Origin of the sequence: Pseudomonas sp. P7758, assembly GCF_013386485.1 — a bacterium.
Classification (GTDB): domain Bacteria; phylum Pseudomonadota; class Gammaproteobacteria; order Pseudomonadales; family Pseudomonadaceae; genus Aquipseudomonas.
This window is the reverse complement of record NZ_JACARS010000014.1, coordinates 1-85,360: the sequence shown is the minus strand read 5'-3', so window position 1 is coordinate 85,360 and position 85,360 is coordinate 1. Positions and strand designations below refer to the sequence as shown.

The following is an 85,360-nucleotide window of genomic DNA, read 5'->3' as shown; positions in this document are numbered from 1 at the left end:
AGCAAGCTCCCTCACCACAAAAGAACCCTTGCAGCAGGTTAGGCCGGTGGCTGGGTCTGGAGCATCGACGGCCGCTGACTCACCTCGGCATACCACGCCGCCAGCTTCGGATGGCTCGACCGCCACTGCATGTCCGGGTGGCGGAAGTCCAGATAAGCCAGTGCACACGCCACGCTGATCGCGGCCACGTCAAACGGCCCGGCCAGTTCGGCGATGGCGTCCTGTTCGAGCATGTCGAGGGCGCGGCGGATCTTGTCGCGCTGGCCTTCCAGCCACAGGTCCCAATGTTTTTCCTCGGGGCGCATGGCGGTTTCATAACGCACCAGTACGGCGGCATCCATGATGCCGTCGGCGGTCGAGGCCAGGGTCAGGCGCCGCCAGCGGGCCGGGCCGTTCCGGGGGATCAGTGGAGTCCCGGTGTGTTGGTAGTCGAGGTAATCGAGGATCACCCGGCTGTCGTGCAGCGCATTGCCGTCGGCCAGGCGCAGGGCGGGGATCTTGCCCAGCGCGTTGTCCAGGATTACATCGGCGTCGGGCTTGACCGGCGTCGGCACGCAGGCGTGCAAGGTCACGCGGTCCAGTTGACCGGTCTCGTGCAACAACACCCGTACTTTGCGCACAAACGGCGAGGCAGGGTTGTGGAACAACGTCATGCTGGGGGTGGACATGGGCATTCCTCGGAAAAGGGCAGCGCTAATCTATCTCAACGCTTGAGCAACGCCCAGCTACCTATGGCGGCCGGAATGCCCAGCCCCACCCAGCTCAGCGAATCCCACAAGCCGTCCCCCAGCAATGCCGCAAACAATCCGGCAGCACTCAACAACCCGATGGCCAGCGGAATGCCGAATACCTTCCAGAAACTCGATTGCCTCGGCTTCATGACTTGGCCGCCTTGCGCCGCACCAGCCACAGGTACACGCCACTGCCCAGGACGATGATGGTCAGCACATCCAGCACCGCCCACAGGATCTTCATCGGCATGCCGCCGTAGTCACCAAAGTGCAGCGGCTGGGACATGCCCATGGCGTCCATGTACCACGGCCGTTCGGCGATGGCGGTGACGTGCAGGTTGCTGGCGTCGATCAATACCGGCGTCAGCAGGTGTGAAGTCAGGTGGGTGCTGCCTTTCATGAACACCGCGTAGTGATGCTCGCTGGAGAAACGCGTGCCGGGGAACGCGATAAAGTCCGGCTCCATCCCGGGCGCGGCCTTGGCGGCAATCGTCAGCAGGTCGGTGGCGGGGGCGCGCAGGGTCAGCGGCGGGGCGTTTTTGTAAGGCTCGATCATTGCGCTGAGGCTGTCGGTGCGCCACGCGGCGATGATCAGGTCGGCGCAGGCGCTGATCACGCCGGTCACGCCCACTACCAGCGCCCAGGTCAGGGTGACCACGCCGATCAGGTTGTGCAGGTCGAGCCAGCGCAGGCGCGTGGATTTGTCCTGGCGCACGGTGGCGAATTTCAGCCGGCGCATGAACGGCAGGTACAACACCGTGCCGGAGATGATCGCCAGCACAAACAGAATGCCCATGAACGCCAGCAGCAACTTGCCCGGCAGCCCGGCGAACATATCGACGTGCAGGCGCAGCAGGAACATCGTCAGCCCGCCGTTGGCCGAAGGCGTTTCCACGGCCTCGCCGGTGCGGGCGTCGAGCATGAAGGTGTGGGAGGAATTGGGTTCGGTGCCGGCGGTGGCGGCCATGATCGCGATCACGCCGTTCTTGTCGTCTTCGTCCCAGGCCAGGTATTGCATGGCTTCGCCGGGGCGATGGGCCTGGGCTTTGGCAACAAGCTGTTCGAGGTTCAGCTGTGGGGTATCGGCGGGCATCTGTGCCAGCTCGGGTTCGTTGCCCAGCAGGTGGTCGATCTCGTGGTGAAAGATCAACGGCAGGCCGGTGAGAGCGAGCAGCAGCAGGAATACGGTGCAGACGAGGCTGGTCCAGGTGTGGATGAAGGACCAGCGGCGGATGGTTTTGCTTTTCATTTTCTAGCCTTCAGACACACCGAAGCCGCCCACGGGGGCGGCCCGGTTGTTAACTCAGCCGATTACCACTGGTAGGTGGCACTGGCGACGACGCTGCGTTGGTCGCCGTAGTAGCAGTAGGAAGCATCGCAGGTGGAAATGTAGTCCTTGTCGAACAGGTTGGTGGCATTCAGTTTCACCGAAGCCCCCTTGAGGCTGTTGTCCAGGCGGCCGAGGTCGTAATGCACGGAGGCATCGAACACGGTGTAGGCATTGGCCTTGCCCAGCCAGGTGTTGCCCTGGTCGCCATAGGTATTGCCGGTGTAACGGGCACCCGCGCCAATGCCGAAACCGTCGAGCACACCGGCGTGCCAGGTGTAGTCGGTCCACAGTGAGGCTTGCTGGTTTGGCATCAGTTGCAGGCGGTTGCCTTTGTATTGGCCTTTTTGCACTTCGGATTTGGCCAGGGTGTATGCAGCGATGACCTTAAGGTTCTCGGTCACGTCAGAGACGGCTTCCAATTCCAGGCCCTTGACCTTCACTTCGCCGGTCTGGTCGGTGATCGACTGGCCACCGGCGCCGAAGCTGGTAACCAGCACGTTCTTTTGGGTCAGGTCGTACACCGCTGCGCTCAGCAGGGTATTTGAGCCGGGTGGTTGGTACTTGACCCCCAATTCCCATTGCTTGCCTTCGGTGGGTTTGTACGACTCGGTTGGCGAGACGCTGGCGTTACTCGCTGGCTGGAACGATTCGGCGTAGGAGAGGTACGGAACGAAGCCCGAATCGAACACATAGCTCAGCGCGGCGTTGCCACTGAAGTTCTTGCTGCGGTCGGTATTGGTTGCATCGTTTTTGTTGAAGTAGGTGGTGCCTTGGTGCACCCAGTCTTCACGCCCGCCGAGGGTCAGGCGCCACTGGTCCAGGGCCATCTGGTCCTGGGCGTAAAGGCCAGTCTGGATGGTTTTCTGGTTGTAGTCGTAATAAGCGGTGGAGCGCGCCGGACGCACCACCGGCTTGGTGTTGACGGGGTTGTAGAGGTTGACTGTGCCGCCGTCACCGAAGATCGACAGGTACGAGGTGTCGGTGCGCTGGTGATCCAGGCCGAGCAACAGCGTGTGGGTGATATCACCGGTGGCGAAGTCAGCCTGGAAATTGTTGTCGACGGCGAACTGGCCGATGTTTTCGTCGACGTTGGTCGACCCGCGGCTGGTATTGCCCTCGGCATCAATGGTCGAGTAACCGTAGGAACCCACGGTCAGTTGCTGGAAAGCCAGCTCCGACTTGGTGTAACGCAGGTTCTGCTTGAACTGCCAGGTATCGTTGAAGCGATGCTCGAAGGCGTAGCCCAGCGCGTAGTAGGTGCGGTCGTAGTACTCGTAGTCCGGGTCGCCGAGGTTCTTGTGATGAGAGATGTCCCCCAACGGCGATTTGATCTTGGTGCCGACAATGGGCAGGAACTGACTGGTGGCGCCGGTATCGTCGCGGGTGAACTGCGACAGGAACGTCAGCTTGGTGTCGGTATCAATATTCCAGGTCAGGCTGGGGGCGATGTTGTAGCGCTTGTTGTCGATGTGATCGACCTGGGTACCGGCATCGCGCACCACGCCGCTGAGTCCGTAGAGAAACTGGCCTTCATCATCGATCTTGCCGGTGCTGGCGAAGTTGATCTGGCGGTAGTTGTCGCTGCCGTACTGCACCTGGATGGCATTGCTCGACTCGGCACTTGGACGTCGGCTGACCATATCCAGCAGGCCACCCGGTGGCGTCTGGCCGTAGACCGACGAGGCCGGCCCACGCAGCAGCGCAAGGCGGTCGAGGTTCCAGGTTTCGGCTTTCGGGTTGGCATACACGCCGCGTGGCAGCGGCAGGCCGTCGAGGAACTGGGTGGGTTCGAAGCCGCGTACACGCATCCAGTCGTAGCGGGTGTCACTGCCGTAGCTGGCGGACACGATACCGGGCATGTATTTGACGGCGTCATCCAGGTTCTGGACGTTGCGGTCCTGCATTTGCTGGCGAGTGGCGACGGAGATCGAACGCGGGGCTTCGACCAGTGCGGTATCGGTCTTGGTGCCGGCAGCGGTGCGGGTCGCCAGGTAACCATCAACCGGCCCCCATGCGCTTTCCGCGTCGGCCTGGCCGGTAATGCTGGTCTCCGGCAATGCCACGACCCCATCCGGGATCGCTACCAGGCTGAACGTGCCTGCACTGCTTTGCTCCAGTTGCAGCCCGGTCCCGCGCAACGCTTCACGCAATGCGCCTTGTGCATCGAATTGCCCTTTTACCGGCGCGGAAGTCTTGCCCGCTGCCAACCCCGGGTTCAGCGTCAGCGCCAAACCGGCCTGGCTGGCGATCTGGTTCAGGGTGGTGGCCAGCGACGCTGCCGGCAGATTGTAGGCGCGCACACTGGACGCTTGTTCGGCGGCGAGCAACTGGGTGCTGGCCAGCGGGGCGCTGAGGGCAATGGCCACGGCCAACAGGCTGGGGCGCAACAAGGTGTCTAGCGTGCGGGACATAGGGCGGCTCCTGAATGGAAATATTTCTCAATTGCCTATGTGCCGAGCGAGATGCAAAAAGTGATAGGGCTCGATGAAAATAATTTCTATTAGTGGGTGAGTGCTGTTTTTGAGGGCCTCATCGCAGGCGAGCCAGCTCCCACAGGGAAACGCATTCCACCTGTGGGAACTGGCTTGCCTGCGATGACAATGGCCTATGCACCACAGGAGCCTACGGCTTGGGCGCCACCGTCACCCACCACGGCGTGTGTTGTTGAATCTGCACCGGCAAGGTCGGCAGCAGCGCGTTCAGTGCCAGGTTGGTGTCGTGCAACGGAAAGCTGCCGGTGATCCGCAGGTCGGCCACCTGTTTATCCACACCCAGGTAACCGGTGCGGTAGCGGCTCAGTTCGGCAACCACATCGCCGAGCCGCGCGTTGTCCACCACCAGCATGCCGCGCGTCCAGGCGTCGGTGCCGGGGCTGACGGCAAGCATCGGGCCGAGGCTGTCGCGGCGCATCAGCACTTGCTGGCCTTCCTTGAAGATCTGCTCTTGATGCAGCGCTTCAGGCTGTGCGCCGACGGCAGACTGCAACACGCTGAGGCGGGTGCCATCTTCCTCGCGCTTGACGATAAACCGTGTGCCCAGGGCGCGCAGGCTGCCTTCGCGGGTTTCGACAAAAAACGGGCGGGCGTCGTTGTGGCCGGTTTCGACAAGGATCTCGCCTTCCTGCAATACGATCAGCCGACGTTTCTCGTCAAAGCGCACGTCAATGGCGCTGTGGGTGTTGAGGTTGATCACGGTGCCATCCGCCAGCTTCAGGGTGCGCTGTTCACCGGTGGCGGTGCGCTGGTCGGCCAGCCAATAGTTGAGCGGCACGTAGCGCTGGCCGACGAACAATGCCAGGCCGCACACCAGCACCACACTGGCCAGGCCGCTGCCGAGCTTGCGCACGCGGCGGCGAATGCCTTCGCGTGACTGCAGCAATGCCGCACGGGCCGGGCCCGAGGCCACACTGAAACGCTGATCGAGCATGCCCAACTGGCGCCAGGCGCGGGCGTGTTCTTCGTTGCTGGCCAGCCATTTGGCGAATTCTTCCTGCTCCACGGCACTGCCGTCGCCCGAACCGAGGGACAGTTGCCAGGCAATGGCCGCGTCGAGCACCCGCGCCGACACCGGCTTGGAACTGACCGGGCTCACAGCGGCTCGCCATACAGGGCGATGTAGCACTGGCGGATACCCTGGGCCAGGTATTGCCGCACCCGGGGCACGGAAACCCCCAGGCGCTGGGCGATTTCGGCGTGGCCCATGCCGTCGAGGCGGTTATAGAGGAAGGCCGCGCGGGCCTTGCTCGAGAGTTTGCCCAGCAGGCGGTCGATGGCCTTGAGGTCTTCGAGGATCAGTTGCTGTTCTTCCGGGGACGGGTGCTCGCTTTCCGGGATCAGCATCAGTTCGGTGAGGTAAGCCTGTTCCAGCGCGGCGCGGCGGAAATAATCGAACAGCAGGCCCTTGGCGATGGCCACCAGGAACGCCCGGGGCTCGCGGGGTTCACGCAGTTCTTCACGGCCCAGCAGGCGCATGAAGGTGTCCTGGCTGAGGTCTTCGGCGCGGCTGGGGCAGGCCACGTTGCGTCGCAGCCACGCCAACAGCCAGCTGCGATGATCGCGGTACAACGCGCCAACAAGCTCACTGTGGGGACTTTGGATTGACGACAAGGCGACACCGATCGGAAAGTTTAAACTAACGAGAATTATTCGCGATTGTGGCAGAGGTGTAAGGCGGGTGCAATTGGCGTTGGTCGGGCGGCGGCGTAATGCTATCTATCATGATGATGCCGCTTACTGTGGCGAGGGAGCTTGCTCCCGCTCGGCTGCGCAGCAGTCGTAATCCAGGCAGTGCATTTATTCAGTTGGAAATGGGTTGGCTGATTTGGGGGCGCTTCGCACCCCAGCGGGAGCAAGCTCCCTCGCCACCATTAGAATGAGGGCGCTTGCTTGCGGCGTTTCCATTGGCCCAGGCGCTGTTGTAACGCGTGCGGGCTGTCGATCTGCTGCTGCCGTGCGCGGCTGAACAAAATCAGCATCAGTTCCGCCGTTGCCAGCGCATCCGCACTGGCATGGTGACGCTCGCCCACTTGCAGCTTGAAATGCGTGATCCAGTCATCCAGCCCGGCTTCGCGGATGTTGGCGTCGGGGCACAGCAGCGGGGCGATGTCGGCCACGTCCAGGAACGGGTGGTTCAAGCGATAGCCCAGGCTGTCCTTGAGTGCCCGGCACAGCATGTGTTGATCGAAGGGCGCATGAAACGCCAGCAGCGGGCTGTCGCCGACAAACTCCATGAAGTCCATCAGCGCTTCTGCCGGGTCACTGCCCGCCGCAATGGCGCTGGGCCCCAGGCCATGGATCAGCACGCTGGGGTTGAGCTTGGTCTCGGCCCGGTGCAGGGTGCGCTCGAATAATTGCGAGAAGTCCACTGCGCCGTCCTCGATCACCACGGCGCCAATCGAAAGCACCTGGTCACGATTGAGGTTCAGGCCGCTGGTTTCCAGGTCCACCACCACCCAGCGTTGGGCCCGCAGCGATCCGTCCCCCAGCTCCCCAGGTGTGGGCAATTGCTCGACGCGCCGTTGTTGCGCCGCATCCAGGCCAGGTTTGGGTTTGCGCAACCAGCCAAACCAGCTCACAGCTGATACCGCAACGTCAGGCTGCCTTGCAGGCGTTGGGCCTGGCGCAGGGATTCGCGCAGGATGCGCCGGTCGAGGTGGTTGAGGCTGTCGGGATCGACGCGGTTGGAGTAGGGCAGGTTCTCGCGGGTTTGCAGTTGGTGTTGTTGCATGCGGGTTTGCTGGATGAAGTGATAGGCCTCTTCATAGGCGGCGCCATCAAGGCGTTCGATGACTTCCCTGGCCACCAGTTGGCGCAAGCGCTCCAGGGTGTTGATGGCGCTGATGCCGTTGGCCAATGCCAGCAGCCGGGCACCATCGACAAATGGCGTGAGGCCTTGCACCTTGAGGTCGAGAGTTGCCTTGTCGGCGCCTTTGCGCGTCAACACAAAATCCCGGAAGCGCCCTACCGGCGGGCGCTGGCGCAACGCGTTCTCGGCCAGCATGCGTTGGAACAAGCGGTTGTCTGCCACCTGGTCGAGAATGCCCTGGCGCAGTTGCTCGCACCCTTGCTCATCGCCCCACACCACCCGCAAATCAAAATAGATGCTCGAACCCAGCAGATTCTCCGGCGTCGCCTCACGGATAAACCCGGCAAAGCGCCGCGCCCATTCCGCCCGGGACAGGCACAGCTCCGGGTTACCGGCCATGATATTGCCCTTGCACAGGCTGAAGCCGCACAGCGCCAGGCTCTGGTTGATCTGTTGTGCCAGCGGCAGCAGGCGCCCGCGAATCTCGGCGGCTTCGGCGGCGTCCCGGGCTTCGAACAGGATGCCGTTGTCCTGGTCGGTATACAGCGTCTGCTCGCGGCGGCCCTCGCTGCCGAAACACAGCCAGCTGAATGGCACGCCCGGATCGCCCTTGTCGGCCAGGGTCAACTCGATGACACGGCACACCGTGTGATCGTTGAGCAAGGTGATGATGTGGGTGATCTGCGTAGACGACGCGCCGTGGGCGAGCATGCGCTCCACCAACTGGCCGATCTCGCCGCGAATCGCCACCAGGTTTTCGACCCTGGGTGCATTGCGGATGGTGCGCGCCAGGTGCACCAGGTCAACCCGCTGCAGGGAAAACAGGTCACGCTCGGACACCACGCCACACAGGCGCTGATCCTTGACCAGGCACACGTGGGCGATATGCCGCTCGGTCATCGCAATCGCCGCGTCGAAGGCGCTGTGGTCCGGCGTGAGGAAAAACGGCGCCTGGGTCATATGGCGCTCGATGCCCTGGTTGAAATCACTGGTGCCGTCGGCCACCACCTGGCGCAGGTCCCGCAGGGTGAAAATCCCCAGGGGCGCCTTGTGTTCATCGACGATCACAATGCTGCCCACTTGCTGCTCGTGCATTTGCGTGACCGCTTCACGCAGCGGCGTCAGCGGGCTGCAGGTGACCGGGTGACGCATGGCCAATTCGCCCAGGCGGGTGTTCAGCGAATATTGGGTGCCGAGGGTTTCCACGGCCTTTTGCTGGACTTGCTGGTTGACCTGGTCCAGCAAGCTGCTCACGCCGCGCAAGGCAAAGTCGCGAAACGCGCTGGAAAGGGCGAACAGCTTGATAAAGGCCGGCTTGTTCAGTTGCAGGCAGAAGGTGTCTTCGGCGGCTTTGTGCTCGGTACGGGTGGCCCGCTCCCCCAGCAGCGCCGCCAGCGGAAAACATTCACCGGTGGTGATTTCAAAGGTGGTTTCTGTCGAGTCCGGCCGCTCGCCGACTACGCGCCCCTGCTTGACGATATAGAAGTGTTCCACCGGCCCGCCCGAGGGCTTGAGGATGCTCTCGCCGGGGCCGTAGAAGCGCAATTGACACTGCTCTACCAGAAATCCCAGGTGGGCGTTTTCCATTTGGTTGAACGGCGGGAAGCGTTGCAGGAATTGCAGGGTGCCGTGGATGTTCTGCAACACAGCGGTTTTCCCCGCTTGTGTGAAAGCATCAGCTTTACTCATACCTATGACCGCAGTTTTTTGTCGTTATCGTGCCCCATGGTCGACTCCTGCGCTGCGGGTGCCCATTGGACGTAAGTCTAGGTAGCGTTATGCCTTCCACGACTAGGGAAAAACCTTACATGAATATCGTCCAAACCCCGTAGAACGCCCACTAGGCAAACTTTCCGACGAAGTGCACATTGTTCGCCCTTCCGGCGATGTCTGACTTCTGTGCTGGGAGATTGAATAGAACTGCCGAGAAACGTATGTCCGACCACGATATTTTGAGTGATGCCGAGCGCGAGGCCCTGAGTGCTGTTATGCAGGAGCCGGATTTGCCGCCACAACGGGTTTTGATCGTGGATGACGACAAGGACGCGCGCGAACTGTTGGCAGAAATTCTTGGCCTGGACGGCATTCGTTGCATGACCGCCGACAGCGGCGAGGCTGCATGGGACTTGTTGAGTTCCAGCAGCTCCATCGGCTTGCTGATCACCGACCTGCGCATGACGCCGAGCAACGGGCTGCAATTGATTCGCCAGGTGCGCGAATCCACCCGGGCGGCGCTGCCGATCATCATCATGTCGGGTGACGCCGAAGCGCCGGATGTGATTGATGCGATGCACTTGAGCGTGGTGGACTTTTTGCTCAAGCCGATTGATAGCGTGAAGCTGGCGAAAATGGTGAAGCGGGAGTTGGGGATGGCGTCCTAGACGGTGCCATTGGTCTGATTTCGCGAAGAACTGTCAATTCTGACAGTAGGAAAGTATCGAACTTCGCATGTTTACTGATTAGGAGGGGGTGGGTCGCAGGCCTGCACCTAATCAATTTGTGAACAGGAGTTCATCATGAGTACTGAAAAATTCAATATCGATGAGAAAGAACTGCACAAGGCCAAGACTTTAAGCAGTGGTGATGCTCGTATTGAAGTTTCGCGAGATGGCACCTTGAGTCATGTATTTGTGCCTACAGACGTCTTTGGCTATCTCTCCTGGAGCGCTTTGGACGGTGCAGTTGAGAGTGTTCGTATCTACTACGGAAGCGACTTGAAAGCCGGGCCGCATCATCGGCAAGCTCCACTTCTTAATGTCACCTACCGCGATGCCGACGGCCATTCATACCATCAGCCTGTGCTGGGTGACCTCACTGTGCTGGTCGATCGTCCGGAGTCCGGTACTACCTTCAAGCACATCGGGAAACTTACAAACGTAACGTTTGAATCGGACGGAGGAACGGTCACGCTTAATGGGAACTACACCGTTGAGTCCGATTGACATCCCAAACAAAAAAGCCCTGATCGATAGGTCAGGGCTTTTTCGTTTCTAGCGCTTACTCACAGACCATTCTTGGCCTTGAACTCCCGACGCCGACGGTGCAACACCGGCTCGGTATAGCCGTTCGGCTGCTTGGTCCCCTCAATCACCAACTCCACCGCTGCCTGGAACGCGATGTTGCTGTCGAAATCCGGAGCCAGCGGGCGGTACAGCGCATCCCCGGCGTTCTGACGGTCCACCACCGGCGCCATGCGCTTGAGGCTTTCCATCACCTGGGCTTCATTGACGATGCCGTGGCGCAACCAGTTGGCAATGTGCTGGCTGGAGATACGCAGGGTGGCGCGGTCTTCCATCAGGCCGACGTCGTTGATGTCCGGGACTTTCGAGCAACCCACGCCCTGGTCGATCCAGCGCACCACGTAACCGAGGATGCCCTGGGCGTTGTTGTCCAGCTCGTTGCGGATTTCTTCCTCGGACCAATCGGTATTCTGGGCCAGGGGAATGGTCAGGATATCGTCTACCGAAGCACGTTCGCGCTTGGCCAGTTCGGCCTGGCGGGCGAACACGTCAACCTTGTGGTAGTGCAGCGCATGCAGCGCAGCCGCCGTCGGCGAAGGAACCCACGCCGTGTTGGCGCCGGCCAGCGGGTGAGCAATCTTCTGCTCCAGCATGGCGGCCATCAGGTCGGGCATCGCCCACATGCCTTTACCGATTTGTGCGCGGCCTTGCAGGCCGGTGCTCAAGCCGATGTCCACGTTCCAGTTTTCGTAGGCGCCGATCCACTTCTCGGCCTTCATGGCGGCCTTGCGCACCATCGCGCCGGCTTCCATGGAGGTGTGGATCTCGTCGCCGGTACGGTCGAGGAAGCCGGTGTTGATAAACACCACACGCTCGCTGGCCGCCTTGATGCAGGCCTTGAGGTTGACCGTCGTACGACGCTCCTCGTCCATGATCCCGACTTTGAGCGTATTGCGCGGCAGCTTCAGCACGTCTTCGATGCGACCAAACAGCTCGTTGGTGAACGCGGCTTCTTCCGGGCCGTGCATTTTCGGTTTAACGATGTACACCGAACCGGTGCGGCTGTTCTTGCGGCGGGTGTTGCCGTTAAGGCTGTGGATCGCCGACAGGCTGGTGAGCAGGCCGTCGAGAATGCCTTCCGGCACTTCGTTGCCATCCTTGTCGAGGATCGCGTCGATGGTCATCAAGTGGCCAACGTTACGCACGAACAGCAGCGAACGACCGTGCAGGGTCACTTCCTTGCCGTCGGCACCGGTGTAGACGCGGTCGGCGTTCATGGTGCGGGTAAAGGTCTTGCCACCCTTGGCGACTTCTTCCGACAGGTCGCCCTTCATCAGGCCGAGCCAGTTGCGGTAGATCACCACCTTGTCATCGGCATCGACGGCGGCGACGGAGTCTTCGCAGTCCATGATGGTGGTCAGGGCGGCTTCCATCAGCACGTCTTTCACGCCGGCGGCGTCGGTCTGGCCGACCGGGGTGCTGGCGTCGACCTGGATTTCGAAGTGCAGGCCGTTGTGCTTCAGCAGGATGGCAGTCGGCTTGGCTGCGTCGCCCTGGTAGCCGATCAACTGGGCATCGCTGCGCAGGCCGCTGTTGCTGCCGCCCTTGAGGCTGACCACGAGCTTGCCGTCGACGATCTTGTAGCCAGTGGAGTCCACGTGGCTGCCGGCAGCCAATGGCGCGGCTTCGTCAAGGAAGGCGCGGGCGAAGGCGATGACTTTGTCGCCACGCACCTTGTTGTAGCCTTTGCCCTTTTCGGCGCCGTCGGCTTCGCTGATGGCGTCGGTGCCATACAGCGCGTCATACAGTGAGCCCCAGCGCGCATTCGAAGCGTTGAGGGCGAAACGGGCGTTCATCACCGGCACTACCAGCTGCGGGCCGGCCATGTGGGCAATTTCTTCATCGACGTTTTGGGTCGAGGCCTGGAAATCCGCGGCTTCTGGCAGCAGGTATCCGATATCTTGAAGGAAGGCTTTGTAGGCCACGGCGTCGTGTGCCTGGCCGGCGTGTGCCTGGTGCCAGGTGTCGATCCGCACTTGAAAATCGTCGCGTTTGGCGAGTAGGGCTTTGTTCTTCGGCGCCAGGTCGTGGATGACCTTGTCGGCACCGGCCCAGAACTGGTCGGCGGTAATGCCGGTACCAGGAATGGCTTCGTTGTTCACGAAGTCGAACAGGACTTTGGCGACCTGCAGGCCACCGACTTGAACGTGTTCAGTCATTGCTTGCCTCACTCTGCGGAGCTTATGCGCTTTTCAGCTTTTCAATTTACCAATGAAGCCTCTGGCCATGTAAACCGTGAACACGCTGCACCAGTACATGCCGTAGAAGGCGGCTGGGCGGGCTGCGTCGCGGTGCGTGGTTGCCTTGGCAGACATCGACCTAACGTTATGTAGTGCGCGATTGGGCATACTACATGATGAGTTGCGGTTGTGAAAATTAGACTAAATACGTCGTTTAGCGACCCACTTTGGTCGTACGGTCACAGTGGGGTACGGGATGTTCTCAAAAAACTATTGGATTGTTCCATATAAATATAAAAATGGTACACGATTTGTTTTCGTGGCTACCTGAGTCCACCTTGGTAGGTACGAGGGGAACGCCTGGTTCCTACCTGATTTTCATAAGAAGAGGACGACACCATGGACCATCTCGTACTGACTGTCATCGCCCCGGACAAACCCGGTGTGGTCGAACGCATCGCCCAATGCATCGCCGCCCATGGCGGCAACTGGCTGGAAAGCCGCATGGCGCACATGGCCGGGCAGTTTGCCGGGATTTTGCGGGTGAGCGTGCCGGCGGAAAATCGGCTGGACTTGATTGGCGCGCTGGAAGACTTGTCCACCCACGGCATTCGCGTGCTGCTGGGCGAAAGCAGTTCGCTCGCCCCCAGCGAGTCGCAACCCATCGCGATGGAACTGGTCGGTAACGACCGGCCGGGGATTGTTCGCGACATCACCGCGCTGCTCAGCAAGCAGGGCGTCAACCTGGAGCGCTTGATCACCGACGTGCGCCCGGCGCCCATGAGCAGCGACCTGCTGTTCCACGCCGAAGCCCTGCTGGCGGTGCCGTTGACGCTGCCGCTGGAAACCTTGCAGGCGGCGCTGGAAACCCTGGCCGACGACTTGATGGTGGAACTGGAACTACGCAGCGAGGAATAGTTGCCCACAAGGTTATGCATGGAAATCTTGCATGGGCCTGTGGATAACCTGTAGAGACCCGCGTCCGGCCCAGGCGGGCCGTGGCTCTTCGCCGGCTGGCTAAAAAACGAACAGTTTCAAGGGCTTGTGCACAAACGCCGGGGACCAGGCTGTGGATAACCTTGGGGTGAATGCCTGCAAGCCACACCGGCTGTGGCTTGCAGAGGTTTGTACGTTATTTGATCAGTTTTTCCGCACAGTCATCCAGGCGTCGATGCTGTAAACCACCAGGCCGGCCCAGATAAAGCAGAAGGCGATCAGCGTGGCGGGTGCCAGGTGTTCGTTGAACAACAGCACGGCTTCCAGCAGCACCAGGGTGGGCGCCACGTATTGCAGGAAGCCCAGGGCGGTGTAGGGCAAATGCCGTGCGGCGGCGTTGAAACACACCAGCGGGATCAGCGTCACCGGGCCTGCGGCCACCAGCCACCACGCTTCGGAGGTGCTCCAGAATTCCATCTGTGCGCTGTGGGCCGAGGGGTTGAACAGCAACCATGCGATGGCAATCGGCACCAGCATCCAGGTTTCCACCACCAGCCCGGGCAATGCCTTGACCGGCGCCTGCTTGCGGATCAACCCGTAGAAACCAAAGGTCGCCGCCAGGACCAGGGATACCCACGGCAGGCTGCCGACTTGCCATACCTGTTGCGCCACACCTACCGCTGCCAGGCCCACGGCCACCCATTGCAGGCGGCGCAGGCGCTCGCCGAGGATCACCATGCCCAGCAGCACGTTCACCAGCGGGTTGATGTAGTAACCCAGGCTGGCCTCCAGCATGCGGCCACTGTTCACCGACCACACGTAGGTCAGCCAGTTGGCTGCGATCAAGGTGCCGCTCAGGGCCAGGATCGCCAGGCGCCTGGGGTTGTCCCGCAGTTCGCGAAACCAGCCCGGGTGTTTCCAGACTATCAGCAGCAGACTGCCGAACAGCGCCGACCACAGCACGCGGTTGACGATGATTTCTGCGGCGGGAACGCTGGCGATGGCCTTGAAGTAGATCGGGAACAGGCCCCAGATGACGTAGGCGCTCAGGCCCAATATGTACCCGCGACGGGGGTTGGCGGCTTGCATGCAGAATCCTTGCTTAGGCAGCTAACAAAGCCGCGATTGTAAGGATATTTGTCAGTCAGTGGGATGTGCTTTTCTGTAGGCGCTGGCTTGCCGGCGATGGCTTCACCTCGGTTCCACTGATACACCGAGGCGCTTGCATCGCCGGCAAGCCAGCTCCTACAGGGGATTGTGGTGTGCGTTAGAACAGTTTCAAGGGTTCTTCATTGAGCGCCGACAACTGCTCGCGCAACGCCAGCACCTGGTCGCCCCAGTAACGTTCGCTGCCAAACCAGGGAAAGCTGTGGGGGAACGCCGGGTCGTCCCAGCGCCGTGCAAGCCAGGCGCTGTAGTGCATCAGGCGCAGGGCACGCAGGGGTTCGATCAGGGCCAGTTCGCGCGGGTCGAAGTCGTGGAATTCCTGGTAGCCGTCCATCAATTCCGACAGTTGCCCCAGGCATTCCTGACGATCACCGGCGAGCATCATCCACAGGTCCTGAACGGCGGGGCCCATGCGGCAGTCATCGAGGTCGACGATGTGGAACATCTCGTCGCGGCACATCATGTTGCCGGGGTGGCAATCGCCGTGCATGCGGATGTTCTTGTGGGGCGTGGCCTTGTAGACATCTTCCACCCGCTTGAGCAGGTCGCGGGCCACGGACTCGTAGGCTGGCAGCAGGCTGCGAGGAATGAAGTTGCCTTCCAGCAGGGTGTTCAGGGAATCGTGACCGAAATTCTTCACGCCCAGGGCTTCGCGGTGTTCGAAGGGGCGGGTGGAACCGACCGCATGCAGGCGGCCGAGCAATTGGCCGAGGCGATACAACTGGTCGAGGTTGCCCGGCTCCGGTGCGCGTCCGCCACGGCGCGGGAACAGGGTGAAGCGGAAACCCGCGTGCTCGAACAGGCTTTCACCGTTGTGAATCATCGGCGCCACCACCGGCACTTCGCACTCGGCCAGTTCGAAGGTGAAGCTGTGTTCTTCGAGGATCGCTTCGTTGGTCCAGCGTTGCGGCCGATAGAACTTGGCGATCAAGGGCTCGGAGTCTTCGATGCCGACCTGGTAGACACGGTTTTCGTAGCTGTTGAGCGCGAGGATGCGGGCGTCGCTGAGGAAACCGATGCTTTCGACTGCGTCGAGCACCAGGTCAGGGGTCAGTGTTTCAAACGGGTGTGCCATGCGAACTCCTGCGCGCAGCAGGGCGCCGCGTCCGGCCGGGTATGGTAACGCACCGGGGTCGAGATAGGTGGTGACTGTTCTGACGCCTTCGCGAGCAAGTCGAATCGTCGCACCGCCGCTCCCACATTAAACCGAGTCCTGGCTTTGGAATGCGGTCAAATGTGGGAGCGGGCTTGCTCGCGAAGAGGCCTTATCAGGCGCCGACGATCCCGCCATCATCCCGACGAATCGCCATCACCGAGGACCGTGGCTTGCCATTTGGCAGATGCTCCGGCCAGGTGGAGCCACCGGTTTCCCCCGGATGCTGAATCCCCACAAACAGGGTTTTCTGGTCCGGCGAGAAGCTGATCCCGGTCACTTCACAGGCCACCGGCCCCACCATGAACCGCCGAATTTCACCGGTCGACGGGTCGGCACACAGCATCTGGTTATTACCCATCCCGGCAAAGTCGCCGCCGTTGCTGTAGTCGCCATCGGTGAGGATCCACAACCGCCCGGCCTTGTCGAAGCCCAGGCCGTCCGGGCTGTTGAACATGTTCTGCGGGTTGATGTTGGACGAGCCGCCTTTTGGCGTGCCGGCATGCACGGTCGGGTTGCCGGCCACCACGAACAAATCCCAGCTGAAGTCCGGCGCGCCATGGTCGTTGGCGTTGGCCTTCCAGCGCAGGATCTGCCCGTAGACGTTTTTCTCCCGCGGGTTCGGGCCACCCACCGGCTGGCCGTCTTCGCCGCGCTTGGCGTTGTTGGTCAGGGTGCAATACACCTGGCCGTCGGTGGGGCTGACCACGATCCATTCCGGGCGGTCCATGCGGGTGGCTTTCACCACGCTGGCGGCCAGGCGCGCGTGGATCAGCACTTCGGCCTGGCTGGCAAAACCGCTGTTGGCGTCGATGCCGTTCTTGCCGTAGGTCAGCTCGACCCATTGGCCCTGGCCCTTGGGATGGTCGGCATTGCCGTCGCCCGCGTCGAAAATCGCCACATACAAGGTGCCGTGGTCCAGCAGGTCCTTGTTGGCCTTGGGATTCTTGTGATTGATCTTGTCGCGGCTGATGAACTTGTAGATGAACTCGCCGCGCTCGTCGTCGCCCATGTACACCACGGCGCGGCCGTCGCGGGTTTCCGCCAGCGCAGCATTTTCATGCTTGAAGCGGCCGAGGGCGGTGCGCTTGACCGGTGTGGATTGCGGGTCGAACGGGTCGATTTCCACTACCCAGCCATGGCGGTTGAGTTCGTTGGGATTCTTGGCCATGTCGAAGCGCGGGTCGTGGGGGTGCCAGTTGATGTCTTTGCTCGCGGCGACCACGCCATAGCGTTTCTGCCCGGCGTCGAAGGTCTGTTGCGGGTTGCTGCTGCCGAAGCAGTCGGTGAAGTTCTCTTCGCAGGTGAGATACGTGCCCCACGGGGTCTTGCCGTTGGCGCAGTTCTGGAAGGTGCCGAGGACTTTTTTGCCGGTTTTGTCGGCGCTGGTTTTCAGCCAGGCATGGCCCGCCGCAGGGCCACCGAAGCGGATTGGCGAGTTGCCGTGGATGCGCCGGTTGTAGCGCGAGTCCTGGACGAACTGCCAGGTGTCGCCTTTGCGCCGTACTTCGATCACCGACACGCCTTCGCTGGCCAACGCCTTGCGCACGTCTTCGGCCGATTGCGGCGCGCCGCCGTGGGCGTAGAGGTAGCGGTAGTTGGTGTATTCGTTGTTGATCGCCATCAGCGCGCGGTTGTCGTCACCGGGGAAGGCGAACAGGCTCATGCCGTCGTTGTTGTCGCCGAACTGCTGTTCCTGGGCCTTGGCCGTGCCGTTGCCGCTGGGGTCGAAGGCCGGCGCGTTCTTGTGCAGCGGCTGGCCCCAGCTGATCAGTACCGAAGCGCTGTAGCCGGGCGGCAGGGTGATGGTGTCGCTGGTGGCCGAGGCGATGCTGGTGAAACCCAGCAATGGGCTGTTCGACGCGGCGTTGACCGCCAGGGCGCTGCGGGTCAGCAGGTTGCCGCCGAGGAACATCGCGGCACCGCACAGGGCGCCGGCGCCGATAAAACGCCGGCGGCTGAGGCCGACCATCTGTTCCAGGTCGGTGGCTTGGTTTTCTTCTAATAGGCTCATTTCAGGCTCCCTGCGGGTTTTTGCAGCCACCTTAGGGAGCAGTCGTGACGAAATTGTTGCAGTTTGAAGCGCTACACCGGAGTGCCCAGCAGCACGTTGCTGGGGGAGAACTGCACCTTCACCTGCAGGCCTTCGGCGGCATGGATCTGCGCAAGCGCGTCGGGCCGGGCCAGGGCGCAGAGAACCTGGCCGTTGGGCAAGGTGATCCGCACCTCGCTGGGGCCGTCTTCGGCATCGAGAATGGCCTCGATTTTTCCTTCCAGGCAATTGTGTCCAGGTGTTGCTGCCTGCGTGACGGCCAGTACTTCAAGCCAGCCGGCCTTGATCAGGGCGACGACTTCGGTGCCGATCTCCAGCTCCAGGCGCAAGGTACTGTCGTGGGTGATCTGCGCATCCAGGCGCAGCCCGGCTGCCAGCTCCAGGCGAATCAGGTCATTGCGGCCGTGGCTGTCGATGGCGATCACCCGGCCGTGCAACTGGTTACGTGCGCTGGTGCGCAGCATCAGGCGGCCCAGCAGGTTGAAGTCGCTGGCGTCTTCGGCGGAATCCAGCACCTGGGCTTGCAACACCTGCAGGCGTTGGTAAAGGCGTAATACCCGCTCACCCTCGGCCGTCAACCTGGCGCCGCCACCGCCCTTGCCGCCAACGCTGCGTTCCACCAGCGGCTTTTGCGCCAGGTTGTTCAGTTCGTCGATGGCGTCCCAGGCCGCCTTGTAGCTCAGCCCCGCACTCTTTGCGGCGCGGGTGATGGAGCCTTGTTCGGCAATATGTTGCAGCAGTGCAATGCGCTGCGGGCGACGGACGATGTGTTGGCTCAAGAGGGTTGGCAGGGACATGGTTACACGCTTCGATGGAATGGGCTGACGTTGCGGGCAGGACGCCCGCGAGTCAAGTCATGTGCCGGGCTTGGGCGTCCGTGCCAGGCAATACACATCCACCTGTCGGGCGCCGGCATCCATCAACAGGCGGGCGAGACTGCTGGCGGTGGCGCCGGTGGTCAGTACGTCGTCGATCAGCGCCAAGTGCCGGCCTTTGACTTGCGCGCCGTCGGCCAGGGCGAAGGCCTGGTGCAGGTTACGCTTGCGGGTCCTGGCGTCGAGGTCTTGCTGCGCCACGGTTTCACGCGGCCGTGACAGCAGGTGCTCATCCCAGGGGATGTTCAAGTCCTCACTCAGCCAGCGGGCGAGCATTGCCGCCTGGTTGAAGCCCCGTTCCCGCAGGCGTTTGCGGGCCAGGGGCACGGGCAGCAGGCAGTCGGGGCGAGCCAGCGCGGCATCTTCATAGCGGTGTTGCAGGAATTGTCCCAACAGGTGCGCAAGCAGATGCCCCAGCGGCCAGCGGGCCTGATGCTTGAAACGGCTGATCAGGCTGTCGATGGGGAAGCTGTAGGTCCACGGCGCGACGACCTGCTTGAACGCCTGAGGTTGCTTCAAGCACTGGCCGCACACCAGGCCCGTCGCCGGCAACGGCAGTGCGCACACCTCGCAATGTTCCATCAGCCAGGGCAGCTCGGTTTCGCAGGCGCTGCAGACAGGATCGGCCGTTCCGCTGCTTTCATCGCAGATTAAACAGGTTTGGTTGCTTTTTAACCAGATGTAAACCTCGTGTTTGTTCTCAAGTTGACAGTGCATGAATCTTCCTTAAATATGCCGAGCATCCGTATCGTACCTGTGGGTATTACTCCCACAGGGCTTGCCAAAGCATAATCAAGGAATCGCCCATGAGCGCCAGCATCACTGCCAACCTGCGTCACGATTGGTCTTTAGCCGAAGTCAAAGCGCTGTTCGTACAGCCCTTCAACGACCTGTTGTTCCAGGCGCAGACCGTGCACCGCGCGCATTTCGACGCTAACCGCGTCCAGGTTTCCACGCTGCTGTCGATCAAGACCGGCGCCTGCCCGGAAGATTGCAAATATTGTCCGCAGTCGGGCCACTACAACACGGGCCTGGAAAAAGAGAAGCTGATGGAAGTGCAGAAGGTCCTCGAAGAGGCCGCTCGCGCCAAGGCCATCGGTTCGACCCGCTTCTGCATGGGCGCCGCCTGGAAGCATCCGTCAGCCAAAGACATGCCCTACGTGCTGGAGATGGTCAAAGGCGTGAAAGCTATGGGCCTGGAAACCTGCATGACCCTCGGCCGTCTCGACCAGGACCAGACCGAAGCCCTGGCCCAGGCCGGCCTCGATTACTACAACCACAACCTCGACACGTCGCCGGAGTTCTACGGTTCGATCATCACCACCCGCACCTACGGCGAGCGCCTGCAAACCCTGGCGTACGTGCGTGATTCGGGGATGAAGATCTGCTCCGGCGGCATCCTCGGCATGGGCGAGTCCCTGGACGATCGCGCCAACCTGCTGATCCAGTTGGCCAACCTGCCGGAGCATCCGGAATCGGTGCCGATCAACATGCTGGTGAAAGTTGCCGGCACGCCGCTGGAAAACGCCGACGACATCGACCCGTTCGACTTCATCCGCATGCTGGCGGTGGCGCGCATCCTGATGCCGCAGTCCCATGTGCGGCTGTCGGCCGGGCGTGAGGCGATGAACGAGCAGATGCAGGCCCTGGCATTTTTTGCTGGCGCCAACTCGATTTTCTACGGCGACAAGCTGCTGACCACTGCCAACCCGCAGGCGGACAAGGACATGCAACTGTTCTCGCGCCTGGGCATCTTGCCGGAAGCTCGTGAAGAGCACGCCGATGAAGTGCACCAGGCGGCGATCGAGCAGGCGCTGGTGGAGCAGAAGAGCAGCGAGCAGTTTTACAACGCGGCTGTTTGATAAGTCCACTTTGGAATGCCATCCAAATGTGGGAGCGGGCTTGCTCGCGAAGGCGGTGTGTCAGCCAATACATAAGCTGACTGATCCACTGCTTTCGCGAGCAAGCCCGCTCCCACATTTTTGACTGCGTTCAACCTGATCTACCGAGGTCTCATGTCTTTCGATCTCGCCGCGCGTCTTGCGGCTCGTCGTGCCGAACACCTGTATCGCCAACGTCCACTGCTGCAGAGCCCGCAAGGCCCTGAAGTGGTGGTCGATGGCCAACCGTTGCTGGCGTTCTGCAACAACGATTACCTGGGCCTGGCCAATCACCCGCAAGTGATTGAAGCCTGGCGTGCGGGCGCGGCGCGTTGGGGTGTCGGTGGCGGCGCTTCGCATCTGGTCATCGGACACAGCACGCCGCACCATGAACTGGAAGAAGCCCTGGCCGACCTGACCGGTCGCCCGCGAGCGCTGTTGTTCACCACCGGTTACATGGCCAACCTCGGCGCCGTCACGGCGCTGGTGGGGCAGGGCGATACGGTGCTTGAAGACCGTCTCAACCATGCCTCGTTGCTGGATGCCGGTTTGCTCTCCGGCGCGCGCTTCAATCGTTACCTGCACAACGATGCTGAAAGCCTGGCCAAGCGCCTGGAGAAAGCCACCGGCAATACGCTGGTGGTGACCGACGGCGTGTTCAGCATGGACGGTGACCTGGCCGACTTGCCGGCGCTGGCCCGTGAAACCCGGGCCAGGGGCGCATGGTTGATGGTGGATGACGCCCATGGCTTCGGGCCTTTGGGCGCCAACGGTGGCGGGATCGTCGAGCATTTTGGCTTGAGCCAGGAAGATGTGCCGGTGCTGGTCGGCACGCTCGGCAAGGCCTTCGGTACCGCTGGCGCCTTTGTGGCGGGCAGCGAAGAGCTGATCGAAAGCCTGATCCAGTTCGCCCGCCCGTATATCTACACCACCAGCCAACCGCCGGCATTGGCCTGCGCCACGCTGAAAAGCCTGGAACTGCTGCGCACCGAGCATTGGCGGCGGGAGCATCTCAATGGGCTGATCCGCCAGTTCCGCCAGGGCGCCGAGCAGATTGGCCTGGAACTGATGGACAGTTTCACGCCGATCCAGCCGATCATGATTGGCGACAGTGCCCGTGCAATGCGTTTGTCGCAGATGCTGCGCGAGCGCGGGCTGATGGTGACCGCGATCCGCCCACCGACCGTGCCCGCCGGCAGTGCCCGTCTGCGGGTGACTCTCACGGCGGCCCACAGTGAAGCCCAGGTGCAGCTATTGTTAAGCGCATTGGAAGAGTGTTTCCGCTTGTTAGGCCAGGAGCCCGACCATGCGTGATCGACTGATATTGCTGCCTGGCTGGGGCCTCGGCGTTTCGCCGCTGGAACCGCTGGCGGCGGCGTTGCAGGGGCTGGATGAACACTTGCAGGTGCAGATCGAACCGTTGCCGGGCGTGGAGTCGGACGACCTTCAAGAGTGGCTCGATGAGCTGGATTCGACCTTGCCCCAAGACGTCTGGCTGGGTGGTTGGTCCCTCGGTGGCATGCTTGCTGCCGAGTTGGCCGCGCGGCGCGGTGATCATTGTTGCGGTTTGCTCACCTTTGCCAGCAACGCAAGCTTCGTGGCCTGGTCCCGCTGGGACCATGGCATGCACGAAGAGGATTTTATTGCGTTTCTTAACGGTTGCCGCCTTGATCCGGTTGCGACGTTAAAACGCTTCAGTCTGCTTTGCGCCCGGGGCTCCAGCGATCCCCGATCACTTGCTCGGCTATTGCTGGCGGGTGCCCCTAAAACCTCCGCGCAGACCTTGCTCAGTGGTCTGGAGCTGTTGGGCCGATTGGACACCCGTCAGGCGTTGGTCGACTTTCAAGGGCCGCAGTTGCATCTGTTTGCCGGGCTGGACGGGCTGGTTCCGGCTGAAGTGGCCAGTGAGTTGTTCGCCTTGTTGCCTGACGTTGAAATCGGCCTGATTGAACAGGCCGGTCACGCTTTTCTACTGGAGGACCCCCACGGTGTGGCGGGGGCCATCCAGGCTTTTTTGCATGAGTGCGGTGATGACTGATTTGTCCCATGTGCTGCCCGGCGGCTTGCCAGACAAGCGCCAGGTAGCGGCCTCCTTTTCCCGCGCAGCCGCCAGTTACGACAGCGTTGCCGAGTTGCAGCGTGCGGTGGGCAGCGAGCTGCTGCGGCGTTTGCCCGAAGGTCTTTCTCCACAACGCTGGCTGGACCTGGGCTGCGGCACGGGTTATTTCAGTCGTGTGCTGGGCCAGTCATTTGCGGGTAGCCAGGGTTTCGCCCTGGATATCGCCGAGGGCATGCTCAAACATGCCCGGCCGCTGGGCGGTGCACAACATTTCATCGCTGGCGATGCCGAGCGCTTGCCGTTGCAGGACGCCAGTTGCGGGCTGATTTACTCCAGTTTGGCGGTGCAGTGGTGCTCGGATTTTGCCGCAGTGCTCAGCGAAGCGCGGCGCGTATTGCAGCCCGGCGGCGTGCTGGCGTTTGCCAGCCTCTGCGTGGGTACGCTGGATGAGTTGCGCGAAAGCTGGCGCGCAGCGGATGGCATGGTTCATGTGAACCGCTTCCGGCCGTTCAGTGCTTATGAGCAACTGTGCGCAGCCAGTGGTTTGCGGGTGCGCAGCCTGGAGCAGTGTCCCCACGTGTTGCATTACCCCGACGTGCGCAGCCTGACCCACGAACTGAAAGCGTTGGGTGCGCACAATCTGAACCCGGGGCGCCCAGGAGGGTTGACGGGCCGGGCGCGGATTGTTGCACTGGTGCAAGCCTACGAGCAGTTCCGCCAGGCCCAGGGCCTGCCGGCAACTTATCAAGTGGTGTACGCCGTCCTGGAGAAACCTCTATGAATGCCGCTTACTTCATCACGGGGACCGACACCGACGTCGGCAAGACCACCGTCGCTGCCGGCCTGCTGCATGCCGCGCGGCAAGCCGGCAAAAGTACGGCGGCGGGCAAGCCGGTAGCCTCTGGGTGCCAGCTGACGCCCAAGGGCCTGCGCAATTCGGACGCCCTGGCGTTGCTGGCCGAGTGTTCGTTGCCGTTGAGTTATGCCGAGGTCAACCCGGTGGCCTTCGAGCCGGCCATCGCGCCGCATCTGGCGGCCCGTGAAGCCGGCGTGGCGCTGACGGTGCAGTCGTTGTTGAAACCCATGCAGCACGTTCTCGCCAAGCAGGCGGACTTCACCTTGATCGAAGGTGCGGGCGGCTGGCGTGTGCCATTGGCGGACCAGGACAATTTGTCGGACCTGGCCCAGGCGCTGAAGCTGCCGGTGATCCTGGTGGTGGGTGTGCGGCTGGGGTGTATCAGTCACGCGTTGTTGACCGCAGAAGCCATCGCCCGGGACGGATTGCCGCTGGCGGGCTGGGTGGCCAATATCATCGACCCCAAGACCTCTCGTCTGGAAGAAAACCTCGCGACCCTGGCTGAACGACTCCCCGCGCCATGCCTGGGAAGGGTGCCCAAGCTCAAGCATCCCAGCGCCGAAGCGGTCGCCGCGTACTTGCAACTGGACCTGCTTGACTAGTTTTGCCTATCGCGAAGGCATTATGCCATTAGTGTTTTTGACGGGCGTTTTGCCGGTAGGTCTGCTTCAATAACAGTTCACGATTCTCTTATAGGCAGGTTCACGCCATGGAAATCTCTGGTAGCAGTGCGTTTTACTCGGGACTGAGCGCGATTCAGACCGGGCAGAACCGTGTCGACCAGGCCGCCGGCAAGATTGCCAGCGCCGCCACTTCCCAGCCTTCGGACGCGCAAAATGATCGTTTGCGTTCGGTAGACGCCAATCAGGCCAGCAACTCGGCGAGCAACATGGTCGAGATGGCCCAAGGCAAGTTCCAGGTTGAACTGGGCGCCAAAGTCGCCAAGGCTTCCGACGAAATGCTCGGCACCTTGATAGATACTTACGCATAACCCCCCCCCTTCTTATCGTGCGAGCTGGCTTCTCTGTGGGAGCTGGCTTGCCTGCGATAGCGTCACCTCGATCCTCCTGATACACCGCGGCGCCCGCATCGCAGGCAAGCCAGCGCCCACACTGATCTTCACCGCTCAATAATCTTTTTCCCCCTGAATCGTCATGCGGCATTTCGCTGCAGGCCTTGCCGTGCCTGACGTTGACCTGCGTCATGACAAACGGCGTTTGCGCGACGCTTGACAAGGATTGGTCGTAAACGTATGTTTCAAACAACTGTTTGACCGCCACAACACATCCATGCGGTTGTTCATCCCAGATACATCAGCAGAGGTTTATCGCTATGCCTGACTACAAGGCCCCCTTGCGTGATATTCGCTTCGTTCGTGACGAACTGCTTGGCTATGAAGCGCACTATCAGAGCCTGCCGGCTTGCCAGGACGCTACCCCGGACATGGTTGACGCCATTCTCGAAGAAGGCGCCAAGTTCTGTGAGCAGGTACTGGCACCGCTGAACCGCGTGGGTGATATCGAAGGTTGCACCTGGAGCGAGTCAGGCGTTAAGACCCCTACCGGTTTCAAAGAAGCCTACAAACAGTTCGTTGAAGGCGGCTGGCCAAGCCTGGCCCACGACGTGGCGCACGGTGGCCAGGGCCTGCCGGAATCCCTGGGCCTGGCGGTCAGCGAAATGGTCGGCGAGGCCAACTGGTCGTGGGGCATGTACCCGGGCCTGTCCCATGGCGCGATGAACACCATTTCCGAGCACGGCACCCCCGAGCAGCAAGAGGCTTACCTGACCAAACTGGTGTCGGGCGAGTGGACCGGCACCATGTGCCTGACCGAACCGCACTGCGGCACCGACCTGGGCATGCTGCGCACCAAGGCCGAGCCTCAGGCTGATGGTTCCTACAAGGTTTCCGGTACCAAGATCTTCATCTCGGCCGGCGAACACGACATGGCCGACAACATCGTCCACATCGTGCTGGCTCGCCTGCCGGACGCACCGGCTGGCACCAAAGGCATTTCGCTGTTCATCGTTCCCAAGTTCGTACCAAACGCCGACGGTTCGATTGGCGAACGCAACGCGGTGTCCTGTGGTTCCCTGGAACACAAGATGGGTATCCACGGCAACGCCACCTGCGTGATGAACTTCGACGCGGCCACCGGTTTCCTGATCGGCCCGGCGAACAAAGGCCTGAACTGCATGTTCACCTTTATGAACACCGCTCGCCTGGGCACCGCGCTGCAAGGCCTGTCCCACGCTGAAATCGGCTTCCAGGGCGGCCTCAAATACGCTCGCGACCGCCTGCAAATGCGCTCCCTGACTGGCCCGAAAGCGCCGGACAAGGCCGCTGACCCGATCATCGTGCATCCTGACGTGCGCCGCATGCTGCTGACCATGAAAGCCTTCGCCGAGGGCAACCGCGCGATGGTGTACTTCACCGCCAAGCAGGTTGACGTGGTCAAGTACGGCACTGACGACGAAGCCAAGAAACAGGCTGACGCACTGCTGGCGTTCATGACCCCGATTGCCAAGGCGTTCATGACCGAAGTCGGTTTTGAAGCCGCCAACCACGGCGTGCAAATCTACGGCGGCCACGGCTTCATCGCCGAGTGGGGCATGGAGCAGAACGTTCGCGACAGCCGCATTTCGATGCTGTACGAAGGCACCACCGGCATCCAGGCCCTCGACCTGCTGGGCCGTAAAGTGCTGATGACCCAGGGCGAAGCGCTGAAGGGCTTCACCAAGATCGTCCACAAGTTCTGCCAGGCCAACGAAGGCAACGAAGCGGTACAAGAATTCATTGCACCGCTGGCGGCACTGAACAAAGAGTGGGGCGAGTTGACCATGAAGGTCGGCATGGCGGCCATGAAAGACCGCGAAGAAGTCGGTGCCGCTTCGGTGGATTACCTGATGTACTCCGGTTATGCCTGCCTGGCTTACTTCTGGGCCGACATGGCCCGCCTGGCCGCCGAGAAACTGGCTGCCGGCACCAGCGAAGAAGGCTTCTACACCGCCAAGCTGCAGACTGCGCGCTTCTACTTCCAGCGCATCCTGCCGCGTACCCGCACCCACGTTGCAACCATGCTGTCGGGCGCCAACAACCTGATGGACATGAAAGAAGAGAACTTCGACCTGGGCTACTAAGCCTCGGCCAGTTCGCTTCAAAAGCCGCCACTCCTTCGGGAGCGGCGGTTTTTTTTGCGCGATAAAAAACCACAGTACCGCACTCAGGGATTGCTCCGAGCGGCCGTTACAGTGATGGCAATGTGATACGCATCACATTGAATGTGCTTAACTGTGATCAGTGAAGGCACTGTGCCATCTTTTTTTGTGGGTCGGAGCTTTACCCTTGTCGCGCGCGTCTGCTGTACGTTTCAGTCATTTTTTACCTTCACTGCTTTTACTGCTGGCGGGGCTCTCGGCTGCGTATGTGAAGGATCTCAATGTGTTCTTCACTTCACTGTTCAATGTGCTGCCGACCCTCGTGCTGCTGCTGGGCGGCTCGTACTGCGCGGTCTACCGGCGCCAGCGAGAGCTGTTCCTGATGATCACGGTGTATGTGGTCTATTTCCTGCTGGATACCCAGACCGATTACTACCGCGATAACGGTCGCGTGCGGGACGACGCGGCCGTGGTCTTCCACCTGTGTTGCCTGTTGTTACCGTTGCTGTTCGGCATCTACGCGGTCTGGCAAGAAAAAACCCACCTGTTTCGCGACTTCGTCGCACGCTGCGCGGTGCTGTTTGCGGTAGGCAGCGTGGCGCTTGCCCTTGAACAAAGTTTCCCCCATGCCTTGTTAAGCTGGTTGGCCGAAATTCGCTGGCCCGCCTTGCATGGCCGCTGGATGAGCCTGATCCAGCTGTCCTATCCGATGTTCCTGATTGGTTTTGTGACCCTGGCCGCGCAGTACTGGTATCAACCAAGACCGCTGCACGCCGCGCAGTTGGTAGGGTTGCTGGGGTTGTTCTGGATGTTGCCGCAGACGTTCATCCTGCCGTTCACCCTGAACATCATGTGCAGCCAGGTGATGCTGATGATCGCTGCCGGGGTGGCCCACGAGGCTTATCAAATGGCCTTCCGTGACGAGCTGACCGGGTTGCCGGGCCGCCGCGCGCTCAATGAGCGCATGCAACGCCTGGGGCGCAATTATGTGCTGGCCATGGGCGACGTCGATCACTTCAAGCGTTTCAACGATACCCATGGCCACGACGTGGGCGACCAGGTACTGCGCCTGGTGGCCAGCAAGCTGTCCAAGGTCAACGGCGGCGGCCGGGCCTACCGCTATGGCGGTGAGGAATTTGCCGTGGTATTCGCCGGCAAGACCCTGGATGAATGCCTGCCGCACCTGGAAGAGATCCGCGAAATCATCGCCAACTACGACATCAAGCTGCGTAACCCGGACCGTCCCCACGACGACCAGCAGGGGCGCCAGCGTCGTGTGGGCAATGGCACTTCCAGCGTGTCGGTGACCGTCAGCATCGGCGTGGCCGAACGCCAGGCCGAGCAGCGCAGCCCTGAAGAAGTGCTCAAATCCGCCGACCAGGCGCTGTACAACGCCAAGGGCGCGGGGCGTAACTGCGTGGTCGCTGCGGGGCAGACCCGCCGCGGCGCGGTCCGCATGGACAGCGCTGCCGGTTGAGTGATGGTGGTGTATTCAGCGGCCCTACAGTGATTGTCCGGTGGGCCGTGGGGCAGTAGGTTGAAGGCATCTGCTGCCGGAGACATTGCCATGCCTGACTATAAAGCTCCCCTGCGCGACATGCGCTTTCTGATCGATCACGTCTTTGACTTCCACGGCCACTACGCCGCGCTGGGTGCAAGCGATGCCAGCCCGGACATGGTCGGCGCGATCCTCGAGGAAGGTGCGAAGTTCTGCGAAAACGTCCTGGCGCCGTTGAACCGCTCCGGCGATGAAGAAGGCTGCCATTTCGACAACGGTGTGGTGACCACGCCCAAGGGCTTCAAGGAAGCCTTCGCGCAGTACGTGGATGGCGGCTGGCACGGTTTGGCGGCTGACCCGGCCTACGGCGGGCAGGGCTTGCCAATGTCCCTGGGCCTGGTACTCGCGGAGATGATCTCCTCCAGCAACACGTCCTGGGGCATGTACCCCGGCCTGACCCACGGTGCGATGTCGGCGATCCGTGCCCACGGCACTGAAGAGCAGAAAAACACCTACCTGAGCAAACTCACCGCGGGCCAGTGGACCGGCACCATGTGCCTGACTGAAGCCCATTGCGGCACCGACCTCGGCCTGATCAAGACCCGCGCCGTACCGCAGGCCGACGGCAGTTATGCAGTCACCGGCAGCAAGATTTTCATCTCGGCCGGCGAGCATGACATGAGTGACAACATCATCCACCTGGTGCTGGCCAAGCTGCCGGATGCGCCGGCCGGCACCAAGGGAATCTCGCTGTTTATCGTGCCCAAGTTCCATGCCGACTCGGGCGAGCGCAACACGATGAGTTGCGGCTCCATCGAGCACAAGATGGGCATCAAGGCGTCGGCCACCTGTGTGCTGAACTTCGATGGCGCCCGGGGTTTCCTGATCGGTGAGGCGAACAAGGGCCTCAACTGCATGTTCACCATGATGAACCATGCGCGCCTGGGCACCGGCATGCAGGGCCTTTGCCTGGGGGAAGCGAGCTTCCAGGGTGCGATCAAGTACGCCAACGACCGCTTGCAGATGCGCTCGCTGACCGGCGCCAAGGCACCCGAAAAAGCCGCTGATCCGATCATCGTCCACCCGGATGTGCGGCGCATGTTGCTGACCATGAAAGCCTTCAATGAAGGCAACCGCGCATTGACCTACTTCTCGGCACAATTGCTCGATACCGCACACCTGAGTGGCGACGAGGGGCAACGCCAGGAAGCCGAAGACCTGTTGGCCTTCCTTACGCCGATCTGCAAGGCGTTCATGACCGAAACCGGGCTGGAGGTGACCAACCACGGCATGCAGGTGTTCGGTGGCCATGGCTTCATTCGTGAATGGGGCATGGAGCAACTGGTTCGCGATTGCCGGATTGCGCCGATCTATGAAGGGACCAACGGCATCCAGGCCCTGGATTTGCTCGGGCGCAAGGTGCTCGGCAGCCAGGGCAAGCTGCTGCGCGGCTTTACCAAAATCGTCCACAAGTTTTGCGCGGCCAACGCCGAACATCCGCAACTCAAGGCCCATGTGGCTCAGCTCAACCAGTTGAATCAGCAGTGGGGTGAGCTGACGGTCAAGGTAGGCATGGCAGCCATGAAAAACCCGGATGAAGTCGGCGCTGCAGCCCTGGATTACCTGATGTACAGCGGCTACATCATCCTTGCCTACTTGTGGCTGCGCATGGCGCTGGTGGCGCAGGAGCAGTTGGACAGCGGTAGCGGTGATGCCGATTACGCCCGAGGCAAGCTGGCGACCTGCGAGTTCTACTTCAAGCGCCTGCTACCGCGCACGGCCGCGCACCGGGCGGCGGTGGAGGCGGGCAGTGAGTGCCTGATGAGTCTGCCGGCGGAGCTGTTTGCGCTTTAGTGACCGTAAAATACTTGTTGGTCACAAGCAGACCCTATGTGTCACAAAAGTTGTTCGGTTACACTCGGGGTCTGTAAAACCGACCCCACCCGAATAACGTTAAAGTTCTCACGAGGTTTGCCATGGCTGACTACAAAGCGCCGCTGCGCGATATGCGCTTCGTCCTCAACGAAGTTTTCGAGGTCGCCAAACTCTGGGCCCAACTGCCCGCGCTGGCGGAGACCGTCGACGCCGAGACCGTTGAGGCAATCCTCGAAGAAGCCGGCAAAGTCACCTCCAAGACCGTAGCCCCGCTCAGCCGCGGCGGCGACGAAGAAGGCTGCCGCTGGGAGAATGGCGCGGTCTTCACCCCGGCTGGCTTCAAGGACGCCTACAAAACCTACGCTGAAGGCGGTTGGGTAGGTGTTGGCGGCGACCCGGCGTACGGCGGCATGGGCATGCCCAAGGCGGTGTCGGCCCAGGTGGAAGAGATGATCAACTCCTCGGGCCTGGCCTTCGGCCTGTACCCGATGCTGACCTCCGGCGCCTGCGTGTCGATCAACACCCACGCCAGTGAAGAGCTCAAGGCCACTTACCTGCCGAATATGTACTCCGGCGTGTGGGCCGGTTCCATGTGCCTGACCGAACCTCATGCCGGCACTGACCTGGGGATAATTCGGACCAAGGCCGAGCCTCAGGCAGACGGTTCCTACAAGGTCAGTGGCACCAAGATCTTCATCACCGGTGGCGAGCACGACCTCACCGAGAACATCATCCACCTGGTGCTGGCCAAGCTGCCGGACGCACCGGCGGGTCCCAAGGGTATTTCGCTGTTCCTGGTGCCCAAGTTCATGGTCAATGCCGACGGCAGCCTGGGGGCGCGCAATCCGGTGACCTGCGGCTCCATCGAACACAAGATGGGCATCCAGGCGTCTGCGACCTGCGTGATGAACTTCGACGAAGCCGTGGGCTACCTGGTGGGCGAGCCGAACCGTGGCCTGGCCGCGATGTTCACCATGATGAACTACGAGCGCCTGGGTGTGGGCATCCAGGGCCTGGCCTCCGGTGAGCGCTCTTATCAGAACGCTATCGAATATGCGCGCGACCGCCTGCAAAGCCGTTCGCCAACCGGTCCGAAAGCCAAGGACAAGGTCGCTGACCCAATCATCGTCCACCCGGACGTGCGGCGCATGCTGCTGACCATGAAAGCCTCGAACGAAGGTGGCCGTGCGTTCTCCACCTATGTGGCGATGCAGCTCGACACCGCCAAGTTCAGCGAAGACGCCACCGCCCGCAAACGCGCGGACGATCTGGTTGCTCTGCTGACCCCGGTTGCCAAGGCGTTCCTGACCGACCTGGGCCTGGAAACCACCGTGCACGGCCAGCAGATTTTCGGCGGCCACGGCTACATTCGCGAATGGGGCCAGGAGCAACTGGTGCGTGATGTGCGCATCACCCAGATCTACGAAGGCACCAACGGCATTCAGGCCCTGGACCTGGTGGGACGCAAGATCGTCGGCAGCGGTGGGGCGTTCTACAAGCTGTTCGCTGATGAGATCCGCCATTTCACCACCACTGCCGGCGCCGAACTGGCCGAATTCACCAAACCGCTGGACGCGGCCGTGGATGACCTGGACGAACTGACCGCCTGGCTGCTGGACCGCGCCAAATCCAACCCGAATGAAATCGGCGCGGCATCCGTGGAATACCTGCACGCGTTCGGCTACATGGCTTATGCCTACATGTGGGCCCTGATGGCCAAGGCGGCTCTGGGTAAAGAGGCTCAGGAAGACTTCTACGCGAGCAAGCTGGGCACCGCGCGTTTCTACTTTGCGCGCTTGCTGCCGCGGATCGCGTCCCTCAGCGCCTCGGTAAAAGCCGGTAGCGAATCGCTGTTCTTGCTGGATGAAGCACTGTTCTAAGGGCTTGGAGGGCGTGTAAGCATTCTCTTACATGACGTGCTGCTATTCGTCCTCTATCGCCAAATTGGATCCACGGATAATCTACTTCACATGGACGTCGCGCAGGAAGCGCAAAGCAACAACACGGACACGTAGGATTCTGCCAGGAAGGCGGAGTGAAATGGATGTCAGGGAAACAGTCTGCAAAGCCCCGCTTCGGCGGGGTTTTCTTTTGCCTGCGAAAAAGTCAGGCGGGCGCGTTCATCACGTCTTCCAGCAGCGTGCGCAACAATTCCAGCGTCGCCTGCTGGCGCTGCACATCCCGGCACACCAACCCCACTTTCAACGGCACCCGTGGTTCGCTCAAGGGTTTCCACAGCAACGCCTTGCTGTTGTGTTCATCCTGGGAGCGTCCGGGAAGCACCGTCGCCAGCTTGGTGTGGAGCAGGCTGTCGAGAATCCCCGCCATCGTATTCAACTCGGCCTGCACTTGCGGGCGTCGGCCCAGGTTGGCCAATTGACCTTGCCATATCTGGCGCACCTGAAACTCTTCCCCCAGCAGCAACATGGGTAACTCGGCGGCTTGCTTCAGGGAGACTTTCTTGAATTCCCGCAGCGGGTGATCAGCCGGGATGACCACCTTCAGTTCATCTTCATACAGCAGCACGCCGTGCAGCCCCGGCTGGCGTGGCGGCAGGTAGCTGATGCCGATATCCAGCGAGCCGTTGAGCAGCCGGCGTTCGATTTCCATCCCGGTCAGCTCGTAGATCTGTACGACCAGGTGCGGCTGGGCCTTGCGCACCCGTTCGAGCATCTGCGGCACCAGGCTGGTGTGCACGGTTTGCAGAACGCCGATCGCCAAGGTGCGCAGTGCCTGGCCCTTGAAGTTACGCAGCGCTTCCACCGCATGCTGCATACCGTCGAGCAAGGGCAGGGCGTGGTTATACAAAGTGTGGGCGGCGAGGGTCGGCAGCAGGCGCTTGCTGCTGCGTTCGAACAGGCTCACATCAAGGTTTTGCTCGAGCTGGCGAATCTGCTGCGATAAAGCTGGCTGGGAGATCGACAGGCGCTCCGCTGCCCGCCCCACATGGCCTTCTTCGTACACCGCGACGAAATAACGCAGTTGCTTGAAATCCATAAGTAATGCTTATCGAAAATGCTGGAAAATCGAAATGGCCGAGTGCCCCCAAGGCGCCTAGTCTAGCGCCTATTCACAGGGCTTACAGGGCCGGAAAGCACGATGAGTAGTGTTTATGTTGACGGTGTTTGCATAGGCAAGGCAAAAAACCTCCGCCATGGGTTTATCGGTAGTACCGACCAAGGTGCGATTGCCAAAGGGGTTCATCCATGAACCTGTTCAACCTGCGTCGCCCCGCCCCCAGCCTGGATGATCTGATCCTCGAGGCGAAAACCCCGGCTCTGCGAGACGATCTTTCCAGCGATTGCCTGATGCCCAGTGTGGCCCGCCCGCCCCAGGTGTTTGTACGCGGCCAAGGCTCCTGGCTGTGGGACAGCGAAGACCGCGCCTATCTCGACTTCAGCCAGGGTGGCGGCGCCAACAGCCTGGGCCATAGCCCGCAGGCAGTGACCAAGGCGCTGGCCGATCAGGCCCAATCGCTGATCAATCCCGGTAACAGCCTGCACAACCGCGTTCAACTGAACCTCGCCGACCGCCTGTGCCATCGCACCGGCAGCGACCAGGCCTACCTGCTCAACAGCGGCGCCGAAGCCTGCGAAGCGGCCATCAAGCTGGCGCGCAAATGGGGCCAACTGCACCGTGGCGGCGCCTATCGCATCATCACCGCGAGCAACGGTTGCCATGGCCGCAGCTTTGCCGCGATGTCAGCCTCGGCAGCCGCCAGTGAAAACCGTTTTGAGCCCCAGTTGCCGGGATTCAGCCACGTGCCGTTCAACGACCTGCCGGCGCTGCACGCGGCGGTGGATGCGCAAACCGTGGCAATCATGCTGGAACCGATCCAGAACGATGCCGGCGTCATTCCCGCGACCGAGCATTACCTCAAGGGTGTCGAACGCCTGTGCCGTGAGCTGGGAATCCTGTTGATCCTCGATGAAGTGCAAACCGGCACCGGCCGTTGTGGCACGTTGCTCGCCGAACAGCACTATGGCGTTCGCGCCGACATCATCACCCTGGGCAAGGGCTTGGGGGGCGGTGTGCCGCTGGCGGCGTTGCTGGCACGGGGCAAGGCGTGTTGTTTTGAGCTGGGTGAGCTGGAAGGCACCCACCACGGCAACGCGCTGATGGCTTCCGCCGGTGTGGCGGTGCTTGATACGGTGCTGAACCACGGATTTCTTGCACACGTCTGCGAGGTCGGCACTTACCTGGGTGAAGGGCTTGCCCGCCTGGCGCATCGCTATGACCAGGGTGAACTGCGCGGCCAGGGCCTGATGTGGGGACTGACTCTGTCGGAGGATTCGGCAGATGCGGTGGTAAACGCCGCGCTCAGTGAAGGCCTGATCCTGAGCGCGCCGCAACCCGATTGCCTGCGCTTCACCCCGGCGCTCACATTGAGCAAAAGCAACGTCGACGAAATGCTCCTGCGCCTGGCCCGTACCTTCTCCCGGGTGCGCACTGCACAGCTGCAATGCCGCAAGGGCATTGCCGTTTAAGCCCCATATTTCCTGAACCGTCTCGCGGTATACGCGGCGCCTCCAGCCTGATTCTTTTGGCTGGGGGCGTTTTTTTGTCCGCGAATTAGACGATGGCTGAGTGCCAGATCCCACTGAACCCTTACCAACGGCCAAGGTCGATTAGCTTGTACGGCTCACACGAGCCGATTTTCTGGAGCTGAACCCATGGATATCATTCGCATCATCATCGCTATTCTGCTTCCGCCACTGGGTGTGTTCCTGCAAGTGGGTTTCGCTGCCGCGTTCTGGCTGAACATCCTGCTGACCTTGTGCGGTTACATTCCCGGCATCGTGCACGCGGTGTACATCATCGCCAAACGCTAAAAGACCTCAGCCTTTCGCGATCAGCCGTGAGTTGCGCTCATTGCGAAAGGCCAGTTGCTCGATGGTCTGGGTGGCGTGCTCCGCTTCTTCGCGGGCCTGGAGGATCATGCCGTGATGCTCCGATTTGCTGCACACCGGGTCGGCGTTGCTGGCATCCCCGGTCAGCATGAACGCCTGGCAGCGGCATCCACCGAAGTCCTTTTCCTTCTCGTCACATGAACGGCACGGCTCGGGCATCCAGTCGTAGCCGCGAAAGCGGTTGAAGCCAAACGAGTCGTACCAGATGTGTTGCATGCTGTGGTCGCGCACATTGGGAAATTGCATCGGCATCTGTCGGGCGCCGTGGCACGGTAGGGCAGTACCGTCCGGCGTTACTGTCAGAAAGATGCTGCCCCAGCCATTCATGCAGGCTTTCGGGCGTTCCTCGTAGTAATCCGGCGTGACGAATATCAGCTTGCACGGGTGGCCTTCGGCTTCGAGCTTGGCGCGGTATTCGTTGGTGATGCGTTCGGCGCGCACCAGCTGTTCCTGGGTCGGCAACAGGCCGACCCGATTGAGCTGGGCCCAGCCGTAGAACTGGCAGGTGGCAAGCTCGACAAAGTCCGCTTCCAGGGCAATGCACAGCTCAATGATGCGGTCGATCTTGTCGATATTGTGCCGATGGGTGACGAAGTTCAGCACCATCGGGTAGCCATGGGCTTTCACTGCCCGGGCCATTTCGAGTTTTTGCGCGAAGGCTTTTTTCGAGCCGGCCAGCAAGTTGTTCACTTGCTCGTCACTGGCCTGGAAACTGATCTGGATATGGTCCAGGCCGGCCTTCTTGAAGTCGCTGATCTTCTGCTCGGTGAGGCCGATGCCGGAGGTGATCAGGTTGGTATAGAAACCCAGCTTGCGCGCCTCGGCGATCAGTTCGGCGAGGTCCTGGCGCACCAGCGGCTCACCGCCGGAAAACCCCAGTTGCGCAGCGCCCATTTCCCGGGCTTCACGAAATACCTTGATCCACTGTTCCGTGCTCAGTTCCTTGCCCTGCTCGGCGAAATCCAGCGGATTGGAGCAGTACGGGCATTGCAGCGGGCAGCGGTAGGTCAGCTCGGCCAGCAACCAGAGCGGCAGGCCGATTTCCGGCTTGGGTGGCAGGTCAGGCAAGTTCGATCCAGTGCTGAGCACGGGCAACCTCCATGAATTGCTCGATGTCTTCACCGAGCTCGGGCACGCCAGGGAACTGCTTGTCCAACTCGGCGATGATTGCGCTGACATCGCGCTCGCCGTCGATCAAGCCACCGATCAAGGCGGCGCTGTCGTTGAGCTTGATCATGCCTTCCGGGTACAGCAGCACATGGCCTTTTTGCGCCGGTTCGTACTGGAAACGATAGCCCTGGCGCCAGGTCGGTTTTTTGCTGCGATCGAAGCTCATAGGGTGATCCCCTTATGCCATACACGCTGATCGGTCACGCTGTGATACGGCGGGCGTTTCAGTTCATAAGCCATGCTCATTGCATCGAGCATGCTCCAAAGAATGTCCAGTTTGAACTGGAGAATTTCCAGCATGCGCTCCTGGCCTTCGCGGGTGGTGTAGTGCTGCAGGGTGATGGCCAGACCGTGCTCCACATCCCGGCGAGCCTGGCCCAGGCGGGTGCGGAAATACTCGTAGCCGGCGGGGTCGATCCATGGGTAATGCTGGGGCCAGCTGTCGAGGCGCGACTGGTGGATCTGCGGGGCGAACAACTCGGTCAGGGAACTGCTGGCGGCTTCCTGCCAGCTGGCCCGGCGGGCGAAGTTGACGTAGGCGTCTACCGCAAATCGTACGCCCGGCAGTACCAACTCCTGGGAGCGCAGTTGATCCGGGTCGAGGCCGACGGCCTGTCCCAGGCGCAACCAGGCTTCAATGCCGCCGTCTTCGCCGGGAGCGCCGTCGTGATCCAGCAGGCGCTGGATCCACTCACGACGAATCTCCCGGTCCGGGCAGTTGGCCAGGATCGCGGCGTCCTTGAGGGGAATGTTCACCTGGTAATAAAAACGGTTGGCGACCCAGCCCTGGATCTGCTCGCGGGTGGCGCGGCCTTCGTACATCGCCACGTGATACGGGTGATGGATATGGTAGAAGGCGCCCTTGGCGCGCAGGGCCTGTTCGAACTCGGCGGTGGTCAGCGGTGTGTCAGTCATTTGGCTCGCTCCTACAATTCAATGCTCATGCCGTCGTACGCCACTTCCACATTGCGTCGCAGCAGCTCGGCTCGCTCGGGCGAGTCCTCATCCAGGATCGGGTTGGTGTTGTTGATGTGGATAAGCACCTTGCGCTGCTTGGGCAACTGCTCCAGCACTTCCAGCATGCCGCCGGGGCCGTTTTGTGCCAGGTGGCCCATCTCGCGACCGGTGCGGGTGCCGACGCCACGGCGCTGCATTTCGTCGTCGTCCCACATCGTGCCGTCCACCAGCAGGCAATCGCTGCCGGCCATTATTTCCAGCAACGGTGCGTCAACCTTGCCCAGGCCCGGCGCATAGAACAGCTTGCCGCCGGTGCGCAGGTCTTCGACGATCAGGCCGATGTTGTCGCCCGGGTGTGGGTCGAATCGGTGAGGTGAGTAGGGCGGTGCCGCGCTGCGCAGGGGCAATGGTGTGAAGCGCAGGTTGGGGCAGGCGGGGATCGTGAAGCTGGCGTCCAGCTCGATGCGGTTCCAGGCCAGGCCGCCGTTCCAGTGGGTCAGCATGGTGAACAGCGGGAAGCCGGTGCTCAGGTCTTCATGGACCATGTCGGTGCACCACACCTGGTGCGGGCAGCCTTCGCGCAGGCTGAGCAGGCCGGTGGTGTGGTCGATCTGGCTGTCCATCAGGATGATCGCGCTGATGCCGGTATCCCGCAGCGCGCGGCCCGGTTGCATCGGGGCGAAGCCTTGAAGCTGGGCGCGAATATCTGGCGAGGCGTTGCACAGCACCCAGTTCACGCCGTCATCGGAAATCGCGATGGACGACTGGGTACGCGCCTCGGCCCGCAGGCTGCCGTCGCGAAAACCTGCACAGTTCACGCAGTTGCAGTTCCATTGCGGGAAACCACCGCCCGCGGCGGAACCTAGAATCTGGACAAACATGGCCGCTCCATTACACACAACTCAAAAATAAAAACGCCCCGGGCGAGCCGAGGCGTTGCATTGCGATACAAAGCCAATCAGCGGCTGGCAAAGTACATGGTGACTTCAAAGCCGATACGCAGATCAGTGTAAGCAGGTTTGGACCAGGTCATGTTCTTACTCCTACGAAGGGAAGGGACGTTTACTACCAAGTAATACATATAGTCCACCTCCAAGCGGAGATGTTCAGATGTGTGCATGTGAATGTTACGTACTTCTTTTGAAGATAGCGCTGTCCTGCGGGAAAAAGCCTTTTACCGAAGCGGCAATGATCAGCCAGGTCGTTGCCAGGAGCCGGCGGCACAAGCGCCATTGGCCACACAGCACCATCCGCCTGCAGCAGCATTGAGTTGCTGTGCAGATACCATTAAATCCTCACGGGTGCGGGTCTGGATGAAATCTTGCAGCTGCTGGATGTAATCCGACGGGTGGCCTGCCAAGTGCGCGTGCCAGAGCAGTTCAGCGGCTTGGGAAGTGGGTAGGGCGTCGAGGGAAAATTGCCGGGCCAGATCGTTCGGCAGTTCGCTGGCGTTGATCAGCGCGGGCAGTTGCTTCAGGAACGCCTGCAGGTGATCAAGTATTTGCGCAAGAGACGCGCTTGGGGATTGCACCCCAAACAGCAGGCCGGTTTGCCCGCTGTACTGTCGGATGTCGCTGAACACCGCGTAGCCCAATTGAAGCTCAACACGCAGTTGCTGGTAGAACGGCGCTTGCACCAGATGTGCGAGTAGACGCCAGCAAGCCTCGTCCGCCAGGGAGCGTGTGGCTGTCGGGCAGAACAGCAGCAACGCGGCGTCGCTGGAATCGGTCCTGACTTCGTGCCAACGATGCTGGCTGCTGATTGACGGCAGTTCGCTGATAGCCGCTTGCGGTTGGCCGGGCAGTTTCCCGGCTGCACTTTTTATCGCCGTCTCGCAGGCGGCGGGCAGCCCCACGGCGAGCCCTTGCCAGCGAGCGGTTGACCATCGGTCTCGCCCAGCAACCTGCTGTGCAGCTGGGATGTCGGCGCAATACCCGGGCAATGCCTTGAGTAACTGCCGGATCGCCATTGCCGGCGCCGGGGAGGATGACGCTCCGGCATTTTCGTCGAGCCGGGTCAGCTCGCGTGCCACTTCCTCCAATATCGCGGGCATGGGTTCGTGCAGCCCTAGCATCTTCAGCTGCCAGTGACCGCCGATTGTCTCGAAAGACATCTGGACGCCAGCCTGGCTGGCGTTCTCACGCAGACGTGGGAAAAGCTCTGCATCCAGCGGCGAATCCAGATGCCAGCGCAGGTAGAGCGCACCTTCATCTGTGTCGCCTGGCAAGGCCTGGCTGAAGGTCAGCGCCGAAAGATCCTTCCGTCCACGGGAGCGATCCTGGGCGAACGTGCGCAGGCCGCGATGGGCGCTGGTTTGCCCGCGAATCAGCCCCGGGCGCTCTTCCTTGGCTGCCGGCTGCAGGAACGGATTGGTGGGCGGCAGTTGCCAGGCGTGCCGGGACGGCGGCAATTGCAGCGAGTCCAGCAGGGTCTTGAGGGAGCTGGCGCTTTGCTCGGACAGGACCAGTTCGTTGTCCTGCCGGGCCAATGCCAGGGCACCACTGACCTGTTGTTTGCGAGCAAGCAGCAAGGCGTACTCTTCCCGCAAGGGCGCCCAGTCACTGTGTGCGAAAAAGCTCAGCCAGTCGTGCAGCAGTTCTTCGATCAGTGTCGTCTGCTGCGCACCCTGAGTGTCCAGGGTGAACTTGATATCCAACAACGCCTGTCCGGCAAATTGATACAGCGCCGTTGCGTTAATGGCGCTGACTAACTGCCGCGACTGCAACTCGGCGAGCAACCCGCCGGGCGCCGAAGTGTTCAGCCACAGGCAGAGGAAATCCAGCGCCTCAGGGGAAGCCTCGCTTGCCACCACCTGATGCCAGTGGTGTTCATCGGTGTGTTGATAAGTACGTTGATTGCCGGCCAGCAACGCTGGCGCCGGCGTCTGTCGCCGCAGAGGTGCAGTCTTCAGCGCAGCGCCAAACTGATGCGCCAATGCCTCCAGCTCCACCAGCGACTGAGGGCCCGCAAGGCTCAAGGTCATCTGCCCGGAATGATAGAAACCTTCATAAAAATCCCGCAACGCCTGCTGAAAATCCTCACGCTCTACCGCCAAGCTATCCCGGTTGCCCGCATGAAACGCGCGCAACGGATGACCCGCCGCAACACCTCCCAGCAACGCTTGTTGCTGTTGCGCCGTGGCATCTTGCGACCAGGCAATAAACTCCGCCTGCAATACTTCGCGCTCACGCAACTGGTCTTCCAGGGCCAGGCGCGGATGGGCGAGCATGTCCCCCAGGCGCTCCAGTGCGGCTTCAAATGCCGAAACAGGCACCTCAAAGAAAAAGTCGGTAGTGCGCTCGCGGGTGCTGGCATTCACCTGCCCGCCCTGACGCTGGACGTAGGCCATCAGCCCGTCGCTTGCAGGAAAACGTCCGGTGCCCAGGAACAATAAATGCTCAAGAAAATGCGCCAGTCCCGGCCACGCCAGGGGTACATCGTGGCTGCCCGCTGCAACGCGCAAGGCAGCCGCGGCGCGCTTCAAGCGCGGCGCATGATGCAAGGAAACCCGCAGGCCGCTGGCCAGGGTCAATTGAAGGTGATGAGGGTGGGCCGGCGCAGGCATGAGCACTTCCGAAACGTAGGAAGTGCCTATGCTAGCGCAAAGCAGCCGGGATCAGTGCTTGTGCAACGCCCCATAAAGCTCGGGACGACGGTCCAGCAGGTAGCGATTGGCCGCGCGTGAGTCGACCATCAACTGCCGATCGAGTGTGCCCACGATCAGCGCTTCATCCAGACCGGCCTGGGCAATCCGTTGGCCATCCGGCGCGGCGATGCTGCTTTGCCCGCAATACTGGATCTCGCCTTCCTGCCCGCAGTAATTGGCGTAGGCCACATAACACTGGTTTTCAAACGCCCGCGCCCGCACGGTCACATCGGCGACGAAATCGAAGGGCACCATATTGGCCGTCGGTACCAGGATCAACTCCGCGCCGGCCAGCGCCAGGCGCCGGGTGTTCTCCGGGAACTCCAGGTCATAGCAAATCAGGAAACCCAGCGTCCAGCCGTTCAATTCCACCAGCGGGAAATCATCGTCGCCGGCGCTGAACATCGAGTTGTCGAGGTCGCCAAACAGGTGGGTCTTGCGGTAGTTGCACAGGCGCTGGCCATTGGCGTCGATCAGCTGCACGGCGTTGTAGATCTGCCCGTCTGCACCGCGCTCCGGATAGCCATAGAGGATCGCCACGCCCGAGTTTTTCGCCAGCGCGGCGATGGACTGTGCGGATGGGCCGTCCTGGGTTTCAGCCAGGGCGCCGACCGCTTCCACGCCGATGTTATAGCCGGTGAGAAACATCTCCGGCAGCACCAGCAGGTCGGCGTCGGTGGCCTCTTGCGCCAACTGATGCAGGCGCTTGAGATTACCGGCCACGTCCAGCGGCAGAGGCGGGCATTGATACAGGGCAACACGCATGGGCAACTCCTTATTCGGGCAGTGCGATCGGCCCGATTTCATCGAACACATCGCCCGGCCCCGGGTTCTGCGGGTGAGTGCTGCCACCGAAGTGAGTCATGATGCCCCACACCGCGTTCAGCGAGGTTTGCACGGCGCCCTCAACCCACGCAGGCGTCCAGGACACGTCGTCACCGGCGATGAAAATACCGCGTTGCTCCGCCGGCATGTCCTTCTGCATGAAGTGCGCGTACATCCGTTGGTTGTAGCGATAGTGACCGGGAAGTGCGCCTTTGAAAGCACCGAGGAAATGCGGGTCGGCTTCCCATGACACGGTGATCGGATCGCCGATGATCCGCGCGGCGATGTCGACTTTCGGGTAGATCTTCTTCAGCGCATCCAGAGCCAGCTTCACGCGTTTCTCGATGGGTTGCGGAAGCATTTTCAGCGCATCGCTCATCCAGGAGTAGGACAGGCAAATCACCCCCGGCTTGTCGTCACCGTTGTCGAACAGATAGGTGCCGCGGGTCAGGCGATCCGTCAGCGTCATGCTCATCAGGTCGCGGCCGGTTTCCGGATCCTTGTCCTTCCAGAATGGCCGGTCGACCATCACGAAGGTCTTCGACGACTGCATGTAGCGGGTGCGGTCCAGGGCCATCCACATCTTTTGCGAGAACAGGGTTTCGTCGCACTCGATCTGGGTGGTCAGCAGCCAGCTCTGGCAGGTGGTCAGCACGGCGGCGTATTCACGGGTGTCACCGTAGTTGTCGGTGACGGCGAAACGGCCGTCCGGCGCGTGGGCAATGCGCTTGACCCCGGCCCGTGGCGCGCCGTTGTGCAAGGAGCTGAGGCTGGTGCCTTCCGGCCAGTGGGCGCAACGCTCCGGCACATGGCGCCAGATGCCCATGGGCACTTGGGCGACGCCGCCGACCACCAGATGCTGGTGATCGTCGCAGTTGGTCATCACCACGCGGAAGATTTCCAGCATCGAGTTGGGGAAGTCCGAGTCCCAGCCGCCGGTGCCAAAGCCGACCTGGCCGAACACTTCGCGGTGATGAAAGGACAACTTGGCGAACGCTTTGGAGGTCGCCACGAAGTCGTAGAAGGTGCGGTCGTCCCACAACGGAACCAGCGTATTCCACAGCTCTTTCAGGCGCGGTACGTCACGGTCGCGGATGGCTTGCTGGATATCGGCGAACTGCGAGCCGGCTTCCAGGGCGTCGGCCCAGGCGTCAGCCACTTCCTGGAACAGTGCAGGAAGGTCAGCGAGTTTCTGTGCGTAGTGCGTCTGGCCTTCGAGGTCGATGACCGTGCTGCCGGAAGCCGGCGTCAGCGGGTTGGGGAAGGGTTTGGTCTCCAGCCCGAGCTTGTCTACATAGTGGTAGAACGCGGTAGAGGACACCGGGAAACGCATGCCACCCAGTTCCGCAATGATGCCTTCGGCGCCTTCAAACGCCTGGGAGCGCAGGCGGCCACCCATTTTCGAGGCTTCATACACCACGGGTTTAAGGCCCAGCTTCATCAACTCATAGGCGGCTACCAGCCCGGCAATCCCGGCGCCGACGATCGCCACTTCGGCGCCGTGGTTGGCCTCCGGAATGCTGCCCAGGCCCGCCGGGTGTTCGATCCAGTCATCAAAGGCGAACGGGAAGTCCGGGCCAAAGATAGTGATCGGCTTTTTACCGGTGGCGGGGTGGCGATTGGTCTTGCTGATGGTGCTGGAAGGAATGCTCATGGCTGACCTTGCTGGCGGCTCGGCGGGGCGCGACCCGCTGAGTATAGGAAAAGATGGCAGCCATTCTAGGGAGCGTAGCGTTCGTTAATAAGACGCAATGTGTCGTCGGATTGAATTGTTTTTAGTCAGAGTGACGAGCTTGCTGGTCAGATTGGTTGGCCGCGATCCAGTTTGTTACTGAGGATGATCGAGGTGGTGGTCTTCTCCACGCCATCGACGCTGCCGATCTGGTCCAGCAGTTGATCCAGCTGTTCCGGCGAATCGGTGCGCAGCCAGGCCACGTAATCGAACTCGCCGCTTACCGCACATAACTGCTGAACCTGCGCCATGGTACTGATCCGGCGCAGCACTTCCTTGCCGGAGCGCGGTTGCACGGTGATCCCCACGTAGGCCTGCAAACCACCATCCACCACCCGCTGGCTGAGGCGCACGCCATAGCCGGTAATCACCTGGGTTTTTTCCAGGCGCGCCAGGCGTGAGGTGACGGTGGTGCGTGCGATGCCCAGTTGCCGGGCAAGCATGGCCACGCTTTCACGCGCGTTGATCTGCAAGGCGGCGATCAACTGGCGATCGATTTCATCGAGGACGGGAGGGTGAGAGGCGGGCAAGGTGTTCTCCGGCGCGGGCATCAGTGGGCGAGCATGTTACAGGCTCGGTCCTGGCGATACTGCCCGCCCGGCCGGGAATTTATTTTCGCCGCTGATCGAACACATTATTTTGTGCCAGATTGTGAAAAGTAACTGTTTGGTACATTATTTTGCGTTAGGTATACAGGAAGGACGTTTGCGCGATGAATAACTTTGGGGCTGCCACCGGCAGCAGATGGTTGCTGGTTGGGCTGGGCCTGCTGATCGCCTTGATCGGCCTGGGTTTGGCAGGCGGTGGCGGTTACCTCGTAGTGTTGGGCGGCAGTTGGTATTTCCTGCTGATGGGCCTGGCGATGCTGGTCTCTGGTGTGCTGATCGCCAAGCGCCGGCCTCAGGGAGCATGGCTGTACGCCGTGGCATTGGTGCTGACTGCGATCTGGGCGGTGTGGGATACCGGTCTGGAATACTGGCCGTTGGTTTCGCGAGTCCTGACCTTCGCCGTCATCGGCCTGGTAGTCGCGCTGATTTATCCACAGCTCGCCCGCGCTTCGGGATCGACACCCGGGCGCGGCGCCTATGGCGTTGCCGGGCTGCTGGGCCTGGGCGTGGTCGCCACCCTGGCGTACATGTTTGTACCGACCCACGTGGTCAAGGCCAGCAGTGAGCCTGCGGTGACTGCGGTAACGCCGGGCACCGAGCAAAAAGACTGGGCCCACTGGGGCAACACCACCGCCGGCAATCGGTTTGCCGCGCTGGACCAGATCAACAAAGGCAACATCGACAAGTTGCAGGTGGCCTGGACCTTCCACACCGGTGACATCCCCGAGAGCAATGGCGCCGGTGCCGAAGACCAGAACACCCCGCTGCAGATCGGTGACAGCGTTTACGTGTGCACCGCCTACGGCAAAGTGTTTTCCCTGGATGCCGATACCGGTGCCCAACGCTGGAAATTCGATCCCCAGGGCAGCGGCCCCAACTGGCAGCGTTGCCGTGGCCTGGGTTATTTCGACAGCAGTGCCAGCGAGCAACCCGCCGGCGCCAAAGCCTGTGTGAAACGTCTGTTTCTGCCGACCGGCGATGCCCGGTTGATTGCGATCAATGCTGAAACCGGCGCGCCTTGCGAAGACTTCGGCGACCACGGCACTGTCGACCTGAAGACCGACATGGGCGAAGTGAAGCCCGGTTATTACCAGCAAACCTCGACGCCACTGGTGGCGGGCAATGTGGTGATCGTGGGCGGGCGTGTGGCAGACAACTTCTCCACCGGTGAACCGCCAGGCGTGGTGCGCGCCTTTGACGTGCACAGCGGCGAACTGGTGTGGGCCTGGGATCCGGGCAACCCGAACACCACCAAACGCCCACCTGCAGGAGAGACCTACACCCGGGGCACGCCGAACGTATGGTCGGCCATGTCCTACGACGCCAAGCTCGGCCTAGTCTACCTGCCCACCGGTAACGCCACCCCGGACTTCTTCGCCGGTGAACGTACCGCCTATGACGACAAGTGGAGCTCCTCCATCGTCGCCATCGACGTGAAGACCGGCCAGGTGCGCTGGCACTTCCAGACCACTCACCACGACCTGTGGGACTTTGACCTGCCGGCACAGCCGCTGCTCTACGACATTCCGGATGGCAACGGCGGCGTGCAACCGGCACTGGCCCAAGTCACCAAGCAAGGTGAAATCTTCCTGCTCAACCGCGAAACCGGCGTGCCCATCGCCCGGGTAGAAGAGCGCCCGGTGCCCCAGGGCAATGTGCCCGGCGAACGTTATTCGCCGACCCAGCCGTTCTCGGTGGACATGCCTTCGATCGGCAATCAGCAACTGACCGAATCCGACATGTGGGGCGCCACGCCGTTTGACCAGTTGATGTGCCGCATCCAGTTCAAGGGCATGCGTCATCAGGGCGTCTATACGCCACCAGGCCTGGACCGCGCGCTGCAATTCCCGGGTTCGCTGGGGGGGATGAACTGGGGCAGTGTGTCAGTGGACCCGAATACCCACTATATGTTCGTCAACGACATGCGCCTGGGTTTGGCCAACTACATGATCCCGCGCGACAAGATCGCCGCCGGTGCCAGTGGCATCGAAATGGGCGTGGTGCCGCAAGAAGGTACGCCATTCGGTGCAATGCGCGAGCGCTTCCTCTCGGCGGCGGGCATTCCGTGTCAGAAGCCGCCGTTCGGCACCCTGTCGGCCATCGACCTGAAAACCCACAAGCTGATGTGGCAAGTGCCGGTGGGCACGGTTGAAGACACCGGGCCGCTGGGCATCCGCATGCACATGCCGATTCCAATCGGCATGCCGACCCTCGGCGCGTCCCTGGCCACCCAGTCCGGCTTGCTGTTTTTCGCCGGCACCCAGGACTTCTACCTGCGCGCTTTCGACACCGGCAACGGCAACGAGATCTGGAAATCACGGCTGCCGGTGGGTAGCCAGTCGGGACCGATGACCTACGTGTCGCCCAAGACCGGCACGCAGTACATCGTGCTCACCGCTGGCGGCGCGCGACAGTCGCCGGACCGTGGGGATTATGTGATTGCCTACGCGTTGCCCAAGAAATAGGGCGTGAAAAAGCCGCACGGATGTGCGGCTTTTTTTTGCGTCTTAGATCGTGTCTGCCAGCAGGCATCGGGCAAAGAGTTGTGGCACCGGAAGGTTGCGCTGGCTGTAGCGGCTCAGCAAGATGATTTCCCGGTTAAAGGTCAGCTCGCCCAGCGGGATGACACGCACCTGCGGGGATCGGTCCAGCCATAGTCCGGCGTGGGGAACCAGTGAAACGCCCAGGCCGCATTCGACCATTTTGACCAGCGCCTCAATCTCGTCCAGTTCCAGCGCCACTTGCACGTCCAGCCGCTGATCCCGCAGAAAGCGACTGACCAGCCGCCCGCCAAACGAAGCCCGGTCGTAGCGCACGTGAGGATGAGCGGCGAGCAGTTGCAGCGGGTCATCCCCCTCGACCGTCAGCGGCGCGATCAACACAAACGGCTCCCTGCGCAGCAGTTGCACGTGCAGTTCCTTGGGCAAGTCAAAGGGTGGGCGAATGATGATCGCCGAGTCGAGTTCGCCTGCATCCACCTGGCTGAGCAGCTCCAGGGAAACTCCCGGCACCAACTTGCACTCCACCGTCGGCGCCGCCTGGCGCAAACGCACCAGGGCCTGGGGCAGCAGGCCGGTCTGGGCGGTGGTGATGGCGCCGACCTTCAACTCGCCCCTGTACTCATTGGCATCCACCGGCACAGCCATGCGGTTGAACGTCTCGAGAATCTCCCTGGCCAGCGGCAGCGCGCGGATCCCCGCCGCGTTCAGCGTGGCCTGGCGCCCGGTTCGGTCGAACAATTGCACGCCGAGTACCTGCTCCAACTGACGGATCTGCGCACTCACCGCCGATTGTGTCAGCCCGATATGCATGCCCGCTGCGGCGAACGTGCCATGGCGGGTAACGGCGATAAAGGTTTTCAGTTCCCGCAGCATGGGCGTCTCGATTGATCAAAATAATTTGAGCTCGCTGCGAAAACTATCGTCTTTCCATCGGTTACGGCAAGGCTAGACTCGCAAGGACTTAATACCCATAGAGGTTAAACCTGATGGCACTGGCTCCTTTTCACCTGGCAATTCCGGTATTCGACCTGGCGGCAGCGCGGCAGTTTTATGGTGAGGTGTTTGGGTTGGAGGAGGGACGTGCCAGTGATCACTGGGTCGACTTCGACTTCTTCGGGCATCAATTGGTGATTCATGAGCATCCGAAAACCGCTTCTCAAGAGGCGGCGCACACCAATGCAGTGGACGGCCACGACGTGCCGGTGCCGCATTTTGGCGTGGTGTTGAGTTGGGATGATTGGCATGCGTTGGCGGAGCGTTTGCAGGCGCGCAATACCCAGTTTGTGTTGGAACCGCATATTCGTTTCAAAGGCCAGGTGGGCGAGCAGGCGACGTTGTTTCTGTTTGACCCGTGCGGCAACGCGTTGGAGTTCAAGGCGTTCAAGGACATTGGGCAGTTGTTTGCCAAGTGAGGGCGCTTTGATGAATGGCCTGGATGCAACGGGCATCGCCGAGGCGGTGGGTTCGGGGGCGATTACGCCGGCTTTGGTTGCTGAACACTTTCTTGCGCGCATAGGTGTCGACGAACCAGATATCCAGGCGTTTGTATCCTTCGACGCTGAGGCGGTGCGCGAGCAGGCGTTGCAGCTTGAAGGCTGTTCCGGTCCGCTGGCGGGCTTGCCCGTGGGGGTCAAGGACATCTTTGATACCGCCGACCACCCAACGGAATTCTATTCGCCGATTTACCTGGGTAATCGTCCATCGCGGGATGCCCATGTGGTGACGCTGCTACGACAGGCGGGCGCGATCATCATGGGCAAGACCCACACCACCGAATTTGCCTACATGCACACAGGGCCGACGCGTAATCCGCTCGATCTGTCCCGCACGCCGGGTAGCTCCAGCGCGGGTTCCGCGGCCGGGATGGCGGCCGGGTTTTTCCCGTTGGCGTTGGGTACCCAGACGGCTGGGTCGCTGCTCAAGCCAGCCGCTTATTGCGGGTTGTATGCCTTCAAACCGTCGTTTGGACTGGTCTCGCTGGAAGGCGTGAAACCCCTGGCGCCGAGCTTCGATACCGTGGGTTGGTATGGCCGTTCGGTGCGTGATCTTGAGCGGGTGGCGCGGGTGTTGATCCCTGGGTTTCCGGCTGTTGAGGCGGGGCGTCGGCCCTTGCGGCTTGGTTTCTGCCGTACCTCTCGCTGGTCGGATGTGCAGCCGTTGGTGGCCGAGGCTATTGAACGAGCGGTTGCACGGTTGGGGCCTCTTGTCAGTGAGGTCGTGTTGCCTGAAGCGTTCGACGGAGTATTCGACGATCACCAGTTGATCAACGATTGCGAAGGTGCCCGTTCATTGGCCAAGGAGTTTCAGTCTCATCCCGAACTACTCAGCGACTCGACGTTGGCCATGATCGAGCGCGCCCAGACGACGAGTTGGGAGCAGGAGTCGGCAGCCAAGGCCCGCTTGGTACAACTGGCCCCGCAGCTTGCGCAAATCTGCCAGCCGTTTGATGCGATGTTGAGTGTTTCCTGCGGGATGCTGGCGCCGGTGGGGTTGGCGACCACGGGCCCGTCGGACTTCATCAAGTTCTGGGGCGCGTTTGGCTTGCCGCAGGTGAATGTACCGGTGATGCATGGGGAAGGGGAGTTGCCGGTGGGGTTGCAGGTAATTGGGGCGTTTAGAGGGGATGCGCCGTTGCTAGGTACGGCGCAAGTCATTGTTAATGCGTTGGTAAGCTGAGAGTCAGTCAAGGCACAAAAACTGACATTAGTTCGCTGGCGAAGCGGCGATAGGCGTCGTCATCATATTCTTCGCATGAGCCCGTTCAGAAATGAGCGGGCTTTTTTCATTGGTGTGTCCTGTGTGTATAAAAGATGCTGCAGGATACCTTCGGTGTGTAAGATACACACTGTGGAGCGGGCGCGATGAGAAGCAGAGAGGTAATTGACTTGCTGATGGCGGATGGATGGTTTGAGGTGGCGGCGAAAGGCAGTCACCATCAATTCAAGCACTCAACCAAGCCCGGCCGGGTGACGGTTCCTCATCCTAAATCAGAGATAGCCAAGGGGACCTTGCACAGCATTTTGAAATCAGCAGGCCTGAAGTGATGACCGTAGGTTATGTGGTGAATGATCCCGCTGCGGCTCATTCAAAGGAGGAAAAATGAAATTTCCAGTGGTGATACACAAAGACGCTGATTCAGATTACAGCGTGACCGTCCCGGACGTGCCAGGTTGCTTTTCTGCGGGCACAACCTTTTCCGAAGCTCTGGATAATGTCCGCGAAGCTTTAGCGCTGCACCTCGAGGGATTGGTTGCTGATGAGGAGCGGCTTCCTCAGGCTAGAGAGGTCGACGTCCATTTGGAGAATCCGGACTTTGCGGGTGGCGTGTGGGCGGTGATCGACTTTGATCTCACTCCTTACCTGGGCAAGTCAGTCAGGTTCAACGCCTCACTGCCTGAGCAACTTTTGAATCGTATCGATGAGCGAGTGCAAAAAGACCATCGCTATGCCTCGCGCTCTGGGTTCCTGGCGACGGCGGCTTTGCGCGAACTTTCCGTTTGATAACGGGCCGGTAGAGCACGCAGTACAAAAAAGGCTTACACCGCAAAGCGTAAGTCTTTCTTTTATTCGAGGAGGTGTGATCAGCGAGACTACGACCCCTTGCACACCTTCGCAGCGGCAGCATCGTTCGGGATAAATGAATCCGGCGCGCCCGGCTTCAGCACCACGTATCCTCGCCGCCACGGTTGATCGTCCACCAGATTCCAGCGGTGCCCGGTGCCGGTATTGTCTTCGGCGATCAGTACTTCACCCGGATGCAACGTGAACTTCTCACCGCCGCGAGTCACGAATGCAAGGGTGCCGGACAGCGTCATCACGTACTGAGGCTCCGGGTCGTTATGCCAGCCATACGAGGCGTGCGCCGGGGTTTGCTTGAAGTGAATGGCAGTCACGTCATTGCGCATGCTCTGGTCGATGGTGCCTTCCAGTACGTGCGAATTGTTGTCGGCGCCGGTGCAGAGCTTGAATGCCTTGATGGAGTCAGTGGCGGCGGGGGCGGCTTGTGCACCGCTCAAGGTGGCGAGGGTGATTGCGACGGTGGCTGTGGCACGTATGCCCAGGCCGTGGATTGCGTTGCGCGGCGAGCGTTTTTGCTGATGCATGGAACAAGTTTCCCTCGTGCTGAATTGGCGTTGACTGGGAATCATGGTCAGTGCCGTAGCCGTTCGGGACAACTAACTAATGTTTCATTGCTGCACGACTCACGCGCGCCAGAAACGACAAAGCCGCGCAATGCGCGGCTTTCAAGATGGTGGGCCCAGTAGGACTCGAACCTACGACCAAGGGATTATGAGTCCCCTGCTCTAACCAACTGAGCTATAGGCCCTCAGTAGGCCGCGGATTATAGCGATGGTTTCTTCGCTGTGCCATCCGAAAAGTCCGAAACGCTCATACGAAGGAACGTAGCGGCGAAAAGGTCCGGCGGCAGCGGCAGGCTGACGATGTAGCCCTGCATCTGCTCACAACCTTCAGCCGCCAGAAACGCTTGCTGGGCCGGCGTTTCTACGCCCTCGGCAATGATGGTGAATTGCATGCTGTGCCCAAGGGCGATGATGGCGCGCACGATCGCCGCATCGTGTGGGTCGTCGGGCAGGCCACGGACGAAGGATTGGTCGATCTTCAGGAAGTCCAGCGGCAGGCGTTTCAGGTAGCTGAGGGACGAATAGCCGGTGCCGAAGTCATCAATGGCCAGTTGCACGCCCAGATGCTTGAGCTGGTGCAGCACCTCCAGCGCCTCTTCGGCCTGGCTCATGATGAAGTTTTCGGTGATCTCCAGTTGCAGGCAGCCAGGCTCCAGGCGGTTGTCCCGCAGCAGTTGCTCGATGCGCGCCAGCAGGTTGGGGTGGCGCAGTTGCGCGCCCGCCAGGTTGACGGACAGCGGGCCGAAGTCATCAAAAATTTCTCGCCAGTCGTGCATCTGTCGGCAGGCCTGCTCCAGTACCCAGTCGCCAATCTGCAGGATCATGCCGTTCTCTTCGGCCAGGGCAATGAAGTGCTCGGGCGGCACTTCGCCGAAGGTGGGGTGGCGCCAGCGAATCAGGGCTTCGGCGCCGATCAGTTGTTGGGTGTCGAGGCTGAGTTTCGGCTGGTAATAGAGAGACAATTCGTCGCGCTCGATCGCTCGGCGCAGTTCGTGTTCCAGGGCCACGCGCTCGTTGGCTTGCGCGGTGAGGTCCTGGGTGTAGCTTTCGACGCGGTTGCGGCCTTTGGCCTTGGAGCGGTACATGGCGGCGTCAGCGTTTTTGACCAGGGTGGCGACGTCGTTGCCGTCCCGTGGGTACAGGCTGGTGCCGATGCTGGCGCTGATGAAGAACTCATGCTCGCCCGCCTGGAACGGTGGGGTGAAGCAGGCCAGCAGCTTATTGGCCAGGTGTTCGGCGTCGCTGGCTTGTTGCAGGCCGGGCAGCAGGATGATGAATTCGTCACCGCCCAGGCGGGCGACGGTGTCGACGTCTCGCAGTTGGTCCTTGAGGCGAACGGCGATGTCCTTGAGCAGCAGGTCGCCAATCGGGTGGCCGAGGCTGTCGTTGATGTGTTTGAAGCGGTCGAGGTCGAGGAACAGCACGGCGCCCTGGCTGCCGGTTTCCTGTTGGTTGTTGAGGGCGGCTTGCAGGCGGCTTTCAAACAGGGTGCGGTTGGGCAGGCCGGTCAGCGGGTCGTGGTGGGCCTGGTAATCGAGGCGCGCCTGGGCGTGCTTGAGGCTGGAGATGTCGGCAAACACGGCGACGAAGTGGGTGATCGACTCCTCGCGGTTGCGCACGGCGCTGATGGTCAGCCAGCTGGGGTACAGCTCGCCGTTCTTGCGCCGGTTGGAGATCTCGCCTTGCCAGTGGCCGTTGGCCGTCAGTTGGTGCCACATGGCCGCGTAGAAGGCGCTGTCGTGCAGGCCCGAGGCAAGCAGGCGCGGGGTTTGGCCAAGGGCCTCGGCTTCGCTGTAGCCGGTGATCTCGCTGAAGGCGCGGTTCACGGCGCTGATATTTTGTCGGGTGTCGGTGATCAGTACGCCTTCGGCCGTGCTCTCGAACACGGTGGCGGCCTGTTGCAGTTTTTCCTGCATCAGTTGGCGTTCGGTGATGTCCCGGGCGATGGTCAGCATGCAGTCGTCGTCGCCGATGGGCAGCGGGCGGCTGGAGACTTCACACAGGCGAATTTCGCCGTCGCTGCGGCGGATGTGGCAGACAAAGTCGCGGACAAATCCATCCCGTTGCAGCCGCTCCAACATATCTTTGCGTTCGTTCAGGTCGACCCAGATCCCGAGGTCCAGGGTTGACTGGTCCAGTGACATCACGCTGTTAAAGCCGGTAATTCGACTGAATCCTTCGTTGACCTCAATCAGCAAACCGTCGCTTTGGCGGGACAACAGCAGGCCGTCGGGAGAGGCATGAAAGGCCTTGGCGAATTTCTCTTCGGAGGTCTGCAGTCGCTGCTGGGTTTCTTTCAGCTGGGTGATGTCACGCACCACCACGACCAGGGCTTCGGTGGTATCCAGTTGAAAGGGTTCGGCGGAGATCAGTCCGGTGAAGGCCTGGCCGTTGCTGCGCAGGAAGGGCATTTCCAGGTTGCGGATGCTGGTGGTCTGTACCCGTTGCAGCAGGCCGGGGCCTACGCCCTGGATGCCCCAGATATTCAGTTCAGTGGCGGTTTTTCCTACGACTGCTTCGGCGCTCAGGCCGATCTGGTCTTCGAATGCCTTATTGACCTCCATCAGGCAGCCGTCCGACAGCCGGGCGATGACCAGGATGTCCGGGCATTGCTGGAACACAGAGGCGAATTTCTGTTCCGAAAGCTGCAACGCTTCCTCGGTGCGCTTGGCTTCGCTGATGTCGATCATCAGGCCGCGCAGCACGGGCTCGTGGCCGTGTTCGATCAGGCTGACGATGTCCCGCACCCACAGGCAGCGTCCATCGGCGGTGATCACCCGGTAGTCGACACTGTGGTCGCGGTTGGCCCGGGTTTCGGCGTAGCAATAGGATTCGGTGCGGGTCAGGTCCGCGGGGTGGATGATGTTGCGCCAGAAGCCCGGGATCAGCCAGTGGGCACGGGGGTAACCCAGCAGTTCCTCGGCGTGGGGCGACACGTAGCTGTAGGTGAAATCGCTGATGCTGGCTTCCCAGGCGATCGCGGAAAGGCTCTCCACCAGGCCGCGATAGTGGTATTCGCTGCTGCGCAGTTCCTGTTCGAGGGCGACCCGGCGGGAAATTTCCGAGCTGAGCCGACGATTGATCCGAATAACCACGGCCAGCACGATGCTCAGCAACAGCACGGCAGGCAACCCGTAGAGCAGCACATCCGTCCAGAGCGTGCGGTGGTCGATGACGTTGCCGACCCAGCGCTGCTGGATGGCCTCGGTCTCAGACGGGCTGATGTCGGCCAGGACTTTATCGAGGATGCCCACCAGCATCTTGTCGTCCTTGGGTACGCCCATGGCCAACTGATAGCGGTAAGGCGTTTCGCCGCTGATGTACAGGCCTTCCAGCTTGAGTTGACGCAGGCTCCACACGCTGGACGCCAGATCGCCCACTACGGCGTCGACCTTGTCGGTGGCCAGGGCCTGCAGCGTAGCGCTGACATTGGGCATGGCCACCAGGTTGAGGTCCGGGTGGTGAGTGCGCAGCAGTTCATGGGGCGCGTAGTTTTCCACCACGGCCACCTTCAACCCGTACAGGTCTTTGAGGCTGCGTGGTTGCGGGCCGCCTTCGTGGGCGAGGATGACGATGGGGAAGTCGAGATAAGGCCGGGTAAACGACAGGAAACCCTGGCGTTCCGGTGTGGACATGATGCCCGGCAGCAGGTCGAGCTGGTTGTTGCGGGCCTGTTCCAGCACGGCACTCCAGTTCACCGGCTCGATCAGTTTTATCCTGACGCCAAGGCGATCCTGCATCAGCCGCACATAATCAGCGGCCAGGCCCTGGTAGCGACCGTCTTCATCGCGGTATTCAAAGGGTGGCCAAGAGGCGTCGACGCCCAGGCGCAACTCTTGGTGGTCCGCCAGCCAGCCACGCTCTTCATCGGTGAGAGTCAACGCGCCAGCCGTTGCGGTCCAGGTCAGCAGCGACAGCAGTAACACGGTCGGCAATCTGGGCATAACGGTCTCGTTATGGCACGGGGAATGTTTCGAGTGTAGACGGGCATTGCGGGGGAGGGGAGTCAGCGAGGATTTAATCTGTAGAAGCAAAAACCCCGGCCTGGGCCGGGGTTTTTGTGATCACTCGTCGAGGAAGGAGCGCAAATGCTCGCTTCTCGTCGGGTGGCGCAGCTTGCGCAGCGCCTTGGCTTCGATCTGACGAATCCGCTCACGGGTAACGTCGAACTGCTTACCAACCTCCTCAAGGGTGTGGTCGGTATTCATGTCGATGCCGAAGCGCATGCGCAGTACCTTGGCTTCACGGGCAGTGAGGCCGGACAGTACGTCGCGAGTCGCTTCTTTCAGGCTCTCAACGGTAGCAACATCGATTGGCGACTGCATGGTCGAGTCTTCGATGAAGTCACCCAGATGGGAGTCTTCGTCATCACCGATCGGGGTTTCCATGGAGATCGGCTCTTTAGCGATCTTCAATACCTTGCGGATTTTATCCTCAGGCATTTCCATGCGTTCGCCCAACTCTTCCGGGGTCGGTTCGCGACCCATTTCCTGCAACATCTGCCGGGAAATACGGTTGAGCTTGTTGATCGTCTCGATCATGTGCACCGGAATACGGATGGTGCGGGCCTGGTCGGCGATCGAGCGAGTGATCGCCTGACGGATCCACCAGGTGGCATAAGTCGAGAACTTGTAGCCGCGACGGTATTCGAACTTGTCCACCGCTTTCATCAAGCCGATGTTGCCTTCCTGGATCAGATCGAGGAATTGCAGGCCACGGTTGGTGTACTTCTTGGCGATGGAGATCACCAGACGCAAGTTCGCTTCAACCATCTCTTTCTTCGCGCGGCGGGCCTTGGCCTCACCGATCGACATGCGACGGTTGATGTCCTTGATCTCGGCAATCGTCAGACCGGTTTCAGTCTGCAATGCAGTCAGCTTCTGCTGGCAACGAACGATGTCGGCCTGGAAGCGACCAATGGCTTCAGCGTATTTGCTTTTGCCTTTGGCCAGAGCGTCGGTCCAGCTTTCGTCGACTTCGTTGCCCGGGAACTGGCGCAGGAAGTCGGCACGCGGCATGCGCGCATCACGGACACAGAGCTGCATGATCGCACGCTCTTGTGCACGCAGACGCTCAAGGGCGCTACGAACCCGCTCAACCAGGCCTTCGAATTGCTTCGGTACCAGTTTGATCGGCATGAAGAGTTCAGCCAGGGCCAGCAATTCAGCAGTTGCCTGCTTGCTGCCGCGACCGTGCTTCTTCAGGGCCTTGCGAGCCAGTTCCATCTGATCGGAGACCGCGCCAAAGCGCTGGGCTGCGATGATCGGATCCGGACCGCTTTCGACTTCTTCTTCGTCATCGGTGCTGGCTTCAGCTTCGTCGTCGTCGGTGTCGTCGTCTGCTTTCGCAGCCTTGGCATCGATCGGTGGCGGAATTTCAGCCGCAGGTGGCGCAATGCCGTCGTCCGGGTCGATATAACCGCTCAGGACGTCGGACAGGCGGCCACCTTCGGTGGTGACGCGAGTGTACTCGGAGAGAATGTGGTCAACCGTGCCTGGGAAGTGCGCGATTGCGCCCATCACTTCACGGATGCCCTCTTCGATACGCTTGGCGATTTCGATTTCGCCTTCACGTGTCAGCAGCTCTACCGTACCCATTTCGCGCATATACATGCGCACAGGGTCAGTCGTGCGACCGATGTCGGTCTCGACCGCTGCCAACGCGGCGGCTGCTTCTTCAGCGGCTGCCTCGTCGGTATCGGCGTCGGCCAACATAAGGGCGTCCGCATCCGGAGCACTCTCGTGTACGGGGATCCCCATGTCATTAATCATGCGGATGATGTCTTCCACCTGCTCTGGATCTGAAATATCCTCAGGCAGGTGGTCGTTGACCTCTGCGTAAGTCAGATACTTCTGCTCACGACCAAGGGTGATCAACTCTTTGATACGAGACTGCTGTTGCGCTTTTCCGGACATAACACCCTATCCACTGAAGGTCTTGGCGGGCAAAAAACAAGCCGAGGATTATACCCGAGCTATGACCTCACACGCCAGCTGAGGTCGGGTTTGATGCGGAAACATTGCGACTTAAAAGGTCGCGCAGTTGATTTTTCTCTTCGGCGGTCAATTCACTCTGACGCGCTTTTCGAAGAAGTTGTTCCAGGTTTCGCTCGCGTTGACGAGCTACCAAGCTAGTAATGGTGTCGAAAAACTGTTGTTCAAGGTTATCGCCATCAATCAGCCATTCCTTTTCTGCCAATGCCTTCAGCAAACGGCCCTGTTCGGTGCCGTGCCAGCGTGCAATCAGCTGGAATGAGTTTAGCTTAGGATTCTTCTGTACGGCTTCGAGCAGGGCCACCAACAGTTGCGTATTGGTGTGGTCTTCGGCCGCAAAGTGCCCCGCATCCTCGACTTTTTGTGCCAGTTGCGGGTGGTGCAAAAGTGTACGCAGGGCTGCCATGGTGGGCGGCTCTACTGCTGCTGGGACGCGTGGGCCGCGCGGTTCGTCACGGTCACCGCCACGTTTGCCATTTTTGTCCCAGGGTTTCTTGTCCCATTTCTTGCCGCCGGCGCCGGGTTTCTTCGGTGTCCACTCCTGCTGGGGCGTGTAGGCCTCCTGCGGTTGGTGGAAGTCGGAATAGTCCGGCATGGCGTCGTAATCCATGCCCGGGTCGTAGGCCGGCGGCGCCTCTTGCGGCGCGCTGCGGGCCAGCTGGCTGACGGCCTCGCCACTCAAGCCGGTGATTTCCAGCAGGCGCTGGCGCATCAGGGTGCGCAGGTTGGCGCCCGGAACCTTGTCGATCAGCGGTGCCGCGAGGGTGACCATGTGGGCCTTGCCTTCGAGGGAGCGCGGGTCGGACTCTTCGGTCAGTTGCTGGAAAAAGTAATCGGCCAGCGGTTGTGCGTGTTGGTTGATGCGCGCGCGGAACGCGTCGGTGCCTTCGGAGCGGACCAGGGTGTCCGGGTCTTCACCTTCGGGCAGGAACAGGAAGCGTGCGCGCCGCCCGTCCTGCAGGCTCGACAGGGTCGACTCAAGGGCACGCCACGCTGCGTTGCGGCCGGCCTGGTCGCCGTCGAAGCAGAACAGTACGTTGGGCACTACGCGAAACAGGCGCTTCAAGTGCTCTTCGCTGGTCGCGGTGCCCAGGGTCGCCACGGCGTTGCGCAAGCCTTGCTGGGCCAGGGCAATCACGTCCATATAGCCTTCAACCACGATGATTTCGTCGAGGTTGCGGTTGTTCTTGCGCGCTTCAAACAGGCCGTAGAGTTCCTGGCCTTTATGAAACACCGGGGTTTCCGGTGAGTTCAGGTATTTGGGCTTGTCGTCCCCCAGCACCCGGCCGCCGAACGCGATGATGCGGCCGCGGCTGTCGCGGATCGGGAACATCACGCGGTCGCGGAAGCGGTCATAACGCTTGCCGGTCTCGGCGTTTTCCACCAACAGGCCGGCGTCGATCATGGCTTTTTGCTGCAGGGTGTCGCTGCTCAGGTGCTTGTACAGGTTGTCCCAGCCCGGCGGGGCGAAGCCGAGGCCGAAGTCGCGGGCGATTTCACCGGTCAGGCCGCGGCCCTTGAGGTAATCGACGGCGGCTTTGCGCTGCGGGTGGCTTTTCAGTGCCTGGCGGTAAAAGTCGGCAGCAGCGGTAAGCAGCGGGTACAGCGGCGAATCGGTGGGTTGCCGCGGTTTGTGCGGGCGGCCACTTTCTTCGCGGGGGATTTCCATGCCGGCGGCTTTCGCCAGTTCCTCGACGGCCTGGGGGAAGTCCAGGTTGTCGTGGTCCATGATGAAACCGAGGGCGTTGCCGCCAGCGCCGCAGCCGAAGCAGTAGTAGAACTGCTTGTCGGGGCTGACGCTGAACGACGGAGTCTTTTCCTTGTGGAACGGGCAGCAGGCGGTATAGTTCTTGCCGGCCTTTTTCATCAGCAGGCGCGAGCTGACAACATCGACGATGTCGGTGCGGTTCAGAAGGTCGTCAATAAAGCTCTGGGGAATTAGCCCGGCCATGGCGTTCTCGTCATCACTGCGTGTAAAAGAGGGCCCGCAAAGTGCTCAAGGCGCGCGTGTTGTGCGGCTCGATCTACTGTCGTCTGCTTGGTCTGTCAGGAAGTGTATCTGCCGAACATTCACTGACGTTAGTTCCGATCAGTGCCCGGCGTAGAAATGTTGCCCGGGAGTCCGGTCTTGGCCATGTGGGGGCCTCGGAAGCTCATCGGTGGGCGCAGCCGACCTGTTGATCGCCTGTTAAAAAATAAGTGTGCTCGTCAGTAGCCTTGTTAGGCTCGTCAGAAGAGACGTGCACCGCTGGCAAAAGAGCCAGTCCTGACGTGTGAAGCAGTTCGTTTCAGTCGCGTGTGCGGCGTCAACGGTGAAGCATCAAGCGATATCCGCAAATGCCAACAGCCCGGCTGAGGGCCGGGCTTGGCAGAAGCTTGCTACGAACGTCTGTGTATTAGTACAGACGAACGGCGCGGCGCTGCTCGCGCTGAACTTTCTTGGCGTGACGCTTAACAGCGGCTGCTGCTTTACGCTTACGCTCAGAAGTTGGCTTCTCGTAAAATTCGCGGCTACGAACTTCAGCCAGAACACCGGCTTTTTCGCAGGAGCGCTTGAAACGACGCAGAGCTACGTCGAAGGGTTCGTTCTCTTTTACTTTGACGGCTGGCATCCAGAGCTACCTTCTTTCATTACCGGGAATCAACGTTCTCGTCGCAAAAAATTCGCGGCTGAGGTCGTCGGTTTTTAAGGGTTGCGGATGTTAACCCCTCATTGCCCGGAATGCAAAGCCTCTGATCGAAAACCGCTAGTCGGGAGGGGGAGTGGCGACTATTATGCGCGCCTTCGAATTCAGCCTCTACAAGGCGCAAACCCATGCTAGTTCTGGGATTAGAAACCTCGTGCGACGAAACCGGTGTCGCACTTTACGACAGTGAACGCGGGCTTTTGGCCGACGCACTGTTCAGTCAGATCGACCTGCATCGCGCCTATGGCGGCGTGGTGCCGGAGCTGGCCAGCCGTGATCATGTGAAACGCATGCTGCCATTGATTCGCCAGGTGCTGGACGAGGCCGGCTGCGTGCCGACCGAGATCGACGCCATTGCCTATACCGCAGGCCCCGGATTGGTCGGAGCCCTGCTGGTTGGGGCCTCTTGCGCCCAGGCGCTGGCATTTGCCTGGGGCATTCCGGCCCTTGGTGTGCACCACATGGAAGGCCATTTACTGGCACCGATGCTGGAAGAAAACCCGCCAGCGTTCCCGTTCGTCGCTTTGTTGGTTTCAGGCGGCCATACGCAGCTGGTTCAGGTCGACGGAATCGGTCAATACACGCTGCTGGGCGAAAGCCTGGACGACGCTGCCGGTGAAGCTTTCGACAAGACTGCGAAGATGATGGGCCTTAATTATCCGGGCGGCCCGGAAATCGCCCGCTTGGCAGAAAAAGGCGTTCCGGGGCGCTATACCTTCCCGCGCCCGATGTGCGATCGCCCTGGCCTGATGTTCAGCTTCAGCGGCCTGAAAACCTCTGCCCTGAACACCTGGCAGCAGAGCGTCAGCGCCGGAGACGACAGTGAGCAAGCCCGTTGCGACATCTCGCTGGCGTTCCAGCAGGCCGTGGTGGAGACTTTGACCATCAAGTGCAAGCGGGCCCTGAAGCAGGCGGGCATGAAGCGCCTGGTGATCGCGGGCGGCGTCAGCGCGAACAAGGCGCTGCGCAGCTCCCTGGAGAAAATGCTCGGCGACATGAAGGGCGACGTGTTTTATGCGCGTCCCGAATTCTGCACCGATAACGGTGCGATGATCGCCTATGCCGGTTGCCAGCGTTTGCAGGCCGGGCAGCATGAAAGCCTGGCAATCAGCGTGCAGGCGCGCTGGCCGATGGAGCAGTTGCCGCCGCTGTAACGGGCGAACGTGAGCCGGGTTCACCGGGCGTATTTAAAAATGCCGTTCGCGCCCGGCAAACAGGTCGCGTAAATTGCCCCGGTGGCGCCAGACGATCAGCAGCGTGAGCACGCTCATCGGCACCAGCGCCTCCGGCTCCTGCCACGCCAGCAACGGCAGGGTCAGGGGCGTGGCGATGAGGGCGGCCAGCGAGCTGGTGCGTGTCAGGTAGAACGTCAGCAGCCAGGCCAGGATGGCCAGCAGCGCCGCCGGTGGGTAGATCCCCAGCAGCATGCCGGCCGCCGTCGCAACGCCTTTGCCGCCGCGAAAGCGAAAGTACAGCGGGAACAGGTGGCCGAGCACCGCGCAGACGCCGATCCAGGCTTGCTGTTGCAGCGAGAGCCCGGCGAGATCGGCGATCAGCACCGGCAGCAGGCCCTTGCAGACGTCGCCGAACAGCGTGAGTACGGCGAGTTTCTTGCCGGCCAGGCGCAACATATTGGTGGCGCCGGCATTGCCTGAGCCACTCATTCGCGGGTCGGGATTTCCCGTCAGGCGGCTGAGCAAAATGGCGAAGGACAGCGAGCCGAGCAGGTAGGCGAGAGTCGCCAGTAACCAAAACATGCTAACTATTCCGGGCGAGGACGCCCTGATTCTAACGGGGCATCGCGCCCTTGTCGTGCAGCGGAGAAGAGTGCTTGGACAGAGTGTTTATCGAAGGCCTGGAAGTCGACACCGTGATCGGGGCCTACGACTGGGAGCGCGGTATCCGGCAATGCCTGCGTCTGGACCTGAGCTTCGCCTGGGATAACCGCCCGGCCGCTGCCGGTGATGACCTGACCCTGGCGCTGGATTACGCGAGCGTGTCCGCGCGGATCCAGGCCTTTGCCGAGCAGGCGCAATTCCAGCTGGTGGAAACCTTCGCCGAGCGCCTGGCTGAAGTGTTGATGAGTGAGTTCCAGATTCCCTGGCTGCACCTCAAACTGACCAAGCCCGGCGCCGTACCGGCCGCCAAGGGTGTGGGCGTGGAGATCGAGCGCGGATGTCGCTAACTCAGGTTTACCTTGGTCTTGGCAGTAACATCGAGCGTGAGGCCCATTTGCACGCTGGCCTTGATGCGCTGGCGGGTTTCCTGACGCAGATGCGCTGTTCGCCGGTGTTTGAAAGCCAGCCTGTGGGCATCAAGAGCGGGCCATTCTTCAATCTGGTGGTGTCGGCGTATACCGACCTGCCGTTGATGGAGCTGGACCGCCGGCTGAAATTCATCGAGGCCGACAATGGCCGCTACGCCCCGGATCGCAAAGGCTTGCCGCTGGACATCGACGTGCTGCTGTATGGCGAGCTGGTGGGTAACTTCGATGGCCTGATCCTGCCCCGGGCCGAAATCCTGAAGAACGCGTTTGTGCTGTGGCCGCTGTCGTTGATGGCGCCGCAGCGTGTGCATCCTGAGGTGGGCAAGTCATTTGCCGCGCTGTGGCAGGATGCACACATTGACCAGGTACTGGCGCCGGTCGCGTTCGAATGGCGGGATCAGCCGTTGACGCCGGACTCGCTCTTGTAGGCTTTTAGCGCCTTGAGCCGTTCGCGTTTCAGCGCTTCGCCCAGTTCGGGACCTTTGTAGCCTTGTTCCAGTAGCGGTGCGACGGCCACACCTCTGGCCGCCAGCGCCGCACCGCGCAAATAATCGGCTTGTGGATAACTTCTCTGCTCAAGGCCCTTGCGCCCGCGGGCGTCCATCTCGCATGCCACCACAAACTCTTCAAAGCGTTGCGGGCGACGGTAAACGTCGAAGCTTTGCAGCAACTCCAGCAATGTCGAGGGCCTCAGCTCCAGTGCGCGGTGGCCGTGGGTGTGATATTCGCCCACCAGCAACGCCAACTCCTGGGAATCCCTTGGCACCTTGAAGCGTTCGTTCATCGCCTTGATCAGCTTCACGCCGCGTTGCTCATGAGCGATGTGCTGCGGCAACTTATCCACAGGCGTGAGCCCCTTGCCCAGATCGTGCAGCAGGCAGGCCCAGCGGACGGTCAACGGTTGGGCATGGATGGCTGCCTGTTCCAGCACGCTCAATGTGTGCACGCCGGTATCGATTTCGGGGTGATGGGCCTCGGGTTGCGGCACGCCAAACAGTGCGTTGATTTCCGGCATCAGGGTTTTCAGGGCGCCGCAATCGCGCAGCACCTGGATAAACACCTGTGGCTGGTTTTCCATCAATGCGCGGGAAATCTCCTTCCAGCTGCGTTCGGGCGTCAAGGCTTCCAGTTCGCCCGACGCGCTGAGTTCGCGCATCAGTTCCAGGGTTTCGGGCGCTACCGTAAAGCCGAGGCCGGCATAGCGCGCGGCAAAGCGGGCAACGCGCAGGACACGCAGTGGATCTTCGGCAAACGCCGGGGAAACGTGACGCAGAATGCGTGCGTCCAGATCCTGCTGGCCGTGATAAGGGTCGGTCAGGTGGCCCGCGTCATCCTCGGCCATGGCGTTGATGGTCAGGTCGCGGCGGATCAGGTCTTCTTCCAGGGTAACTTCGGGGCTGGCGTGAAACACAAAGCCGCCATAACCCCGGCCGCTCTTGCGCTCCGTGCGGGCGAGGGCGTACTCGTCACCATTTTTCGGGTCAAGAAATACCGGGAAGTCCGAACCCACAGGCTTGTAGCCCAGGGCGAGCATTTCTTCAGTGGTAGCGCCGACTACGACACGGTCGATATCGGTAACGGGGATGCCCAGCAGGCGATCACGTACCGCACCACCGACTTTGTAGATTTGCATGAAAAAGCCTCCATTAGCGGCACAGGATAACGCCTGCGGCCCGCCAATGGAGGCTTTGCCGTTTCACAGATGCACGACTGCCAGGTCCAGGCGGCCGTAATCGTTATCGCCGTGTTCGTTGCGGGGCGGAACATGGTGGGTTTTCATCACCTGGTCGCCTTGCAGCGTCTCCAGGTGGATATCGAACCCCCACAGCCGGTGCAGGTGCTTGAGAACCTCCTCAGTGGACTCTCCCAGCGGTTTGCGGTCGTGCTGCTGGTGGCGCAGGGTCAGCGAGCGGTCGCCGCGTACGTCGATGCTGTAGATCTGCACATTGGGTTCGCGGTTGCCCAGGTTGTACTGCGCCGCGAGGGTTTCGCGGATGGTGCGGTAACCCGGCTCATCGTGGATCGCCGGCACCAGCAGGTCGTCCTTGAGGTCGTCGTCCATGATGCTGAACAGCTTGAGGTCTCGAATCACCTGGGGGGACAGGTACTGCAGAATGAAGCTCTCATCCTTGAAGCTGCTCATGGCGAACTTGATGGTCGACAACCAATCGCTGCCGGCAATCTCCGGGAACCAGCGGCGGTCTTCTTCGGTGGGGTGCTCGCACATGCGCCGGATATCGCGGTACATCGCAAAGCCCAATGCATACGGGTTGATACCGCTGTAGTAGGGGCTGTCGAAGCCCGGCTGGAAGACCACGCTGGTGTGGGACGTCAGGAACTCCATCATGAAACCGTCGGTGACCAGGCCTTCGTCATACAGGTCGTTCATCAGGGTGTAGTGCCAGAACGTGGCCCAGCCTTCGTTCATCACCTGGGTCTGGCGTTGTGGGTAGAAATACTGGGCGATCTTGCGCACGATCCGCACGATTTCCCGCTGCCAGGGCTCCAGCAATGGCGCGTGCTTTTCGATGAAATACAGGATGTTTTCCTGAGGTTCGGCGGGGAAGCGCGCATTGTCCTTGTCGTTGTTCTTGCCGGCGCGTTTGGGAATGGTGCGCCACAGGTCGTTGATCTGCTTTTGCAGATGCTCTTCACGGTCCTTCTGGCGCAGCCGTTCTTCTTCGGCGGAAATCGGATACGGGCGTTTGTAGCGGTCGACGCCGTAGTTCATCAGGGCATGGCAGGAGTCCAGCAGGTCTTCCACCGCATCGATGCCGTGGCGCTCCTCGCACTGCATGATGTACTGCTTGGCAAATACCAGGTAATCGATGATCGAGCTGGCATCGGTCCAGGTGCGGAACAGGTAGTTACCCTTGAAGAAGCTGTTATGCCCGTAGCACGCGTGGGCCACCACCAGCGCCTGCATGCAGATGGTGTTTTCTTCCATCAGGTAGGCGATGCACGGGTCGGAGTTGATGACGATTTCGTAGGCCAGGCCCATCTGGCCGCGGGTGTAGGACTTTTCAGTGCTGAGGAAGTGTTTGCCGTAGGACCAGTGGTGATAGCCCAGGGGCATGCCCACGGACGCATAGGCATCCATCATCTGTTCGGCGGTGATCACTTCGATCTGGTTGGGGTAGGTATCCAGGGCATAACCCGCCGCGATGCGGCTGATTTCCCGGTCATAGGCCTGGATCAGTTCGAAGGTCCATTCGGACCCCGTGGATATGGGTTGGCGCTTATGCTCTTTGGCGGTCATGTCACTAACCTGCGCTGGAAGAGTTCACGGAAGACCGGATAGATATCGCCGGCCGAGACCAATTGTTGCTGGGCGAAGGTGTCAGCGAAGGCTTCGCTGATGCGCTCGTATTCGAACCACAGGGCCTGATGCTCGCGCGGGGTGATTTCGACGTAGGTGTAGTACTGCACGAACGGCATGATCTGGTTGATCAGGATGTCGCGGCAGATCGGCGAGTCGTCGTTCCAGTTGTCGCCGTCGGAAGCCTGGGCGGCGTAGATGTTCCACTCGTTGGCCGGATAGCGTTCGGCCATGATTTCCTGCATCAGCTTCAAGGCGCTGGAGACGATGGTGCCGCCGGTTTCCCGCGAGTAGAAGAATTCCTCCTCGTCGACTTCCCTGGCGCTGGTGTGATGGCGGATGAACACCACATCGATCTTGTCGTAGTTACGCTTGAGAAACAGGTACAGCAGGATGAAGAAGCGCTTGGCGATGTCCTTGGTCGCCTGGGTCATGGAGCCGGACACGTCCATCAGGCAGAACATCACCGCTTTGGAACTGGGATTGGGTTGCTTGACCAGCAGGTTGTACTTCAGGTCGAAGGTGTCGAGAAACGGCACGCGATGGATTCGCGCGCTGAGTTTGGCGATTTCGGCTTCAATTTCCTGGATATCGCCGAAGTTGTCCGGCTCTTCGCGTTTCAGGCGTTCCAGTTCCGCCTTGGCATCCCGCAGTTTTGCCCGGCTGCTGCCAGACAAGGCGATACGTCGCGCATGGGCCGAGCGCAGGGTACGGATGATGTTGATCCGTGACGGGTTGCCTTCATTGCTGATCCCGGCACGCACGGTCTTGAAGGTGTCGGTACCGGTCAGGTTGCGTTTGACCAGGTTGGGCAGTTCCAGGTCTTCGAACATGAACTCCAGGAACTCTTCCTGGGTGATCTGGAACACGAACTCATCCATGCCTTCGCCGGAGTTACCGGCCTTGCCCGGGCCTTTGCCGCCCGCGCCGCCCTGGGGCCGCTGGATATGTTCGCCGCTGGTGAATTCCTTGTTGCCGGGATGCACGACGGTCTGTTTGCCGCCCCGGCCGTGGTGCAGCACCGGTTCATCGATGTCGCGTCCGGGGATGCTGATCTGTTCGCCATGCTCCATATCGGTGATGGAACGGCGGCTGACGGCCTCTTCGACGGCCTTTTTGATGTGGTCACGGTAACGCCGCAGGAACCGCTGGCGGTTTACCGTGCTCTTGTTCTTGCCATTGAGACGTCGGTCGATCACATAGCTCATGCAGGAGCCCTCCGGGCAGCTTCAAGTTACAAGCTTCAAGCGGCAAGCTGGAAGCTTAAAGACAAGCGGTCGATTGCCAGGCTGTCCGGCGTACCGGGAGCCTGGCATTGCACGCTTGTCGCTGCCTTACTGCGATTTGCGGACCCGCAAGTACCACTCGGAGAGCAGTCGTACCTGTTTGTCGGTGTAGCCACGCTCGACCATGCGAGTGACGAAGTCGTTGTGTTTTTGCTGATCCTCCTTGCTGGCCTTGGCGTTGAAGCTGATGACCGGCAGCAGATCCTCGGTGTTGGAGAACATTTTCTTCTCGATGACCACCCGCAGCTTCTCGTAGCTGAGCCAGGTAGGGTTCTTGCCGTTGTTGTTGGCCCGGGCGCGCAGCACGAAGTTGACGATTTCGTTGCGGAAATCCTTCGGATTGCTGATGCCGGCGGGTTTTTCGATCTTTTCCAGTTCCTCGTTGAGGGCTACGCGGTTGAGAATCTCGCCGGTTTCCGGGTCGCGGTATTCCTGGTCCTGGATCCAGAAGTCTGCGTACAGCACATAGCGGTCGAAGATGTTCTGGCCGTATTCGCTGTAGGACTCCAGGTACGCGGTCTGGATTTCCTTGCCGATGAACTCGATGTAGCGCGGTGCCAGGTATTCCTTGAGGAAGCGCAGATAGCGCTCGCGGGTTTCAGCCTGGAATTGTTCCTGTTCGATCTGCTGTTCCAGCACGTAGAGCAGGTGCACCGGGTTGGCGGCGATTTCGTGCGGGTCGAAGTTGAAGACCTTGGACAGGATCTTGAACGCAAAACGTGTCGACAGGCCGTTCATGCCCTCATCCACGCCGGCGGTGTCGCGGTATTCCTGGATCGACTTGGCCTTCGGATCGGTGTCCTTGAGGTTTTCGCCGTCATACACGCGCATCTTCGAGTAGATGTTGGAGTTTTCCGGCTCCTTGAGGCGCGACAACACGGTGAACTGGGCCAGCATCTTCAGGGTGTCAGGCGCGCAATGAGCCTTGGCCAGGGAACTGTTGAACAGCAGCTTGTCGTAAATCTTGATTTCATCGCTGACCCGCAGGCAGTACGGCACCTTGACGATATAGATCCGGTCGATGAAGGCTTCGTTGTTCTTGTTGTTGCGGAAGGTGTGCCATTCCGATTCGTTGGAGTGGGCCAGCAGGATCCCGGTGAATGGAATCGCCCCCAGGCCTTCGGTGCTGTTGTAGTTACCTTCCTGTGTCGCGGTGAGCAGTGGGTGCAGCACCTTGATCGGTGCCTTGAACATCTCCACGAACTCCATCAGACCCTGGTTGGCCCGGCACAGTGCGCCCGAGTAGCTGTAGGCATCGGCGTCGTTCTGCGGGAATTCTTCGAGTTTGCGGATATCGACCTTGCCCACCAGTGCCGAGATGTCCTGGTTGTTCTCGTCACCCGGTTCGGTCTTGGCCACGGCAATCTGGTTGAGGATCGAGGGATAGAGCTTCACCACCCGGAACTGGCTGATGTCGCCGCCGAACTCGGCCAGGCGCTTGGTCGCCCAGGGCGACATGATGGTATTGAGATAGCGCCGTGGAATGCCGAAGTCTTCTTCGAGGATCGCGCCATCTTCCGTGGCGTTGAACAGCCCCAGGGGCGACTCGAACACCGGTGAGCCCTTGATGGCGTAGAACGGCACCTTCTCGATCAGTTGTTTGAGTTTTTCGGCCAGGGACGACTTGCCGCCGCCGACGGGGCCGAGCAGGTAGAGGATCTGTTTCTTCTCTTCCAGGCCTTGGGCGGCATGGCGGAAATACGAGACGATCTGGTCAATGCATTCTTCCATACCGTGGAAGTCTTCAAAGGCCGGGTAGCGACGGATCACCTTGTTCGAGAAAATCCGCGACAAGCGCGAATTGGCTGCGGTGTCCACCAGCTCCGGCTCGCCGATCGCCAACAGCAGGCGTTCAGCGGCAGACGCGTAGGCGCTGCGGTCCTTTTTGCACAGTTCGAGATACTCCTGAAGCGAGAGCTCTTCCTGGCGGGTGGACTCGAAGCGTTGTTGGAAGTGGCTAAAAATACTCATGACGTCGTCACCTCGCTCGATACGTGGAGCCGACGCCGGATCAATCAGTCGATGCTGGCAGCCATTGGTGGACACCAATGGCCGTTTTCCCCCCAGAACACCCTGAAACGCTACCGATGACCCGCACGCCGGTGTACCGGCTCTCCCCTGTTTTGGATGGCCTGCGCTTAAGGATAGTTCGGAATCGGGGAGGTCAAGGCGCGATACGAAATTAGTTTGGCCGCGCCGTTCGTCAGAAACGGCGCGAGGCCAAGCGTCACGCGGGATAGCGGGGTTTGAAAAAAATTATTGCGCGTCGCCTGCGGCAATTTCTGCAGGATAGGTCGCACGCCATAGCTCAAAGCCACCGTCGAGGCTATAGACGTCGGAGAAGCCCTGGCTCACCAGGTAGGCGGCGGCGCTTTGGCTGGAGTTGCCGTGGTAGCACGCGACGATGACCGGCGCGTCGAGGTCGGCGGCGCGGATGAAGTCGGCGATGTTGTGGTTGTCCAGGTGCTGGGCGCCACTGATATGGCCGGCGATGTAGGTCGGCTGGTCGCGGATGTCTACAACCACCGCGCCTTGCTCGCGCAGGGCCTGGGCTTGCTCGGGAGGGATACGTTTGAATTCAGTCATGGCGGGCTCCTTTGGCCTGTATGAAAGCGCGGCTCAGCGCTTTGCCGCGGCCTGCAGTTGTTCGGGAACGGGGGAGTCGCACTGGCAGCTCGAGCGCTCGCCGGTGTCGATGTTCATCAGGGTCATGGCGCCGCCCCATACGCAGCCGGTGTCGAGGGCGAACACGCCAGGTTCATCACACTTGCCTTCCAGGGCTGCCCAGTGGCCGAAGATGATCTTCGTTTCACGGGTCTTGCGCTCCTTGTGGGCGAACCAGGGCTTGTAGCCGGGGAGGGCGGTGTCGGCGCCTTCCTTGCTCTTGAGGTCCAGCTTGCCTTCGGCGGTGCAGAAACGCATGCGGGTGAAGTAGTTGGTGATCACCCGCAGGCGCGCGACGCCGGTCAGTTCGTTGTCCCACTTAACGGGTTCGTTGCCGTACATGCCATCCAGGTAAGCGGTGTACAGGTTGTCATCGGCCAGGGCTGCTTCGACTTCACTCGCGCACTTGAGGGCTTTCTTCAGCGTCCACTGGGGTGGAATGCCGGCATGCACCAAGGCGGTGTCGCGGCTCTCGTCGTAGTGCATGAGTTTTTGCCGGCGCAGCCAGTCAAGCAGCTCGGTGCGATCCGGCGCTTCGAGGATTTCCCGCAGGGTATCGCCCTTTTTCAGGCGCTCGATGTTATTGCCGGCGGCCAGCAAGTGCAGGTCATGGTTGCCCAGTACGCACACCAGGGAGTCGCGCATGCCATAAAGGAAGCGCAGGGTTTCCAGGGATTGCGGGCCACGGTTGACCAGGTCGCCCACCAGCCACAGGCGATCCTTGGCCGGGTCGAAGGCCACGCGCTCGAGCAGGCACTTGAGCGGTTCCAGGCAGCCTTGCAGGTCGCCGACGGCATACGTCGCCATCAGTGCAGGGCTCCAGGCACCGCGAGACGGAACGGGGCGATGATGGCGTCGAAGTGTTTGCCGTCGTCGGCGAGCATCTGGTAGCTGCCTTGCATGTTGCCGACGCGGGAGGTCATGACAGTGCCGCTGCTGTAGGTGTGGCTCTTGCCTGGGGCGATCAGCGGTTGTTGGCCGACCACGCCGGCGCCGCGGACTTCCTCGACCTGGCCGTCACCGTCGGTGATGACCCAGTGGCGCGACAGCAGCTTGGCAGGCAGCTCGCCGTTGTTTTGTACGGTAATGGTGTAGGCGAACGCAAAGCGGTTCTGCTCGGGTTGCGATTGTTCCGCCAGAAAGCGGGTGACGACGCTGACGTCGATCTGATAACGAGGATCGGACATACAAGAGGCCTTAAAAGCAAAAGCGGGGGAACAGCGGATGCCGGTCAGTCTAGGCCCGTAGGCGCTGGCTTGCCAGCGATGGCGATCGTGAGTGCGCCATCGCCGGCAAGCCGGCTCCTACTATTTATTCAGCCACTGGCGCAGGCTGAATGGCGAGCTGGTCAGCCAGGCGCACGAAGGCGGCCAGGTCCAGCTGCTCGGGGCGCAGGCTGCCGTCGACGCCGGCGGCCTCGATTTCAGCGTTGCTGAGCAAGGCCTTCAGCGTATTGCGCAAGGTCTTGCGGCGCTGGTTGAAGGCTTCGCGCACCACGCGCTCCAGCAACTTGTGATCTTTGGCCGGGTGTGGCAACACCGCGTGAGGCACCAGGCGCACGATGGCGGAGTCGACTTTCGGCGGGGGGTTGAACGCGCCAGGTCCGACGTTGAACAGGTGCTCTACGCGGCAATGGTACTGAACCATGATCGACAGGCGACCCCAGTCACCGCCTCCAGGACCCGCTGCCAGGCGCTCGACCACTTCCTTTTGCAGCATGAAGTGCATGTCGCGGATGATGCCGGCGTTGTTCAGCAGGTGAAAAATCAGCGGGGTGGAGATGTTGTACGGCAGGTTGCCGACCACTCGCAGGCTGTTGGGCGCTGCATTGAGGCTGGTGAAGTCGAACTTCAGCGCATCACCCTGGTGCAGGTTGAAATTGGGCATGCCGGCGAACTGCTGGTTGAGGATCGGGATCAGGTCCTTGTCCAACTCAACCACGTCCAGCTGGCCGCCGCTTTTCAGCAGGCCTTGGGTCAGGGCGCCCTGGCCCGGGCCGATTTCCAGCAGGCGGTCTTCGGGCTTGGCATGGATGGAACGCAGGATGCGATCGATCACGCCAGCGTCGTGCAGGAAGTTTTGCCCGAAACGCTTGCGCGCCCGGTGTTGGTAATGCTCGGTCATATACGGGTCTCGGCCATCTGATAGGCGGTTTCCAGGGCCACGTGCAGGCTGCCGGTATCGATCTTGCCGCTGCCTGCGAGGTCCAGGGCTGTGCCATGGTCGACGGAGGTGCGGATGATCGGCAGGCCCAGTGTCACGTTGACCGCGGCGCCGAAGCCTTTGTACTTCAGCACGGGCAGGCCCTGGTCATGGTACATCGCCAGCACTGCGTCGCAGTGCTCCAGATATTTGGGGGTAAACAGAGTGTCGGCAGGCAATGGGCCGCGCAGGTCCATGCCTTCAAGGCGCAGACGCTCCAGGGTTGGTTCGATGATGTCGATTTCTTCATGGCCCAGGTGACCACCTTCACCGGCGTGGGGGTTGAGCCCACAGACCAGGATGCGTGGTTGGGCGATGCCGAATTTCTGTTGCAGGTCGGCGTGCAGGATGCGTGTCACACGCTCCAGTCGCTCGGGGGTAATGGCGTCGGCAATCTCGCGCAGGGGCAAGTGAGTGGTCACCAGCGCCACCCGCAGGTCACCGGTTGCCAGCATCATCACCACTTGTTCGGTATGGGTCAGCTCAGCGAGGAATTCGGTATGACCGGAAAAGGCGATGCCTGATTCGTTGATCACACCCTTGTGTACCGGGGCGGTGATCATCCCGGCAAAATCCCCGTCGATGCAGCCCTGGCCGGCACGGGTCAGGGTTTCCAGGACGAAGGCAGCGTTGGCCTTGTCCAGTTGCCCGGCCACGACCTTGGTCGCCAGCGGGGTATCCCATACGTACAGGCTGTTGGCCGGTGCCGGCAGATCAGGCCAGTTGCCCGGGCCCACCGGCAGCAGATCGACAACCACACCCAGTTGCGCGGCCCGCTCAATGAGCAGGTCGCGGCTGGTAATGGCAATCAGGGGGTGTGGCTGGGGGTGCGAGGCGAGCAGCAGGCACAGGTCAGGACCAATGCCGGCCGGCTCGCCGGGTGTCAGTGCGAAACGCTTGGGTGTCACTGGGCTGCCTGGTCGGTGCCTGTTTGGTCGGCACCAGGAAGCTTGTTCTCTACGTAGGCTTCGTCACGGATCTGACGCAACCAGGTTTGCAGCTCTTCGTCGTATTTGCGGTTACGCAGTACGGTCAGGGCTTGCTGCTCGCGGGCCTGGGTGGTGTTGTCAGTGGCGCGACGGCCAAGGACTTCCAGCACATGCCAGCCGTATTGGGTCTTGAACGGCTTGGACAGCACGCCTTGCGGGGTCTTGGCCATGACGTCCTGGAACTCTGGAACCAGTGCCTTCGGATCGATCCAGTTCAGATCGCCGCCGTTAAGCGCCGAACCCGGGTCTTCGGAATAGCTCTTCGCCAGTTCGCCGAAGTCTTCGCCCGCTTCGATGCGGTCATAGAGCTTTTGGGCCAGTTCCTTGGTTTGGGCTTCGGTACGGATCTCGCTTGGCTTGACCAGGATGTGACGAACGTGAACTTCGTCCTTCATCTGGGCTTCTTCGCCACCGCGCTTGCCGAGCAACTTGAGGATGATGAAACCGCCAGGCGTACGGGCAGGCTGGGTGATACCACCAACTTCCATGGCGCTCAGCTCGCGGTCGAACGGTGGTGGCAGTTGCGCGGCTTTACGCCAGCCCATGTCACCGCCTTCGAGGGCGTTGTCGCTGCCGGACTGGGCAATGGCCATCTGGGCAAAGTCGGCACCTTGCTTGAGACGGTCATAGATAGCCTGGGTTTTCGCTGCGGCAGCATTGAGCTGTTCAGCGTTGGCGCTGTCTGGCGTAGGCACCAGGATGTTCGCCAGGTGCAGTTCTTCGGAAAGCTGCATCTTGCCAAGGTCGGAGGCGAGGAAGTTCTTCACTTCCTGCTCGGACACCTGAATCCGTTCGGCCACGCGACGCTGACGTACACGGCTGATGATCATTTCCCGGCGAATCTGGTCACGGGCGTCCTCATAGGACAGGCCGTCGTGAGCCAGGGCCGCGCGGAACTGATCAACACTCATGTTGTTGCGCTGGGCGATGGTGCCGACAGCCTGGTTCAATTCTTCGTCGCTGATACGGATACCGGAGCGATCGCCGATCTGCAGTTGCAGGTTTTCAACGATCAGGCGTTCAAGCACCTGCTGGTCCAGCACGCTGGTCGGCGGTACGCCGCCGCCACGCTTGGCGATGGTTTGCTGAACTTCCTTGACCCGTTGGTCCAGTTGGCTCTGCATGATCACGTCGTTATCGACGATGGCCACTACCTTGTCCAGCGGTTGAACCGCAGCGTGAGCTGCGGCGGTACCCAGGAACAGCGCGCCCAGCATCAGCGGGCGCAGACAATCAGAAAGCTTGGTCTTCACGTTCACGATAACCTTCAATGCCTTTGTCGAGGAAGCTCTCTACCTTGGCGCCGGTCAGGCCGCCGAGTCCTTTAAGGACGATCTGGAAGAAGAGCCCGTGGTCACCCTTTTCGTTCAGCGGGGCGATCTGGCTGTATTCGTCGTTGGAAACCCAGTAACGGTTGATGACGCGCAGTTTCCAGCAGCAGTTGTCGTACTCGAAACCACCGAAGGCTTCCAGGGTACGGTTGCGGGCATAGTCATACTGCCAGCGGGTGATCAGGTTCCACTGCGGAACGATCGGCCACATCATCGAGAAGTCGTGTTGCTGGATTTTGTAGTAATCCTTCACGAAGTTGTCGGTGCCCGGAGTGCCGTAGTCACCACCAAACTGCCATTTGCCGGTCAGCTGGTTGTACACCACCTGGTCGTTGCGATAGCGGTAGCCGACGTTGATAACCTTGTTCGGGTTGTCTTCCGGCTGATAGTGGAACATCGCGCTGCCGGAGCGTGGGCTGTGGCTTTCCGGGTCCCAGTTGTAATCGGCAGTGGCGCGCCAGTCACGGTTGAAGCGGAACTCGTAGTCCAGGGCGATTGGCGAAACATCAGACTGTGCGTCCGCACGGTCCGAGGCCAGGATGCCCGGCAGTTGAACTTCGCGGTTCTTGAAGTACACGGCCTCGCCGATGCTGACGCGTTGGCGTTCGAAGCCGTTTTCTTCGATCCAGCGGCTGGTCACGCCCAGGGACAGTTTGTTCTCGTCGCCGATGCGGTCAGTACCGCTGAAGCGGTTGTCACGGAACAGCGACGCGTAGCTGAACGAGTACTCACCGCTGTCGAATACCGGGATATCGCCCTGGTCCTTGTTCGGTACATACAGGTAGTACGCACGAGGCTCCAGAGTTTGACGGTAGTCTTTGCCGAACAAGTTGGTGTTGCGGTCGAAGTACAGGCCGCTGTCGATGCTGGCAATCGGAATTGCACGGTCTTGCGAGCTTTTGAAGGTGCCACCGGCATAAGGGTTGGCTGCAGTTGACGCGGCTTGCGCTGCGATAATCTGGTTTTTGCCGATGCTGTCCAAATCAAGATCGTACTTGGTATAGACGTACTTCAACTTTGGCGTAATAAAACCGTAGGTCCAGTTCATCGGGTAGTCGACTGCCGGCGCAACGTTCAGGCGAGTACCGTTTGCACGGGTCAGGCCGGTTACGTAGGTGTCGAGCCGCGGCGATACGAGCCCGTTTTCATCCGTGAAGCTTCCGTTCTCCAAGTCCCGATCAAAGCGTACGGCTTCGGTCTCGTAGGTGAAGTTCACCCCGCCTGGATGGTACGGCAGCGTGCCGTTGAAGGTGATCTGTGGCAAGCGGTCATACGGCGTGATCTGGGAGATCGTTGCCAGCTGGTATGCCTGCAGGTTCAGCTTCGCCTGGAAGGTGTCACCGCGATAGGTCACCGAACCTTGCTGGTTCACGTAGTCCTGGCTCTTGATCCCTTCCTGATAGGACTTCAGATCCTGGAAGTAATAAGGGTCGCTGATGTTGGTGTAGTCGACCTGGGTCAGTACACGCGAGTCCAGCCCGCCCTTGTGCTGCCAGTTGATCATGTAGCGATCTTTTTCGTAGTCGGTCTGGCCTTTACGCTCGCTGCTGTCGTCGTTCAGGTACGCGCCGCCGAACTGGCCTTCGCTGGACTTGGTGAGGTAGCGGAATTCGCCTTCCATCAACAGGCCGCGCTTGGTCATGTATTGCGGGTACAACGTGGCGTCGTAGTTTGGCGCCAGGTTGAAGTAGTACGGCGTAACCAGCGTGAAGCCAGTCTCGCCACCGGTGCTGAAGCTCGGCGGCAGGAAGCCGGATTGACGACGGTTGTCGATCGGGAAATAGATATACGGGGTGTAAAGGATCGGAATGTCCTTGACCCGCAACGTCACGTTGGTCGCGGTACCGAAACCGGTGGCCGGGTTGAGCGTGATGTTGTTGCCCTTGAGCTGCCAGGCGTTGCTGTTCGGCTCGCAGGTGGTGTACGTACCGTCCTTGAGACGGATGATGGCGTTTTCGGCACGCTTGGCGTACAGGGCGTTACCGCGGATGCGCGATTTGTGCATCACGTATTCGGCGTTGTCGACCTTGGCGGCGCCGGTGTCCAGCTGGACTTCAGCGTGGTCGCCCACCAGCAGGGCACCGTTGTCGCGCAGACGGACGTTGCCGTTCAGCTCGCCACGGTTCTCGGCCTGGTACAGGTTGGCCTCGTCGGCCTCGACCTGCATGCTGCCCTGGCGCATGACGACGTCACCGGCCAGGGAAGCAACTTGTTGTTCCTGCTCGTAACGAGAGACCTTGGCGCCGATGAAGGTCGGCGCGTCGCTCTTGTTCGTCTTGTCGTTCATGCCAGGACGGATCGGCTCGATGTACGCGCCGGAGCAGTACGGGCCGGTTTCGGCCAGTTGTGCGGCGGTGAGCTTCTCGCGAGGGACCCAGTCCAGGTGGCTATAGTCGGCGCTGCGCGAACGCAGGCCGCGGCCCTTGGCTTCGGTGACCAGAGCGGTCTGCGGCACGGCCTCGGCGGTGCCGCCGGACTCGCCTTGCGGCGTGCCACTGGCAGAGCTGACGGCACTGCCGTCATGCACCGGGCGCGGTGGCAGCGGGGCTGCGGCCGTTTTCGGCGCGCAATCCCAGGCACCCGAAGCAGAGACTGAGCAGTCATACTGTTCCGCGGCGACCACGAATGAGGTGGCGAAAGGTTGCATGGCCAGCAGACTGCCGGTTACCAGCAACGGAAATTTTCTACGAAACGCGGGGGATTTCAATGCCATCTTATTAGTCCGGGCTTCCTGCGTGCCATCTGCCCGCGGTGTGGGCCGCACGCCTCTCGATGGTCTGAAAAAGATGCGTGATAATAAAGCATGACCCGCTTGACGGCTAGCGCCGTCGGAGACCCTTGTAATGCCCGACCAAGATCTACGTTTGCAACAGCTGAAAGTCTGGCTTGATGAGCAATTGCCAGGCCTCTTTACCACCCAGGGCTGGGGTGTCGTACCCCCGGCCACGTTGACTGCGGCCAGCAGTGACGCGAGTTTCAGGCGTTACTTCCGGTGGGAGGGAGGAGGTCGCAGTTTTGTCGTGATGGACGCTCCACCCCCCCAGGAAAACTGCAAACCTTTCGTCGATATCGCTCATTTACTCGGTCAATCGGGAATAAATGTTCCGAAAATTTATGCGCAAGATCTGCTTCGCGGCTTTCTTTTGCTGAACGACCTGGGGAAAAAAACCTATCTGGACGTGATTACGGCTGAAAATGCCGATCAATTGTTCGCCGATGCCATCGACGCATTGCTGGCTTTCCAGCAATTGCCGATGGAAGCCCCATTGCCCAGTTATGACGTCGCGCTGTTACGTCGGGAGCTGGAATTGTTTCCTGAATGGTACGTTCGCCGGGAGCTGGGCATCGAGTTCGACGCCCGGCAGCTTGGCCTGTGGCAACGCGTCAGCGGACACCTGATCGACAGCGCCCTGGCCCAGCCCAAGGTCCTGGTGCATCGCGACTATATGCCGCGCAACCTGATGATCAGCGAGCCGAACCCCGGCGTGCTGGACTTCCAGGACGCAGTCTACGGCCCGGTGACCTACGACATCACGTGCCTGTTCAAGGACGCCTTCCTCAGTTGGCCGCAGGCCCGCGTTCGGGAATGGCAGCGCGGTTACTGGCAGCGCGCCGGCGCGCTGGGTATCCCGGTGCAGGCGGACTTCGAGGAGTTCCTGCGGGCCAGCGACCTGATGGGCGTGCAGCGTCACCTCAAGGTGATCGGCATCTTCGCGCGCATCTGCCACCGCGATGGCAAGCCGCGCTACCTGGCGGACGTGCCGCGCTTCTTCGCTTATATAGAGGCGGTGCTCGCGGACCGGCCAGAGTTGAGCGAACTGGGTGAATTGCTGGCGAGCCTGCGCGTCGAGGCGGTGGTATGAAGGCCATGATCCTGGCCGCCGGCAAAGGTGAGCGGATGCGCCCGCTCACCTTGCACACGCCCAAGCCGCTGATCCAGGCCGGCGGCAAGCGCCTGATCGAGTACCACCTCGAGGCGCTGGCGAAAGCGGGCTTTACCGAGATCGTCATCAACCATGCGTGGCTTGGCCAGCAGATCGAAGGCTATCTGGGCGATGGCTCGCAGTACGGCGTACGCATCCAGTACTCGGCCGAAGGCGAGCCGCTGGAGACCGGCGGCGGGATCTTCAAGGCCTTGCCGCTGCTGGGGGACGAACCGTTCCTGGTGGTCAATGGCGACATCTGGACCGACTACGACTTCGCCAGCCTCCACCAGCCACTGGATGGGCTGGCCCACCTGGTGATGGTCGACAACCCGCCGCACCATCCGTCCGGCGGTGATTTCTACCTGAAGGACGGCGCGCTTCATGATGCCGCCGCCGGTGCCGATAACCTGACCTTCAGTGGCATTTCCGTACTCCACCCCCAGCTGTTCGCGGGTTGCAGTGCGGGTGCCTTCAAGCTGGCGCCGCTGTTGCGTGACGCCATGGCGAAAGGGTTGGTGACGGGGGAACACATGAACGGACGCTGGATCGATGTCGGGACGCTGGAGCGCCTGGCGCAAGTCGAAACCCTGCTGACAGCGGGGCACTAGGATGTTGTGGCCAGGGACTCTGATCGGAGCCGGGGCGGGCTTTGCCATTGCCAGCATTCCGGGGGCCATGTTGGGCGCACTGCTGGGCCAGGCGCTGGACCGGCGCCTGGAACTGCAAAGCTGGGCCCAGTTACGCGAGCGCCTTGGCGGCCGGCCGGCGCTGCGCAATGACGAGTTGCTGTTCGTGTTGCTCGGCCGCCTGGCCAAGAGCAACGGCCGGGTAGTGGACGGGCATATCCAGCAGGCGCGCCAGGAAATGCGCTCGCTGGACATGGCCGAACCGGCCCAGCGCCGTGCGATTGCCGCGTTCAATCGCGGCAAGTCCGGCTCGGACCGTGTACGCAGTTATCTGGGCGTGCTCAAGGCCCAGCCCCATGCGGCGGAAGGTGTGCTGCGTGCCTGTTGGCGCATGGCCTGGGCGGACGGCAAGGCCAGTACGGCCGAGCGCGAGTTGATTGAACAATGGGGCAAATGGCTGGGTTGGACGGTCCAGCAGATCCAGGCGCTGGCGGCTGACTATGAGCCGGAGCGCAAGCCGTTGGCCAATCGTGGCGGGGCTTATCAGGAGGCGTTGCGGATTCTGGGGGTGACGTCGACGACGGAGCCCGCGGTGATCAAGCGCGCTTACCGGCGCCTGCTGAGCCGGCACCACCCGGACAAGATTGCCGGCAGTGGCGCCAGTCCAGCCCAGGTGCGGGAGGCGACCGAACGTACCCGCGAGCTGCACAACGCCTACGCGCTGATTCGCGAAAGGCGAGACTTTCGCTAACAGAATCATCAGGCGCTGCTTTTTTATGGTGTAAACCGGATCAATTGTGGGAGTGGCGGTGCGACGATTCGACTTGCTCGCGAATGCGGTGGATCAGTAACAGATGCAGTGACTGACTCACCGCATTCGCGAGCAAGCCCGCTCCCACATTTTGTTCTCCAGTGTTTTTGAGATTTACGATCAGTCTCCGGGATTTTGCGGGCTCAGCCACCCGCGAATCCGCCGGTACAGCTGCTCTTGCCCTGCCTGGCTGTTATCGGGGAGGGCCTTCAACGACACCTGCTTGTAGCTGTCATTCTTCAAACGCTTGCTGGCCTGGGAACGTTCCTGGGCCGCTTTGCGTGCCTGGGAGTTGTCCTGGTAGAAAAAGTCTGCCGTGGCCAGCTTCAGTTTCGGTGCCAGTTGTTGCAGGTCCGGGGCACGGCCCGCCGGGGTCTGCCCGGCCACCATGACAAATTTCTGCACCTGCGCCGGTTGTTTTTCACTCAGGTAACGCGCGGCCCACCAGGCGCCGGTGCCGTGGCCGAGCAATACGACGCTGCGGGCATTCTGGGTCTGGGCGAAGGCGAGGGCGGCGTCAATGCGCGCGAAGATTCGCGTGGTGTCGGTCTTGTCTTGTTCATCGGTGCCGGGAACCACGGCCGGGTCAGTGCCTTCCGCTTCGGCGCTGGCGGCTTGCTCCACGGGTTTGGCGACGGTGCTGGCGTCTTTGCTGCTGGTCTCCACGGTCGCCTTGGGCGATTCGATGACGCGGGGTGGCAAGGTGTCCAGGGTCAGGTCCGGCAGCGACAAGCTCAGGGTGCCCCAGGAGGCGTCCGGCAATTTCTTGCGCAACGGCGCGATTGCTTGAGGCCAGTCAGCACTTTCGCCGTTGCCCGGGACGATAATCACCACGCCTTCAGGCTCACCGCTGTTGGCCGGCTTCCACAAAGCCAGGAAAGAATCGCTGCCCGCCTGCAACTGTTGTTGTTCCTGCTGCGGGATTTGTCGTTCCAGGGCGTTGGCTTCTTCCTGGCTGCGCTCCGGCAAGGGCTGGCGCACCACCGGTTTTTCCGGGGCGGGAGCGGGAGTGTCGGCGGCCTCGACACAAAAGGCGCTGGTAAACAGCAGCGACAGGCACAATGCTGGCAGTGCCGAGCGGTGGGAAAGTGGCATGGTTGATTTCCGGCCAGAAGTGATTCCGGCAGCCTAATGGGTTGGTCAGTATTTGTCAGTGATATGAGACGTGGATCATGGGTTTTCGCTGCCTGCTGGTTATCGGCTGTATATGCTTTCCCTTGATTGCGGGCGCCGTGCCTGCGCCTGCCACTCACCAGGCGCAGCTCGATGCCGGCCAGCGCGAATGGCTCGAACAGCATCCCGACCTGCGGGTCGGGCTGGTGTTACAGGCGCCTTATGCCCAATACGATCGGCGCTTGCAGCGGCTGTCCGGGGCCAACGTCGAATTGATGCAGTGGCTGGCCAAGGCGCTGAATATCGAACTGACCTGGCGCAACTTTCCCAATCAGGAGCAACTGGAGGCGGCGGTGCGTGACGGCGAGGTCGACCTCGCCCCCGGCCTGCTGCAAACCCCGGCCGGCCTGCGCCTGTGGTTGTTCTCCGATCCGTATATGCGCGTGCCCCAGCACATTGTCGGGGTTCGTGATGGCAGCACCGCAGTCGACCTGGAGAAACTCGACGACCAATCCCGCGTCGCCGTGCGCATGCCCAGCGCAGTGGCGGATTACCTGCGCAGCACCTACCCGAGCCTCAACCTGCAAGGCGTGCCCATGGAGCGCCAGGCCCTGCAATTGCTGGTGAGCCAGCAGGCGCGGTATGCGGTGGTGGATGAGGCGCAATTGAGCCGGTTGTCGGGCGAAACCGAGTTCGCCGGCCTTGCCGTGGTCGGCGATATCGGCCTGCCGCAATTGCTGCGGGTGGCCACGCGGCGCGACTGGCCCGAGCTGGCCGATATCATGCAAAGCGCCTTGCGCGCGATTCCCGCTCGTGATCTGGACCAGTTGCACAGCCGCTGGCTGCAGCCCAAATACCCACGGGTGACCGAGTCCCCCGGCTTCTGGCAAAACCTCACGTTGCTGCTGGGCCTGCTATTGCTCGCCAGCCTGGCCGTGGTGTTCTGGCAGCGCCGTCAGCAACGCGGCCTGGAGCATAATCTGCTGGCCGCCCGCGAAGAAAGCGCCGCCCGCGCCGCCGGTGCCGAAGCCTTGCGCCTGACCCAGTTCTCCATCGACCAAAGCACCGTCGGTATCCTCTGGGTCAATTGGGACAGCCATGTGCGCTACGCCAATCAGGCGGCGGAAACCATGCTCGGCTACGCCCCCGGCGCCCTGATCGAACGCCCGCTGATCGAGTTCGACCCGACGCTGACCATGGACCGCTGGCTCAACCTGTGGAAGCGTGCCCGGGCCAGCGAAGACGGGCCACAGAGCTTTGCCACCAATTGCCTGCGCGCCGATGGCAGCGTATTGCCAGCCGATGTGTCCCTGAGTTTCCTGCGCTTTGCCGACGGCGAATACCTGGTGGTCTACCTCAACGATGTCACCGAGCGTCGCCGGGCCCTCGCGGCGTTGCAGGAAAGTGAGGCGCGGCTGCAAGGGATCGCCGCCAATGTGCCGGGGCTGGTGTTTCGCCTGGAGCGCTTGCCGCGCAGCGAGGCGATCGAGTTCGCCTACATCAGCCAGGGCAGCGAGGGCCTGGTGGGTTACGCGCCGGAAGTGCTCAGCCATCCGGCCATGGGCATTCGCAGCCTGGTGCATCCCGACGACCGCGCCAGTTATCACCGCACCCAGGACCAGGCCATCGAGACGGAGAGCAACTGGGCCTGGCAGGGCCGCATCCTGACCCGCCTGGGCGAGCAGCGCTGGGCCGATATCAAGGCCGTGCCCCGGCGCCTGGAAGACGGCGCCGTGGTTTGGGACGGAATTGTCTGGGACATCAGCGAGAGCAAGCGCATCGAGCTGGAGCTGGACGCCTCCCGCGCGCAATTGCGGGAATTGTCGGCCCACCTGGAAACCGTGCGCGAGGAAGAGAAGGCCCGCATCGCCCGGGAAGTGCACGACGAGTTGGGGCAGATGCTCACCGTGCTCAAGCTGGAGACCTCGATGTGCGAGCTGACCTACGCCCAACTGGATCCCGGCCTGCACGAGCGGCTGAACAGCATGAAGCGCCTGATCGCCCAACTGTTCCAACTGGTACGCGATGTGGCCACCGCCTTGCGTCCGCCGATTCTCGATGCCGGGATTGCCTCGGCGATCGAATGGCAGGCCCGGCGTTTCGAGGCCCGCACGCAGATTCCGTGCCTGGTGCAGGTGCCGGATAATCTGCCGGCGCTGAGCGACGCCAAGGCCATCGGCCTGTTCCGCATCCTGCAAGAGGCACTGACCAATGTGATGCGCCATGCCCAGGCGCATACTGTCGAGCTGACGCTGGTGGTGGAGGGCGCGCACTTGCGCCTGACCATCAGCGACGACGGCGCAGGTTTCGTCCAGGCTCCCGGGCGCCCTGTATCGTTTGGCCTGGTGGGCATGCGCGAGCGGGTGCTGATCATGGGCGGGCAGTTGAGCCTGGACAGCGCATTGGGCGAAGGCACCACCCTGAGTGTGACGGTGCCGCTGGATTGATAACCAAAAGAAGAGGACATCCACAGTGATCCGTGTACTGGTAGCTGAAGACCACACCATCGTTCGCGAAGGCATCAAGCAACTGATCGGCCTGGCCAAGGACCTGCTGGTGGTGGGCGAGGCGAGCAATGGCGAGCAGTTGCTGGAAACCCTGCGCCACGTGCCTTGCGAGGTGGTGTTGCTGGACATCTCGATGCCTGGCGTCAACGGCCTGGAAGCCATCCCGCGGATCCGTGCGCTGAACAATCCCCCGGCGATCCTGGTGCTGTCGATGCACGACGAAGCGCAAATGGCCGCCCGTGCGCTGAAGGTCGGTGCCGCAGGCTACGCCACCAAGGACAGCGACCCGGCGCTGCTGCTGACCGCGATCCGCAAGGTCGCGGCGGGCGGGCGGTACATCGACCCGGACCTGGCCGACCGCATGGTCTTCGAAGTCGGCCTCACCGATTCCCGCCCATTGCACTCGTTGTTGTCGGAGCGCGAGTTCTCGGTATTCGAGCGCCTGGCCCAGGGCGCCAACGTCAACGACATCGCCCAGCAGTTGGCGTTGAGCAGCAAAACCATCAGTACCCACAAGGCGCGCCTGATGCAAAAGCTCAATATCACCTCCCTGGCGGAACTGGTGAAGTACGCCATGGAGCACAAACTCCTATAGCGGCATACCTGTTTGCGACTGCCTGCCGAGCGCCGCGCTGCCCGGTCTTGCTGCTTGTAGCGTGGGGTTTGTAACTGCTCTGTTCTATCCCCGCCATCCGTGTAGGGCAATCCCTACCCCAAACCTTCCATCCTGCTGATGCCAATCTCTCCGGGCCCCCGATTTGCGCGGTCTTGCCCTGGGACTACGCTTGTTCCACGGCAGTCCAAAACAAAAAGGTGCGGGTATGAGCGAGGTGGATTCAAATGATGTGCTGGTCAGCTTTCGTGGCGTGCAGAAGAGCTACGACGGCGAGAACCTGATCGTCAAAGACCTCAACCTGGAGATTCGCAAGGGCGAGTTCCTGACCCTGCTCGGGCCGTCCGGGTCTGGCAAGACCACCAGCCTGATGATGCTCGCCGGTTTCGAAACCCCCACCGCCGGCGAGATCCAGCTGGCCGGCCGCTCCATCAACAACGTTCCGCCCCACAAGCGCGACATCGGCATGGTGTTCCAGAACTACGCGCTGTTCCCGCACATGACCGTCTCCGAGAACCTGGCGTTTCCGCTCTCTGTACGCGGCCTGAGCAAGACCGACATCAGCGAGCGGGTCAAGCGTGTACTGAGCATGGTCCAGCTCGATGCCTTCGCCCAGCGCTACCCGGCGCAACTCTCCGGTGGCCAGCAGCAGCGGGTGGCCCTGGCCCGGGCGCTGGTGTTCGAGCCACAGCTGGTGCTGATGGACGAACCCCTCGGCGCCCTCGACAAGCAACTGCGCGAACACATGCAGATGGAGATCAAGCACCTGCACCAGCGCCTAGGCGTGACGGTGGTGTACGTGACCCACGACCAGGGCGAAGCACTGACCATGTCCGACCGGGTGGCGGTGTTCCACCAGGGCGAGATCCAGCAGATCGCTGCCCCGCGTACCTTGTACGAAGAACCGAAAAACACCTTCGTCGCCAACTTCATTGGCGAGAACAACCGCCTCAATGGCCGCCTGCACAGCCACACCGGCGACCGCTGCGTGGTCGAGCTGGCGCGCGGCGAAAAGGTCGAGGCGCTGGCGGTGAACGTCGGCCAGGTCGGCGGCCCGGTGACCCTGTCGGTGCGCCCTGAGCGCGTCAGCCTGAATGGCTCCAGCGAAAGCTGCGTCAACCGTTTCTCCGGGCGCGTGGCCGAGTTCATCTACCTGGGCGACCACGTGCGGGTGCGCCTGGAAGTCTGCGGCAAGACCGATTTTTTTGTGAAACAACCGATCGCCGAGTTGGACACAGCCCTGGCGGTCGGCGACGTGGTACCGATTGGCTGGCAAGTCGAGCACGTTCGCGCACTCGACCCACTTCTAGAGGCGAATTGATCGCCCCCTTGCTTCACCAACCTCACACGTGGAGAGAACAACAATGTTGAGATCCCTGAAATATTCCGCCCTGGCCCTGAGCTTGATGGGCGCGACACAGGCCATGGCAGGCCCTGATTTGACGGTGGTGTCCTTTGGTGGCGCGAACAAGGCGGCGCAGGTCAAGGCCTTCTATTCACCGTGGGAAAGCGCGGGCAACGGCAAGATCGTCGCCGGCGAATACAACGGTGAAATGGCCAAGGTCAAGGCCATGGTCGACACCAAGAGCGTGTCCTGGGACCTGGTGGAAGTGGAGTCGCCGGAACTGTCCCGTGGCTGTGACGAAGACATGTTCGAGCCCCTGGACCCGAAACTGTTCGGCAACCCGGGCGACTACGTGAAGGGCGCGATCCAGCCGTGCGGCGTGGGTTTCTTCGTGTGGTCCACGGTGCTGGCCTACAACGCCGACAAACTGAAAGCACCGCCAGGCGGCTGGGCCGATTTCTGGGACACCAAGAAATTCCCGGGCAAACGCGGCCTGCGCAAGGGCGCCAAGTACACCCTGGAATTCGCCTTGATGGCTGACGGTGTGGCGCCGAAGGATGTGTACAAGGTGCTGGCCGGCAAAGATGGCCAGGACCGTGCGTTCAAGAAGCTCGATGAGCTCAAGCCGTATATCCAGTGGTGGGAAGCGGGCGCCCAACCGCCGCAGTACCTCGCTTCTGGCGATGTGGTGATGAGTTCTGCCTACAACGGCCGGATCGCTGCCGTGCAGAAAGAAAGTAATTTGAAAGTGGTGTGGAACGGCGGGATCTACGATTTCGACGCCTGGGCCATTCCGAAAGGCCTGGCGAAAGACCGTGCTGACGCGGCGAAGAAGTTCATCGCCTTCTCGGTGCAGCCGCAGCAGCAGAAGACCTATTCGGAAAACATCGCCTACGGCCCGGCCAATACCCAGGCGGTACCGTTGCTGGCGAAGGACATCCTGAAGGATATGCCGACTACCCCGGAAAACATCGCCAACCAGGTGCAGATCGACGTGAGCTTCTGGGCGGATAACGGTGAGCAACTGGAGCAGCGCTTCAATTCCTGGGCTGCCAAGTAACCACCGCACCCAGGGTGGATGGGCTTTTTGTGGCGAGGGGGCTTGTCCCCCGTTGGGC

73 protein-coding genes and 1 tRNA gene are annotated in these 85,360 nt (G+C 61.2%); 30 read left to right on the top strand and 44 right to left on the bottom strand.

Translation table 11 applies throughout. The annotated features are described in order from the left end of the window. Window positions 1-38 precede the first annotated feature (38 nt). The 8 genes from HX873_RS03625 to HX873_RS03590 form a co-directional block, all read right to left on the bottom strand. Entirely contained in the window at window positions 39-668 is a 630-nt protein-coding gene (locus tag HX873_RS03625) for a glutathione S-transferase (RefSeq protein WP_003209214.1), read from the bottom strand. A gap of 35 nt (window positions 669-703) precedes the next feature. Continuing rightward, entirely contained in the window at window positions 704-880 is a 177-nt protein-coding gene (locus HX873_RS03620) for a hypothetical protein (RefSeq protein WP_003209216.1), read from the bottom strand. Then, window positions 877-1,980 carry a PepSY domain-containing protein gene (locus HX873_RS03615; protein ID WP_003209218.1) on the bottom strand — a complete coding sequence of 368 codons (1,104 nt, stop codon included), beginning with the start codon at window positions 1,978-1,980 and terminating at the stop codon, window positions 877-879. The genes HX873_RS03620 and HX873_RS03615 overlap by 4 nt, the downstream gene beginning before the upstream one ends. Before the next feature lie 62 nt (window positions 1,981-2,042). Further along, window positions 2,043-4,472: a TonB-dependent siderophore receptor gene (locus HX873_RS03610; RefSeq protein WP_177027985.1), complete on the bottom strand. Its 2,430-nt coding sequence runs from the start codon at window positions 4,470-4,472 to the stop codon at window positions 2,043-2,045. 211 nt (window positions 4,473-4,683) lie between these two features. After that, a complete protein-coding gene (locus tag HX873_RS03605; protein WP_102370054.1) occupies window positions 4,684-5,652 on the bottom strand; it encodes a FecR domain-containing protein in 969 nt (322 codons plus the stop codon). Continuing rightward, a complete protein-coding gene (locus HX873_RS03600; RefSeq protein WP_010167452.1) occupies window positions 5,649-6,167 on the bottom strand; it encodes an RNA polymerase sigma factor in 519 nt (172 codons plus the stop codon). The genes HX873_RS03605 and HX873_RS03600 overlap by 4 nt, the downstream gene beginning before the upstream one ends. Before the next feature lie 260 nt (window positions 6,168-6,427). Further along, window positions 6,428-7,135 (bottom strand): PolC-type DNA polymerase III, encoded by a 708-nt coding sequence (locus tag HX873_RS03595; protein ID WP_003211091.1) that lies wholly within the window; start codon window positions 7,133-7,135, stop codon window positions 6,428-6,430. Further along, window positions 7,132-9,054 (bottom strand): putative nucleotidyltransferase substrate binding domain-containing protein, encoded by a 1,923-nt coding sequence (locus tag HX873_RS03590; protein ID WP_003211088.1) that lies wholly within the window; start codon window positions 9,052-9,054, stop codon window positions 7,132-7,134. Before HX873_RS03590 ends, HX873_RS03595 begins: the two co-directional genes overlap by 4 nt. A gap of 245 nt (window positions 9,055-9,299) precedes the next feature. On the opposite strand from HX873_RS03590, the gene HX873_RS03585 reads away from it, so the two are divergent. Both HX873_RS03585 and HX873_RS03580 read left to right on the top strand, forming a co-directional pair. Next, entirely contained in the window at window positions 9,300-9,746 is a 447-nt protein-coding gene (locus tag HX873_RS03585; RefSeq protein ID WP_003211086.1) for a response regulator, read from the top strand. 135 nt (window positions 9,747-9,881) lie between these two features. Further along, window positions 9,882-10,307, top strand: coding sequence for a hypothetical protein (locus HX873_RS03580; RefSeq protein ID WP_177122389.1), 426 nt, complete (start codon window positions 9,882-9,884; stop codon window positions 10,305-10,307). A 59-nt stretch (window positions 10,308-10,366) separates the two neighbouring features. On the opposite strand, the gene HX873_RS03575 is transcribed toward HX873_RS03580, so the two are convergent. Continuing rightward, complete coding sequence (locus HX873_RS03575; RefSeq protein WP_177008820.1) at window positions 10,367-12,544, bottom strand: malate synthase G; 2,178 nt, start codon at window positions 12,542-12,544, stop codon at window positions 10,367-10,369. Window positions 12,545-12,964: 420 nt separating this feature from the next. Between HX873_RS03575 and HX873_RS03570 the strand changes: the two genes are divergently transcribed. After that, window positions 12,965-13,483, top strand: a complete 519-nt coding sequence (locus HX873_RS03570; RefSeq protein ID WP_003211081.1) for a glycine cleavage system protein R — start codon at window positions 12,965-12,967, stop codon at window positions 13,481-13,483. A 222-nt stretch (window positions 13,484-13,705) separates the two neighbouring features. Here HX873_RS03570 and rarD read toward each other — a convergent pair whose 3' ends face one another. From rarD to HX873_RS03545, 5 genes are all read right to left on the bottom strand, one after another. After that, window positions 13,706-14,590: an EamA family transporter RarD gene (rarD, locus tag HX873_RS03565; protein ID WP_177122388.1), complete on the bottom strand. Its 885-nt coding sequence runs from the start codon at window positions 14,588-14,590 to the stop codon at window positions 13,706-13,708. Window positions 14,591-14,768: 178 nt separating this feature from the next. Beyond that, entirely contained in the window at window positions 14,769-15,743 is a 975-nt protein-coding gene (locus HX873_RS03560) for a serine/threonine protein kinase (RefSeq protein WP_087694744.1), read from the bottom strand. 193 nt (window positions 15,744-15,936) lie between these two features. Further along, on the bottom strand, window positions 15,937-17,835 hold the full coding sequence (locus HX873_RS03555; protein ID WP_087694743.1) for a PhoX family phosphatase: 1,899 nt from the start codon (window positions 17,833-17,835) through the stop codon (window positions 15,937-15,939). Between the two features lie 71 nt (window positions 17,836-17,906). Continuing rightward, complete coding sequence (locus HX873_RS03550; protein ID WP_003211075.1) at window positions 17,907-18,671, bottom strand: TOBE domain-containing protein; 765 nt, start codon at window positions 18,669-18,671, stop codon at window positions 17,907-17,909. 57 nt (window positions 18,672-18,728) lie between these two features. Beyond that, window positions 18,729-19,466, bottom strand: coding sequence for a ComF family protein (locus HX873_RS03545; RefSeq protein WP_008434366.1), 738 nt, complete (start codon window positions 19,464-19,466; stop codon window positions 18,729-18,731). Between the two features lie 89 nt (window positions 19,467-19,555). Between HX873_RS03545 and bioB the strand changes: the two genes are divergently transcribed. The 10 genes from bioB (at window position 19,556) to HX873_RS03495 (ending at window position 31,953) form a co-directional block, all read left to right on the top strand. After that, window positions 19,556-20,611, top strand: a complete 1,056-nt coding sequence (bioB, locus tag HX873_RS03540; RefSeq protein WP_003211072.1) for a biotin synthase BioB — start codon at window positions 19,556-19,558, stop codon at window positions 20,609-20,611. A 153-nt stretch (window positions 20,612-20,764) separates the two neighbouring features. After that, the gene (gene bioF / locus HX873_RS03535; protein ID WP_177122387.1) at window positions 20,765-21,943 is read left to right on the top strand and encodes an 8-amino-7-oxononanoate synthase; all 1,179 of its coding nucleotides are present in this window, start codon (window positions 20,765-20,767) and stop codon (window positions 21,941-21,943) included. After that, window positions 21,936-22,667 carry an alpha/beta fold hydrolase gene (locus HX873_RS03530; protein ID WP_177122386.1) on the top strand — a complete coding sequence of 244 codons (732 nt, stop codon included), beginning with the start codon at window positions 21,936-21,938 and terminating at the stop codon, window positions 22,665-22,667. Before bioF ends, HX873_RS03530 begins: the two co-directional genes overlap by 8 nt. Next, the gene (gene bioC / locus HX873_RS03525; protein WP_134327422.1) at window positions 22,660-23,469 is read left to right on the top strand and encodes a malonyl-ACP O-methyltransferase BioC; all 810 of its coding nucleotides are present in this window, start codon (window positions 22,660-22,662) and stop codon (window positions 23,467-23,469) included. The genes HX873_RS03530 and bioC overlap by 8 nt, the downstream gene beginning before the upstream one ends. After that, window positions 23,466-24,146, top strand: coding sequence for a dethiobiotin synthase (gene bioD / locus HX873_RS03520; protein ID WP_008434374.1), 681 nt, complete (start codon window positions 23,466-23,468; stop codon window positions 24,144-24,146). Before bioC ends, bioD begins: the two co-directional genes overlap by 4 nt. A 107-nt stretch (window positions 24,147-24,253) precedes the next feature. Then, entirely contained in the window at window positions 24,254-24,535 is a 282-nt protein-coding gene (locus tag HX873_RS03515; RefSeq protein WP_008434375.1) for a hypothetical protein, read from the top strand. 341 nt (window positions 24,536-24,876) lie between these two features. Then, window positions 24,877-26,682 carry a phenylacyl-CoA dehydrogenase gene (locus tag HX873_RS03510; RefSeq protein WP_177035247.1) on the top strand — a complete coding sequence of 602 codons (1,806 nt, stop codon included), beginning with the start codon at window positions 24,877-24,879 and terminating at the stop codon, window positions 26,680-26,682. A 205-nt stretch (window positions 26,683-26,887) separates the two neighbouring features. After that, window positions 26,888-28,177 (top strand): diguanylate cyclase, encoded by a 1,290-nt coding sequence (locus tag HX873_RS03505; RefSeq protein WP_177020656.1) that lies wholly within the window; start codon window positions 26,888-26,890, stop codon window positions 28,175-28,177. Between the two features lie 90 nt (window positions 28,178-28,267). Then, window positions 28,268-30,052: an acyl-CoA dehydrogenase C-terminal domain-containing protein gene (locus tag HX873_RS03500; RefSeq protein ID WP_177122385.1), complete on the top strand. Its 1,785-nt coding sequence runs from the start codon at window positions 28,268-28,270 to the stop codon at window positions 30,050-30,052. Between the two features lie 122 nt (window positions 30,053-30,174). Continuing rightward, entirely contained in the window at window positions 30,175-31,953 is a 1,779-nt protein-coding gene (locus HX873_RS03495) for an acyl-CoA dehydrogenase C-terminal domain-containing protein (protein ID WP_177122384.1), read from the top strand. A gap of 226 nt (window positions 31,954-32,179) precedes the next feature. On the opposite strand, the gene HX873_RS03490 is transcribed toward HX873_RS03495, so the two are convergent. Next, complete coding sequence (locus HX873_RS03490) at window positions 32,180-33,070, bottom strand: LysR family transcriptional regulator (RefSeq protein ID WP_177122383.1); 891 nt, start codon at window positions 33,068-33,070, stop codon at window positions 32,180-32,182. A gap of 209 nt (window positions 33,071-33,279) precedes the next feature. On the opposite strand from HX873_RS03490, the gene HX873_RS03485 reads away from it, so the two are divergent. Together HX873_RS03485 and HX873_RS03480 are read left to right on the top strand one after the other, a co-directional pair. Continuing rightward, a complete protein-coding gene (locus HX873_RS03485) occupies window positions 33,280-34,560 on the top strand; it encodes an aspartate aminotransferase family protein (protein ID WP_177122382.1) in 1,281 nt (426 codons plus the stop codon). Between the two features lie 186 nt (window positions 34,561-34,746). Continuing rightward, entirely contained in the window at window positions 34,747-34,905 is a 159-nt protein-coding gene (locus HX873_RS03480; protein WP_177122381.1) for a YqaE/Pmp3 family membrane protein, read from the top strand. Window positions 34,906-34,911: 6 nt separating this feature from the next. Here the strand turns inward: HX873_RS03480 and pqqE are convergent, their stop codons facing one another. The 9 genes from pqqE to HX873_RS03435 form a co-directional block, all read right to left on the bottom strand. Further along, complete coding sequence (gene pqqE / locus HX873_RS03475; protein WP_177122391.1) at window positions 34,912-36,051, bottom strand: pyrroloquinoline quinone biosynthesis protein PqqE; 1,140 nt, start codon at window positions 36,049-36,051, stop codon at window positions 34,912-34,914. Further along, window positions 36,044-36,319: a pyrroloquinoline quinone biosynthesis peptide chaperone PqqD gene (pqqD, locus tag HX873_RS03470; RefSeq protein WP_003211043.1), complete on the bottom strand. Its 276-nt coding sequence runs from the start codon at window positions 36,317-36,319 to the stop codon at window positions 36,044-36,046. The genes pqqE and pqqD overlap by 8 nt, the downstream gene beginning before the upstream one ends. Then, complete coding sequence (pqqC, locus tag HX873_RS03465) at window positions 36,316-37,068, bottom strand: pyrroloquinoline-quinone synthase PqqC (protein WP_003211042.1); 753 nt, start codon at window positions 37,066-37,068, stop codon at window positions 36,316-36,318. The genes pqqD and pqqC overlap by 4 nt, the downstream gene beginning before the upstream one ends. Window positions 37,069-37,079: 11 nt before the next feature. Continuing rightward, window positions 37,080-37,991, bottom strand: coding sequence for a pyrroloquinoline quinone biosynthesis protein PqqB (pqqB, locus tag HX873_RS03460; protein ID WP_003211040.1), 912 nt, complete (start codon window positions 37,989-37,991; stop codon window positions 37,080-37,082). Between the two features lie 77 nt (window positions 37,992-38,068). Next, complete coding sequence (gene pqqA / locus HX873_RS03455; RefSeq protein ID WP_003194766.1) at window positions 38,069-38,143, bottom strand: pyrroloquinoline quinone precursor peptide PqqA; 75 nt, start codon at window positions 38,141-38,143, stop codon at window positions 38,069-38,071. Window positions 38,144-38,302: 159 nt separating this feature from the next. Beyond that, window positions 38,303-40,675 carry a pyrroloquinoline quinone biosynthesis protein PqqF gene (gene pqqF / locus HX873_RS03450; protein WP_177122380.1) on the bottom strand — a complete coding sequence of 791 codons (2,373 nt, stop codon included), beginning with the start codon at window positions 40,673-40,675 and terminating at the stop codon, window positions 38,303-38,305. A 51-nt stretch (window positions 40,676-40,726) separates the two neighbouring features. Beyond that, complete coding sequence (locus HX873_RS03445) at window positions 40,727-41,521, bottom strand: carbon-nitrogen hydrolase family protein (protein WP_177122379.1); 795 nt, start codon at window positions 41,519-41,521, stop codon at window positions 40,727-40,729. A gap of 10 nt (window positions 41,522-41,531) precedes the next feature. Beyond that, window positions 41,532-43,214 carry an NAD(P)/FAD-dependent oxidoreductase gene (locus HX873_RS03440; RefSeq protein ID WP_177122390.1) on the bottom strand — a complete coding sequence of 561 codons (1,683 nt, stop codon included), beginning with the start codon at window positions 43,212-43,214 and terminating at the stop codon, window positions 41,532-41,534. Window positions 43,215-43,381: 167 nt separating this feature from the next. Further along, complete coding sequence (locus tag HX873_RS03435) at window positions 43,382-43,864, bottom strand: Lrp/AsnC family transcriptional regulator (RefSeq protein ID WP_134327417.1); 483 nt, start codon at window positions 43,862-43,864, stop codon at window positions 43,382-43,384. A 161-nt stretch (window positions 43,865-44,025) separates the two neighbouring features. On the opposite strand from HX873_RS03435, the gene HX873_RS03430 reads away from it, so the two are divergent. Next, window positions 44,026-46,386: a glucose/quinate/shikimate family membrane-bound PQQ-dependent dehydrogenase gene (locus HX873_RS03430; RefSeq protein ID WP_177068453.1), complete on the top strand. Its 2,361-nt coding sequence runs from the start codon at window positions 44,026-44,028 to the stop codon at window positions 46,384-46,386. 42 nt (window positions 46,387-46,428) lie between these two features. On the opposite strand, the gene HX873_RS03425 is transcribed toward HX873_RS03430, so the two are convergent. Next, a complete protein-coding gene (locus HX873_RS03425; RefSeq protein ID WP_003211026.1) occupies window positions 46,429-47,295 on the bottom strand; it encodes a LysR family transcriptional regulator in 867 nt (288 codons plus the stop codon). Window positions 47,296-47,408: 113 nt separating this feature from the next. On the opposite strand from HX873_RS03425, the gene HX873_RS03420 reads away from it, so the two are divergent. From HX873_RS03420 to HX873_RS03405, 4 genes are all read left to right on the top strand, one after another. After that, window positions 47,409-47,834, top strand: coding sequence for a VOC family protein (locus HX873_RS03420; RefSeq protein ID WP_003211024.1), 426 nt, complete (start codon window positions 47,409-47,411; stop codon window positions 47,832-47,834). 10 nt (window positions 47,835-47,844) lie between these two features. After that, window positions 47,845-49,098 carry an amidase gene (locus tag HX873_RS03415; protein WP_177122378.1) on the top strand — a complete coding sequence of 418 codons (1,254 nt, stop codon included), beginning with the start codon at window positions 47,845-47,847 and terminating at the stop codon, window positions 49,096-49,098. Window positions 49,099-49,283: 185 nt separating this feature from the next. Continuing rightward, the gene (locus HX873_RS03410) at window positions 49,284-49,466 is read left to right on the top strand and encodes a type II toxin-antitoxin system HicA family toxin (RefSeq protein WP_003211022.1); all 183 of its coding nucleotides are present in this window, start codon (window positions 49,284-49,286) and stop codon (window positions 49,464-49,466) included. A gap of 55 nt (window positions 49,467-49,521) precedes the next feature. Continuing rightward, complete coding sequence (locus HX873_RS03405) at window positions 49,522-49,923, top strand: type II toxin-antitoxin system HicB family antitoxin (protein ID WP_003211020.1); 402 nt, start codon at window positions 49,522-49,524, stop codon at window positions 49,921-49,923. Between the two features lie 89 nt (window positions 49,924-50,012). Here the strand turns inward: HX873_RS03405 and HX873_RS03400 are convergent, their stop codons facing one another. The 6 genes from HX873_RS03400 to rpsU all read right to left on the bottom strand — a co-directional run bounded on the left by HX873_RS03400 (window position 50,013) and on the right by rpsU (window position 59,169). Further along, entirely contained in the window at window positions 50,013-50,525 is a 513-nt protein-coding gene (locus tag HX873_RS03400) for a cupin domain-containing protein (protein WP_177022285.1), read from the bottom strand. 147 nt (window positions 50,526-50,672) lie between these two features. Then, window positions 50,673-50,749 (bottom strand) — tRNA-Ile (locus HX873_RS03395). 15 nt (window positions 50,750-50,764) lie between these two features. Beyond that, window positions 50,765-54,508 (bottom strand): bifunctional diguanylate cyclase/phosphodiesterase, encoded by a 3,744-nt coding sequence (locus tag HX873_RS03390; RefSeq protein WP_177008800.1) that lies wholly within the window; start codon window positions 54,506-54,508, stop codon window positions 50,765-50,767. A 120-nt stretch (window positions 54,509-54,628) separates the two neighbouring features. Then, window positions 54,629-56,479 (bottom strand): RNA polymerase sigma factor RpoD, encoded by a 1,851-nt coding sequence (gene rpoD / locus HX873_RS03385; protein ID WP_003211014.1) that lies wholly within the window; start codon window positions 56,477-56,479, stop codon window positions 54,629-54,631. 67 nt (window positions 56,480-56,546) lie between these two features. Continuing rightward, a complete protein-coding gene (gene dnaG, locus HX873_RS03380) occupies window positions 56,547-58,508 on the bottom strand; it encodes a DNA primase (protein ID WP_177122377.1) in 1,962 nt (653 codons plus the stop codon). 445 nt (window positions 58,509-58,953) lie between these two features. After that, window positions 58,954-59,169 carry a 30S ribosomal protein S21 gene (rpsU, locus tag HX873_RS03375; protein ID WP_002551877.1) on the bottom strand — a complete coding sequence of 72 codons (216 nt, stop codon included), beginning with the start codon at window positions 59,167-59,169 and terminating at the stop codon, window positions 58,954-58,956. Window positions 59,170-59,372: 203 nt separating this feature from the next. Between rpsU and tsaD the strand changes: the two genes are divergently transcribed. After that, entirely contained in the window at window positions 59,373-60,398 is a 1,026-nt protein-coding gene (gene tsaD / locus HX873_RS03370) for a tRNA (adenosine(37)-N6)-threonylcarbamoyltransferase complex transferase subunit TsaD (RefSeq protein ID WP_087694726.1), read from the top strand. 33 nt (window positions 60,399-60,431) lie between these two features. On the opposite strand, the gene plsY is transcribed toward tsaD, so the two are convergent. Then, a complete protein-coding gene (gene plsY / locus HX873_RS03365; RefSeq protein ID WP_003211009.1) occupies window positions 60,432-61,001 on the bottom strand; it encodes a glycerol-3-phosphate 1-O-acyltransferase PlsY in 570 nt (189 codons plus the stop codon). Between the two features lie 74 nt (window positions 61,002-61,075). On the opposite strand from plsY, the gene folB reads away from it, so the two are divergent. Then, window positions 61,076-61,429, top strand: a complete 354-nt coding sequence (folB, locus tag HX873_RS03360) for a dihydroneopterin aldolase (RefSeq protein ID WP_003211007.1) — start codon at window positions 61,076-61,078, stop codon at window positions 61,427-61,429. Next, window positions 61,420-61,938, top strand: coding sequence for a 2-amino-4-hydroxy-6-hydroxymethyldihydropteridine diphosphokinase (folK, locus tag HX873_RS03355; RefSeq protein WP_003211005.1), 519 nt, complete (start codon window positions 61,420-61,422; stop codon window positions 61,936-61,938). The genes folB and folK overlap by 10 nt, the downstream gene beginning before the upstream one ends. On the opposite strand, the gene HX873_RS03350 is transcribed toward folK, so the two are convergent. The 11 genes from HX873_RS03350 to HX873_RS03300 all read right to left on the bottom strand — a co-directional run bounded on the left by HX873_RS03350 (window position 61,908) and on the right by HX873_RS03300 (window position 76,014). Then, window positions 61,908-63,143 carry a multifunctional CCA addition/repair protein gene (locus HX873_RS03350; protein WP_177122376.1) on the bottom strand — a complete coding sequence of 412 codons (1,236 nt, stop codon included), beginning with the start codon at window positions 63,141-63,143 and terminating at the stop codon, window positions 61,908-61,910. The two genes, folK and HX873_RS03350, sit on opposite strands and share 31 nt — an antisense overlap. 63 nt (window positions 63,144-63,206) lie before the next feature. Further along, the gene (locus tag HX873_RS03345) at window positions 63,207-64,769 is read right to left on the bottom strand and encodes a SpoVR family protein (protein WP_003211001.1); all 1,563 of its coding nucleotides are present in this window, start codon (window positions 64,767-64,769) and stop codon (window positions 63,207-63,209) included. Then, a complete protein-coding gene (locus HX873_RS03340) occupies window positions 64,766-66,037 on the bottom strand; it encodes a YeaH/YhbH family protein (protein WP_003211000.1) in 1,272 nt (423 codons plus the stop codon). Before HX873_RS03340 ends, HX873_RS03345 begins: the two co-directional genes overlap by 4 nt. 126 nt (window positions 66,038-66,163) lie before the next feature. Beyond that, on the bottom strand, window positions 66,164-68,086 hold the full coding sequence (locus HX873_RS03335; RefSeq protein ID WP_003210999.1) for a PrkA family serine protein kinase: 1,923 nt from the start codon (window positions 68,084-68,086) through the stop codon (window positions 66,164-66,166). A 285-nt stretch (window positions 68,087-68,371) separates the two neighbouring features. Continuing rightward, a complete protein-coding gene (gene glpE, locus HX873_RS03330) occupies window positions 68,372-68,701 on the bottom strand; it encodes a thiosulfate sulfurtransferase GlpE (protein ID WP_003210998.1) in 330 nt (109 codons plus the stop codon). Between the two features lie 33 nt (window positions 68,702-68,734). After that, window positions 68,735-69,586, bottom strand: coding sequence for a symmetrical bis(5'-nucleosyl)-tetraphosphatase (locus HX873_RS03325; protein WP_003210997.1), 852 nt, complete (start codon window positions 69,584-69,586; stop codon window positions 68,735-68,737). Continuing rightward, a complete protein-coding gene (gene apaG / locus HX873_RS03320; RefSeq protein ID WP_003210996.1) occupies window positions 69,586-69,966 on the bottom strand; it encodes a Co2+/Mg2+ efflux protein ApaG in 381 nt (126 codons plus the stop codon). Before apaG ends, HX873_RS03325 begins: the two co-directional genes overlap by 1 nt. Window positions 69,967-70,090: 124 nt before the next feature. Next, entirely contained in the window at window positions 70,091-70,903 is an 813-nt protein-coding gene (gene rsmA, locus HX873_RS03315) for a 16S rRNA (adenine(1518)-N(6)/adenine(1519)-N(6))-dimethyltransferase RsmA (RefSeq protein WP_003210994.1), read from the bottom strand. Continuing rightward, complete coding sequence (pdxA, locus tag HX873_RS03310; RefSeq protein WP_003210992.1) at window positions 70,900-71,889, bottom strand: 4-hydroxythreonine-4-phosphate dehydrogenase PdxA; 990 nt, start codon at window positions 71,887-71,889, stop codon at window positions 70,900-70,902. The genes rsmA and pdxA overlap by 4 nt, the downstream gene beginning before the upstream one ends. Further along, on the bottom strand, window positions 71,886-73,223 hold the full coding sequence (locus HX873_RS03305) for a peptidylprolyl isomerase (RefSeq protein WP_003210991.1): 1,338 nt from the start codon (window positions 73,221-73,223) through the stop codon (window positions 71,886-71,888). Before HX873_RS03305 ends, pdxA begins: the two co-directional genes overlap by 4 nt. Continuing rightward, window positions 73,204-76,014: an LPS-assembly protein LptD gene (locus HX873_RS03300; protein ID WP_177122375.1), complete on the bottom strand. Its 2,811-nt coding sequence runs from the start codon at window positions 76,012-76,014 to the stop codon at window positions 73,204-73,206. Before HX873_RS03300 ends, HX873_RS03305 begins: the two co-directional genes overlap by 20 nt. Window positions 76,015-76,144: 130 nt before the next feature. Between HX873_RS03300 and HX873_RS03295 the strand changes: the two genes are divergently transcribed. Genes HX873_RS03295 through HX873_RS03285 form a run of 3 tightly spaced genes read left to right on the top strand, consistent with a single transcriptional unit; the run spans window position 76,145 to window position 78,604 of the window. Beyond that, complete coding sequence (locus tag HX873_RS03295; protein ID WP_177122374.1) at window positions 76,145-77,164, top strand: aminoglycoside phosphotransferase family protein; 1,020 nt, start codon at window positions 76,145-76,147, stop codon at window positions 77,162-77,164. After that, a complete protein-coding gene (murU, locus tag HX873_RS03290) occupies window positions 77,161-77,835 on the top strand; it encodes an N-acetylmuramate alpha-1-phosphate uridylyltransferase MurU (protein ID WP_177020667.1) in 675 nt (224 codons plus the stop codon). Before HX873_RS03295 ends, murU begins: the two co-directional genes overlap by 4 nt. A gap of 1 nt (window position 77,836) precedes the next feature. Continuing rightward, the gene (locus tag HX873_RS03285) at window positions 77,837-78,604 is read left to right on the top strand and encodes a TerB family tellurite resistance protein (RefSeq protein WP_003210983.1); all 768 of its coding nucleotides are present in this window, start codon (window positions 77,837-77,839) and stop codon (window positions 78,602-78,604) included. Window positions 78,605-78,784: 180 nt separating this feature from the next. On the opposite strand, the gene HX873_RS03280 is transcribed toward HX873_RS03285, so the two are convergent. Beyond that, the gene (locus HX873_RS03280) at window positions 78,785-79,759 is read right to left on the bottom strand and encodes an alpha/beta hydrolase family protein (protein ID WP_177122373.1); all 975 of its coding nucleotides are present in this window, start codon (window positions 79,757-79,759) and stop codon (window positions 78,785-78,787) included. A gap of 77 nt (window positions 79,760-79,836) precedes the next feature. Between HX873_RS03280 and HX873_RS03275 the strand changes: the two genes are divergently transcribed. From HX873_RS03275 to HX873_RS03260, 4 genes are all read left to right on the top strand, one after another. Further along, a complete protein-coding gene (locus HX873_RS03275; RefSeq protein WP_177122372.1) occupies window positions 79,837-82,224 on the top strand; it encodes a PAS domain S-box protein in 2,388 nt (795 codons plus the stop codon). 25 nt (window positions 82,225-82,249) lie between these two features. Continuing rightward, the gene (locus HX873_RS03270; RefSeq protein ID WP_003210977.1) at window positions 82,250-82,879 is read left to right on the top strand and encodes a response regulator transcription factor; all 630 of its coding nucleotides are present in this window, start codon (window positions 82,250-82,252) and stop codon (window positions 82,877-82,879) included. A gap of 226 nt (window positions 82,880-83,105) precedes the next feature. Further along, entirely contained in the window at window positions 83,106-84,218 is a 1,113-nt protein-coding gene (locus HX873_RS03265) for an ABC transporter ATP-binding protein (protein WP_003210974.1), read from the top strand. 43 nt (window positions 84,219-84,261) lie between these two features. After that, the gene (locus tag HX873_RS03260; RefSeq protein ID WP_177122371.1) at window positions 84,262-85,302 is read left to right on the top strand and encodes an ABC transporter substrate-binding protein; all 1,041 of its coding nucleotides are present in this window, start codon (window positions 84,262-84,264) and stop codon (window positions 85,300-85,302) included. Window positions 85,303-85,360: the final 58 nt, after the last annotated feature.

Bases quoted from the DNA above. Each gene is read 5' to 3' on its own strand.
- HX873_RS03580 (WP_177122389.1), top strand. From the start codon at position 9,882: ATGAGTACTGAAAAATTCAATATCGATGAGAAAGAACTGCACAAGGCC.
- bioB (WP_003211072.1), top strand. From the start codon at position 19,556: ATGAGCGCCAGCATCACTGCCAACCTGCGTCACGATTGGTCTTTAGCC.
- HX873_RS03400 (WP_177022285.1), bottom strand. From the start codon at position 50,525: ATGCATCAGCAAAAACGCTCGCCGCGCAACGCAATCCACGGCCTGGGC.
- HX873_RS03435 (WP_134327417.1), bottom strand. From the start codon at position 43,864: ATGCCCGCGCCGGAGAACACCTTGCCCGCCTCTCACCCTCCCGTCCTC.
- murU (WP_177020667.1), top strand. From the start codon at position 77,161: ATGAAGGCCATGATCCTGGCCGCCGGCAAAGGTGAGCGGATGCGCCCG.
- HX873_RS03510 (WP_177035247.1), top strand. From the start codon at position 24,877: ATGCCTGACTACAAGGCCCCCTTGCGTGATATTCGCTTCGTTCGTGAC.
- rarD (WP_177122388.1), bottom strand. From the start codon at position 14,590: ATGCAAGCCGCCAACCCCCGTCGCGGGTACATATTGGGCCTGAGCGCC.
- tsaD (WP_087694726.1), top strand. From the start codon at position 59,373: ATGCTAGTTCTGGGATTAGAAACCTCGTGCGACGAAACCGGTGTCGCA.
- dnaG (WP_177122377.1), bottom strand. From the start codon at position 58,508: ATGGCCGGGCTAATTCCCCAGAGCTTTATTGACGACCTTCTGAACCGC.
- HX873_RS03550 (WP_003211075.1), bottom strand. From the start codon at position 18,671: ATGTCCCTGCCAACCCTCTTGAGCCAACACATCGTCCGTCGCCCGCAG.
- rpsU (WP_002551877.1), bottom strand. From the start codon at position 59,169: ATGCCAGCCGTCAAAGTAAAAGAGAACGAACCCTTCGACGTAGCTCTG.
- HX873_RS03585 (WP_003211086.1), top strand. From the start codon at position 9,300: ATGTCCGACCACGATATTTTGAGTGATGCCGAGCGCGAGGCCCTGAGT.
- HX873_RS03570 (WP_003211081.1), top strand. From the start codon at position 12,965: ATGGACCATCTCGTACTGACTGTCATCGCCCCGGACAAACCCGGTGTG.
- HX873_RS03300 (WP_177122375.1), bottom strand. From the start codon at position 76,014: ATGGCATTGAAATCCCCCGCGTTTCGTAGAAAATTTCCGTTGCTGGTA.
- HX873_RS03530 (WP_177122386.1), top strand. From the start codon at position 21,936: ATGCGTGATCGACTGATATTGCTGCCTGGCTGGGGCCTCGGCGTTTCG.
- HX873_RS03515 (WP_008434375.1), top strand. From the start codon at position 24,254: ATGGAAATCTCTGGTAGCAGTGCGTTTTACTCGGGACTGAGCGCGATT.
- HX873_RS03350 (WP_177122376.1), bottom strand. From the start codon at position 63,143: ATGCAAATCTACAAAGTCGGTGGTGCGGTACGTGATCGCCTGCTGGGC.
- HX873_RS03545 (WP_008434366.1), bottom strand. From the start codon at position 19,466: ATGCACTGTCAACTTGAGAACAAACACGAGGTTTACATCTGGTTAAAA.
- pqqF (WP_177122380.1), bottom strand. From the start codon at position 40,675: ATGCCTGCGCCGGCCCACCCTCATCACCTTCAATTGACCCTGGCCAGC.
- HX873_RS03560 (WP_087694744.1), bottom strand. From the start codon at position 15,743: ATGGCACACCCGTTTGAAACACTGACCCCTGACCTGGTGCTCGACGCA.
- plsY (WP_003211009.1), bottom strand. From the start codon at position 61,001: ATGTTTTGGTTACTGGCGACTCTCGCCTACCTGCTCGGCTCGCTGTCC.
- bioD (WP_008434374.1), top strand. From the start codon at position 23,466: ATGAATGCCGCTTACTTCATCACGGGGACCGACACCGACGTCGGCAAG.
- HX873_RS03390 (WP_177008800.1), bottom strand. From the start codon at position 54,508: ATGCCCAGATTGCCGACCGTGTTACTGCTGTCGCTGCTGACCTGGACC.
- glpE (WP_003210998.1), bottom strand. From the start codon at position 68,701: ATGACTGAATTCAAACGTATCCCTCCCGAGCAAGCCCAGGCCCTGCGC.
- HX873_RS03625 (WP_003209214.1), bottom strand. From the start codon at position 668: ATGTCCACCCCCAGCATGACGTTGTTCCACAACCCTGCCTCGCCGTTT.
- HX873_RS03345 (WP_003211001.1), bottom strand. From the start codon at position 64,769: ATGACCGCCAAAGAGCATAAGCGCCAACCCATATCCACGGGGTCCGAA.
- pqqD (WP_003211043.1), bottom strand. From the start codon at position 36,319: ATGAGCTTCGATCGCAGCAAAAAACCGACCTGGCGCCAGGGCTATCGT.
- bioC (WP_134327422.1), top strand. From the start codon at position 22,660: ATGACTGATTTGTCCCATGTGCTGCCCGGCGGCTTGCCAGACAAGCGC.
- HX873_RS03490 (WP_177122383.1), bottom strand. From the start codon at position 33,070: ATGGATTTCAAGCAACTGCGTTATTTCGTCGCGGTGTACGAAGAAGGC.
- HX873_RS03340 (WP_003211000.1), bottom strand. From the start codon at position 66,037: ATGAGCTATGTGATCGACCGACGTCTCAATGGCAAGAACAAGAGCACG.
- HX873_RS03415 (WP_177122378.1), top strand. From the start codon at position 47,845: ATGAATGGCCTGGATGCAACGGGCATCGCCGAGGCGGTGGGTTCGGGG.
- HX873_RS03430 (WP_177068453.1), top strand. From the start codon at position 44,026: ATGAATAACTTTGGGGCTGCCACCGGCAGCAGATGGTTGCTGGTTGGG.
- HX873_RS03275 (WP_177122372.1), top strand. From the start codon at position 79,837: ATGGGTTTTCGCTGCCTGCTGGTTATCGGCTGTATATGCTTTCCCTTG.
- HX873_RS03500 (WP_177122385.1), top strand. From the start codon at position 28,268: ATGCCTGACTATAAAGCTCCCCTGCGCGACATGCGCTTTCTGATCGAT.
- rpoD (WP_003211014.1), bottom strand. From the start codon at position 56,479: ATGTCCGGAAAAGCGCAACAGCAGTCTCGTATCAAAGAGTTGATCACC.
- HX873_RS03405 (WP_003211020.1), top strand. From the start codon at position 49,522: ATGAAATTTCCAGTGGTGATACACAAAGACGCTGATTCAGATTACAGC.
- HX873_RS03610 (WP_177027985.1), bottom strand. From the start codon at position 4,472: ATGTCCCGCACGCTAGACACCTTGTTGCGCCCCAGCCTGTTGGCCGTG.
- HX873_RS03480 (WP_177122381.1), top strand. From the start codon at position 34,747: ATGGATATCATTCGCATCATCATCGCTATTCTGCTTCCGCCACTGGGT.
- HX873_RS03265 (WP_003210974.1), top strand. From the start codon at position 83,106: ATGAGCGAGGTGGATTCAAATGATGTGCTGGTCAGCTTTCGTGGCGTG.
- HX873_RS03620 (WP_003209216.1), bottom strand. From the start codon at position 880: ATGAAGCCGAGGCAATCGAGTTTCTGGAAGGTATTCGGCATTCCGCTG.
- HX873_RS03325 (WP_003210997.1), bottom strand. From the start codon at position 69,586: ATGGCGACGTATGCCGTCGGCGACCTGCAAGGCTGCCTGGAACCGCTC.
- HX873_RS03555 (WP_087694743.1), bottom strand. From the start codon at position 17,835: ATGAGCCTATTAGAAGAAAACCAAGCCACCGACCTGGAACAGATGGTC.
- HX873_RS03590 (WP_003211088.1), bottom strand. From the start codon at position 9,054: ATGAGTAAAGCTGATGCTTTCACACAAGCGGGGAAAACCGCTGTGTTG.
- HX873_RS03410 (WP_003211022.1), top strand. From the start codon at position 49,284: ATGAGAAGCAGAGAGGTAATTGACTTGCTGATGGCGGATGGATGGTTT.
- HX873_RS03575 (WP_177008820.1), bottom strand. From the start codon at position 12,544: ATGACTGAACACGTTCAAGTCGGTGGCCTGCAGGTCGCCAAAGTCCTG.
- HX873_RS03495 (WP_177122384.1), top strand. From the start codon at position 30,175: ATGGCTGACTACAAAGCGCCGCTGCGCGATATGCGCTTCGTCCTCAAC.
- HX873_RS03445 (WP_177122379.1), bottom strand. From the start codon at position 41,521: ATGCGTGTTGCCCTGTATCAATGCCCGCCTCTGCCGCTGGACGTGGCC.
- rsmA (WP_003210994.1), bottom strand. From the start codon at position 70,903: ATGACCGAGCATTACCAACACCGGGCGCGCAAGCGTTTCGGGCAAAAC.
- pqqC (WP_003211042.1), bottom strand. From the start codon at position 37,068: ATGACTGACACACCGCTGACCACCGCCGAGTTCGAACAGGCCCTGCGC.
- folK (WP_003211005.1), top strand. From the start codon at position 61,420: ATGTCGCTAACTCAGGTTTACCTTGGTCTTGGCAGTAACATCGAGCGT.
- HX873_RS03285 (WP_003210983.1), top strand. From the start codon at position 77,837: ATGTTGTGGCCAGGGACTCTGATCGGAGCCGGGGCGGGCTTTGCCATT.
- bioF (WP_177122387.1), top strand. From the start codon at position 20,765: ATGTCTTTCGATCTCGCCGCGCGTCTTGCGGCTCGTCGTGCCGAACAC.
- HX873_RS03425 (WP_003211026.1), bottom strand. From the start codon at position 47,295: ATGCTGCGGGAACTGAAAACCTTTATCGCCGTTACCCGCCATGGCACG.
- HX873_RS03260 (WP_177122371.1), top strand. From the start codon at position 84,262: ATGTTGAGATCCCTGAAATATTCCGCCCTGGCCCTGAGCTTGATGGGC.
- HX873_RS03280 (WP_177122373.1), bottom strand. From the start codon at position 79,759: ATGCCACTTTCCCACCGCTCGGCACTGCCAGCATTGTGCCTGTCGCTG.
- pqqB (WP_003211040.1), bottom strand. From the start codon at position 37,991: ATGTTTGTCCAGATTCTAGGTTCCGCCGCGGGCGGTGGTTTCCCGCAA.
- apaG (WP_003210996.1), bottom strand. From the start codon at position 69,966: ATGTCCGATCCTCGTTATCAGATCGACGTCAGCGTCGTCACCCGCTTT.
- HX873_RS03615 (WP_003209218.1), bottom strand. From the start codon at position 1,980: ATGAAAAGCAAAACCATCCGCCGCTGGTCCTTCATCCACACCTGGACC.
- HX873_RS03335 (WP_003210999.1), bottom strand. From the start codon at position 68,086: ATGAGTATTTTTAGCCACTTCCAACAACGCTTCGAGTCCACCCGCCAG.
- HX873_RS03485 (WP_177122382.1), top strand. From the start codon at position 33,280: ATGAACCTGTTCAACCTGCGTCGCCCCGCCCCCAGCCTGGATGATCTG.
- HX873_RS03420 (WP_003211024.1), top strand. From the start codon at position 47,409: ATGGCACTGGCTCCTTTTCACCTGGCAATTCCGGTATTCGACCTGGCG.
- HX873_RS03295 (WP_177122374.1), top strand. From the start codon at position 76,145: ATGCCCGACCAAGATCTACGTTTGCAACAGCTGAAAGTCTGGCTTGAT.